This window comes from Streptomyces sp. NPDC020996, assembly GCF_040641355.1.
In the GTDB taxonomy this organism is placed as follows: domain Bacteria; phylum Actinomycetota; class Actinomycetes; order Streptomycetales; family Streptomycetaceae; genus Streptomyces.
This window is the reverse complement of sequence record NZ_JBFADM010000002.1, coordinates 222,741-324,206: the sequence shown is the minus strand read 5'-3', so window position 1 is coordinate 324,206 and position 101,466 is coordinate 222,741. Positions and strand designations below refer to the sequence as shown.

Genomic DNA, 101,466 nt, shown 5'->3' with positions numbered 1-101,466 from the left:
CAGTACAGCCCCACCTCCGAGATCGGCAAGATCACCAAGTCGACGCCGATGGGATCCCTGGACGCCCCGTTCAACCCGGTCTCCCTCGCCCTCGGCGCCGAGGCGTCGTTCGTCGCCCGCACCGTCGACTCCGACCGCAAGCACCTCACCGACGTGCTCCGCCAGGCCGCCGCCCACCCCGGCACCGCCCTGATCGAGATCTACCAGAACTGCAACATCTTCAACGACGGCGCCTACGACGCCCTCAAGGACAAGCAACAGGCCCAGGAGACGGTGATCCGGCTGGAACACGGACAGCCCATCCGCTTCGGCGCCGACCGGAGCAAGGGCGTGGTCCGCGACCGGAACACCGGCGACCTGAAGGCCGTCCCCGTCACCCCCGACAACGAGAGCGAGATCCTGGTGCACGACGCCCAGTCGGCCTCCCCGACCACCGCGTTCGCCCTGTCCCGCCTGGCCGACCCCGACACCCTGCACCACACCCCGATCGGCGTGTTCCGGTCCGTGCGGCGGCCGGTGTACGACACGCAGATGGCCGACCAGCTCGACACCGCGATCGAGCAGAACGGCAAGGGCGACCTCGCCACCCTTCTCACCGGCAACGACACCTGGACCGTGGGGAGTTCCTCATGACGTACGTGATCGCCCAGCCCTGCGTCGACATCAAGGACAAGGCCTGCGTCGACGAATGCCCCGTCGACTGCATCTACGAGGGGCCCCGCAAGATGTACATCAACCCCGAGGAATGCGTCGACTGCGGGGCCTGCGAGCCGGTCTGCCCGATGGAGGCCATCTTCTTCGAGGACGACATCCCGCAGGAGTGGTCGGCCTTCCGCACCGCGGACACGGAGTTCTTCGCCGAACTCGGCTCCCCGGGCGGCGCCGGCGACCTCGGCCCCGTCGAACGCGACCACCCCGTCGTCGCCGAACAGCCCGTGCCGGCCGCCTGAGGGCGCCGCCGGGGGCGGGTGCGGTGCGGCCGGCTACACGTCGAGGTCCACCACCACCGGCGCGTGGTCGGACGCCCCCTTGCCCTTGCGCTCCTCACGGTCCACGTAGGCGTCGGTGACCGCCTTGGCGAACGACTCGTTGCCGTACACCAGGTCGATGCGCATGCCGCGGTTCTTGGGGAAGCAGAGCTGACGGTAGTCCCAGTAGGTGAACGGGTGGTCGTACTTCAGCGGCCGCGGCACCACGTCGGACAGGCCCACCTCGCGCAGGGCGCTCAGGGCGGCCCGCTCGGCGGGGGTGACGTGGGTGGAGCCCTCGAAGGCGGAGACGTCGTAGACGTCGTCGTCGGTCGGCGCCACGTTGTAGTCGCCGAGCACCGCGAAGGGCCTGCTGCCGCCCGCGTCGCCGGCGACCGCCGCCTTCAGCACCTCGAACCACTGGAGCTTGTAGGCGTAGTGGGGGTGGCCGACCTCGCGTCCGTTGGGCACGTACACCGACCAGACGCGGACCGGCCCGCAGGTCGCCGAGACGGCGCGGGCCTCCTGCGCCCCGTCGTAACCGGGGTCGCCGGGGAGGCCCTTGACCACGTCAGCGAGGCCGACGCGGGAGAGCACCGCCACGCCGTTCCACCGGCCGGTGGCGTGCACCGCCGCCTCGTAGCCCAGCTCGCGCAGCTGGTCGAACGGGAACTGCTCCTCGGCCAGCTTGGCCTCCTGGAGGCACAGGACGTCCGTGCCGCTGCTCTCCAGCCAGGCCAGCAGCCTCGGCAGTCGGGCGGTGATCGAGTTCACGTTCCAGGTCGCGATGCGCATGCCTCACAACCTACCGGGCGGGTACGACAACGCGTCCGCCCCGCCCGCGGCCCCGGTGCCGGCCCGCTAGACGTCGGCCGAGTCGCCGGGGCTCAGCCGCAGGTGTTCGGCGCCGCCGAGCGCCCCGATCTGGCGGTCGTAGATGGGGCGGGCGAGGTCGGTGAGCAGGGCGTCGTGGACGTCGTAGGCGCGCTGCGGCTTGACCTCGCGGACGTAGTCGATGACCTCGGAGATCTTGTTCCAGGGGGCCATCACGGGGAGCAGCAGCGTCTCCACCGGCCGGTCCGGGACGGTGAGCGCGTCGCCCGGGTGGAAGACCTGCCCGCCGTCGATCAGGTAGCCGACGTTGGTGATGCGCGGGATGTCCGGGTGGATCACCGCGTGCAGTTCCCCGTGGACCTGCACGTCGAAGCCGGCGGCGGTGAAGGCGTCGCCGTGACCGACGGTGTGCACCCGGCCGGGGAAGGCGGCCGAGATCTGGTCCGCGACCGACTTCAGCGTCCAGATCTCGGCGGCCGGGTTGGCCTCCATGGCGGTCCGCAGCCGGCCCTCGTCGAAGTGGTCGGGGTGCTCGTGCGTGACCAGGATGACGTCCGCGCCGACGGCGGCGTCCTCCTCACTGAACCCCCCGGGGTCGAGGACGAGCGTGCGCCCGTCCTTCTCCAGGCGCACGCAGGAGTGGGACATCTTCGTGAACTTCATACGCCCATCCTGCCCCGTCGCGCGGCGGCCGGAGCGGCCCAGCCCGGTGCTCCGCCCACCCGGAATCGCGATCACTGCTCGGGGGTCGTCTCCTCCCGGACGACCTGCCGCGCCACCTCGAAGGCACGCCCGGCCGCGGGCACGCCGCAGTAGACGGCCGCCTGCAGCAGGACCTCCTTGATCTCGGCCGGGGTCAGACCGTTGCGCAGGGCGGCGCGGGTGTGGGCGGCGAGGTCCTCCAGGTGGCCGCCCGCCACCAGCGCGGTGAGGGTGACACAGCTGCGGGTGCGGCGGTCGAGGCCGGGCCGGTCCCAGATCTCGCCCCACGCGTAGCGGGTGACGAACTCCTGGAAGTCCCCGGAGAACTCGTCGGCCTGGGCCAGCGCCCGGTCGACGTGCGCGTCGCCGAGCACCTCGCGGCGCAGCTTGATCCCGGCGTCGTAGGGGTCGGACCGCTCCGCCGGGGGCGCGGGCGCGACGGCGGCCGGGGCGATCTCGGCGATCGGCGCGGATCGCGCGGGGGCGGCCGGGACCGGCTTCGCGGCGGCCGCGGGGACGGCCGTCGGGCCGGTGGGAGGCTCGGCCGGGCCGGCCTGCCAGGCGGTGGAGAAGTGCCGCACCAGCAGGTCGGTGACGGCGCCGGGCTGCTCCACCGGTACCAGGTGGGAGGCGCCCGGCACCACGGCGAGCCGGGCGTCCGGTATGCCGGCGACCAGCGTGCGGGCCTCGGCCGGGCCGGTGACCTGGTCGTCGGAGCCGACGAGGACCACGGTCGGCACGCCGATGCGGCCGAGTTCGTCGCGTGCGTCGAACGCCGCGAGCGCCTCGCAGGCGGCGATGTAACAGCCGGGGTCGGTGGTGCGCACCATCTGCACCGCCCACTCGGTGATGGCCGGCTGGGCGGTCGCGAACTCCGCGGTGAACCAGCGGCCGGGGGACGTGCGGGCGATGGGGTCGAGGCCGTTGGTGCGGACGATCACGCCGCGCTGGCGGAACTCGTCGGCCGTGCCGAAGCGGGGCGAGGCGGCGACCAGCGCCAGCGAGGCGAGCCGCTCCGGTCGGCGCAGGGCCAGCTCGATGCCGATCGCCCCGCCGAACGCGCATCCCGCGTAGCCGAAGCGATGGACGCCGAGCCCGTCGAGTACGGCGAGCAGCCGGGCCGCCAGCTCGGGCACCGAGCCGGCCGGGTGGGCGGGGGAGCCGCCGTGCCCCGGCAGGTCGAACCGGAGGACGCGCCACTGCTTCGCCAGCTCCGGAACCTGCCGGTCCCACATGTGCCAGGTGGTGCCCAGTGAGGGACCCAGGATCAGGACCGGGGCCTCTTCCGGCCCGTCGAAGCGGTATTGGAGGGTGTTCGGTGGTGTCTCGCTCACCTGTCAGACCCTCTCATCTCTCACCCGATCGCACATGACCGGTCCCGGCCTGACGGCGTCGGCTTCTGAGGCGATTGTGTGAAGCCGGGTCCTGGCCCGACAGTTCACGGACCGTGCGGCGGCGGGGCCGCCCGCTCCGACACTGTGACGTGCCGCCCCTGAGAGGCCCGCGGGGAGCGGCAGCGGTGGGATCAGAGCAGGACGGCTCCGCCGTCGATGCGGCGGGCGCGGTTGCGGCGGTTGTCGAGGCTCACGAAGACGCGGTGGAGCCAGCGGTCGCGGCCGTCGTAGCGGGGGACGAAGGCGCTGCGGCCGTGGACGACGAGGCGGTTGTCGAGGAAGACCAGGTCGCCCGAGCGCAGCTCCAGGTCGCGGCGGACCGTCGCCAGCGCGGACCGCAGGCGCAGCAGCACCGCCGCCGCCTCCTGGTCGACGGCCGTCGTCGCGTGGAAGTCGACGCGGATGTCCGGGTCGTCGGGGGCGCCGGAGAGGACCGGGTGGGCCGGGGAGCAGTCGGCCGCGTGGAAGGAGGGCGGCGCGGCGGTCAGGAAGCGGGGCTCGCTCAGCAGGGCCACCTCCTTGTCGGTGAGCAGCGGGAGGGCACGGCGGACGGAGGCGATGTTGGTGCCGACGCCCTCGCGGGCGGGGCGCAGGCAGAGCAGGCCGACGTAGTCGGGGCGGTCGGGGTGGAAGGCGTTCTCGGTGTGGAACTCCAGCGGAACCGATCCGCCGTTGCTCTGCGAGGCCGCCAGCGCGGGTACCGGGACGACGTTCTGGACCAGTGCTCCGCGCTTCTCGTCGCGGTAGGCGACGAGTTCGCCGAGTTGCAGGCCGATCAGCGCGGCGAGGGCGGCGGGGAGGGTCGGCGCGGGTTCGAAGGAGTCCGGGACGTGGGGTGTCGGCGGCAGCGCCGCGGGGTCGAGGGGCAGGCCGCCGATCAGGAGCAGGCCCTCGGTCCCGGGGTCGTTGCGGTAGGCGCGGACGGCCTGGAGCAGCCGGAGCGGGAGCGCGCAGCCGGCCAGGCGGGCGGCGGCGATCCAGTCGGGGTGGTCGACGGCGCCCGGCTCGGTTCGGGTGAGCTCTCCGGCGACGAGGGCGGCGTGTGCGGCCTCCGCCGGGGTGAGCGTGATCCCCATGCCGTCACGGGTCGGGGTGTCCGCCCGGGTGGCCGGTCCTGCCGTCACGTCCCTGTCTCCCTCGCCCTGGCAGCCGCCGGCGGCCGCTGCGGGCCGGGCGGCCGACTGTCCGACGGCCCGCCGGGGCCGTGAGCTGTCCGCCCGGTCACTGTCGCGCCGGGGCGCGGCGGCCGGCCAGGCACGGCGACCGGCAACTCCCCGCCGGCAACTTGCCGCCCTCGTGCCTGGCTCGCGCCCGGGGCCCGGAGCCAGGCTGACCGTCGGGTACGGCAGCGGGCCGGCCGATGTCGGAGGAAGGTGACCGAAGTGACCGGCACAGCCGGCGGACTGCCCGAGCGCGCGACCACCTACGCCGTGGAGACCCTGCTCCGCTCCGTGTGGAGCGAGCACTTCGGCCACCCGGTCGGGCCCGACGACGACTTCTACGAACTGGGCGGCGATTCGCTCGCCGTGGTGGAGATCGTGCTGGCGGCCCGTGCCCGCGGGCTGCCGCTGCGCACCTCGGACGCTCTGCGGCAGTCCACGCCGGCCCGGCTCGCCGAGGCGCTGACCGTGGGCCGGGCCGCGCGGGTCCCGGAGCGGCTGCTGTCGCTGGTGACCGACGCCGCGGCCGGCCCTTGGCCGCGGGCGGGGACGCCCCGCCCGGACGGGCAGGGCGGGGCCGAGGGGCTCCCGCTGTTCACGGTGCACTCGGACAGCCATCGGCGGGCCGAGCGCGCTGCGCTGCGGGAGTGGGGCCTCGGCCGTCCGGTGCGCGGCTTCGGGCTGCCGGGCCTGGACGGCTCGGTCACCGACGCCCGGGACGTACCGCCCGCCGCGCGGGCCCTGGCCGAGAGTGTCGGCGCGGAGCAGCCGGACGGCCCGCTCGCGCTGGCGGGGTTCGGGCCCGGCGCGGTCCTGGCCTTCGAGGCGGCCCGTGCGCTGCGGGCGGCGGGCCGGGAGATCGCGCTGCTCGCGCTGGTGTCACCGCCGGCCCCGGCCGGGGCGGCCTCGCGGGCGGAGCTGTTGTCGGCCCGGACGGCCGCGCTGGCGGCGCGGTTCGGCCTGGGCGAGGCGGACGGCCCGGAGGCGCTGCTGCCGGCGGCGCACGCGGCCGGCTGGTTCGAGGACGTGGACTCCGCCGCGGAGCTGGTGCGCCGTCAGGCCGCGGGCGCGGCGGTCGCCTTCGCCCTGGCCGGGCACCGGCTGGACGGCGACGCCTTCGACGGTCCGGTGCTGCTGGCCGTGGACGCGGCGGAGCAGGCCGCGGTCGAGCAGGCGTGGGGGCCGGTGCTGTCCGCGCCGGAGGTCTGCCGCCTGGACCACGGGCTGGCCTCCCCGGCGGGCGCGCTGCGCGACCCGCGGCTGGCGGAGGCGCTGCGGAAGGGGTGTGTCGCGTGAACTCCCCTCCCTCGCACGTCTCTTCCGCCGTTCAGGCCGCCCCGGGCGACCCGGTGGCGGTCCGGCGCTGGTTCGGCCGCCCACGCCCGGTGGCCGAGCCCGCGCTGCGGCTGGTGTGTTTCCCGCACGTCGGCGCGGGCGGCGCGGCCTTCAACGCCTGGGCGGAACTGTTGCCCACCGACGTCGAGTTGTGCGCGGTGCGGTTCCCCGGCCGGGAGAACCGGCTGCGCGAGCCGCTGCTGGACGAGCCCGGCGAAGCGGTGGAGGCGGCGCTGTCGGCGCTGCGTCCCCTGCTGGACCGCCCGTTCGTCCTGCTCGGCCACTGCTCGGGCAGCGTGCTGGCGTACGAGTGCGCCCGGCGGCTGCACCTGGCCGGCGGACCGGCCCCGGCCCTGGTGGTCGTCTCCTCCGCCGAGGGGCCGGCGGTCCGTCGCATCACCGACCCGCTGCACCTGCTGGACCGGCGGGAGCTGATGGAGCGGGTGGTCGCGTACGGGGGCACGGCCCCGCAGGTGCTGGCCGACCCCGACCTGATGGCCATCGCGGAGCGGGTGCTGCGGGCGGACTACCGCGTGGTCGAGCGGCTGGAGTACTCCCCCGGCCCGCCGATCGCCGCTCCGCTCGCCGTGATCGGCGGGCGGCAGGACCGGTTCGTGGCGCAGTCCGCGCTCGCCGCCTGGGCCGCGGAGACGACGGCGGCCTGCTCGGTGCACCTGCTGGACGCCCCGCACTACCTGCTGCGCGAGGCGGGGCCGGTGGTGGCGGAGCTGGTGGCCGAGGTGCTGGCGGGGCTGAGGGGGCCAGGACCGATGGGGCTGACCGGGATGACAGAGCTGACGGCAGGGACGACGGACGCGCCGGCCGACGGGCCACCGGACGGGGAGGCGACGAGGTGACGGAGAGTCAGTGGGTGACGCCGCCGACGGCTTGGCGGCAGAGCGGGCGGACCACCCTGGTCCGCCACGAGACCTCGTTACCCGCCCGCGGCGTGACCGAGGCGCACGGGGACGAGGCGCCGGCGGTGCTGCTGGCGGTCCATCTGCGGGTGCTGGGCATGATCGCCGAGAGCCGCCGGTTCCGTACCGCGGTGCGGCCTGCCGGAGCGGGCGAGCACGGCGTCGAGGTGGATCTGCGGCAGCCGGGCACCTGGCGGGAGCTGGCGCGGGCCTCGCACCCGGCGGTCGCCGCCCCCGCTGCCGCGCAGGCCGTGGAGGGGCTGCTCTTCGCGGTCGGGCAACCCGCCGGGGCGCCGGAGCGGACCGGACCGCGCCACGGGATCGTGGTGACGGCCCACCGGGACGGACTGCGCCTCAGCGCCGACGCCCGCCTGCTGTCGCGGGCCGGCTTCGACCGCCTCGCCGGCCTCTACCGCGCGGCGCTGGCCGCCGCGGCCGACCCGGACGGCGACGCGGGCCGGGCCTGCCTCCCCGAGACGGAGCTGAGGTCGGTTCTCGGGGCGTGGAGCTCGGGCGGCCGGACCAGCCGGCCGGCCGCCACCGTGCTCGACCTGTTCCTGGCCCAGGCCCGGCGCGCCCCGGACGCCCCCGCCGTGCGCTGGGCGCGGGGGGTGCTCTCCTACCGTGAGCTGGACGAGCGTTCCGACCGGGTCGCCGCCCTGGCCGCCGCGCGCGGGGCCGGGCCGGGCCGGCCGGTGGGCGTCTCGCTGCGCGGCGGCCCCGACCTGCTGCCCGCCGTTCTCGGCGTCTGGAAGACCGGAGCGCACTACCTGCCGCTGGACGTCGGCCTGCCCGCCGCGCGGCTGCACGGCATGACCGCGGCCGCGCGCTGCCGACTGGTCGTCACCCACACCGAGCACCAGCCGCTCTGGCAGGACGCCGCGGACGTCTGCACCCTGCTGCTCGACGCCGAAGACGCCGAAGACGCCGAGGAGGCCGAGGAGGCCGAGGAGGCGGAGGAGGCCACGGGCGTCCGGCCGCCGGGCCCCGACGCGCGCCCGGCCCCCGCCGCCCCGGCCTACGTGATGTACACCTCGGGCTCCACCGGGCGGCCCAAGGGCGTGCTGGTGCACCACGCGGGCCTGGCCAACTACGTGCTGTGGACGGCGGAGACCTATGCCTCCCGCGGCTCCGGCGGCTCGCCGTTCTTCAGCTCCATCGGCTTCGACCTGGGCCTGCCCGCCCTGTTCACCCCGCTGGTCACCGGGCAGACGGTGCACCTGCTGCCCGATCCGCTGGACCCGGCCGAGCTGGGCGCCCTGCTCACCGCCTGCGCCCCCTACAGCTTCGTCAAACTGACGCCCGGTCACCTCAACCTGCTGAGCCTCGAACTGGAGCCGGAACAGGCGCGGGGGCTGGCCGGTCTGGTCATCGCGGCGGGGGACGCCTTCACCGGCGACCTGGCCCGCCGCTGGCTGGCCCTGGCCGGCCCGGACGGCACCGCAGTGGCCACCGAGTACGGCCCGACCGAGATCACCGTGGGCAACTCGGGCCAGGAGGTGGCCGAACCCGAACCGGACGGCCTGATCCCACTGGGCCGCCCGATCCCCAACACCACGATGTACGTGCTGGACGAGGTGCTCGAACCGGTGCCGGTCGGCGTGCCGGGCGAGGTCTGGGTGGGCGGCGACGGGGTCTCCTACGGTTATGTGGGCGAGCCCGCGCTCACCGCCGACCGTTTCCTGCCCGACCCCTACGGCCCGCCCGGCTCCCGCCTCTACCGCACCGGGGACCGCGCGCGCTGGACCGCGGCGGGTGACCTGGAGTTCCTGGGCCGCACCGACCACCAGCTCAAGGTCCGCGGCTACCGGATCGAGGCGGGCGAGGTGCGCGAGGCCCTGCGCCGCACGCCGGGCGTGGCGGACGCGGTCGTCACCGCCGTCGGGCGGCCCGCGCGCCTGGCCGCGTTCCTGGTCGTGACACCCGGCGGCGGACCGGAGGGGTGGGTAGACCGGGCCCGGGTGCGTGCCCGGCTCGCACGCGAACTCCCCGACTACATGATCCCGTCCGAGGTGGTGGTCGTGGACGCGTTCCCGCTGACCGCCAACGGCAAGGTAGACCGGCGTGCCCTTGAGGCGCTGCTCCCGGGCCCGCGGCGCGCGGTCCGCCGGACCGGAGACAGCGGCGCGGCCACGGCGGCGTTCGCGGAAGGAAGGTAAGGCACAGTGAGCGAGAACCGACCCCCGTCCGACGGCCCCCTCCACCAGGTGGTGCTCAACCACGAGGAGCAGTACTCCGTGTGGCCCGCGCACCGCGAGCCGCCGCCCGGCTGGCGGCCGGAGGGATTCACCGGCACCCGGCAGGAGTGCCTGGACCGGATCGCCGAGGTCTGGACCGACCTGCGTCCGCTGAGTGTCCGCCGGACCACGGCGGCGTCCGTGTCCGCCTCCGTACCCGCATCCGTACCCGCATCCGCGTCCGCATCCGTACCCGTACCCGCGTCCGCGTCCGCGTCCGCGTCCCGCACGGGGAGGTGACCGGTGCCCGCCACGGCCATGCTGCCCGATCTCGTCCTCGCGTCGGTCCGGGAGCACCCCGACGCCCCCGCCGTCCTCGCCGGGGATCAGGTCGTCAGCTACCGCGAACTCGGTGACCGGGCGCGGCGGGTGGCTGCCGCGCTGGGCGCGCACGGCGTCGGACCGGAGTCGGCCGTCGGCGTGCTGACGGCTCCCGGGCCCGGTATGGTCACCGCCCTGGTGGGGGCGTGGCTCGCGGGCGCGTGCTACGTCCCGGTGGACCCGCTCGCCCCGGCCGAGCGGCAGGCGCGTGTGCTCGAACTGGCGGGCGCCCGCGTGCTGCTGAGTGACGGTCAGGCCGCCGAGCCGCCGGGCGGGCGGCCCGTGGTGCGCGTGGACGCGCCGCCCGTCGGCGAGGGCTTCACTCCCGAGGCGCCCACCCCGCCGGGCCGCGCCGCGTACATGGTCTTCACCTCCGGCTCGACCGGCACCCCCAAGGGCGTCGTGATCGAACACGCCGGGATCACCAACCGGGTGCTCTGGGGCGTCCGCGCGCTCGGCCTCACGGAGGCGGACCGCATCCTGCAGAAGACCCCGCTCACCTTCGACGCCGCCGCCTGGGAGATCTTCGCGCCGCTCGTCACCGGCGGCCCCGTGGTCTTCGGCCGGCCGGACGCCGGGCGGGACGCCGGCGCGCTGGTGGCCTCCCTCGCCGAGACCGGCGCGACCGTGCTCCAGCTCGTCCCCTCCCTGCTGCGGCTGCTCGCCGTCGAGCCCGGCCTGGAGGAGTGCCGTGCCCTGCGCACGGTCTGCTGCGCGGGCGAGCCGCTGCACGCGGACCTGTGCCGGCGGCTGCGCGGCCGGGTGGACGTGGAGATCTGGAACACCTACGGCCCCACCGAGTGCTCCATCGACATCACCGCCGCCCGGTTCGACCCGGCCCAGGAGAAGGGGCCGGTCCCGATCGGGCGGCCCATCGACCGGATGGAGGTGCGGCTGCTTCCGGCCGGCACGCTGCCCGGCGAGGCCCCCCACCCCGCCGCACCGCCCGCGCCCGACACCCTGTACGAGCTGTACGCGGCCGGCCCGGGCGTGGGCCGCGGCTACCACGGCGACCCGGCGCAGACCGCCGAGCGCTTCCTGCCCGACCCCTCGGGTCCGCCCGGCGCGCGCATGTACCGGACCGGGGACCTGGTGCGCCGGGCCGCCGACGGCACGCTGCTGTTCGTCGGACGCGCGGACGCCCAGGTCAAGGTGAACGGCGTGCGCATCGAGCCCGGCGAGGTCGAGGCGGTGCTGGAGCGCCACCCGGAGGTGGTCGCCGCGGCGGTGGCTCCGGTGGACGACCCGCAGGGGCTGCGCCGCCTGGGGGCCTGGATCGTCACCGCCGACGGGGACGAGCCCGCCGGCCTGACGGCCTTCACCCGCGACCGGCTGCCCCCGTCCCTGGTGCCCACCGTCACCACCGTCGTCGCCGCCCTGCCCGTCACCGCCAGCGGCAAGACCGACCGCTCGCGGCTGCCGGAACCGGCCTGGGACCGGCAGTGGCCGGAGCGCGGCCCGGTGGTCGCGACGACCACCGAGGAGGCGCTGGTGCTCGCCGCCTGGCGCGAGGTGCTGGACCTGCCGGAGGTCGGGCTCGACGACGATTTCTTCCGGCTCGGCGGGCACTCCCTGCTGATGACACGGCTCGCCGCCCTCCTCGCCGAGAGTTCCGGCCTGGTACCGGACTTCCGCCGGCTGCACTTCGCCGGCACCCCGCGCGCCCAGGCCCGGCTGCTCGCGGAGGCGGCCCGGGAGGCGCCGATCGAGCCGCTGCCCGAAGGAGCGCGCATCCCGCTCTCCCCGGGGCAGGAGCGCTTCTGGCTCCAGGACCGGATGCATCCCGGCAGCCCCGAGTACCTGCTGCCGATCCTGCTCTGGTTCCCGGCCGGCACCGAGGAGGCCGCGCTGCGCCGGGCCGTGACCCGGCTGGTGGAGCGCCACGACCCGCTGCGCACCCGCTACGAGATGGACGGTCGGGGCCTGCACGCGGTGGTGCTCCCGGCGGCGGAGGCGGTCCCCGACTTCACCGTCGTGGACACCGTGCCGGACGGGGTCGCCGGGCAGCTGCGCGCCGCCCTCGCCGAGGGGTTCGACCTGGCCTCCGCTCCCCCGGTCCGCTACCGCCTGATCCGCGACGGCGGCCCCGAGCAGCTGTTGCTGATGGTGGTCCACCACATCGCCGGCGACGGCTGGTCCTCCCGCCTGATCGAACGCGACCTGCGTGCCTTCGTCGCGGCGGGGCCCTCTGACTCCCCCGCCGGTCTGCCCGCCCTGCCCGTGCGCTACCGGGACGCCGTCGCCTGGCAGCGCGCGCTGCTCACCGAGCAGGTCGCCGCCGAGCAGCTGGCCCAGTGGCGCACCGCCCTGGACGGCCTCGCCCCGCTGGCCCTGCCCGAGACCGCGGACCGGCCGCCGTACCGGGGGATCGAGGGCACCGGCGTCGAGGCGGAGATCCCGCCCGAGGCCGCCGCCGCGCTGCTGGCCCTCGGCCGGGAGGCGGGCGTCTCGCCGCACGCCGTCCTGCTGACGCTGTGGACGGCGCTGCTCGCCCGCTCCGGCGGCGGCTGGGACTTCGGTGTCGGCACCCCGTACGCCGGGCGCGACCGGCCCGAACTGCACGATCTGGTGGGGCTGTTCATCAACGTGGTGGTGATCCGCGCCCGGCTTGCGCCGCACCTGTCGTTCCGGGCCGCCGTGGAACGGGTCGCGCAGGTCTGCCGGGATGCCTTCGCCCGCAGCGCGGTGCCGTTCGAGCGGGTGGCGGACGCGGTGGAGCCGGTGCGTGACCGCTCCCGCACGCCCGTCTTCCAGACCCTCTTCACCCTGAGCGGCGACGGGCTGGTCGGCCAGCAGGTCGGCGAGCGGGACCTGCGGCTGCTGGCCGATGCCTGGCGGGTGGCGCGGACCGATGTCGCGCTCACGCTCTGGCCGCGCCCCGACGGCGGCTTCGGCGGAGTCGTCGAGTACGCCGTGGACGTCGTGTCCGAGCCCGTGGCGCGGGAGTTGGCGCGGGCCCTGGGCGCGCTGGCGGTCGCGTTCGCGGCCGATCCGGACACGGCGCTGGGCACCCCCGGACTGGACGCGCCCGCGCGACCGGAACCTGCCGCGGGTTCGCCGCTGACGGCGGCCGTCCTCGGCTTCGTCCGCGAGGTGCTCCAGCGGGAGGACATCGGCCCCGAGGACGACGTGCTGCGCCACGGCGGCAACTCGCTCACCGTCGCCCGGCTGTTGTGGCACGTGCAGAACGCCTTCGGCGTCGAGGCGTCGATGCGGACCTTCTTCGACCGCCCGACCGCCGCCGCCCTGGCCGCCGAGGTCGAGCGCCTGCTCCAGGCCGAACTGGACGGGGAGACCGCCCCGGCCCGGCCGCACGCCCTGAGTACCGAGTGAGGGGAACGGGTTCACGATGACGGCCAACCAGGTGGACGGTCCGCCGGCGGCGCCGGTGCGGCGCACCGTCGAGGAACTGGTCCGGGAGCGGCTGCGGACGGCGGCGGTCCGTACGGTCGCCCCCCGCGCGGACCGTGACCGGCCCGTCCCGCTCTCGGCGGGACAGCAGCAGATGTGGGTGCTGCACCGGCTCGACCCGGGCAGCCCCGCCTATCTGCTCTCCTGGGTGCTGCGGATCGAGGGCCCGCTCGACGCCGAGGCGCTGCGGCTCGCGTGGCGGGACCTGGCTGAGCGTCATGAGATCCTGCGCACCCGGTACGCGGGGGCCGGCGGCGAGGAGGCGGTGCAGACCGTCGACCCCGGCCCCGCGCCCGGCTGGCGGGTGGTGGACCTGGCGCATGTTCCCGCCGGGCGCCGCGAGGAGCGCGCCCGGCAGGTCGCCGAGTGGGTGCGCCGCCGCCCGTTCGACCTGGCGGCCGAGCAGCCGCTGCGGGTGACCCTGCTCCGGCTGGGGCCGCGGCTGCACCTGATGGTGGTGACGGTGCATCACATCGCCTGCGACGGGCCGGCGCAGCTCGGCCGCGAGCTGGGCCCGCTGTACGCGGCCCGGGTGTCCGGGCAGCCGGCCGGGCTGCCGCGGCCCGCCGTCCAGTACGGCGACTTCGCGGTCTGGGAGCGCGCCGGCCTGGCCGAGGGGCGGCTGGAGCCGCACCTCGCGCACTGGCGGGCCGTCCTCGACGGGGTGGCCGAGCTGCCGCTGCCGCTGGACCGGCCGCGCCCGGCCCGCCCGGACGGCCGCGGCGGGGCGGTCGTCGTCGAGGTCTCGGCGCAGACGTCCGAGGCCGTGCGGGCGCTCGCCGCCGCGCACCGCACCTCGCCCTTCGCGGTGCTGCTCACCGCTTTCCACGCGGCGCTCGGCCGGATCGCGGGCGTCGACGACGTGACCGTGGGCCTGCCCGCCACGCTGCGCACCGCGCCGGAGCTGGCGGACGTGGTCGGCTACCTGGTGAACACGGTGGTGGTCCGGGCGCGTCCGCGCGCCGGGGTGTCCTTCGGCGAACTGCTGGACGAGGTGCGCGGCGGCCTGCTCGGGGCGCTGGACCACCAGGCCGCGCCGTTCGCCTGGGTGGTGGACGACCTGACGCCGGTCCGCGCGGCGGGCGTGAACCCGCTCTTCCAGGCGGCGTTCGACATGGACGTCCCGGCCGGCGAGGAGCTGTTCCGGCTGCCGGGCCTGGCGGTGGAGCAGCTGGGACTGGCCGAGGCGCCCACCGCCAAGTTCGACCTCAACCTGCACGCGGACGTGCTCCCGGACGGCCGGTTCGCGGCGCGCCTCGAGTACGCGGCGGCGGTGGTCGACGAGACGACCGCGGCGGCGTGGGCCGCGTGCTGGCGCTCGGTGCTGGAGGCGGGCGTACACGACCCGGACACGCCCCTGTCCGCCCCGGACGCGCCCCTGTCGTCCCCGGACGCGTCCCTGTCGTCCCCGGACGCGTCCCTTTCCTCCCCGGACGCACCGCTCCCCCCGTCGGATTTCCGCACCCGCGAGGCGGGGGCGGCCCCCGTCGCCCCGCTCCCGGAGGCACAGCCCGCGGCGGAGCCCGGAACACAGCCCGGAGCCGAGCCGGAAGTCCGGCCCGACCGCCCGTCCGGGACCGCGTCGGAGCGGGTGGCCGAGCTGGTGACGGCGGCCTGGTGCGAGGCTCTGGGCGTCTCCGGACCGGACCCGGAGGACAACTTCTTCGACGTGGGCGGCGACTCGCTGCGCGCGGTCGCCCTCGCCGGGCAGCTGCGCGGCGAGGGACTCGACGTGGCGGCGGCGGACCTGTTCGAGCACCAGTCGATCGCCGAGCTGACCGCCGCCCTGGCCGAACGCGCGGCGGTGGTGGGCCTCCCCGACCCGGTCGCGCCGTTCTCCCTGCTCTCCCCGGAGGATGCCGCCGCGCTGCCGACGGGCCTGGCGGACGCCTATCCGCTGGCCGCCGTCCAGCTCGGCATGCTGGTGGAGCAGCGGTCCCAGGCGCAGCTCAACACCTACCAGGACAGCACCTCCTACTTCGTCCGTGACGACGCCCCGCTCGACCCCGACCTGCTGTGGCGGGCCGTGCAGACCGTGGTGGACCGGCACGAGGTGCTGCGGACCTCCTTCGACCTGTCCGGCTTCTCGGTCCCCCTGCAACTGGTCCACCGCGCCGCCCCGATCGAGGTGGGCACCACGTTCGTACCGGACGGCGAGCCCGAGGACTGGCTGCCGTTGCTCAAGGAGTTCGGGGCCGCCGAGCGGCGCACGCCGATGGACCTGAGCCGCCCCCCGCTGATCCGGGTGCACGCGCACGCGCGCCGGGACCGCGCCCGGTGGTGGCTGACCATCACCGAATGCCACCCCATCCTGGAGGGGTGGAGCTTCCACACCATGCTGATGGAGTTCCTGACGGTCTACCGCGCTCTGCGCGACGGCGGCCTCGCGCCGCCCCCCGAACCGGTGCCCTTCCGCTACGCCGACTACATCGCGGCCGAGGCGCGGGCCAGGGCGAGCGAGGAGGACCGCGAGCACTGGCGGCGGACGGTGACGGAGCGGGCCGAGCCGCCCCTGCCGGTCGCCTGGCAGGACCCGCCGGAGGCCGAACGGCTGCGGCACCAGTACCTGGTGGACCTGCGCGACCTGGACTCCGAGCTGCGCCGCCTCGCCGAACAGACCCGCACCTCGCCCAAGGCGGTGCTGCTCGCCCTCCACCTGACCGTGATGAGGCTGGCGGCCGGCGGCGCGGAGGACTTCTTCACCGGGCTGGTCTGCGACGCCCGGCCGGAGGCGGCGGGGGCGGACCGGGTGCTCGGCATGTACCTCAACACCCTGCCGTTCCGGCACCCCCTCGGCGCGCGCACCTGGGGCGACCTGGTACGCAGGGTGCACGACGGGCTGACCGCCCTGTGGCCGCACCGCGCCTACCCGATGCCGTCGGTGCAGCAGGAGTTCGGCGGCGGCGACCGGCTCCTCGACGTGTTCTTCAACTACCTGGACTTCCACCAGGTGGACGACGACCTGGTGGACGGCGACCGCACCTACAACGACAACGTCAACGAGTTCGGCCTGCACGTCTTCACCGTCCCCGGGCTGCTGCGCGTCAACGCCGACAACCACACCGTGGGCCCGGACGCGGCGCCGGTGCTGCTGGGCCTGTACCGGCTGGTGGCGGAGGAGATGGCGCTCGGCCCCGACGGACCGGTCGAGCTGGTCCGCGCCCGGCTCGCGGAGGACCAGCCCGCGCCCGGACGGCCCGTCCGACGCCCGCTGCGGCAGGCGGTCGACGAACCGGTCGCGGCGGTGCTGCCGCGGCTGGTCGAGGCGGTGGAAGACACGGCGACGGCCGCGGCGGCCGAAGCGGCGGAGAACGCGGCGGCCGAAGCGGCCGAAGCGGCGGAGAACGCGGCGGCCGAGGCGGCCGAAGCGGCGGGGGACAGCCGGATCGCCGCCGGCGTCACCGCCCGCGTTCTCGGCCGGGACCGGCTGCCGGTGCCGCGCGGCGTCCCCGGCGAGTTGTGGCTGGCCGGGACGGCGTGCACGGACCCCGGCTGCCCGCACCCGTACGACCCCTGCGGCTTTGAGGGCGGTCCCGTGCTGCACCGTACGGGCACGGCCGCGCGCGTCGGACTCGACGGGGCGCTGGAGCTGCTGGGCGCCGCGGACCTGGACCCGGAGGCGGCCCTGCTGTGGCCGGACGGCTCGGCGGACGCCCTGCTGCGGGCGGGCGAGCTGATCGAACGTCATCAGCAACCCGCCGAGAGTCTGCTGCTGATCCGTCGGGTGAGCGAGGACAAGGGCAGTCTGACCGCGTACCTGCGCACCCCGGACGGCGGCGCGGCGGACGTCGCCTCGGTCCGCCGCTGGCTGGCGGACCGGCGGCTCCCCCGGCGGCACACCCCCGAGGCGTGGGTCGAGGTTCCGGAGTGGCCGCTGCGCGCGGACGGGACGCTCGCCGTCGAACGGCTCCCCGAGCCCGCCGCACCGCAGGCGAGGGAGAGCGCGGCGGCGGAGACACCCTGGGACGACGTCTTCGAGAAGCTGCTGCGCAAGGCGCTCGGCCCGACCACCGAGGGCGCACCGCAGCGGCCGGCCGACCTGGTGCTGGCCGACGCGGGCCTGGACTCCTTCGGCATGGTCGGCCTGCTCGTGGCGATCGAGCACGCCTACGACATCACCGTTCCCGACGACATCCCGATGGTCGACGTCTTCCGCACGCCCCGCACGCTCTGGGAGACGGTGGCCCGCCTGCGCGAGGAGCAGGAGGGCTGCTGAGGCAGCAGGGCACGGTGGACCGGGAAGGGGGCAGGTGCCCCCTTCAGACGGTCGCCCGGCCCTGGGCTCCGGCGGGCCCGGCGAGGGCGGCCGCCTCGGCGAAGACCGCGGCGACGGCGGCGTAGTCCTCGTCGTCGCGCGCGGTGTCGAGGATGAAGGTGCGGCAGCCCTCACGCAGGTACCGCGCGAGTTCGGCGGCCACCCGGCTGCGTTCCCCCACCAGGTAGGGGCAGAAGGTCGCGTAGGTGTGGAACGGCCCCATCCAGTACGGGCTCTCCGGCCCGCCCGGGAACTCCTGCGCCGCGGAGAGCCGCGCGACCCACTCGGAGTCGGAACGCCTGCGGGCCAGCCCCTGGAGCATCCGGCCCGCCCGGCTGTCCGGGAACCGGCGGCGGGCCTCCTGCCACGCCTGGGCCTCGGTCTCCCGGGCCAGCACGCCGATCCGCACGCCGAGCGCGAGGCCGTCGGCCCGCCCGTCGGCCCGCCCGTCCGCCTGCCCTTCCGCCCGCCGGGCCGCCTGCCCGTCGGCCTGCCCGTCGGCCCGCCCGTCCGCCTCCCCGGCCCGCTGCCCGTCCGGCCGCAGCGGCTCCCCCGGCACGGGGTAGGTCACGCTGACCGCCCCGAGCGGCCGGCCGGTCTCCCGGCCGGCCGGCGAGGAGCCGGAGACGAAGAGTTCGGGGCGCAGGTGCGGGGGCAGCGGCGGGAAGAGGGTCAGGGAGTCGACACGGTAGAAGTCGCCCGCGTGGTGCACCGGGCCGCCGTCCAGCAGCCGCAGCAGGGTCCGCGCGTACTCGCCCAGCCGCCGGTAGCGGTCGTCGTGCGGGACCGTGTCGCCGAGCGCGGCCAGGTCGGCCCGGTTGCCGCCGGCGACCAGGTTGAGGCAGACCCGGCGGCCGTGCAGGAGGGCGAGGCTGGCGATGGTCTTGGCCACCGTGTAGGGGTGCGCGTAGACGGGCTGGAGAGCCACCAGCGGGGCGAACCGCTCGGTGGCGGTGAGGAGTTCCTGCGCCACCGTCCAGGGGTCGACGGTGTTGTTGTCCGAGTAGACGAGCGCGCCCTCGTAGCCGGCCTGCTCGGCCAGCCGGGCCGCCCGCCGGACCACGGCACGGTAGTCGCCGCCGGGCAGCCCGGTGCCGGCCGCGCGCTCGGGCGGCGGAACGGTGGCGAAGAGGCGCGGCGCCCCACCGGATGCGCTAACGGGGGCGGGAGTTGAGCCGGTCACGGTGGCACACCTTTCGAGGTCCGGGTGGGATGGGCGCGCGGCCGCGGTCTCCGCCCCACGCCTGGTGCGGATGACGGTGGTCAGGCCGGCCCGGCGAACTCGAAGCGGTCGGGGCACACCACGGCGTCGCCCGGGGTGAGCCGGGCGAGCACATGGGCCCGCAGGTCCTGCGCGGTGGGCCCGGGCGTCCGGGTGGTCACCCGTGCGACCACCCGCGCGTCGAGCCCGTCGCCCTCGACCCGCACCGCGGCGTCCGCCACGTCCGGATGGTCGCGGACCGCCTCCGCCGTCGCCGCGATGGAGAACCGGTCCGCACCGCGCTCCGCGACGTCGGGCGAGAGGGCGGCCGGGACGGCGAGCGCGCCGAAGAGGGAGGCCACCGGCTCCCAGCCGAGGCCCTCCGGGGCCGCCAGGTGCAGCCGCAGCAGCGTCTCCGGGCCGGTGAGCAGGACGCGCATCTGAGGCGTCGTCAGCGCGGCCCCGTTGAAGGTGCCGTAGACGAGCATCTCGTCCCGGGCGAGGTCGACGTCCAGGTAGGCGACGAAGCCCCTGGTGTCGGGGACGTTCTCGTCCTCGCCCATCAGCAGCCGCAGTTCACGCCCCTCGGTCAGGCCGCGGGCCAGCTCGTCCTCCCCCATCCGCTGGAGTTCCTCGACCGGCGTGCGGTAGGTGAAGTTGACGATGATCCCGTCGGCGAAGGCGGTCCCGCGCTCCTCCCCCGTGCGGCGCAGCAGCTCCTGCCGGTCGAAGTGGCCGATCCGGTAGCGCCGGAAGACCCGGAAGGACTCGGCCTGCACCCGGGCGACGAGTTCGCCGAGTCCGGGGCGGTCCGCGACGTCGACGGTGATCGGGAGAATCGTGTGGAAGCAGCCGACAACGTCCAGCTCGTCGTCGCCGCGTCCCGCGAAGTGGCTGCGCACCGTCACCGTGCGGCTGCCGGAGAGGTGGGCGGTGAGCAGGACGACCGCGGCGGTGTAGACGTGGGCGGGGTTGACGCCGTGCCGGCGGGCGGCGCTGACGAGCAGCGCGGGCGCGGCGTCGGACAGGTACTCGGAGCCGTGGCGGCGGAAGAGGCCGGGGGGATCGGGGACGAAGACCCGGTTGCGCATGCGGCGCACTTCCTGCTCCCAGAAGGCGCGGGCGTTGCGCCGGGCGCGGGCCAGCGGCCCCTCCTGCTCGGCCAGGGCGGCGTCGAGGAACTGCGGCGCGGGCGGGCGTGGGTCGCCGCCGGGGTGACGGGCGGCCCGCAGCGCGTGGATCAGGTCGGCGCGGACGATCTGGGCGCTGCGCCCGTCGAAGACCGCGTGGCAGACGGAAAGGGCGAGTTCGGCCGCCTCGCCGTCGCGGACCACCACCGCCGGCCGGACGAGCGACGGGGAGTCGGGGGCGAAAGGGCCGTGGAGGAACGCTTCGGGGAGCGGTTCGGCGTCACCGCCCGAGTGCTCGAAGAAGGCGACGTCGGCCGTGGGTTCCGGGTGGACCCGCTGGAAGGGGCGTCCGTCCGGGTCGACGCCGAAGGTGGTGCGCAGCGCCTCGTGCCGACGGACGACGTCGAGCAGGGCGGCTGCGGCCTCCTCGGGCTTGACGCCGGGGCCGGGGTCGATACGGACGGTGATGGCGGTGCCGGTGCCGCGGCAGAGCTGGTCCCACTCGTGTTCCTGGGCGCCGCCGAGCGGGCCGGTGCGCGTTTCGTCGACCATGCTGGCGACCTCTTGGGGTGGGGAGGAATCACAACCGGATGGATTCGCGCCTTCGAAGCGCTACAACACTTCGAACGGACCATCAATATCCACGCCCATCCGACAAGTCAAGATCCCTGCGCCGCTTCCGCACCGACCCGGCGGGCCGGGTCCACGGCACTCCGCTCGTCCGCCGCGCACAACATCAACTTCACTAGGTGTATTTGACGGGTCGTGAGGCCGGGCCGTCGATCCGTCATCCGCAATGCCGCTGCCTGCACACCTCTTGACGCGCTGTTGCCACATTCATATGTTGAGCAGTCGAAGCGCTTCGACTACTGCGCTCGGCAACCTGCCCCAGCCGGCCGCAGTCCACCGCTCAACCGGTCCGAGCCGCCGTGTCACCAGGCGTCCGAAGGACCGTCCGCGCACAGCCGGGCCGCTATCCACAGGCGCGTCGCCCCGACACCTCGCGAGGACCTCCACCATGCCGTCTGCACGGAAACGTCGGGATGCGCGCAGCAGGCTGCGCATTCCGCCCACCATCGCCGGAACCCTCGCCCTGGTGCGCCTGCTGCCCCGGATCAGCCGGGCCAGGACCGCCTGGGGCCTGGCCGGGGTGCTCGCCGTCGCGGTGCTGCCGACCGCCGTCGCGGTCGCCACCGGTCTGCTCGTCGGCGCCGTCCCCGGCGCGCTGGAGCACGGGGTGTCGTCCTCCGCAGGCCGCCATCTCTTCGTCCTGCTCGGTGCCGTCGGTGTGCTGGTGGTCGTCCAGCAGGGCGTGCCGCCGCTGCTGACCGCGCTGGCCGACGCCTTCGGCCGGGACGTCGACCGCCACCTCCAGCAGGAGGCCATGGCAGCGGTCGGCCGTCCGGACCGGGTGGACCATCTGTCGGATCCGGAGGTGCTCGCCGCCCTGCGGGTCGTGCGCGGTCTCGGCGTCGCGGAGGGCGGCCGCCCGAGCCAGGCCGTCGCCGCGCTCGCCTATGTGCTGCCCGCGTGGCTGCGGGCGCTGACCGGCGCGGCCGTGCTCCTCGCCTTCCACTGGTGGCTCGGCCTGCTCTGGCTCGTCGCCTGGCCGCTGGCGGTGCACCGGATGCAGCGGGAGTACTTCCGGGTGGGCGAGCTGGGCTTCGGTCAGAGCGGGGCCCTCCAGGAGGCCGAGTACCTGCGGGACCTGGCGCTGACCGCCGGGCCGGCCAAGGAACTGCGGCTGTGGGGCATGCTGGACTGGCTCACCGCGCGCTTCGAGACGGCCTGGCGCAGCGCGCTGGAGCCCGTGTGGCGGCAACGCCGGCCCCGGGCCCGGGTCATCGGCGCGACCACCGGACTGCTCGGCGCGGTCAACCTGGTCTCCTACGCGGTCCTGGGCTGGGCCGCCGTCCACCAGGACCTCGACCTGGCCGGGCTCGCGATCTGCGTCCAGGCCCTCGCCCTGGCCAACACCTACACCGCCTTCGACGACCAGAACGCCCAGCTCGCCTACGCCGCCGTGGCGGTGCCGCACGTGCTGGCGCTGCGCGAGCACGTACGGACGGACGGCGGGACGGGCGGCGGAGCGGGCGACGCGACGGGCGGCGGGGAGCGGGCCGCCGTCCCCGTGTCCGCGCCGGAGGAGCTGCCCGCCGAGGCGGTACGCTTCCGCGACATCCGGCTGCGCTACCCCGGCACCGAGCGGAACGCGCTGAACGGCGTCGACCTCGACATCCGGGCCGGGCGCTCGCTCGCGATCGTGGGCGAGAACGGCGCCGGCAAGAGCTCCCTGGTCAAGCTGCTCTGCGGGCTGCACGTGCCGACCGCGGGCCGGATCGAGGTGGACGGGCACGATCTCGCCGGCCTGGACCCGCGCGACTGGAGGCGCCGGGTCAGCGTCCTCTTCCAGGACTTCGCCCGCTACCACCTCAGCGCCGCCGACAACATCACGCTGGGCGCCCCGGACCGCGCCGACGACGCGGAGCTGTTACGCACGGCGGCGGAACGCGCCGGTGCGCTCGCCGTCATCGAGGCGCTCCCGAACGGCTGGGACACCGTGCTCTCCCCCGAGTACACGGGCGGCACCGACCTGTCCGGCGGACAGTGGCAGCGCGTCGCGCTGGCCCGCGCGCTCTTCGCGGTCGGGGCGGGCGCGCGGGTCCTCGTCCTGGACGAGCCGACCGCCGCACTCGACATCCGCGCCGAGGCCGAGCTCTACGACCGCTTCCTGGAACTGACGGCGGGGCTGACCACCGTCCTGATCTCGCACCGCTTCTCCACGGTGCGCCGGGCGGACCGGATCGTGGTGCTGGAGCAGGGCCGCGTGGTCGAGGACGGCAGCCACGACGAACTGATGGCGCTGGACGGCACCTACGCGCGGATGTTCCGCATCCAGGCGGACCGCTTCACCGCGGCGGACGGCCACGCACCGTCCGCCAGCCACGCACCGTCCGACCACCGCGCGCAGTCCGCCAGCCACGCACCGACCGACCACCGCGCGCAGTCCGCCAGCCACGCACCGTCCGACCACCGCGCGCAGTCCGACGACCGCGCGCCATCCGACGACCGCGCACCTGACGACGACGAGCCGGGGCCGCCCCCCGTGCCCGTCCCGGTCGCCGCGACCGAGGCGACGGCGGAGCTGGAGGCCGGACATGCGTGAATCCCTGCGCTCCTACCTCGCCCTGATGGCCATCGGCTTCCGCGCCGCGCCCTGGCACGCCGGCTGGCAGCTCGTCACCGGCGTCGTCTTCGCGGTCTCCGTCCCCATCGGCGGTCTCGGCGCCAAACTGCTCGTCAACTCCTCGCTCGACGGTGACCTGCACGGCGCGCTGACGGCCGCGCTGCTGCTCGCCGCCGTCGTCACCGCCGCCCTCGCCGCGGTCTTCTACTACGTGCACTGCCTGTTCACCGTCCAGGAGCGCGCCGGAGCGCACGCCACCCGGGAGCTGATGCGGCTCATCGGCGGCGCGGACGGGCTCGCCCACCACGAGAACCCCGACTACCTCGACCAGGTCCAGCGCGTCCGCGAGGAGCAGGGCCAGCTCGCCGGGATGGTCAACGCCACCGCGGGCGTGGTCCGGGTGATCGCCACCCTGACGGTCACCGCCGTGCTGCTCGCGCGGGTCGACCCGCTGCTGCTCTTCCTCCCGCTGCTCGCCCTGCCCTCGTTCTGGCTGGGCAAGCTCAGCCGCGATCTGCGGGTCCGGGCCGACGAGGCGACCAGCGAGCCCGAGCGGCTGCGCCGGCACCTCTTCGAGCTGGGCACCTCCCCCGCCTACGGCGCGGAACTGCGCGTCTTCGGCCTCACCGGCGTGCTCGGGGACCGGCACCGGACCGTCGCCGAGCAGGTGGCCGCGCGCCGCAACCGGGCCGGGTGGCAGGCGGCGGGCCTCGCCGCGCTCGACAGCGCCCTCAACGCGCTGGGCTACGTCGCCGCCATCGCCCTCGTACTGATGCTGGCCGTGCACCGGCACGCGAGCGCGGGCGACGTCGTCCTGGTGGTGGGCCTGGCCGCGCAGATGAGCGCCACCGTGGGCACCGCGGTCGGCTACGGCACCTACTTCCTCCATGTGATCACCGTGGGACGCCGGTTCACCTGGCTGCGCCGCCACGCGGCCGACGAGTGGCGGGCCGCCGCACCCGCGGGGCCGCCGGCCGCGATCCCCGAACGGCTGCGGCAGGGCATCGAACTGCGCGACGTGCGCTTCCGCTACACCGGCGGGGACAGGACCCGGGAGGTGCTGCGCGAGGTGACGCTCAAGGTGCCGCCGGGCACGGTGGTGGCGTTGATCGGGGAGAACGGCGCGGGCAAGTCCACGCTGGTCAAGATGCTCTGCGGGTTCTACCGCCCGGACGAGGGCGCCGTCCTGGTGGACGGCACCGAGCTGGGAGCCTTCGACCCGGCCGCCTGGCGGGCCCGGTGCGCGGGCGCGTTCCAGGACCACGTCCGGCTGGAGTTCACCGTCCAGGAGACCGTGGGCCTGGGCGACCTGCCCCGGATCGAGGACCGGGCCGCCGTGGGCGCGGCGCTGGCCCGCGGCGGCGCGACCGCCCTGGTCGCCGCCCTGCCCGACGGCCAGGACACCCGGCTCGGCACCCGCCGGCCGGGGGGCGTGGACCTGTCGGGCGGCCAGTGGCAGAAGCTCGCGCTGTCCCGGGGCCTGATGCGCGAGCAGCCCCTGCTGCGCGTCTTCGACGAGCCGACGGCCGCCCTCGACGCGCACACCGAGCACGCCCTCTTCGAACGGTTCGCGGCGGCGGCCCACCAGGCGCGCGAGACCGGCGGGATCACGCTCCTGGTCTCCCACCGCTTCTCCACCGTCAGCATGGCCGACCTGATCGTCGTCCTCGACGAGGGGCGCGTCGTCGAGACCGGCAGCCACCGCGAGCTGATGGCGCGCGACGGCGTCTACGCCGAGCTGTACGCCCTTCAGTCCCGGGGCTACCGGTGAGCCGGGGCGCGGCCCGCCCGGGCAGAACGCCGAAGGGGGTCGAGAGACCGTGCTGACCCGATCGCTGACGGCCCGCCGGCTCGCCGAGCTGCGCCTGCTGCGCGGCTGGACCCAGGAGGAACTCGCCGAACGTTCCGGCCTGAGCGTGCGCACCATCCGCAATCTGGAACTCGGCCAGGTGCGCAACCCCCGGCGTTCCTCGATGGACCTGCTGGCCCAGGCCCTCGGCATGGACGCGGCGCAGAAGCTGCCCGCCGGGACCGACGGTCAGGACGCCGCCGTGCGCTGGCGCGGGCCCAGACCCCCGTCCGGCCCCGTGGTGGGCGCTTCGGCGGAGCGCGGATGGCTCGCGCACGCGGTACGGGGGAACCGCCTGACGACCGTTCTGGGCCCCGGCGGGGTCGGCAAGACCAGGCTCGCGCTGGACACCGCCGCGCGGATGTGCGGGCATTTCACCGACGGTGTGGTCGTCGTCGAGCTGGGCGACCTGCCGACCGAGCGTCTGCCCCACGGCAACAATGTGGAGATGGTCCGCCGACGGGTGCTGCGCCACCTCGACCTGGGCGACGGACGCGAGGCGGCCGACGCCCGGGTGCTGGTCGTCCTGGACAACGCCGAGCACGTCCCGGCCGCCACCGTGCAGGCCGCACGGGACCTGCTCGCGTCGCACCCGGGCATGAACATCCTGGTCACCGCGCGCCGCCGGCTCACCGAGCGGCTCGGCGTCAACCACGAGATCAAGCCGCTGCCGGTGGACGAGCCGCGGCCGGGCGCTCCCGCTCCGGCGGTGGAACTGGTGCTGCGGCACGGCGACGCCCATGCCGACCTGGGCCGCGACCTGCCGCTGATCACCGAGCTGTGCCGCCGCCTCGGCGGCCTGCCCCGCTACCTGGAGTTCGCGGCGGAACGGCTGCGCACGCTGCCGGTACGGATGCTGCTCGCGGACGGTCCGAGTGCGGCCCTGCTCTCGTCGGACGACCACGCGCTGCTGCGCCACCAGCGGTCGGTCTCGGAGGGCATCCGGTGGAGCCTCGACCTGCTGACGGAACACCACCGGTCGCTGATCACCGGGATCTCCACGACGCTGGCGCACCGCTGGTTCACCGCCGAGGACGTGGCGGCGCACCGCGGCGACGGGCGGCGTCCTCCCGAGGTCAACGCGCTGCTGCTCTTCCCCGACCTGCTGGAGACCTCGCTGGTGGTCGCCGACCCGGACGACCGGTACCGGTACCGGCTCGCGCCGTTCGTCGCGGAGGTGCTGCGGCCGACCGCGGACGCCTGCTGAGCGGATACGGCGCAGGGCACGGCGCCGACTCCGCGTCGTGCCCTGCACTCGTACCCGGCGCCCGGCCTCAGAGCTCCGCGGAGAACGAACCGGACACCGGCCAGTCGCCGGGGTCGTCGCCGTGGGCGTGCACCAGGGCGAGGACGATCCGTTCCAGTCCGAACGCGGCGCAACTACTGTGTGCCGGACCGCCGTCCGGGGCGCCGATGCCGAAGCGCTGCCCCAGGTGGTCCTTGTGCAGGTTGGCCGAGGCGATCGCGGTGCCCGCGTCGCCGTCCCGGACGGGGGCGACGAACTCGTACTTGAGGCTCTGCTGGAGCTGGCTGGAGCGCATGAAGCGCGCCCCGGGGCCGAAGAAGGGGTCGCTGGCCGCCTCGACCCGCACCTCGACGCCGAGCCGGGCGAACAGGGTCCGGCTGCGCTCGACCCACTCCTCGCGCCAGTCCAGGGCGTCCCGCTCGCTGCCCACCGCGACGAACTCGCGCATCCGGAACGAGCGGAACCGGCCGACCTCGCTGGTGGCCTCGTGCCGGTAGCAGGAGCCGGCCACGTCGAAATGGCGCGGCGCGTCCAGGACCCGGTCGGCCAGGGCCGGGTAGACGCTGTAGCAGACCGCCGGGGCGAGCACCGTGTCGGTGGCGGTCCTCGCGTCCTCGCCGAGCGGGTCGTCCGGGGCCGCGCCCGCCGGACCGTCCGGCGTCAACGCGTGTACGGAGCCCAGGAGATGGGGGAAGGACTCGGCGTACTCGGCGCGCTCGATGTGGCGGCGCGGGACGACCGGGGCGTGCCAGGAGGGACCCGGCGTGCCGGTCGGGTGGAGCGCGGTGAGCGCGGCCTGGAGGGCGGTCAGCGCCGACTCGAACCTGGCGGTGAAGCCGAGCACGCCGGGGACGCCGGTCGGCAGCAGCCAGCCGGCGGCGACGAGCCGGGCGAGCGGCCGGTGCGGCGCGTCCGCGGATCCGGCCGGAGCGGCGGCGGACGCCGTCGGGGCGGGCGAGGTCACAGGGGATCAGCTCCTTGGATGGGGGCGCGCCCGGCCGTCCGCTGACGAGCGGGGACTCACAGGCGCAGGGTCGAGGCGAGGTCGCCCAGGCGTTCCGGCAGGGCGCCGTCCACGGCCGCGGTGAGCAGGCCGAGGTAGCCGTCGGCGAGCGTGCGGGCCGCCGCGGCGCTGAGCAGCGAGGTGTTGTACCGGAGCACGAGCACGGTCTCCGTCCCGCGGTGGGACAGCTGGACGGTGAGGTCGAACTGGCCCTGCTGCTGCGGCAGCGGGCGCGCCCGCACGGCGTGGCCCGGCGGCAGACCGGCCCCGGGCGGCGCCCCGTCGTCCTCCACGGCCACCACGAAGAGCAGGCCGATCAGGCCCGCCCGGTCCGCGGACCGCGGCCGGTCGACCAGGCGGGGCATCAGGGCGAACGGGTAGGCGCGGTGGACCAGCCCGGACCGGAGCGCGTCGGCGGTCCGGCGCAGCAGACCGGCGAAACCGTCGTCGGCCTCGACCCGCGCCGCGAGCGGAAGGGTGTTGACATAGTGCCCGGTCGCGGTTCGGGACACCCGGCCCGAGCGGAGCGAGGCCGGGTAGCCGATGAGCCGGTCCGGCTCCCCGCTCAGGGCGTAGAGCAGCAGTTGGAAGCCGGCCAGGAGCACGGCGAACGGGGTGGTGTTGGCGTCGGCCGCCAGTGCCTGGACCCGGTCGACGAGCCCGGCCGGGACCGGTCGTTCCACCTGGTCGCCGGCGAAGCGGTAGACCTCCGGCCGGGGCAGGTCGCCGGCCAGCGGCGGATCGTGGGGCACCGCCTCCAGTACGTCCCGCCAGTACCGCGCGGCGGACGTGCCGCGCGGCGACTGGAGGAAGTCCCGCTCGCGGCCGACGAATTCGGCGTAGGGCGCTCCCCGGTCCGCACCCGCTCCGACCGGCGCCGCGCCGGCCACGACCCGCCCGTAGGCGGCGAGCAGGTCGCGGCAGAGCCGCCCCTGGGAGGGGTTGTCCACGGCGATGTGGTGGGCCGTCACCACCAGCAGCGCGCCGCCCTGTTCACGGAGCAGCAGGGAGACCCGCACCGGCGGCTCCCGGTCCAGCCGGAACGGACGCCGGGACGCCGCAAGCGCGGTCGCGTGCAGCGCGCCGTCGTCGCCGCCGGCCGGGAGCACCTCGAAGACGGACGGGTAGGGAGCGGCGGCCCCGGGCAGCCGGCGCGGGCCCGAAGGCGTCGTCCGGACGAGGCAGTTGAGCATGGAGTTCTCCGCCACGACGGCGAGCACCGCCGTGCGCAGCGCGGCCACGTCGACGTCGAAGTCCAGCTCCACCGCGGCGGAGGTGTTGTAGGCGCTGCTCTCGGGCGCCAGCGCGTGCAGGAACCACAGCGCCTCCTGCCCGACGCTCAGGGCGTGGCCTTCCGTCGCCGTCACAGTGCTGTGGGCCATCGCTGACGCCCGCTCCCGATGCCTCAGGTCCGCGCGGTCGCGGACTCCCGCGGCCCAGTAAGGCACCGAACCCCCGCTCCGGACAGGCAGCGCGGGGGGCAACTCCGGCCGGCCGGCACAGGCAGCGGCAGGGTTCCGGACCGGCAAACTGCCTCCGCTGTTGCCTGTTGCCGGGGTGGGGCGCTGCCTACGCTCGTCCCTCGTCGGCCGGGGTTGCACCGGCACTCACCTGGGGTCAGGACCGTGATATTCGAGCACGCCTACGAAATGGTTCTCGACAACGTCTTCCTGCATCTCGGGGACGCGGTCGAGAACGTCGATGTCTACCTCAAGCTGGAGGGACTCAACCCAGCGGGATCCGTCAAGCTGAAGACGGCCGTCGCCATGGTCGAGGACGCCGAGGCGCGCGGCCTGCTACGGCCGGGCAGCCGGCTGATCGAGTCCTCCTCCGGGAGCCTCGGCATCGCGCTGGCCATGGTCGCGGCGGAGAAGGGCTACGCCTTCATCTGCGTCACCGACGCCAACACCTCCCCGCAGAGCCTGGACGTGATGCGCGCCCTGGGCGCGCACACGATCCAGATCGACCGGCGCGACGCGAGCGGCGGCTACCTGGGGAGCCGGATCTCCTACATCGAGCAGCGTGTCGCCGCCGAGCCGGACCTGGTCTGGCTCAACCAGTACGCCAACCCGGCCAACCGTGACGTGCACGACCGGTGCACCGCGGCGGCGATCACCGCCGAGGTCCCGGCGGTGGACTACCTGTTCGTGGGCACCGGCTCCGCCGGGACGCTGATGGGCTGCGTCAGCCACTTCCGCCGGGTCTCCCCCAGGACCCGGATCGTGGCCGTGGACACGGCGGGCTCGGTCAGCTTCGGCACACCGCCCGGCCCCCGCCACATCCCCGGCATCGGGGCGAGCCGGCGGCCCGAGCTGTTCCGGCCCGAGCTGGTGGACGAGCTGGTGCTGGTGGCCGAGACCGACGCGGTGCGCACCTGCCGCCGGCTGGCGCGCGGTCGTGGGCTCTTCGTGGGCGGCTCCACCGGCTCGGTGATGGCCGCGGTGATCCAGCGGGCCCCCGCCCTGCCGCCGGGCTCGCGGGTGGTGGCCATCTCGCCGGACCTGGGGGACCGCTACTCCCGGACCGTCTACCAGGACTCCTGGGTGGCCGAGACCTTCGGCCCGGGGGCGCTGGCCGCGGACCCGGGCCGCCCCGTCGCCGACCGCCTCTCCGCAGCGAGGAGTTGACGCACGTGCTGCCCTTCCACGTCATGGGCGGAAAGGCCGTCCGCGCGGTCGTCGACCGCTCCCGGCCGCGGATCCGCACCGCCGTGCAGGACGCCTACCTGGCGCACCACCACGGCGGGACGATCAATCCCGACAGCTACTTCCTGCGCTTCCCCGACAAGCCGGAGGCGCGCATCATCGCCCTGCCCGCGCTGCTGCGCGGCGAGCCGACGGTGGCCGGGATCAAGTGGATCAGCAGCTTCCCCAACAACCTGGACCGCGGCCTGCCGCGCGCCTCCGCCGTGCTGGTCCTCAACGACTACGACACCGGCCACCCCTTCGCCTGCCTGGAGGCGTCGCAGATCAGCGCCGCCCGTACCGCGGCCTCCGCCGCGCTGGCCGCCGAACGCCTCCGGGGCGGCCCGCGGGCGGACCGGGTCACGGTGGTGGGGGCGGGCGTCATCTCCCGCACCGTGCTGGAGTTCCTGCGCGATCTGGAGTGGTCGGTGGGCGAGGTCGTCGTGCACGACACCGTCGCCGCCTACGCGGAGCGGTCCGCGCGCCACGCGCGCACCCTCGGCTTCCGCGCCCGCGCCGAGGAGAGCCTGCGCGGCGCGGTCGCGGACGCGGACCTGGTGGTGCTGGCCACCACCGCGGCCGCCCCCTACATCACCGAGCCGGGCTTCTTCGCGGCGGGGCAAACGGTGCTCAACATCTCGCTGCGGGACATCGGCCCCGAGCTCGTCGCGCAGGCCCACAACGTCCTCGACGACGTGCAGCACTGCCTCAAGGCGGGAACCTCCCCGCACCTGGCGGCGGAGAAGTTCGGGACGCGCGAGTTCATCGACGGCACCCTGGCCGGGCTGCTGCTGGACGAGTACGCGCTCACCTCCGCCAAACCGGTGATCTTCTCCCCGTTCGGCCTGGGTGTGCTGGACCTCGCGGTCGGCGGCCTGGTCCTGGCCGCCGGGCTGGCGGACGGCACGGCGCGGGCGGTCCCCGACTTCTTCCCCGAACCCGAGGAGGCGCGGTGGTGAACCAGGCACGGCACCTGATCTCGCTCACGGACCTGCCGGACGACCAGCTCCGTACGGTCGTCGAGCGCGGCGCCGAGCACGCGCGCCGGGCGGCCCTGGGCCTGCCCGCGGCGCCGACCCTGGCCGGGGCCGTGGTCGGCGTCTACTTCCGCCGCACCTCGACCCGCACCCGCACCGCCTTCTCCGCCGCGGCGCTGCGCCTGGGCGCGGGCGTGATCGCCTACGGCCCGCAGGACCTGCAGACCAACACCGGAGAGACCACCGAGGACACCGGGCGGGTGCTGGCGGGAATGCTCGACGTCCTGGTCGCCCGGACCGCCGACGACCCCGGGGAGATGCGCGGATGGGCGGCGGGGCAGCGGCGGATGGCGGTGGTCAACGCCATGAGCTCCAACGAGCACCCGACCCAGGCGCTCGCCGACCTGACCACGCTCACCCTGCACTTCGGCTCGGTGGACGGGCTGCGCGTGCTCTACGTCGGCGAGGGCAACAACACCGCCGCCGCGCTCGCGCTCGGCCTGAGCCGCTTCCGCGGCGTGCTGCTCGACCTGCGCACCCCGCCCGGCTACGGCCTCGAGCCGCGCGTCCGGGCCCTGGCGGAGGCCCAGGCGGCCGCCGCCGGAGCAGGACTGACGGAACGTCATGACCTCGCGGACCTGCCGGATGACCTGGACGCCGTCTACACCACACGCTGGCAGACCACCGGGACCACCAAGCCCGACCCCGACTGGCGCACCGTCTTCGCGCCCTTCCACGTCGGTACCGAACTGATGGCCCGCGCGCCCAAGGCACTGTTCCTGCACGACCTGCCGGCGCACCGCGGCGAGGAGGTCGCGGCGGAGGTGCTGGACGGGCCGGACAGCATCGCCTTCACCCAGGCGGAGAACAAGATGCACAGCGCGATGGCGGTACTGGAGTGGTGCCATGGCCTCGGCTGACCGCACGGCTGTCACGGCGCCGGCCGCACCTGCCCCGCCGGCCGCGCGGCCGGCGGGGGGCGGGCCGCCCCGGCTGCGGCTGCAGCGGGTCGCGCCGTTCGTGCCCGGCACGACGGTGGCGATCGGCGACCTCCGGGACCGGCTGGGCCTGACCCGGGCCGAGGTCCGCCTCTTCACCGGTTTCCTGGGGCTCGACCGGGTGCCGATGGCCGAGGGGATGACCGGACTGGACATGCTGCTGAGGGCCGGTGAGGCGGTCCTCGACGGAGCGGACCGGGACCGGGTGCGCCACCTCGTGCACCCGCACACCCTGCTGCACATCGCCCCGCCCGCGCACCGCTGGATGATCACTCTCCGGGAGAAGCTGCGGCTGCCCGCGGCCTCGGCCTTCGAACTCTCCCACCAGAACTGCACCAGCGGCCTGTTCGGGCTGCGGCTGCTGGAGGCCCTGCTGCGGACCGACCCGCCGGGCGCGCAGGGGCTGCTCCTGATCGCCGACAAGATCACCTCACCGCTGGCCCAGAAGATCGCCGGCACCACGATCCTGGGCGAGGCCGCGGCCGCCGTCCTGGCCGGCCTCGACGGGCCGGGCGACGAGGTGATCGGCCAGGCGCACCGCACCCTGGGCGAGTACCACGCCTCCCTCGACATGCCGGCCGACCTCAGGCGCCACTACTCGCAGCTCTATCTGCCGACCATGCTGGAGGTGCTCCAGGAGGCGGTGGCGGACGCCGGGCTCACCCTCGGCGAGGTGGACCGGATCCTCCCGCACAACGTCAACCGGCACTCGTGGGTGAAGGCCGCGCAGCAGCTGGGGCTGCCGACCGAGCGCTTCTACCTGGAGAACGTGCCCAGGACCGGCCACTGCTTCGGTGCGGACCCCTTCGTCAACCTGGTCAGCGCGCGCGCCGAGTCCGCGGTCCGTCCCGGCGACGCGGTGGCGCTGCTGTCGGCCGGGTCGAGCGGCACCTTCTCGGCCGTGCTGCTCCGCCTCGACGACCTGCCCGCCCGCGCCGGCGTCGGCACGCCCACGCCCTGCACGGAGGGAGACTGACATGGCCCCGGACACCAGCGACGGAGTGGTGCACGGGCCCGGCGCCCGGCCGGGCTTCGTCCGCCGGCTGAAGGCCGCGGTCACCGGCGACCCCGACGCGCGTTTCGTCCACCTGAACAACTTCGAGGTGGAGCGGGTGTGGGGAGAGGGTGAGCCGGGCCTGCCCGGCGCCGGGCTCTCCTTGAACTCCCCCACCGTCAACCGGATGGAGGAGGTCGGCGTCCTGCTCGTCGACGAGGGCGACGCGGTGATCCTCAAGGAGGCCGTCGAACCGGCCCTGGAGGAGTATCTGCGCGGCCTCGGTCTCGCGGCGGGCCGGGTGCTGACGGTGGACCGGAACACCCCCGAGCGTTCGGTCGCCGTCGACGCCCTGGACTCCCCGCGCCTGCTCGCCGAGCTGGCCTCGATGGCCGACGGGCGCACCCACCTGATGCCGATGGGCGTCTCCGTCCACGAGGAGCGCCTGGCCGCCGCCACCGGCCTGCCGCTCGCGGGGCCGTCCGCCGCCGTCTGCAAGCACGTCAACGGCAAGCTCTTCAGCCGGGCGCTGGTGGACCGGTCCGGACTGCGGCAGGTCCCGGGCACCGGCTGCCGGACCGTGGACGAGCTGGCCGCCGCGATCGAGGAGCACCTCGCCGACGGTGCGGGGCCCGTCGTGGTCAAGGAGTCGCTCGGCGTCTCCGGACGCGGCCTGGTGGTGCTGGACAGCGCCCGGCGCGGTGAGCGGCTGGTGCGGATGGCGGCGCGGCGCGGCGCGCGGCTCGACGTCGTCGTCGAGCGGTGGATCGACAAGGAGTGCGACCTCAACTACCAGTTCCTGGTCGGCCGGGACGGCTCGGTGTCGTTCGAGACCGTCAAGGCCGCGCTCACCGAGAACGGCGTCCACCGCGGCCACCTCTTCCCGCCCCCGCTGACACCGGCGCAGACCGCCGAGCTGGAGACGGCGGCGCAGACCCTCGGCAAGGGGCTGGCGGAGGCGGGCTACTTCGGCGTCGTCGGCGTGGACGCCATGCTCGGGCGCGACGGGACGCTCTACCCCTGCCTGGAGATCAACGCCCGGTTCAACATGGCGACCTTCCAGAACCGGCTGGCCGAACGGTTCGTGCTCCCCGGCCGGCACGCCCTGGCGACGGTGTTCGACCTCCAGCCTCGGCGCGTGCACGGCTTCGCGGAGGTGCGCGAGGCGCTGGGCGGGCTGCTGTTCGCCCCCGGCGCCGCGGCCTGCCCGGAGCGGGCCCGCGGCGTCCTGGTCAGCAACACGGCGACGCTGCGCGCGGGCGCGGCCCCCGGCCGCCCGTTCCCGGGCCGTCTGTACGCGGTCTGCGTCGGCGACGGCCCGCAAGACGTCAACGCCCTGAGGTCGGCAGCGGCTCGGGCCCTGGAGAAGATGGTGGAGCAGGCATGAGCGGTTCCGGACCCCACGCGCTCGAAGACGTCTCGGGACAGGGCTGGGCTCGGGCGCGGACCGCCCCCGCGGACCTGACCGGGCCGAGCGGCTGGCAGGACCTCGCCGAACGCTTCGGCACACCGCTCTACGTCTACGACGGCGACTGGCTCGCGGACAACCTGCGCACCCTGCGCGCCGCGCTCCACCCGGCGCTGGAGGTGTTCTTCTCCCTCAAGTCCAACCCCAACCGCGCCGTCTACGAGGTGCTGCGCTCGGCGGGCGCGCGGGCCGAGGTCTCCTCGCTCGCCGAGCTGTGCACGGTCCTCCACGCGGGCACCGACCCCGGCGACGTGGTCTTTCTCGGACCGGGCAAGAGCGGGGCCGAGATCGAGGCGTGCGTCAAGGCGGGCCTGTACGCGGTGGTCTGCGAGTCCTTCGCCGAACTCGCGCTCATCGACGCCGCCGCGGCGCGGCTGGGTGTGCGCCAGCGCGTCCTGCTCCGTGTCAACCCCGCCCGCTCGGTGGCCGGTTCACGGCTCACCATGGGCGGCAAGCCCCGCCAGTTCGGCATCGACGAGGCCGCCGTGCTGGCCTCCGGCGCGCTGGTCCGGGCCCACCGGCACGCCTACGTCGCGGGCGTCCAAGTCTACCTGGGCACCCGCATCCTCGACGCCGAGGTGATCCGGAAGAACACCGCCTACGTCCTCGACCTGGCCGAGCGGGTGGCCGAGGCCGTCGGCGTCCCGCTGGACGCGGTGGACGTCGGCGGCGGGCTCGGGGTGGCGTACTTCGACGGCGAGCACGATCTCGACCTCGCCGAGCTGGCCGAGGGCGTCAACCCGCTGCTGGAGGAGTTCCACCGCGAGCACCCCGGGACCCGTCTGATCATGGAGTCCGGCCGCTACCTGACCGCGCCGGGCGGTACCTACCTGATGGGCGTGCGCTACCTCAAGGAGTCGATGGGCGAGCGGTTCGCCGTCGCGGACGGCGGCACCCACCACCACATGGCGGCGGTCGGCATCGGCTCCTTCGTCAAACGCAACTTCCCCGTCGAACTGCTCTCGCGCGCCGTGCCGCCGGACGCGCCCCGGGCGCCGTGGACCGTGGCCGGCCCGCTGTGCACCCCCAACGACACCGTCGCCAAGGCGGTGCAGCTGCCCGAACTTGAGGTGGGCGACCTGCTCGGCGTCCGCCGCTCCGGCGCCTACGGGCCCTCCGCCTCGCCGTCCTACTTCCTCAGCCACGGCTACCCCGCCGAGGTACTGGTCCGCGCCGGGACGGCGTACCTGGTCCGGCGCCGGGACACCGTGGACGACCTGCTGTCCCGTCAGGCCACGCACCCGGACCTGTCCGGGACGCCGGACGCCCGCTGAACCCCGTACCCGCCGTGACCGCACCGATCCCAGGAGAGGGACTCATGCCCGCCACCGACGCCACCGCGATCCGCACCGCCCTCCAGGAGGGCCTCGCCGAGGTCCTCCGCAAGGAGGTGCCCGAACTCCGGGACGACATGCGCCTGTTCGGCGACCTCTCGCTCGACTCGACCGGCGTGATCGAACTGCTGATGACCCTGGAGGACTCGCTCGGCCTGGAGGTGGACCCGGACGAGCTGACGCCCGAGGTCTTCGACACCGTCGGCACGCTCGCGGCGTACGTCCGCGACTGCCTGGCCGGCGCGCAGGAGTCGGTGGGCTGAGCCGTGACGTTCGCCGCGCCACCCCATTCCCGGGCGGAGACCGGGGACCCGCCGGCTCTTCCGAAGCCCCTTCCGCTGGCCCGGCCGGTGGCGCGCTCCTTCGTGCCGCGCGCCCAGCCGCCCGGCACGGAGACGGCCTTCCGGTTCATGACCGACCTGCTCTCGGTGTTCGGGATCCCCCGGGACGAGGAACTCGTCGCCTCCGGCGGCGGCAACTCCTTCCGCACGATGGGCACCGAGCTGCTGCACGCCCTGGACCGCCCGCTGCCCCCGCTCGACGTGCTCGCCCTCGCCTTCCACACCCCGGATCTCGACTTCGTCGACGTCGCCGGGTGCGCGCTCGCCGAGCAGTGCGCGGGACGCCCCGACGTCTTCGCCGTCTCCGGGCAGGGTGTGGGCGCCCCGTTCACCGCCCTGCGCACCCTCGCCGCCCTGCACGCCACCGGACGCGCCGAGCACAGCGCGCTGCTGACGTTCGACCAGACCACGCTCCCGTACCCCGAACCGGACGTGCACGGCCACGACCGCGAGGACTGCGCGGTGCTGCTGCGCACCGACGCGCTGCCGGGGCCCGGCTCCGCCCGGCTCGTCTTCACCGACGAGCGCCCGGTGGAGGACGCCCGGGAGGCGCTCGCCGTGCTGGAGCGGAAACGCTCCGCCCGGCTGGTCCTCGGCGGCACCCTGGCCGCGCTGCTCACCCGCGCCCCGGACGCGGATGTCGTCACCGGGCCGCGGCGCCTGATCTGCGCCAGCGCCTGGGCCGCGCTCGCCGCGTGCTGGCCGGAGCGGGGCCTGCCCGCCGACCTGCCGACCGTGGTGGCCGACTACGACCCGCACGCCGGACGCCTCTTCCGGGCCGGACTGCTGGGGGCGACAGGGTGACCCCGCTGTCCACACCGCCCTGCCCGGACCAGGCGGAACTGCGGCGGATCGGCCGCGAGTCCGGGCTGGCCGCCGGACTCGCCGCGGTCCTGGCCGGACTCGACCCGTACGCCGTCGCCCCCGGGGGACGGGCGGTGCTGCCGGTGGCCGACGTGCCCGCCGACGCGCGGGTCGTCCCGCACGTCTTCGCGCACCGGGAGGGTCTGGCCCTGGTCCGGCTGCCGGCCGCGGGCGGCAGCGGCCTGCCGGCCTCCCGCTCGGCGGCGCTGGCCGCGGTGCGCTGCGGGGTGCTGGAGCGGCTGCTGGACGCGGCGGCGCACCGGCTGGCCCGGCGCGGCTTCGGCGGAGTCCCGCTCGCCGAGCAGCAGTTGGTGCAGGGGGCGACGGCGGACGTGGTCACCGTGCTGCACACGGCCGCCGCCACCGCGCCGGACGCACCGGCGGCCGCGCTCGCCGCGGTGCACGAGCAGCTCACCGAGGCGGCGTGGACGGTGGCCCGGTTCTTCGGCGCGGAGGGCTTCGTCGCGGCCCATCCGGTGTGGGCGCTGCACCTGTCCGCGCTCACGGCCGACGTCTGGGCGCCCCGCGCGGTGTCCGGGAGAGGAAGCCGATGACCACGACCGCGCCCGGCCCCGGGCACTCCCCCGCCCTCGGCCCCGCCCTCGGCCCCGGCCTCGACGAGCGCCTCAGGACACTGCGCGCCCACGCCCGCGACATGGCGCCCGAACTGCGCGCGCACGCCCTCGCCGTGGACGCCGACCCCTACGACATGGGCCCTCATCTCGGCGTCGCCGCCTACGACCTGATCCGGGCCACCACCACGCCGCCGGAGTACGGCGAAGGACCGCTGCGCCTCGGCCGCTTCAGCTATCCGCCGGGCCGCTGCCTGGACCAGGTGGTCATGCTCGCGGAACTGGCGCGCGGGGACGCAGGCATGCTCCTCGCCTGCCCCGCGCCGAGCCTGGCCGGCGTGCTGCTGGACCAGATGGGCGACCGCGCGCAGCGCGACCACTTCTACGGCACGCTCGCCTCCGGCACCGCCTGGACGTTCTTCGCCGTGACCGAGCCGGGCCACGGCAGCGACGCCGGCTCCATGGAGACCCGCCTCGAACGCGCCGCGGGCCCGGGCGGTCCCGGCCGTTCCGGCGACTACCGGCTGACCGGGGTCAAGCGCTACATCGGCAGCGGCGCGCGCGGCGCGCTCGGCGTGGTCTTCGCCCGGACCGGGCGCGGCCCGCTGTCCCTGCGGGCCGCGCTCGTCGACGCCGCGTCCCCCGGTTTCGCCGCCGGGGAGCTCGACATGTTCGGGCTGCGCGGCACCTGCCTGGCCGAGCTGCGCCTGGACGGCGTACCGGTGCCGGAGGAGCGGCTGCTGGGCCGTCATCTCCCGGCCACCCGGCAGGGTCTGCTGGCGGCCGTGCGCGTCTTCAACCAGATGCGCGCCCAGGTCGGCGCGCTCGCCGTGGGCACCGCCGCGGCACTGGTGGAACTGGTGGACGCGGAGCGCCCGGACGCCCCCGGCGCGGAGACCTTCGCCGCGCGGACCGAGGCGTGCCGGAGCCTGGTGCACGCGGCGGGCGCGGCCGTCGACGCCGACCGGGACGCCGGCCACGCGTCGAGCCTGGCCAAGTACGCCGCCACCGGCCTGGCCCGGGAGACCGCACGCTGGGCGGTGCGCTCGCTCGGCCCCGAGGCGCTGGTGGACCTGCCGCTGCTGGAGAAGTGGACCCGGGACGTGGCCGCCTTCGAGTTCATGGAGGGCACCTCGGACATCCAGCGCCAGCACATCGCCACGGCGTACGCCAAGGGCCGCTACGCCCTCCACCGCACCGGCCCGGCCGGGTCCCCGCCCCGCGGGGAGGAGGCGCGATGAGGCTCGGCGTGGACCTGCTCGACGTCGCGCGGTTCGGCCGGATCGCCGGCCACCCGCGCGGCAGGCGCATGGTCTTCACGGCGGCCGAGCTGGCGGAGGCGGAGGGGCTGGCCGCGGAACGCGCCGCCGAGTTCCTGGCCGGGCGCTTCTGCGCCAAGGAGGCCACCGCGAAGGCGCTCGGCCGGGGCCTCGGGCAGGGCCTCGGCTGGCGCGACATCGAGGTGCTCAGGGACGAGTTCGGCGCCCCCCGCGTCAGGCTCGGCGGCGGCGCACGCGCTGTCGCCGAGCGGCAGGGGGTGGGAGAGATCACGCTGTCGCTCAGTCATCACGGCGGCTGGGTCGTCGCGGCGGCCATCGCCCTGCCCGCCCCCGGCGCCGGCCCCGGGGCCCGTGCCGGGGCCGGTTCCGGTGCCGACGCTGCCGGCCCCGGCCCCGCCCCGAGCCCGGACCGCTGAGCCCGTCACCCCCGTACCTGTAGCTCGTACCTCGCACCTGTACCTCGTACGCGCATCCCCTCGGAAGGCTCCGCCATGGACCTCAGCCTCTTCTTCTTCGCGGACAGCCCGGCCCAGCCCGTCGAAAGCGGCGGCTGCTACGACCTGCTCCTGCGCAGCGCGGCCTTCGCGGACCAGCACGGCTTCGCCGCCGTATGGACCCCGGAGCGCCACTTCCACGCCTTCGGCGGGCAGTACCCCAACCCCGCCGTCGTGGGCGCGGCGCTGGCCACCGTCACCCGCCGGGTGGAGATCCGCGCCGGAAGCGTAGTCGCACCGCTGCACCATGCCGCGCGGATCGCCGAGGAGTGGGCGGTGGTGGACAACCTCTCCGGCGGCCGGGCGGGGATATCCTTCGCCTCCGGCTGGCATCCGGTGGACTTCACGCTGCGGCCGGAGGCGTACCAGGAGCGCAAGGCGCTCATGGTCGAGGCGGTGGCGACGGTCCGGGCGCTGTGGCGCGGCGAGGCCGTGGCACTGCCCGGCCCCGACGGCGGGGCGCACGAGGTCCGCACCTACCCGCGCCCGGTGCGGCCGGAGCTGCCGGTGTGGATCACGGCGGCCGGTTCCCCGGACACCTTCCGCCTGGCCGGGCGGCTCGGCGCGGGCCTGCTCACCCACATGCTCAGCCAGGACCACGCGGCCCTGGCCCGCAACGTGACCGCGTACCGCGAGGAGCTGACTGCCTGTCACGGGCCCGAGGCGCGGGGGCACGTGGCCGTCATGGTGCACAGCCTGACCGGCGCCTCGCGCGAGTCCGTGCGCGCGCTGGTGCGCACACCGCTGCGGGAGTACCTGCGCAGTTCCCTCGATCTCATCCTCGGCTCCTCCGCGGGCCCGGCCGCGGGCGGCGGAGCACCGCTGCGCCTGTCCGCACGCAACGAGGAGTTCCTGCTCGACAGCGCCTTCGAACGCTACTTCGACACGGCCGGACTCTTCGGCACGGTCGACAACGGGGTGGCCGCCGCGCGGGCCCTGGCGGAGGCGGGCGTCGACGAGGTCGCCTGCCTGATCGACTTCGGCGTCCCGGCCGCGGACGTGCTGGCCGCCCTGCCGGGCCTGGCCGAGGTCCGCGACCGCCTGGCCGCCGCCGTCACGGCGCAGACCCGGGCCTGACCGGCACGGGCCGCTCCCGGAGGGCCTCGGCGAAGCGCCCGACGGCGGCGGTCCGCCACTGCCGCGCGCCCCGGGCCGAGGCGTGGCACGGGCCGAGCACGGCGTCCGGGCGCGCCGCGAAGGCGGACTGCGGCAGGAGCAGGCCGGGGACGACGCGGTGTGCGCCGAGCGCCATCGGGACCGGGCGCAGCGGACGGCCGCCCCGCCGCCATGGCCGCACGAGGCGGGCCCCCGGTCGGCGCCGGGGGCCCGCAGGCGGTCAGCGGCTCGGGTCGGGTCCGGTCGATCAGACCGAGCCGCCGGAGGAACAGGTCGCCTTCGCCGCACCGGCGTCGGGGACCTTGCCGCCGCCTATCCTCCCAGCGCGGTGAGCACCGCCTGGTACGCCGGCTTCTTGTTGCCGGAGCCGTCGAACAGCAGGGGGTTCTCGCCGCTGCGCCAGGAGTCGCTGTCGCGGATGCCCCAGACGGTGATGCCGTTGCAGCGCGGGACGTTCATACAGGCCCTGACCGTGTTCGCGTACGCGGTCGACGATGCCTGCGCGATGTCCAGCTCGGTGATCTGCACGTCCACCCCGAGGGCGGCGAAGTTGGCCAGCGTCGTCTGGAACGTGGAGGGCGGTCCGCCGGTGCCGAAGTGGGACTGGAAGCCCACGCAGTCGATGGGCACGCCCCGGGCCTTGAAGTCGCGCACCATGCGGTAGACGCCCTGGGTCTTCGCGGCGTTCCAGTCCTCGATGTTGTAGTCGTTGTAGCAGAGCTTGGCCGACGGGTCGGCCGTGCGGGCGGTGCGGAACGCCTGCTCGATGAAGCCGTCGCCCAGCAGGTTCTGGAACACCGAGGAGCGGTGCTGGCCGCTGCCGCCGTCGGCGAACGCCTCGTTGACCACGTCCCAGGAGTGGATGCGGCCCTTGTAGTGGTTCATCACGGTGGTGATGTGGTTGTCCATCACGCTGCGCAGCGTGCCCGCGTCCGTGATGGAGCTGACCCAGCCGGGGAGTTGGGAGTGCCAGACCAGCGTGTGGCCGCGTACGCGCTGACCGTGGGACGCGGCTCGGTTGACGATCTGGTCCGCGGGGCCGAAGTTGAACGAGCCGCGGGACCGCTCGGTGGTGTCCCACTTCATCTCGTTCTCGGGCGTGACGGAGTTGAACTCGCGGTCCAGGATCGAGGTGTAGGTGCCGTCGCCGAGCCGGCCGGCGGCCACGGCGGCCCCGAAGTACCGCCCCGTCTGGGCCGCTTGGGCGCCCAGAGTGGAGGCCTTGATCGTGTCGGCCTGGGCTGCGCCGGGTAAGCCCGTCGCGGTGCCGGGCGCCACCGTCACCAGGGCGGTCGCGGCCAGCAGGCCCAGGACCGGGGCTCGGCGACGGCCCAGGCGTTCGAGCGGGTTCATGCTTCTCCTCGTACGGTCGGGTGCGGGTGGGGGGTTGGCCGGGGGCGACCCGGAGATACCGGGTTGCCACGGCCATGACACGTTCGTAATCCCGAACAAGGATCGATTGATCGAGCAACCAGGATGATAGGGAGCCGGCGAACGGCGTCAATACCTCTCGCATGATTCGCGCTTCACGCCGAAACATTCGAGGCAATTGCGGGCGGATCACGGGCGGGATAGCCGCCGGTGTTGACACGAACCGTCGTCTCTCTAGTATCCGTGGCACCCCGGATTTCCGAACGACGTCCGAAATTTCGGATCCCTATTCCCGGAAAGAGGAGCTCCAGGTGCCCAGACGATCAGGTGGACGGCTGCTCCGCCTCCTCGCGACCGCCGTGCTGACGGTCACCGCGTCCGTGACGGCCTCCGCCCACTCCACCGCCACGGCCGCGCCGGGCAGCCCCGCGCTCACCCCGCCGCTGGGCTGGAACAGCTGGAACAGCTTCGGGTGCGGGATCACCGAGGCCCAGGTGCGCCAGGCCGCCGACGCGATGGTGTCCTCGGGCATGCGGGACGCCGGCTACCGGTACGTCGTGGTCGACGACTGCTGGTTCGACCCGCAGCGCGACGCGGCGGGCAACCTGCGGGCCGATCCGGCCAAGTTCCCGAGCGGGATGAAGGCGCTCGGGGACTACATCCACGGCAAGGGACTGAAGTTCGGCATCTACCAGGTGCCGAACGAGCGCACCTGCGCGCAGGCCACCGGCGGCTACCCGGGGTCCACCGGCAGCAAGGGCCACGAGACCCAGGACGCCGCCACGTTCGCCTCATGGGGCGTCGACTACCTGAAGTACGACTGGTGTTCCTCCAGCGGCACCCGTGACGAGCAGGTCGCCCGGTTCACGCTCATGCGCGACGCCCTGCGCGCCACCGGGCGGCCGATCGTCTACAGCATCAATCCCAACAGCCTGCACGCCATCACCGGCTCCACCTACAACTGGGGCGAGGTCGCCGACCTGTGGCGGACGACCGAGGACCTGCTCGACATCTGGCAGAACGGCAACACCAACAGCTACCCGATGGGCGTCGGCAACGTCCTGGACGTCACCGCGCCGCTGGCCGCGCAGAACGGCCCGGGGCACTGGAACGACCCCGACATGCTGGTCGTCGGCCGCCCCGGTCTGACGCTGACCGAATCCCGTTCGCACTTCGCCCTGTGGGCGCTGATGGGCGCCCCGCTCATGGCGGGCAACGACATCCGCACCATGTCCGCCGACGTGAGCGCGATCCTGCGCAACTCCCGTCTGCTGGCGGTGGACCAGGACACGCTGGGCGCGGGCGGACGCAGGGTGCGCGACGACGGCGCCACCGAGGTGTTCGCCAAGCCGCTGGCGGACGGCTCGGTCGCGGTGGGCCTGTTCAACCGGGGCGACGGAACCACGACGGTCACCACGACCGCCGCCCAAGTCGGCCTGTCCGGTGGGCCGTTCACCCTCACGGACCTGTGGACCGGCGGCACGTCGAGCACGTCCGGGCAGATCTCCGCGAGCGTCCCCGCGCACGGCGTGGCCGTGTTCCGGGTGACCGGCGGCACCCCGCTGGCCGCCACCACCTCACGTCTGCGGAGCAGCGCGTCCGGCCGCTGCGCGGACGTGGACAACGCCTCGACCGCCGCCGGGGCCACCGTACTGCTCTGGGACTGCCACACGGCCGCCAACCAGCTGTGGACCACGTGGGCGGGTGGCGAGATCCGCGTCTACGGCGACAAGTGCCTGGACGCCTACGACCAGGGCACCACCGACGGCACCCGGGTCATCACCTGGCCCTGCAACGGCCAGGACAACCAGAAGTGGACCCTCGGCTCCGACGGGACGATCCGCAACGTCCACGCCGGGCTGTGCCTCGACGCCGACGGTTCCGGCACCGCTGCCGGAACCCGGCTGGTCCTGTGGACCTGCGACGGCCGGGCCGGCCAGAGGTGGACCCGGGTATGAAGGAAGGGGCCGGCCGAAAGGTCAGGTTCACGGCCGGCCCCGGTCCGGATCGCCGTCAAGCCACCTCGGCGGCCGGGCTCGCGGTGTCCAGCACGTGCTCACCGGGCCCCAGGACGACCGGGGGGCAGCCCGGCAACTCGGCCGTGGCCCGGCAGCCGTCCGGCACGGATATGTGCGCGGTGAGCCCCGTCCCCGTCAGTTCCCAGGCCAGTGACACCGTGCCGTAGGGGGTGTCGTGGCGGGTGCGGGCCCAGGTGATGCCGCCGCCCGGGCGCGGGCGGAGGACGATCTCGCGGTATCCGGGAGCCGTGGCGTCGATGCCGCCGACGACCCGGTGCAGCCAGTCGGCGACGGCGCCCAGGGCGTAGTGGTTGAAGGAGGTCATGCCGCCCGGGTTGAGGCTGCCGTCCGGGCGCATGCTGTCCCACCGCTCCCAGATGGTCGTGGCCCCCATCGTCACCGGGTAGAGCCAGGAGGGGCACTCGGTCTGGGTCAACAGCCGGTAGGCCACGTCGAGATGGCCGGTGTCGGTCAGCGCGTCGCAGATCAGTGGGGTGCCGACGAAGCCGGTGGCGATGCGGGCGTCGTCGGCGAGGACCAGCTCGGCCAGCCGGTCCCCCGCTGCCGCACGCCCGCGCGGGGTGAGCAGCCCGAAGGCGATACCGAGGGCGTAGGCGGTCGGGCTGTCGCTGGTCATGCGGCCGGAGGCGGTGACGTAACGGCGGCGGAAGGCGTCCGCGACCTCGTCGGCCAGCCGGGCGTACCGCTCCGCGTCCTGCCGCTCCCCCAGCTCGGCCGCGGCGAGGGAGAGGTGGCGGGCGGAGTGGGCGAAGTACGCCGTCGCGACGAGGTAGCGGTCGGTGCGGCCGGCCGCCGGGTCGTCGGGCGGGGCGGCGGGGTCGAGCCAGTCGCCCAGCTGGAAGCCGGTGTCCCACAGGCGGCTCGGGCCGGCGAGCCGCTCCACGAGGTCGACCCACGCCTTGGCCATGGGGAGGTGGCGGCGGAGCAGGCCGAGGTCGCCGAAGCGCCGGTAGAGCGTCCAGGGGGTGAGCACCGCCACGTCGCCCCAGGCGGCCCCGGGCTGGATCGGTGTCCACATCGGCTCGCCGGGGATGACGGGCACGTACCAGGGGATCGTTCCGTCCGGCAGCTGTTCCAGGCCGACGTCGGTGAGCCAGGAGTCCAGCATGCCGACACAGTCGTAGAGGAAGCCGGCGGTGGGCGCGAACACCTGGATGTCGCCCGTCCAGCCGAGGCGTTCGTCGCGCTGCGGGCAGTCGGTGGGGATGTCGACGAAGTTGCCGCGCATGCTCCAGACCACGTTCTCGTGCAGGCGGTTGATCATCGGGTCGCTGCACTCGAACCATCCGGTGCGCCGCATGTCGGTGTGGTACACCCGGGCCGTCACCGCCTCCGGGGTCAACTCGCCGGGCCAGCCGGTGATTTCGGCGTACCGGAAGCCGTGCAGGGTGAAGCGGGGTTCCCAGGTGAGGGGCCCCTGCCCGGAGAGGGTCAGGGTGTCCGTCGCGTACGCCTCGCGCAGCGGGCCGGTGGCCAGTTCGCCGTCCTGCAGCACTTCGGCGTGCCGGAGGGTGAGGGTGGTGCCGGCCGGGCCGTCGACGGTGAGGCGCAGCCGGCCGACGAGGTTCTGGCCGAAGTCGAGGAGGTGGCGGCCGTCATCGGTGCGGGTGACGGCCGCGGGCGGGATCTCCTCGGTGCAGCGCACCGGCGGGCCCTGCGGGGCGACCAGGGTGCGCGGGTCGCGTCCGCCCGTGCGTACGGCCTGCCACTCGCCGGTGTCCGCGCGTGCGGGCGTCGCCCAGGCCGGATCGTGGAGCCGGGCGTCGAAGGTCTCACCCTCGTACAGGCCGCTGGTGAGGATCGGCCCGGGTGCCGCGCGCCAGGTTCCGTCGGTGGCGACGACGTGCGTGGTGCCGTCGTCGCAGGTGACCTCCAGTTGGGCGACGAGGGACTGGTCGGTGCCGTAGATGTTGCGGGTGCCGCCGTCGAAGCCGTACTTGCCGCGGTACCAGCCGTCGCCGAGCCAGGCGCCGATGGTGTTCGCGCCCTCGGTGAGGTGGCCGGTGACGTCGTGGGTGCGGTAGCGGAGCCGGTGCGGGTAGACCGTCCAGCCGGGGGCGAGGGCCTCGTCGCCGACGCGGCGGCCGTTGATCTCGACCTCGTACAGGCCGTGGGCGGTGACGTAGAGGCGGGCGCGGGTGACCGGACGGCCGAGGCGGAAGTCCTTGCGGACCCGGGCCGGGCGACGGGCCGCGTGCGGGTCCTCGTCCCAGTCCGCCCCGACGGGGACCGCGGCCCAGTCGGCGGGGTCCAGCAGTCCGGCCTCGACGGCGCTCGGCTCGCTCCAGGCGGACGGCTCGGCGGCGCCCGGGGCCCAGACCCGGACGCGGACGGTGACGCGTTCGCGGGAGGTGAGCGGAGTGCCGGGCCAGGCGACCAGGACCTGGCCGGGGCTTTCCACCCGGCCGGTGCGTTCGGTGCGGCCGGCGCGGTCCAGTTCGAGTTCGTACGCCTCCTGGGCACCGTGGCCGGGAGGCAGTGTCCACGACAGGCGGGGGGCGGGGACGCCGATGCCGAGGCCGTCCGTGAGGTGCTCGAAGGACACCGGGGAGGGCTGAGGGGGGAGCAAGGTGAACCTTTCGTCACGTGCGCGGGAGCGGTGGGCGGGCCGGGGGCCGGATCAGCCCTTGACCGCTCCCGAGGTGAGGCCCTTCATGACCTTCTGGTTGAGGAACAGGTAGATCAGGAGGGTGCCGAAGACGTTGATGCAGATGGCGGCGAAGAGCGGCCCGTACTGGGTGGCGCCGAAATCGCCGGTGAAGTTGAGCAGACCGACCTGGATGGTGCGCAGGTCCTGGTTGTTGGTGAAGGTCAGCGCGATGAGCAGGTCGTTCCAGATGAAGAAGAACTGCACCAGGCCGACGGTCAGCAGGGCGTTGCGGACGAGGGGCACGCTGATGGTCCAGAAGGCGCGCAGGATGCCGGCGCCGTCGATGGTGGCCGCCTCGAACAGCTCGCGGGGAACGGTCCGGTAGTACGTGGCCATCATGAAGACGGTCAGCGGCAGGCCGGTGCCGGTGTAGGTGAGGATCAGCGGCCACAGGGTGCCGGACAGGCCGGTCCGGAAGTAGACGGTGAACAGCGGCAGCAGGATCATCTGCGGCGGCACCATCATGCCCACGAGGAAGACCAGCAGGGTCAGGCTGCGGCCCTTCCAGACCATGATCTGGAGGGCGAATCCGGCCGCCGTGCCCAGCAGCAGCATGAGCGCCAGCGCCGGGACGACCGCCAGCACGCTGTTCTGCACGTACAGGCCGATGTTGCCCGTCGTCCACGCCTCGGCGTAGTTGCCCCACTCCCAGTGCGTCGGCAGGCTCCAGGTGGAGTGGTTGAGGTAGTCGTCGTTGGACTTCAGCGAGGTCAGGAACATCCAGAGCAGCGGGTAGATCTCCACGACCAGCAGCAGTCCGACGACGGCCTTCACCCAGAGCCGGCTTCCCCTGCGGGGACGCCGCCGCCGGGCGTTGCGAAGGGACGGCTCCGGGCCCGGGCGGCTCGCGGGGGTCTGCACAGTGGTGTCGATGGCCATCCTTCTCAGCCCTCCGTGAGGTCGCGCCGCGAGACGCGGTAGACGGCCAGGCTCACCAGCAGGCAGACCACCGTGAGCAGCAGGGCGATGGTGCTGCCGTAGCCGTAGTCGCTGTAGGTGAACGACGTCTGGAACATGTACAGGGTCAGGGGGGTGGTGCCGTTGCCCGGCCCGCCGCCGGTCAGGGCGACGATGGAGTCGAAGACCTTCAGCGTGCCGTTGATGCTGAAGATCAGCGAGGACATCAGCACCGGGAGCGACAGGGGCAGCACGATGTGGCGCACCAGCCTCAGGCCCGTCGCCCCGTCCAGGCGGGCCGATTCGAGGACCTCGTCGGGGATGTCGACCAGGCCGGCGAAGAGCAGCACGGCGTAGAAGCCCATGGACCGCCAGATGTCCATGGCGACCAGGACCCAGAAGGCGTGGCCCGCGCTGCCGAAGAAGTCGACCGATTCCAGGCCGACGGCGTTGAGCAGGGAGTTGACCGGGCCGGTCTGCGGCGCCACCTGGAAGAACTTCTGGAAGAGCAGACCGACGGCGACCGTGGGGAGGACCACGGGGAAGAACACCAGGGTGCGGATGAGCGCCGAGGCCCGCTTGAGGAAGAACACGTACAGCAGCGCCAGCAGGTAGCCGGCGACGACCTGCCCGACGGTGACGACCACGGCGTACTTGAGGGTGAACCACAGGGCGCTGTGGACGGCCGGGTCGTCCAGCAGGCGGGAGAAGTTGGCGACGCCGTTCCCGGTGAAGCCGTCGATGGTGTTGCCCTTGGTGAAGGAGTAGCCGAGCGACCACACCATGGGCACGAGCATGATCAGTGAGTAGACGAGGAGGGCGGGACCGAGCAGGAGGGCGACGGCCCTGCGGTCACCGAGTACGCGGTGCATGGGAGGGGTCCACTTTCCGTTGAAGAGCAGGGGGCGGAGCGCACGGCATGTGTCAGGAGGGCCGCGCGGACCGCCCCCGGCCCGGCTACTGGCCGGCCAGAGCGTCCTGAACGGTCTGCATGAACTGCTTCGGGCTCATGCTGCCGCTGACCAGGCTCGCCGCGTTGGTCTGGCTGACGGTGGTGGCCTTGGTGCTGAACAGGGCCTCGAACCAGAGCACGTTCTGCTTCGAGGTGCTGATGGTGTCGCGGACCTGGGTGGTGACCGCGTTGGCGTCCTTGACCTCGGTGTTGACCTTGAAGCCGGAGATGGACCCGTGGTCCTTCAGGGCGGTGCCGCCGTAGTTCCGGGCGATGCAGCCGACCCAGTCCCCGGTCTTCTTGTCGAAGGACTTGGCGCCGAGGGTGATGCCGAGGCCGACGTTGGAGGGGTACTGGCCGACGGAGCCCTTGCCGCCCGCCACGGCCGGGAACGGCATGAAGCCGACGTTGTCCGCGCCGACCTTGTCCTGCTCGGCGTCGGAAATGTTCGCCAGGGCCCAGCTGCCCATGTAGAGCATGGCGGCCTTGCCGGTGAGGAACTGGTTCATCGCGGTGTCGTAGTCGATGGAACCGACGCCCTTGCCGAAGTAGCCCTTCTTGCCGAGCGCCGCCACCTCCTCGGCGGCCTTCACGTACTGCGGGTCGGTCAGCTTCGCCTTGCCGTCGGCCACCTTCTGCAGCGCGTCCGGGCCGAGGCTGCGGTAGAGGTAGCCGCTGATCAGACGGGTCAGCGGCCAGCCCTGCTGGCCGGAGGCGGAGAACGGCTGGATGCCCTTCGCCTTGAGCTTCGCCGCGGCCGCGACGAGTTCGTCCCAGGTGCCCGGCACCTTCAGTCCGTTGTCGGTGAAGATCTTCTTGTTGTAGAAGATGCCCTCGATGTTGTACTCGTACGGCAGCACCTCCAGCTTGCCGCCGTACAGCGCCTTGATCGTGGAGACGGCGGCCGGCTGCAGCTGGTCGTAGACGCCCAGTTCCTTCAGCTTCGCCTCCAGGTCGGCGACCTTGCCCGACTTCGCCAGCTGCTGGGTGAGGGCCGGCGCGTTGCCCGCCGCGAACTGGACCGGCAGGGCGTTCTGGCCGGCCAGCAGCTGCAGCTTCTGGTCCAGGCTCGCTTGGGGAACGGTCTCCACCTTCAGCGGCAGAGCGTCGTTCGCGGTCTTGCACGCGCCCGCCGCCAGGGTGGTCAGGGCGCTCTTGACGGTCGTGTTCTCCGTCACGCTCAGGTAGCTGAACTCCTTGGGCGCGGCCGAGGCGCCGCCGCCGCTGCCGCCGCAGGCGGTGACGAGCAGGGCCAGCGAAGCGGTGCCGGCCACGGCGAGACTCGGGCGCGTGCGGCGGGCACGGGGCATACGAGGGGACACGGAGGACTCCCATGGATCATCGGGGAAGTGTGCGATGGGGACGGGCGCCGGGGGCGCGGAACGGGCCCGGCGGGGCGACGGGGCGCCGTACGGGAGAGTTTGTAAAACGTTCTCTACGGCGAGTGGGCAACACCCTGCACCTCGACCGCGCCTCCGTCAAGACACAGACCGGTAACGCGGGCGTTACCTGCACAGGGCTTGACGAAACCCCGGTGTCGTCCTGTAGACCGTTGCACACACCTCTACGAATCCGGAGTGCTGACGATGGACGGGGCTGCCGCACCCAAGCAGAACAAGCGCGTGACCATCAGCGACGTCGCCCGGCACGCCGGCGTGTCCACGGCCGCGGTCTCCAAGGTGCTGCGCAGCGCCTACGGCGTGAGTCCCGCGATGCGGGAGAAGGTTCAGGCGGCCATCGCCGAGCTGGGCTACCGCCCGCACGCGGCGGCGCGCGGCATGCGCGGCCGGACGTACACGATCGGGGTCCTGCTGGACAACGTCCGCAACGCGTTCTTCGCGGACATCCTCGACGGCGTCCGGGACGAGCTGCGCACCAGCGAGTACACCGTGCTCGTCGGCGCGGCCGGGTTCGAGCCGGACGAACAGGCCCGGACCATCCGGTCCATGGTCGACCGCCAGATGGACGGGCTGATCCTCATCGCTCCCGGCACTCCGCGCGACGAGATCCTCTCCACGGCCGCCTCCACCCCGACCGTGGTCATCGGCCATCACGACGCCGCGGACAGTCACGACTCGGTCGTGGACGCCGACGACATCGGCGCCGGCCTGGTCGTGGACCACCTCGTCTCGCTCGGGCACCGCGACATCGCCCTGGTGTCGGCTCCCGGCACCAGGTCCAACCGCTGGCAGCGCACACCCGAGATCGTGCTGACCGACGGCTACCTCGAGGCGATGCGGCGCCACGGCCTGGCCGACCGGGCGCGGGTGCACCACGCCGCGTACTCCGACGAGGGCGGCTTCAAGGCCGGCATGACCCTGCTGACGGCGGACCGCCCCCCGACAGCGATCATGACCGGCGCCGACGTCGCCGCCCTGGGCATCTACCGCGCCGTCCACGAACTGGGGCTGCGCATCCCGGACGACCTCTCCCTGGTCGGCTACAACAACACCGCGCTGGCCTCGCTCGCCCCCGTCCGGCTCACCAGCGTCGACCAGGCCGGCCACACGATGGGCGCCACCGCGGCACGCCTGCTCATCGAACGCGTCGAGGGCCGCCGCGACCGCGCGGTGCGCAGCACCATGACGCCCCGGCTGGTGGTGCGCGGCAGCACCGCATCACCGCGGTCCGCCGGACCGTGAACCGTCGGCCGCGCGGGAGGGCGGAGGGGCCGGGCCGTGGCGTGCGCCGGCCGCGGGTCGGCGTCGAGGACGTCGTAAGCGAGCCCGGCGCCCGGTCACATCCTCCTGCCGTTCGGCTTCGGTGCCAGTCCGGCCGCGACGAGCTGGGTCCTCATGCGTTTGCGGGCCCGGTGCAGCCGGCTCATCACGGTCCCCTCCGGCACGCCGAGCACCTCGGCGGCCTCCGCGTAGCTCAGCCCGCCGATGTCCACCAGCCGTACGACCTCACGGTGCTTGTCGGGCAGGGCGGCCAGCGCGGCGCCGACCGCCTCCTCGAAGCCCTCGCCGACCACCACGTCCTCCGGTGAGGCCACCGCCCGGGCGGACGGCACGCGGTCGAGGTCGGTGTCCGGGTCGTCGAGGAGGTGTGGCCTGCGGCGGCGGTGCCGGTTGATCTCCACCCGGCGCATGATGGTCAGCAGCCAGGCGCGCGGATGCTCGCCGTCGAACCGGTCGATCGCCCGGTAGGCGCGCAACAGCGTCTCCTGCACCAGGTCGTCGGCGTCCGCGGGCTGCGCGGTCAGCGTCATCGCCACCCGCAGCAGCACCTCCACCTCGGGCAGCACGAACTCCACGAACGCCTCGTCCCGCACCTCAGACGGCTCGGCCACACTGTCTCCCACGGGCTGGTATCCCCCAGGCCAACCTGAGCATTCCACGCGGACAGACACCACGTAACGCGGACGACAGGCGCATACCGGAACCGGGTGCCGCGCGGGCGGTGCCGGTCGCGGGCGGGGGACCGCGAGTGGCCGCGCCGTGTGCGACCGCGCCGCGCGGCCGGTGTCCGGACACGCCACCGGGCCGACGCCCTTGTCCGCACTGCCCCGCCGGCCCCCGGCCGGCCGGGCCACCGGCCGGCGCGGGCGGGCCGGCGCGCCCGGATTCCCGCGACGGTCCGGGTGATCCGGCTGGACGGGTCCGGCAGCGCGGCGGGCCGCACAAAGGTTTTCCCGGCCCTCGGCCGAAAGGGTGAACCGGGTCGGCCCGCCCCATCGGTCGGGCGGCCGCCGGAGTGTGGCGTGCGGATGCGGGCTGTCGGCACAGAACTCGCCGTGCGGGCGTGCGGCAGGGACTCGCCACGCGCCCGCATGCCGCTGCCCGTCCGGCTCTGGCCGTGCCCGGCCACCGGTGCGCGCTCGGCCGGCCCTTCCCCGACGGTCGCGGTCCGGACCCCGCAGTGGACGGCATCGTCACAGCCGACACCGCCTCGGACGGCATCGTCACAGCCGAGACCGCCTCGGACGGCTCCGGCGGGCCACCCGCTCCTGCCGTCCTCACGGGTCTCACACCCCGGTCCTGCGCCTGCGCTGCCCGTCCGCGTCGCTCTGCAGCAGTCCCCCGGCGAACGCGCGCAGCCGCTCGACCGCGTCGGGGTCCGGCTCCGGCCTGCGGGCGAGCGCGTCCTTGATCCTCCGGTAGGTCTCGGCGTCCGGTCCGCAGCGGTGGCAGTCCTCCAGATGGGCCGCCACCCGCCGGGCGGTCTCCTCGTCGGTCTCCCCGTCCAGGTACGCCTGCAGGGCCCGGGCCACCTGCGTGCAGGTGGTCCCGCGGTCGGCGGGTCGTCCGCGCTTCCCCCAGATGCTCACCGCCCACTTCCTTCCGAGTGAAACGTCGGTCCGGTCCTGGTCCCGCACCGGTTCTCCGGCCTGTTCCGGCCCGTTCCGGCCGCACGGTCGACGTCGTCGCCACCCGCGGCGGCGTCGCCCCTGAGCAGCGTTTCGCCCACTTTAGGCGGTTTCCGCCTCGGCGGCCTTTCCGCAGGACGGCACCGGAGCCGGAACGGACCCGTCACGCTCCGTCCGGCTCCGGTGCCGCGTCCGGGGCGGGCGGGCGCAGGCCCCACTCGAAGGCCTTGGCGACCGCCTCGAGCTGGGACCGGACCTCCAGCTTCTCGAGGATTCCGCGCACGTGGGTGCGTACGGTGGCGTAGCTGATGGTCAGACGGTCGGCGATGGCCCGGTTGTCGAGCCCCTGGGTCATGAGGACGAGGATCTCCTCTTCCCGGGCGGTGAGTCTGCCCAGTCGTTCCGCGTGCTGGTCGGAGACACGGGTGGTCTCGCGATGGCGGGCGAGGACCTCCATGAGGGTGCGGGCGGGGATGAGGATCTCGCCCGCGGCCGCCGCGCGGATCGCCGTGGCGATCTCGTCACCGCCCGCCGACTTGAGCAGGTAGCCGCTCGCGCCCGCCTCGGCCGCGGCCAGCAGGGCGGCGTCGCTGGTGTCGGCGCTGAGGAAGACGGCCACGACGGCCGGGTCGCGGGCCCGGATACGGGCCGCGGCCTCGGCGCCGGTGCCGTCGGAGAGCCGGTAGTCGATCAGCACCACCTGCGGGGAGAGCTGCTCCGCCATGGGCACGGCTTCGGCGACGGAGTCGGCCCAGCCGACCACCGTCAGGTCGTCGTACTCGTCGAGCAGGGCCCACAGCCCCTCGGCGACGGCCCGGTGGTCCTCGACCAGCATCACCGTGACGAGGTCGGGCGGAGCCTTCATGGCTGGGTGTCCTCCGGTGCGGAGGCACCGCCCTCCTCCGTCCCGGGCTCCGGGGGCAGTGTCTCCGCGAGCGGAACCCAGAACTCGACCGTGGTGCCCGTCCCCGGCTCGCTCTCCACCCGGCTCCAGCCTCCCGCCATCCGGGCGCGTTCGTGGATGAGGGTGAGGCCGAGATGGCCGGGGCGGGACTCCACTTCGCGCGGGTCGTAGCCCACGCCGTCGTCGACGATCCGCATCAGGCAGCCCTCTTCGACGCCGAGCAGCTGGACGCGCACCATCGTGGCCCGGGCGTGCTTGCGCACGTTCATCAGGGCTTCCTGCGCGGTCCGGTAGATCAGCACCATGGTGTCGACCGGCAGGGTGGCCGCCATCTGGTCCTCGAACTTGTAGTGGGTGCCGGTCTCGGCGCGCATCCGGTCGAGCAGGGTCTTCAGGGCGGTGGCCAGGCTGCCGTGCTCCAGGCTGGAGGGCCGCAGGTCGAAGATGAGCTGCCGCAGGCGGCTCAGCGAGAGTTTCAGGGTCTCGTCCAGCCGCTCCGTCACCTGGAGGTCCTTCGGATCCGTCAGCCGTCTGCGCAACTGCTGCAGGCGCAGCGCGGCCGCGGTGATGACCTGGATGGTGTCGTCGTGGATGTCGGCGGCGATGCGCCTGCGTTCCTCCTCCTGCACGTAGATGAGGTGGCTGAGCAGCGCCTGCCGGTCCCGGTCGGTGCCCTCCAGGAGTTCCAGGCTGCGTTCGAGGACGAACTGGGCGCGCTGCACCTCGGTGATGTCCCGGACGGTCAGCACGGTGAACACGCCTTCGGCGGTGCGCAGCGGGCTGATGCTCACGTCGGCCGGGAACTGCTTGGAGTCATGGCGCCGGCCGACCAGTTCCACGCTGTGCGCCATCGGTTCCTGGCGCGGGCCGACCCAGTCGCGCAGCGAGACGGCCAGCGCCTGGTCGGGCAGCAGTACGTCGATGCGCATGCCCAGCAACTGCTCACGGCCGTAGCCGAACATGGTTTCGACGCGGGGGCTGGCCTGGACGATGCGGCCCGCCGCGTCCACGACCACCATGGCGTCGGGAGACGACTCGACGAGCTGGCGCAGCCGGTCACCGGTCACGCCCGCTTCGCTCAGGTCCGTCACGTACACCACGTGCCGGGGACGGCCGCCGCGCAGCCGGCCGCCGCCGATCCGGGCCGGGAACTCCGAGCCGTCCCGGCGCAGACCCCGTATCGCGGGCGCGAGCTCCGGTCCGCCGGCCGGTCCGGTGACGGGGAGTTCGGGCAGCAGGTCCCGCAGCCGCTTGCCGCGCAGCTCGGCCGTGCTGTAGCCGAACATGTGCCGGGCCGGCGCGTTGGCGAGTTCGATCCGGCCCTGGGCACCGGTGACGAGCACCGCGCAGGGGGCCTGTTCGAGCACGTCCAGGCAGGCCTTCTCCTCGATGCGCACGGGCGCGGTTCCCGCCCCGGGCACCTGCGGCCGGTGGGCGCGCCGCAGGGGTACCAGGCAGGCCTCGGCCAGCTCGACCGGGATGCTGAACTGGTCGCGGGCGGCCCGGCTGACCGCCTCCAGGATCTCCTCCGCGGGCGCGCCCTTGACCAGGTAGCCGACGGCCCCGGAGGCGAGCACGTCGGTCACGGTCTCCCTGTCCGCGTACGCCGACAGGGCCAGGATCCTGGTGTCCGGTGCCCGTTCGTGGAGGGTGCGTATGGTGGCGGGGGCGTCCCCCTTGGGCATGTGCACGTCCAGGACGAGCACCCGCGGTTGCGTCTCGCTCACCGCCGCGACCGTCTGCGCGTGGTCGACGGCCAGCCCCACCATCTCGAAGGCGGGATGGGACCGGACCAGGTCCGCGAGCGCCTCGCGGACCTCGGCGTCGTTGTCGGCCACCATGACGGTGATGCGGTGGCTCATGGCTGCCCGCTCCTTCCGCACACGGTGTCCGACGGGAGGCGGGCGCCGAGCGGGTCGGGCCGGCAGACTTCGAGCGACGGCATGACGGCGGCGACCGGGGCGATCAGGACGTCGTAGTGACCTCCGATCCTGTCGCAGACGGCGATCGCCATCACCGCGTCCCACACCGCGGCCCAGAACGCCCAGTCGTGCCTCTGGTGGTTCAGCGCCGTGTCCAGGGCCGCCCGGCGGGCCGCCGATGCCGCCACGAGGATGCGGTAGCGCTCCTCCTCGGTGGTGGTGCGCCGCACCTCCGCCCACGCCTCCGCGCGGGTCTGGCTGGAGGTCTGCCGCCACAGGGCGGCCACCCGGTCGATCTGCTGCGCCGACAGGTCCTCGATGCGGGTGAGAAACTGCAGGACCCCTCGGGTGTTGGGCCCGAAGACGACACTCATGGTGCTCTCCTTGCGAGTCTGCCGCTCCGCCGGCTCCGGGCCGCTCGTCCAGCCCGCCCGGCCTACTGCCCCTGCCCCTGCTGTCCCTGGTTCTGTCCCTGGTTCTGGCCCTGGTTCTGCTGGCCGCCCCGCTGGGCCGAGTTGACGGACGCCTTGGTCACGCCGCCGCTCTTGCTGCCGACGAGCTTGAAGCTCACGCCTCCCTCGTCCGCCTTGGTGATCTGGTAGGAACCCACGGCCTGCGCCGCGCCCTTGTCGTTGACCTGGAAGGTCGCGATCTTCCTCGCGTCGCCGTTCGGGCCGCCGGTGAAGACGGTCACGTTCTCCCTCGGGGCGAACCCGGTGACGTAGAAGCTCACCGCCGTACCGGCCTTGCCGGAGTACGTGCTCGGCTCGGCGGCCGGCGTGTAGGGCATCACCTGGAAGGCTGAGCGGACCACGGCGCGGGTCCGGTCACCCATCGCGGTGAGGCTCTGCGTGCCCTTCAAACCGAAGGGTACGTCGAAGGCGACGGTTCCGGACCTGCCGTTGGCGTCCGCGTTGGCGGTGAAGGCGGGGATTCCGCCCGCGCTGTTGATGTAGAAGAGGATGCGCTCGTTGGGAGCGAACCCGCTGGCGGAGACGCTGATCCGCTGCCCGGACTTCAGGGCCCAGGGCGACGACTTGATCGTCGGGTACAGGCCCAGGACCTGGAAGGGCGCGCTGGCCGTGGTGTGGCTCTTCCTGCCGACCAGGATCAGCGTGCTGGGACCGGTGGGGGCCACCCCGACCTTGACGTCCGCGCGGCCGATGCCGCCGGATCCGTCAGCGGTCAACGTGGCGTCCGGCCTGCCGCTGGCGCGGCCCCAGTAGACGTCGATGGTCTCGCCGGCCCCGAAACCGCGGACGTTCAGCGACACCGAGTCACCGGGCTTGCCCACCATCTTGCTGGCCTTCACGGAACCGGCCACGCCACCCGCGACGAGCTGGGCCTCGGCCGTCTTCTCGGCGTCACGCTGCTGCGCGACCACGACGGCGCCGCTGCTGACGTTCTCCGGCACGGTGATCTGGGCGTTGATCGACCCCCACTTGTCGGTCTTCGCCGACGCGATGCCCTTGCCCTCGTCCTTCTTGGCCGAGGTCTTCAGGAACAGGTCCACCATGGACCTGGCGTCGAAGCCCGCGCCCTCGACGGTGGCCTTGCCGCCGGGGGTGACCAGGCCGGGGTTGACCACGATGATCGGTCCGGCCTGCCTGGGGACCCGCTGCCCGCCCAGCCTGATCGTCTTCGGCTTCTCGGAGGGCGACTCGAGCTTCTTGGACTCGCTCTTCCCGTGCCCGGACTTTTCTCCGGTGGTGTTGAGCGCTCCGCCGAAACCCCCGCTCTTCGCGACGACCTGGACGAGGGAGCCCACGGCCACCAGCGCCACGGCGATCATCAGGAACTTCTTCCAGGTGAACCGCCTCTTCGTTCCTCCGGGTCCACCGGGGTCCCCGGGGTCCCCGGGATCGCCGGGTCCTCCGGGTCCGCCGGGTCCTTCCGGTTCCACGGGCCATCCGGTCTCTTCGGATCCACCGGATCCGCGAGGTCCTTCCCGTCCTGCGGGCCATCCGCTCCCTCCGGATCCACCGGATCCACCGGATCCGCGAGGTCCTTCCCGTCCTGCGGGCCACCCGCTCCCTCCGGATCCACCGGATCCGCGAGGTCCATCCGGTCCCCAAGGCCACCCACTCCCTCCGGTCCCACCGGATCCGCCAGGGCCATCCGGTCCCCCAGGCCACCCGCTCCCTCCGGATCCACCGGATCCGCCAGGGCCATCCGGTCCCCCAGGCCACCCGCTCCCTCCGGGTGGAACCTGTTCGGTTCCATCGAAGCCCTCCGGCATTCCCTTTTCCCTGTGCTGGAAGTTTTCGGGCATGACGTTCACCTCCTCGGCCCGGGGCTAACCGACCCGGTAGATTTGCAGCTTGATGTCGCCCTGACCGGCCTCCCAGACCTGCCTGGAGTTCTTCAGGGCGGTCAGGATCCAGTTCTCGCGGCCGTCGCCGTTGTTGCCCACCATGGACTGCCGCATCTTGTTGGACATGACGATGTAGTCGATGTTCTGCCACTTCTTGGCGAAGAGCTTGTCGCGCACATCGGGGTCGGACGAGGCGTTCCAGTGGGAATGCGCGTACGGATAGAAGGGAGCGACGTCGTGGAGTTCGCTCCACAGGTCGTCGTCCATGATGATCCGCGCGTCCGCCGGCACGTGCTTGCGTATCCAGGCGACCTGCTGCTCCTGCATGCGCGTCAGGTTCAGCTTCGGCTGGTACTGGTCCGCGATCGCCACCCGTCCCTCGGTGTTGATCGTCAGCAGGTAGTTGGTGACCGGGGCGATCAGCAGTACGGCGCAGGCCAGGGCGGGCAGCGCCACCCGCACCGCCGGACGGAAGCGACGCAGCAGCCGGTCCGTCACCATGCCGATGCAGGCCGCGAACAGCGGGATCAGGGGGACGACGTAGAAGTCCAGCAGCACGCTGCCGCGCACCAGGTAGAAGGTGTACGCGAGGGTGAGCGTGCCGATCACCAGGAAACCCAGGTTCCGCTGCCGGTCCCGGAAGCCCCAGTACAGCACGGCCAGCATGGAGAGCAGGCCGAGGAGCAGGAAGAGCCCGTCCCGGGGGATCCAGCTGTTGTACAGGAAGCTGCCCTGGCCGAGCAGGGACCCCTGGTTGCGGTTGAGCTGCCACCACAGGGTGTAGAGCAGGGACACGTGGTCGGCCGGCGGGTTGTTCAGGTCGAAGTCGAAGCCACTGGGCAGGAGCTCGTTCTTCAGCACGGCGTACAGGACGTAGCCGCTGACCGGGACCGCCATCGCGAACGGCCACAGCGACTTGGCGAACCGCCGCTGCGTGGAACCCGTCACCCTGCGGTGCAGCAGGTACACCAGGGTGGGCACGAAGAAGATCGCGTTCTCCTTGGTGATCAGCGCCATCCCCAGCGCGGTCCCGGCGCCCAGCGCGTGCCGGATCCTCATGTCGCGGCCGAGCAGCAGGTACAGGCTCAGCAGCACCCAGAACATCATGAGGTTGTCCAGCAGGACCTGCCGCTGGTAGTAGACGGCGATCGGCGAGACGTTGTAGAAGAACGCGGTCACCGAGGCGGCCAGGAGGCTGCCGGACAGCCGCCGGACGATCTCGAAGAGAAGCACGATGCCGGCCAGGTGGACCAGCAGCATCAGGACCCGGCCGGTGTTGATCGCGTTGCCGAACGTCTCGAACTGGTTCGGCAGCGGGAAGGCCCAGCCGGCGAGCTGGATCCAGCCGCCGGGCGCGTGGTCGTAGTCGTAGGTGTACGGCGACAGGCTGGTCTGCCGCACCAGCGACCACGCCCGCTGCATGTAGATGCCCTCGTCGGTGAGGTACAGCGGATACTCGAACAGGTGCCAGCCGTGCGTGACGAGCCCCGTGAGCACGGCGGCGCCCAGTGCGAGCTTCCCGCCGGCCCCCAGCGGGGGGAACCGGCCCGGCGTGACGACCGGCTGCTCGGCGGGCCGCCGGGGCGCCGGGGCCTGCCCGGCGGACTGTCCGGTGGTCTGTCCGGTGGTCTGTCCGGTGGTCTGTCCGCTGGTCTGTCCGCTGGTCTGTCCGCTGGATGCGCGTCCCTTGTCGGGGACCACGACCAGCCGGGGCCTCATCGAACCCCGTCCCGGCTCACGCGACATGGGAGTCCGCCTCCGGTGGCTCGGTCCGGTGGGCGCCTACGTGCTGCGTCTTCTCCCAGTCGCTGCGGCCGGCCATCTGGCGCCGCATGGCGCGGATCGCCGCGTAGGCGAGGACGAGCTGGTACGGGTACCAGGCGACGGCCATCTTCACCACGGCCATCGGCGACCCCTTCAGCCCGTGGGCGTCGGTGAACTCGTACAGGCCGACGGCCTGCGTCACGAAGTGCGCCACCAGCATCAGCACGGGCAGCCAGGAGACGAGCGCCACCAGCACCGGGACCTTCAGGAAGAACATCATGCCGAGGGAGACCAGCAGGTACACGCCCAGCAGCGCCTGTCCGTGCGGGAACGCCAGTACGTAGAAGGCGAGCCAGCGCTGTTTGCGGGTGGGCATCTGCTTCCAGGTCCCCTTGCGCAGGGTCTGCATGAACCCCTGGCTCCACCGGGTGCGCTGCCGGACGAAGTGACCGAGCGTCGGCGGGGTCTCCTCCTTGGTGACGTAGCGGTCGTCGTAGACCACGCGTACGCGCTCCCCCGCGACGGACACCCGCAGCCCCAGGTCCGCGTCCTCGGTGAGGTTGCGGTCGTCCCAGCCGCCCAGGCGCACCAGCAGCTCGCGTGCGAAGAAGACCGTGTTGCCGCCGAGCGGGATGGCCCCCTCGAGGGCGTGGTAGTGCAGCCGGCTCTTGAACCAGAAGAAGTACTCCAGGACGTTCAGGGAGGAGTACCAGGTGGACTGGTAGTTCATCAGCTGCACGCCGGCCTGGACGACCCTGACCCGGTCCTGGAGCATCACCGTGTTGACCAGGTTGAAGATCGCGGGATGGATGTCGTCCTCGGCGTCGAAGATGGTCACCACGTCGTGACCCGTCTGCGGCAGGGCCGCGTTGAGGCCGTGGGGCTTGTTGACGGGCTGGTCGTCGAAGACGACGACCCCGACGTTGCGCACGCCCTCCCGGCCGAGTTCGGCGATCTTCTCCTCGGCCATGCCGATCGTTCCGGTGTCGTCCGCCGAGCAGATCACGAAGACCTCCAGCAGGTCGGCCGGATAGTCGGCGCGCACCACCCGCTCGATGGTGGTCTGGATGACGTCCTCTTCGTGCCGGGCCGGCAGCAGCACACTGAAGGACAGCCGGGGCGGCAGGAACTCCTCCGGCGCCCTGGCCCTGTGCTCGGCGTCCTTCTGGTCCCAGGTGTAGAGCATCAGGTACAGGACGTGCGCCGACTGCGCCGTGAGCAGGACGGAGACCGTGACCAGCACGGTGTACAGAACGGAGGTCATCGGGCGCTCCCCCGGCTCCCGTCCCACACCCACAGGGCGCTGGATGCGTAGTTGACGGCGAACGCGGCACCGATGGCGAGCACGTTCGCCGGCATGAGGGGGACTCCGCCGTGCACCAGGATCCACAGCACGAGCACGTTGACCCCGAGCCCGGTGAGCATGGACACGTTGAACTTGCCGAACCTCCTGAGCGACGGCGCCCGCGCGGTGAAGGTCCACCAGTCGTTGAGCAGGTAGTTGTTCACCACGGCGACTTCGACGGCGACGGCCGAGGCCGCGAGGAGCGGCACCCCCAGCAGGCCGTGCAGGACGTACAGCACCGCCGTGTTCACGACCGTGCCCACACCGCCGACCACCGCGAAGCGGAGCATCCGGCTCTTCAGCAGCGCCCTGATCCGAGCGCCCCAGGCCGTGGATGCGACGGATTTCAGGGACAGTTCCGCCTCCGCTCGTGGTTCGTCGGTGTGCACGGGTACCGTCCGGAAACGGTGCATATCGGCTCCTCCAAGCGGGAGACGCCCCGACTCCGCGCGGCGGGACATCACACACCAGCCTGCGCTCAGGAGCAGGCGCGGACATCACATAAACGGGTGAGCGCCATGGCCCCGTTCTGGGGAGGCGTCGCTCCCCCATTCGGGGGACGTACCACTGCCTGCCGAAAGAGGGGGGAGCCTGTTCCCTCACCCGAAGGGGGGAGCAGGTCCTCACCCGTTGGCGGGTGCAACGCCCTTCTCCCCCTGCGGAAAGTGGACCGCGCAGGGATGTCCCGGCCCGGCCCTCCCGGTGGGAGCGGCGGAGCCGGGGCCACCGGGCCGCCGGCCCAGTCTCGGCAGCCCGGCCCATGGCCCAGCAGCAGAGGTAGGTGCCTCACATGGCCGGTCGTTCCACGTCACGTTCCAGGCTAGCCGCCCGCGCCGGAGCAGCCGTCGCGGCGACGGCTCTGGCCGTCGGGCTCTCGGGCACAGCCGCTCCGGCGGGCTCCGGAGCGCTACGCGATTCCGAATGGGCGTTGCACGCCCTCAAGGCCGACCGGGCCTGGGAGACCTCCAAAGGGGAGGGCGTGACGGTAGCGGTGATCGGCACCGGCGTCGACGCCTCCCATCCCGACCTGCGGGGCCGCGTGGTCAGGAGCAAGGACGCCGACGGCACGCACGACGAGGGCTCCGCCCCGGTCCAGGGCACCCACGCGGCGGGCGTGATCGCCGGAACCGGACGCAACTACGGCGGCGACGGCCTGGTCGGGCTCGCTCCGGAGGCGCGCATACTCCCGTTCCGGGTCTACCGCGACAACACGGCCCTGACCGCCGCGACCGCCAGGGCGATCATGGACGCGGCGCGGCAGGGGGCCGAGGTCATCGACGTCACCGTCGGCTTCCGCCGCCCGAGCGACGACCTCAGGACGGCCGTCAAGTTCGCGGCCGACCGGGACGCCCTGGTCGTGGCCGGTGCGGGCGACACGGGCGGGAAGGGGAACGCGGTGACCTACCCGGCCGCCTATCCGGAGGTCCTCTCGGTCACGGCGGTCGACAAGAAGGGCACGGTCTGGCCGGACTCGCACCGCGGCAAGGACGTGGACCTGGCGGCGCCGGGTGTCGACATCCTGACCACCGCCAGGAGCCACGACTACTGGACCGGCACCGGCACCGGTTTCGCGGCGGCCTGGGTGGCGGGCTCGGCCGCGCTGCTGCGCTCCGACCACCCGAAGTGGACCGTCGAGCAGGTCACCCGGTCACTGACCGAGACGGCCACCGAGCGGGGCAGGGCGGACTGGAACGCGCGGTACGGCTGGGGGGCCGTGGCCCCCGCGGCCGCGCTGTCGCAGCGTGCCGCCCCGTCCGGCTCCGACGCGGCCGCGCCGGCGAACGCCCAGGCGGCGGACATCGGCGTCCGTCACGCCTCCGACACCGGGCCGATCCTGGTCGTGCTGGCCGTGGCCGCGGCGACGCTCGTCCTGGCCGTCGCCGCCTGGTTCCTGATCCGCCGCAGCATCACCGCGTCGGACGACGAATGACGACCCGGTTGAGCGACCGCGCCCCCGAGCGCGCGCGCCCCGAAACACCGGCCCCGGGGCGCGCGCTTTCCCATCCGCTACGGGTGCGGCTGACGGCTCTGCTGGCCTCACTCGGCCTGCTCGTGGCGGTCGCCGCGGCAACGGCCACCGCCCCGTTCCTCCCGGCCCCGGGCACCGGCGCCGCCCCGCCCCGCGCCCTGCCGGAGCCGCGTCTCCCCGCCACGGCCCGCCTCTACACCGCCCCGGACACCCCGGCCGCGGGCTGGGCGCGCGAACACGCCGACGACCACCGGGCGGCGGTCATCCGCAAGCGCATCGCCTCCCGGCCCCAGGGGACCTGGTTCACCGACGCGGACCCGTCGCAGGTGGAGAGCCAGGTGCGCGCCGTGGCCGACGCGGCCCGGGCGCGGGGCGAGCTGCCGCTCCTGGTGGCGTACGCCGCGCACCGCCGCGACTGCTCCGGGCACAGCAGCGGCGGCACCGGCGATCTGGCCTCCTACCGTGACTGGATCAGGGGCTTCGCCCGCGGGATCGGCTCGACGCGCGCGCTGGTGATCCTCGAACCGGACGCCCTCGCGCTCACCGACTGCCTCAACGCCCGGGAGCGGAAGATCCGCTTCGCGTCCCTGTTCTACGCGGGCCAGGTGCTCCGCCGCGACGCCCCGGGCTCCAAGGTCTACTACGACGCCGGCAACTCCGGCTGGCAGCCCGCCCGGACCATGGCCGACCGGCTCAGGCGCGCCGGTGCCACCCGCTACGCGGACGGCATCGCGCTGAACGTGTCCAACTTCAACCGGACCCGTGACGAGATCCGCTACGGCCGCTCGGTGCTCCGGGAACTGGACAGCACCCGCCTGACCATGGTGATCGACACCAGCCGCAACGGTGCCGGTCCGGCCCGGGGCCACCGCGCCTGCGATCCGGCGGGCCGGCGCCTGGGACGGGCCCCGACGACCGACACCGGCGTGCGCGGCGTCGACGCCTACCTGTGGGTGAAGCCGCCGGGCCAGGCCGACGGGTGCGCGGCGGCCGCGGGGACCTTCGACGCCCGGTACGCCTACCTGCTCGCCCGATAGTCGGACATAAACCCCACATCATCACCTTCAGCACATAACCCATATAAGTAACCAAACGGCCGAATTCGGGCTACTTCAATTGAGGTAGCCCGAATTCGGCCGTTTAGTGTGCATGGAATTCGACCGGTCGCAGGAAGATTTGACCAGAACTCTTTTCCTAGTGTCGTGGGCAACGCAGCAAGAAGTCCGAAGGAGCCCACCGCCCATGAAAAGAGTTCTCGTCGTGGAGCCTCATCCGCAGGTACGGGCGGCCCTTTCCGATCTCGTAGAGGACGAGCCCGGATGTGAACTCGCGGGGGCCTTCACCACCATCGCCGAGGCAATGCCACTGGTCAGTGAGCTAATGCCGGACGTGGTCCTGATCGACGCGGACACGCCGGACCGGCAGGCCCAACGACTCGGCGAACTCCTTCCCACGGCATTTCTGGTCTTTATTTCGACCGCCACCGAGCCGTGTGAGGAGTGCCCGGAGCCGTCGGCAAAAACACCCGGCATCGGCATCCTCAAGTCCGACGTAATCGAATTCCTCAGGAGTCTTACCTCATGAATTCCCCCCTGGGAAAGAACAACGACTCGACCAATCCCATGCCCGAATCCGCGGCCGCTGAGAAGAAGCCGGGTCGTGGTCGGCGGCGGCTGGTGCTGAGTGTCACGGCAGCGGCTGTGACGGCCGCCGCGATCGGCGGAACCGTCACCGCGTTTACAGTGGATTCCGTGAGCGGCTCCTCCAAGGAGAACACCGTTTCCGGGGTGCACGGCGCGCTGCACACCAAGGGCGGCGACATCGTCGACGCCAACGGCAAGAAGGTAGTGCTGACCGGCGTCAACTGGTTCGGCCTGGAAACCGGCACGTTCGCGCCGCACGGACTGTGGACCCGCAACCTCGACTCCATGGTCGAGCAGATGGTCGACACCGGGTTCAACACCCTCCGGCTGCCGTACTCCAACGAGCTGTTCGACGCCAAGAGCAAGCCCAACGGCATCGACTTCAAGCAGAACCCCGAGCTCAAGGGCCTCAACGGCCTGCAGATCATGGACAAGGTCGTCGACACGGCCACCAAGCACGGGATGATGGTCATCCTCGACCAGCACCGCCCGGACCAGTACGGGCAGAGCGAGCTCTGGTACACCGAGAAGGTCCCGGAGAGCAAGTGGCTGTCCGACTGGAAGATGCTCGCCGAGCGCTACAAGAACAACGACAAGGTCATCGGCGCGGACCTGCACAACGAGCCGCGCGGCCAGGCCACCTGGGGTGACGGCAACCCCAAGACCGACTGGAAGATCGCCGCCGAGAAGGCCGGCAACACCATCCACTCGGTCAACCCCGACTGGCTGATCTTCGTCGAGGGCAACGACAACTACAAGAACGAGACCACCTGGTGGGGCGGCGAGCTGCGGGGCGTCAAGGACCACCCGGTCAGGCTCAAGGAAGCCAATAAGGTCGTGTACTCCGCGCACGACTACGGGCCGGGCGTCTACAACCAGAACTGGTTCATGGACAAGAACTTCCCGAACAACATGCCCGCCTTCTGGGACAAGCACTGGGGCTTCGTCAAGAAGGAGAACATCGCTCCCGTGCTGCTCGGCGAGTTCGGCGGCAGGAAGAGCGCGGGCAAGAGCACCGAGGCCGTCTGGCAGCAGAGCCTGATGCAGTACCTGAAGAAGAACGGCATGAGCTACACCTACTGGTGCTGGAACCCGGACTCGGGTGACACCGGCGGCGTTCTCCAGAACGACTGGAAGACGCTGGACCAGGGCAAGAAGGACCTGCTCTCCGTCTACCAGGAGCGACTGCCGGAGGCGAAGAAGACGGCGGATTCCTCGCAGCGGTAATCGCGGCGATCCCCTTCACAGCGGTGATCCACCGCACACCACCGGGTGACCGGTGAGCGTGAGAGGCCGCGGGCATTCGTGCCCGTGGCCTCTCAGCCGTACCCGCCCGCTTCCGCGGTGCCGCCGCCCGGGCGGCGGCGACCGGGGCGATGCGGCCGAACGCCTCCGTCACGCCGACCACGGGTAGTCGTCCACAACGACGAGACCTTGGGCGAGTTCACCGGACGGCACGAGCCCCAGCCGCAGGGCGTGGGCGACCGCCTGCGTCCGGCTGTGCACGCCGAGCTTGTCGAAGATGTGGCTGACGTACGTCTTCACTGTCTGCTGCCCTATGCCCAGCTCGCGGGCGATCTCCTTGTTCGCCTTGCCGCGGGCCAGCATGACCAGTACCTCGGACTCGCGCTCGGTGAGACGCTCCGGCCCGCCCGCGCCGTTGACCTGGTCCACCAGGCGGGCGACCGCCGCGCTGGACACGTACGTCTTGCCGGCCGCCGCGGCCTTCACCGCGTGCCGCAGTTCGTCGGCCTCCGCGTTCTTCAGCAGGAAACCCGTCGCGCCCGCCCGCACCGCCGCCATCACGATGCCCCCGTCGAGCGCGCTCGTCAGCGCCACGACCCTGACCTCGGGCAGTTCCTCGCGGATCTGCTCCGTGGCCTCGATGCCGTCCATGACGGGCAGCATCAGGTCCATCAGCACCACGTCCGGGCTCAGCTCCCGGGCCAGGCGAACAGCCTCCCGGCCATTGGTCGTCTCACCGGCCACCGCGATCTCACCGTCAAGGCTCAGGAAGTCCCGCAAGCCCTGCCGGACCACCGCATGGTCCTCCGCGATCAGAACATGCACTGCCACTGATGATCTCCGTTGTCGAGCACCGGCTCGCGGCGCCACCACGACTGCTGCGCGGTACGTGCGCGCGGCCGACACGGCCGGCATCGTCCCTGCGTTCCCTCCACTTCCCAGACAACAGGGAACATGAACGGATTCTTAGGACATACCGGGAACCCGCGGCGGCCCGCGCTCATTCCACACCCGGGGATGGGAGGCGAGCGCCGCGCCCGCGGAAGACGGCGCGGTCCGGCCCCGCGCTCCGCGCCCGCAGGCCCTCGGCGCTCCGCCGGCCACGGCCACCACGGGCGCCGGCCGCGGAACGGGAGCGGGCCGCGGCCACTCGCGGAGCCTGCCGGCCCATACGGTCAGGCACTCGGCGAAGCGCTCGCAGTACGGCAGCGCCAGCAGCACCAGCGCTCCGGCGATCCAGCCGCCCAGGGCGTCGCTGAACCAGTGGTAACCCTGGTAGACGGTGGTCAGCCCGACCGCGAGGGCGGCCAGCGCGGCCAGCGCCCCCGCCGCTCTGCGGCGACGCGGGGCGAGGTGGGCCAGCGTCCCCCACACGACGACGCTGTTGGCCGTGTGCCCGGACGGGAACATGTCGCCGCCCCGGAAGAACTCGGGGGATCCAAAAGCGTGCGCGTAGTCGGGCCCCACACGCCCGGTGCCGAGTTTGACCGCGCCGACGCTCACGTTGAGCAGTACCAGCGCGGCCAGGAGGACCAGCAGCGGGCGCGGGTCCCGGCTGCGCCGGAAACGCCACCCCAGCCACGCCGCCGCCACGGTCGCCGTCGGACCTCGCTGCCCCGCGACGACGAGGACGCCCAGCAGCCCGGCCGGCTGCGGCCATTGCCGGTACGGCCGCCACATGGCCACGCGCCAGTCGAACTCCAGCAGGGGCGAGCGGGTGAGCACCGCCGCTAAGACGGCCGCGTACATCCCGGCCGCGAGCGCGAAGAGGGCCGCCGTGCGCCCGCCGCCCCCCGGCCTCCGCCGGCGTTCACGCCGAACGGAACGGTACGGCGGAAGGGCGCCACGCACTCCTGGGACGAACAGACCCCGTCTCGGGGGAAGGGGCATGATGCCCATATCGCACTCCCAGCCCCTCGGGAAGTCCGACCGTGCGGCCGGAATCCGGATGCGGCGCGATGCAACGGCACATACAGGGAATTCGGCTTCACATACCGGGAATTCCCGTTTTGCCAAATATATCCTCGGGGGCCGATGGCGACCACACGGCCGCCTGCGCCGAAGCGCCCCCCGACGGCCCCGCCCGGCCGGCCGGGCGGGGAAGCGCGCGGCCGGCCGGGGCGGGAGAGGCGCGCGGCCGGTTGGCGGGTGCCCACGGCCGGCCGGGCGGGGAAGCGCGTGGCCGGCCGGGCGGGAAGACCCACGGCCCACCGGCCAGGGAAGGCGCGCGGCCGGCCGGGAGGGGGAGGCGCCGCTCAGGACGTGCCGCTCCCCGTCGCCGTCAGCGGTGCGCCGTCCGGGTCGTCGACGACCGCCGAGGACAGCGGGATCGGCGTGAACATGGGGGGCTCCTCGTCCGGCGTCAGCGCGGTCGGGCCGTAGACCCAGTCGGTGAACGAGTAGTCGTAGGTGTCCCGCGCCCGCATGATCGCGTTGCGCTGCAGCCGTGGCGTGCCGTCGAGGTGCCACAGCTCGCCCCAGACCCGGCCCGTGCTCTGCACCCGGCGGCAGTGCTCCACCCGGACCGCCTCGTACGCCACCAGCGCGGCGTCCCAGTCGGGCCGGGTGCCCGCTTCGGCGGCCCCGGCCAGCCGGGCGTAGTGCTCGGCGAGCACCCAGCCGTCCTCGATCGCCATGATCGCGCCCTGCGCCATGTACTGCAGCGGCGGGTGGGCGGCGTCGCCGAGCAGGGCGATGCGCCCGTGCACCCAGGTCTCGATGGGGTCGCGGTCGAACATCCGCCACCAGCGGTCCCGCCACATCAGCGGGATGCCCTTGCGCACGGTGTCGCAGGTGGCTTCGAAGGCCGCGTCCAGTTCGTCGGGCGTGCCCCAGTCGTCCTGGCCGGCCAGGGCCTTGGGCGACTCGAACACGGCGACCTGGTTGAACATGTCGCCGCCGCGCAGGGCGTACTGGACGAAGTGGCAGCGGGGGCCGATGTAGACGGTGACGTCCTTCTCGGCGACGCCGTTGTCCCGGACCTGCTCGATCGGGACGGCGGCGCGGTAGGCGACGTAGTTGGAGCTGACCACGTCGTCGCCGACCAGCAGGCGGCGGGCCACGGAGTGCAGTCCGTCGGCCGCGATGACCAGTTCGGCGGCCTCGACGCGGCCGTTCTCGAGGAGGACCCGGGCGCCGTCCCCGGTGTTCTCGTAACCGATGACCGTCTGGTCGGTCAGCAGCTCGACGCCCGCGCGCTCGCAGGCGCGCAGGAAGATGCCGTGCAGGTCGCTGCGGTGGATGACCATGTACGGGAAGCCGTAGCGGCGTTCGAGGTCGCGCAGGTCGAGCCGGGTCAGTTCCCGGGAGTCGAGTGCGTCGCGCATGACCATGTTCTCGGGGACGACGCCGAGTTCCTTGGCCTCGTCGAGCAGGCCGTACTGGTCGAGGATGCGGGTGCAGTTGGGGCCGATCTGCAGGCCGGCGCCCACCTCGCCGAACTGCGGGGCCCGTTCGAGGACGCGCACGCGCAGTCCCTGGCGGGCCAGGGCGAAGGCGGAGCTGAGGCCGCCGATGCCGCCGCCGACCACGAGGACGTCGGGCCGCCCGACGGGGGTGGCTTGGGGTGTCATGATCTGTTCCTTCGGTCGCGGGGCGGGCGGGCCCCGGGTCAGAGCCAGGCGCCCAGAGCGGGGGCGGGCGTGCCGTCTGCGGTGAGCGGGCCGGCGTCCCGCCCGGTCAGGTAGGCCGCGATGGCGTGCAGCCGTCCCGTGACCGGGACGGCTTCACCGGCGCCCGGCAGGTGCCACGCGGCTCCGGTGGCCGGGGCGCGCAGGGTCACGGCCGGGCCGGGGGCCGCGGCGCGCTTGGCGACGACGTCGTCGCACAGGGCGGTGAGGAAGTCGTCCGGCAGGTCGGCGAACGTCACGCCGTTCGCCAGGTCGACGGCGTGCACGCACACCTCGCGGGAGCGCAGCCAGGGCACCTCGGTGGCCGGCACGGTCCGGCCCTGCGCGGTGACGACCTGCGCGCGCCACCGCTCCTCGTCGAGAGCCGCCATCCCCTGCTCCAGCGCGTCCGCGGAGTCGTGCAGCCACGCGGCCAGCTCGGCGGCCGGCAGGGCGCGGCCCCGTTCGATGCCGGCGGCGCGTTCCTCGGGCGAGGCGTACATCGGTGTGGGTTCGCCGGTGGCGGCCCAGTGCACCAGGTTGGACAGCGCCTCGGCGTTGGCGGCGACGTGCGCCGTCACGTGCGCCCGGCTCCAGCCGGGCAGGGCGCTCGGCGCGGCGAAGGCGTCGTCGTCCAGTCCGGCGGCGGCCTTGATCACCAGCTCGGTGCCGAGCCGGGCCCAGCGGCGGGCGTCGTCGAAGGTCCGGGACATCAGGAGGCGTTCTCCTTGACGACCCGGTTCTCCAGGCGGCCGATGCCGTCGATCTCGGCGACGACGGTCTCGCCGCCGAGGAGGTAGCGCTCGGGCCTGCGGGCGTGGCCGACGCCGCCGGGGGTGCCGGTGGCGATGATGTCGCCGGGGTTGAGGCGGACGATGGTGGAGACGTACTCGACCAGGTCGACCGGGTCGAAGAGCAGGTCGCCGGTGGTGTCGGACTGCATGACCTCGCCGTCGACGAGCAGGCGCACGTCCAGCGACGGGCGGACCCCGCCCGGCAGTTCGTCGGGGGTGACGAGGTACGGGCCGACGGGCGTGGTGGAGTCCCACACCTTGCCCTGCAGCCACTCGCGGGTGCGGAACTGCCAGTCGCGGCAGGTGATGTCGTTCAGCACGGTGAAGCCCGCGATGGCGCGCTCGGCCTCCTCGCCCCGGGCCCGGCGCACCGGCGCTCCGACGACGACGGCGAGCTCGACCTCCCAGTCGAACTGCCCGGTCTCCTCGGGGCGCACGATGTCGTCGCCAGCGCCGATCAGCGAGTCGGCGAACTTGGCGAAGAGGGTGGGGTGTTCGGGCAGGTCGCGGCCCATCTCCTGGATGTGGTTGCGGTAGTTCAGGCCGACGCAGACGATCTTCGACGGCCGCGGGACCAGCGGCGCGAAGTCGGCGCCGGCCAGGTCGTACGCCTCACCGGTCGCCGTGGCGGCGCGCTCGGCCCAGCCCTCCTGGGCGAGCAGGGCGCCCAGGTCGGGGACGCCGAGGTCGACCAGGGTGTCGCCGTCGAGCCGGACGGCCCGGGTGGTGCCGCCGGTGCGGAGGGTGGCGAGCTTCATCGGGTGGTTCCTTCCACGTGGGTGCGGTCGAGCCGGAGGGCCTCGAAGATCGGGGCGTCGCTGAACCGGAACAGGTCCAGGGCGCCGGAGTCGGAGTCGGTGGCGCCGGCCTCGGAGCGCACGGAGAGCGGCTGCCAGGACGGCACGACGAACAGGTCGCCGCGGGTGACCGACCAGGAGGTGCCGCCGACGGTGACGGTGCCGGAGCCGTCGAAGACCTGGTACACCGACGAGCCGGTCCCGCGCACCGGCGCGGTCTCGGCGCCGCGGACGATCCGGTGCATCTCGGCGCGGATGGTGGGCAGGACGTCGGCGCCGGTGGCCGGGTCGGTGAAGCGGACGGCCGCGTGACCGGGCTCGACGGTGCCGGCGAAGCCCTCGGCCTCCAGGGCGAGCTGGTCGGCCAGGGCGCGGTCGGTGTGCTCCCAGCGGTAGGCCAGCAGCGGCGAGCCGGGGGCGGTGGCGCCCACGGAGAGCGGGCGCAGGCCGGGGTGGCCCCACAGGCGTTCGGAGCGGGAACGCTCGGGGGTGATCCGTTCCGCGACGGTGATCTCGTCCCGGCCGAACTCGAAGAACTGGCTCTCGGTGGCGTACTGGAAGGGGATGTCCAGTCCGTCGATCCAGGCCATCGGCTCGGCGGTGGCGTTGTGGTGGGCGTGCCAGTTCCAGCCCGCCTGCGGGAGGAAGTCGCCGCGCCGCATGGGCACCGGGTCGCGTCCGACGACCGTCCACACGCCCTCGCCCTCGACGACGAAGCGGAAGGCGTGCTGGGTGTGGCGGTGCTCGGGGGCGTCCTCGCCGGGCATCAGGTACTGGATCGCCGCCCACAGCGTCGGGGTGGCGAAGGGCCTGCCGCCGAGGGAGGGGTTGGCCAGCGCGATGGCCCGGCGCTCACCGCCGCGGCCGACGGGGACCAGGTCGCCGGCCTGGGCGGCCAGTTCCCGCAGCCGCTGCCAGCGCCACAGGTGCGGCACGGCGCGGGAGCGCGGGTGGGCCGGCATGAGGTCGCCGATCTCGGTCCACAGCGGTACGAGCAACTCGCTCTCGAAGCCCCGGTACAGCTCTTCGAGCGCCGGGGTGACCTCGGGCTGCCCCTCGGCGGTGACGGCCTGGAGCCGGACCGGGGAACCGGTTGCGTTGTCTTGGGCGATGGAGGACTGAGTCACACTCCGCAGGGTGCAGTGTGTCCTCCAGGAGAACAGATAGATTCTGGAAAGCAGAATTCAGCCGGAATCCAGCAAGCCCGGCGACCCGGAGGACCAGCGATGGACAAGCCGCTCAAGACGCCGCCGCCGTATCCCATCGCCAGCGTGGACCACGCGCTGCGGGCGGCGACCATCCTGCAGATGGAGGGCGGCGCGACGGTGTCGCAGATCGCCGAGCGTCTGGGCGTGGCCCGGTCGACCGCCCACCGGGTGCTGGCGATGCTCGTCTACCGGGACTTCGCCGTGCAGGACGAGGACCGCGTCTACCGGGCGGGGCCGGTGCTGGAACTGGCCGCGCACTCCCAGTCGCTCGTGTCGCGGCTGCGCGCCGCGGCGCTGCCCCACCTGCACCGGGTCGTCGACCTGCTGGACGAGACGACGAACCTGACCGTGCGCACCGGGGACACGGCCCGCTTCATCGCCAGCGTCGAGTGCCGGCAGGCGCTGCGGGTCGGCTCCCGGGAGGGCATGGTGTTCCCGGCCCACCGCACGACGGCGGGGCTGCTCCTGCTCGCCGACCTGACCGACGCGGAGCTGGAGGAGGTCTACGCCCCCGAGCGCTACCGCGACCGTCCGGCCGACCGCCCTGAACTCGGCCGGCTGCGCACCGAGCTGAGGCGTCTGCGCCGTAACGGGTTCGCGGTGAACAAGGAGCGCTCCGAACGCGGCCTCGTGGCCGTCGGCGTGCCGGTGCGCGACCGGGACGGCACCGCGGTGGCCGGTCTGTCGGTGTCCATGCCCAGCGTGCGCTACGACCCCCACCGCCTCCAGTCCCTGGCCGCGACTCTGGCCGCCACGGCGCACGCCCTGGAGAAGGACCTGGAGAAGGACCTGGAGAAGGACCCGGCCGAGCCCACCACCTCACCCTTCTGACCCGACTGCCCCCTCGCTGACCTGGCCCTGCCGCTGAGCGGACACCGGAGCGGATGCCGGAGCAGACTCTCTTTACATGATGGTTGTTCGGCTTAGGTTGCGAACAAATCATTGACGTGACGTAAAGCGAGTGTCATTCTCCACGGCATCGCGCCGGACTCGCGTCGTGCCCTGCCTCCCCCACCACGCACGCGGAGCCGAACCGTTCCACACGCTCGAGGCTCCCCCCGTGGGACGCCCGCCTTCCCCAGCCAGGGAGAAAAACAGCAATGACGCTCAACAACGGGACGACGACGTCCCAGGGCCCAACCGCGGGGGCCGCCCGGACGCCGGGCTACGCGGGAACACTGGCTGCCGCCTGCAGCGCGGTCTTCGTGGCCCAGGTCGCGAACGCGCTGCCGGCCTCGCTCAACGGGCTCTTCCAGGAGGACCTGCACACCCACGGATCCCAGCTCACCTGGATCACCGCGGCGTTCATGATCGCCGTGGTCTGCTTCGAGTTCACCTTCGGCGTCCTCGGCGACCTGTTCGGCCGGCGACGGCTGGTCGTGGCCGGCACGCTCCTGGTCGCCGCGGGCAGCAGCGTGGCCGCGCTCGCCCCCACCGTCCAGGTGCTGTGGATCGGCGCCGCCCTGAACGGACTCGGCGCCGGCGCCATGTTCCCCGGCTCGCTCACCGCGATCACCGCCGTCACCCGCACCATGCGGGCACGGGCGCACTCCGTGGCCGTCTGGAGCGGCTTCCTGTCCGCGGGCGCGGCCGTCTCGCCGTTGCTCGGCGGCATGTTCGCCAAGATCGGGTCGTGGCGGGGTTCCTTCTGGGTCCTCGTCGGGCTCGCCCTGGTCAGCACGGTGCTCACCCTGGCGCTGGCCACGGAGTCGAAGGCGCCCGAGGGCCGCAAGCTCGACGTGCCCGGTCAGATCGCCTTCGCCATCGGTCTCACCCTGGTCCTGTTCGGCGCGGTCGAGGGGCCCGAGTCGGGCTGGACCACGCTTCCCGTCCTGCTCGCCTTCGCCATCGGCATCTGCTTCCTCGCCGGGTTCGTCGTCGTGGAGCTTGGGGCCGAGTCGCCGATCTTCGACCTGAAGCTGTTCCGCAACCGGGCCTTCGCGGTGTCGTCCGTCGTCGCGGTCATCGGCATGCTCGCCTTCCTCGGCGCCTGCTTCGCCACCAGCATGTGGCTGGGTCCGGTGCAGCACCAGGACCCGATCCGCGTCGCGATCCCCTTCCTGCTCCTGCAGGGGCCCACCTTCCTGCTGATCCCGATCGTCTCGCGCCTGCTCCACCGGGTCGCCCCGTCCTGGCTGCTGACCAGCGGTTTCGTCCTGATGGCGGTCGGGTCCCTGCTGTGCACCCGGCTGGACGTCACCGACCCGGACCTCGGGGCGTTCGTCGCGCCCGCCCTGCTGATCGGCATCGGCTTCGCCCTGACCGTCAGCTCGGTGACGGCCGTGGCGCTCAACAGCGTGCCCCTGAACCTGGCGGGCATGGCGAGCGCCACCACCAACATGCTGCGGGACCTCGGCTTCGCCCTCGGCCCCGTGGTCGTCGGCGCGGTCGCCCTGAGCAACGCCGGGTCGGCGTTCGCCTCCAACCTGCCCGGCGCGCACCTGCCGCCCGCGCAGGAGGCGGCGGCACGCCAGATCGCCGAGGCCGGAGGCCCCATCGCCGTGAACAGCCTGCCGTCCGTCGTCCCCGGCTCCGCGGCGCACGGGGTGGCCCTCGAGGCCCTGGGCAGCGGCTTCAGCACCGCGTACCTGGTGTGCGGTGTGGCTGCGGCGATCGCCGCACTGCTGACCGCCGTCGGCATGATCGGAACCCACAAGCACCGCTCCGGCGAGCACGAGGAGATCCCCTCCACCGCGCCCGAGGGCGACGGCAGGCAGGAAACAGCCCTCACCCGCTGACCCACCAGGCGACCCGGTCTCCGGCGCGAGGCGTACCACCCCGGGGCCCGGAGACTCCCCGCACGTCACCGCACGTCACCGCGCATCTCCGTACGCCGCCGCGCGGGCGACAGGGCACCGGCCACCACGGCCGGTGCCCTGCGCATGTCCGACCCGCCGAGCCCACGCCGGGCGGCGACGGGGAGGCCGGAAGGGCGGAAGGGTGGAAGGGTGGAACAGCCCGTTCGACGGCCGTTCGTCCTGCGCCCCGCGGATGCCGGCAGAAACTGGGAGGTGCACCTCGGGCTCGTCAGCACGCGCCCGGAGAAGCTGTACGGCACGGGCCCGGACAACTTGTGGGCGCTCTCGAGTGACTTTCCGCGGCCGGTCGCGCCGCACATCAGCCGACGTCGATCACGATCTTGCCCTGGGCGGTGCCGCTCTCCACGGCCGCGTGGGCGTCGGCGACGTCGGCGAGCGTGAAGTGCCGCGGGTCGAGCAGCGGCCTGAGCGCCCCGGCGTCGGCGAGGGCGGCGGCCTCGCCCATGATCTCGCCGTGGTGCTCCCGGCCGTGCCCGGTCAGCAGCGGCAGCAGGGTGAAGACGCCGGAGTAGGTCGCCCCGCGGAAGGACAGCGGCGCGATGCTGTGGGTTCCCCAGCCCAGGGCGCTGACCACGTGGCCCGTGTAGGTGCGCACCGCCGCGAAGGAGTCGTCGAGCACGGACCCTCCGACGGTGTCGAAGACGACGTCGAAGCCCTCGCCACCGGTGTACTTGGCGACGTACTCGTCGACGGAGGAGGAGGTGTAGTCGATCGGCGTGGCCCCCAGGCGCTCGACGACCTCCCGTCGCGCGGGCGACGCGGTGGCGAAGACCTCGGCACCGCGGGCCCGGGCGATCTGCACGGCCACATGCCCGATCCCGCCGGCCCCGCCGTGGACGAGGACCTTCTGCCCCGCGTGTACCCGTGCCCTGTCGACCAGGCCCTCCCAGGCCGTGATGAAGACCAGGGGGAGGGCCGCGGCCTCGCGCAGGGTGAGGGCGGCCGGCTTGCGGGCGATCAGGCGGGCGTCGACGGCCGCGTACTCGGCGAGCGAGCCCTGCACGGCACCGACGCCCCCGGTCATGCCGAAGACCTCGTCACCGGGCGCGAAGCCGTGGACGCCGGGGCCGACCTCCTCGACCACACCGGCCAGATCCAGGCCGAGGACGGCCGGCAGCGTACGCCGGGCGTGGGCGGCCTTGCCGGCCCGGATCTTGGTGTCCAGCGGGTTGACGCCGCTGGCTCCGACCCTGACCAGCGCCTGCCCCGGGCCGGGCGCGGGCTTGTCGATCTCGCCGAGGACCAGCGGGGTGCCGAACTCGTGCAATATCACTGCGCGCATGACTGCGCCTCTTTCCTGTCGTACCGGGTGGATATGGGCCGGCGCGTGCACCGGGTGCGCTCAGGTGTGGCCGGCGACGTGCCGCGGCCTTCGCCTCCTCCGTCGAGCAGTGCGGTGATGACGCCGTTCCCGTTGGACGACTCGGCGAACGCTCCGTGCCCGAACACGATCGTCGGCTCGGCCGAGGCGGTCGTGGTGATGCTCATGGCCGGCTCCTCTTCATCTGCGCGGGCATGCGGCAAGCCTGTTCCGGCGCCGGGCCGCCCGCATCCGTGGGCCCCGGCGGGAGTCCCCGGTGTTCGGGCCCGGGCACGGCGACCGTGCGCCGACGGCAATTCTAGACACGATGTTGGACAACGTGTCCAATCTTGCTTAGGCTCCGACGACAGCGCAGTTCAGCGCCTTCTTCATCCGGACTCGAGAGTGGAATCGCAGTGAGTGCTGGTGGAACGACCCGTCCGACCCTCCTCCTGGTGCACGGGGCGTGGCACGGCTCGTGGTGCTGGGAGAGACTGACCCCGATACTCGAAGCCGACGGCTGGACGACCCGGACCGTGGACCTCCCCAGCGCCGGCTCGGGGGCCGGCGTACGGGACGACGCGCGCGTGGTGCTGCAGGCTCTGGCCCGGATCGACGGCCCGGTGGTCGTGGTCGCCCACTCCTACGGCGGTGTGCCGGCCACCCAGGCCGTCGCCGAGGCCGCCCACGTCTCGCACGTCGTGTACCTGGCGGCCTACCAACTCGACGTCGGCGAGAGCCTGCTCAGCCACCATGGCGCGCCCCCGCCGGCGGATCCCGGCGGATTCCAGGCCGTGCCGGACCATCCGGTCCCGCTCTTCTATGCGGACGTCCCCGCGGCCGACGCGGAGGCGGCCGCCGGGCGCCTGGTACCCCAGAGCACGAGATCCTTCAGCGACACGCTGACCGCGGCCGGGTGGCACACCGTCCCCTCGACGTACGTCGTCTGCGAGCAGGACCGGGCGCTGCCGCCGGGCGACCAGGAGCAGCTCGCCGTCAGGTCCGGCTCCGTGCACCGCATCGCGAGCGGTCACTCGCCGTTCCTGTCGATGCCCGGGGAGTTCGCCCGCCTTCTCGCGAAGATCGCGTCCGGGTCGGCCGGGTGAGCCGTCTCCTGGACGCCGACGGGGGTGCGCCCCCCCCATGGCCCGACCGGCCGCGAGCCGTGCCTCCTCCCCCACGGGGGCCGTTTCCGCAGCTCCGTAGGATGGCGGCATGGCTTCCACCACGCGACGACGTTCCACCGCGGCCGACCGGCGGGCCTCACTCGAGCAGCGCATGGTGTCCGCGCTCGAGGAACTCCTGCGGGGCGGTCTGACCTACACCGAACTGAGCGTCGAGCAGATCGCGCACGCCGCGGGGATCTCGCGGTCGACCTTCTATCTGTACTTCCGCGACAAGGTCGACGTCCTGCTGCGGGTGAGCGGTTCGCTCAGGACCCGGAGCTACGAGATCGCGGAGGCGTGGGAACCCTGCGGGCCCGACGGCGGCGCCGACGGGCTGGCCCGCACCTACGAACAGATCATGCGGCACTACCGCGAGCACGCGGCCCTGCTGTCGGCCATCCACGAGGTGGCCGCCTACGACCCCGCGGTCCGCGACTCCTGGTCGGCGCACCAGGACCGCTTCGTCGACAACACGGTGGCGGTGCTGGAGGAGGAGCAGCGGGCCGGCCGCACGCCCGCGGACATCGATCCGCGGCTCGCCGCGCGGGTGATCGTCCAGGGGGGCGGCGAGGTCATCACCCGGCAGGTGGTCGGCGGCGACGGCAGCGACGACGCCGACGTGGCCCGGGAACTCGCCCACGGCTACTGGCACGGCGTGTACCGCCGCCCGGCGCTCAGGAACTGACCGTGGCGGCCTGGCGCCGCCCGGCCCGCCGCACCTACCCCGGCAACGGGGAAGCGACAGGGATGTACGGCGGGAAACCGTTCCTCGGGACTGAGCAGGAGTGATCCCAGTCAACCGCACGCCCCGAACGGTCTTGGGCGCTCCCCCACTGCCTCAAGGGCGTGGGAGGTGCCCCCAGGTCCCCGGCGTACTCAGCCCCGGGGCGATGGCACGCATCCTGCGCGTGGTCCGTTCCAGGCAGCCCGGTTCCCCGTACGACCTGGCCATATGGCTACGGCCAGAGGTGGCGAGGAGGCCCTGGACCATTACTCCGGTGGAGCAGGGGCCTCGCACACTGGCGCCGCACCAGGCGGCCCAGATCGTGCGGAAAACGCTATCGCGTTCCCCACGCGGCGCCGCAACCCCGCGAGCCGACCATCACACGATCGAGCTAAACGGACCTCATACTGTCAACGCTGAGCAGTGGCCAACCCCTTCAGGGGGCCTGGAGTTCGAACTCCGCGCGGTCCGACGTCACGCCGTTGATCTGCAGGGCGATGGCGTGCGGGCCCGGGTGGTGGCGGCGGGTGGTGAGGAGCCGGAAGGAGTGTTCCCGGGCCACCCTGATCGTCTCGTCCGGGGCGAGGGTGCGGGTCATGAGCTTGAACGTCCTGGTACTCCGCGAGCCGTCGGCCCTGTGGTGGTGGACCACGTAGTCGATCGCCGGCCGGGCGTCCTCGGCGCCGGTGTTGCGGATGGTCGCGGTGAAGCGGACGCTCCCGCCGAACGGAACACGGGTGCGGTCGAGCACCGGTCCGTCGACCTCGAGTGCCGCCGGGCGAAGCCGAGCAGTTCGAGGGCGCCGGGGTGGCCGCGTTTGACGAGCGTGCGCAGTCCGTGGCGCACCAGCCGTCCCGTCGTCGGGGCGGGGGCGCCCAGCCAGCGCCGGGCGGTGGCCACGGCGAGGTCGGCGTGGTCACGGCTGAGGTCGTCGAGGTGGTTGGCGACGGATCGCCGGACGTACTCGCTGTCGTCGCGGTGGAGGGCGTCGAGGACGGGCACGGTCGCGCCGGGGCGGGCGATGAGTTCCGGCACCCGGACCGACCAGGGAAGGTAGGGCCGGGTGCCCTACGAGGCGAGGCGGCGCACATCGGCGTCGGGTGACGCCGTCCATCCGGCGATGATCCCGAGCGCCCGGTCCAGGTCGTGCCGCAGCAGGACACGCAGGGCGAACTCGGAGGTCAGCCGCCCGGTGAGGTCGGCCAGAAGCGCCATGGCATCGTCGAAGGCGGCGTCGGTGCCCTCGGCCACGGCCTTCGCGGCGACGGCACTCGTGACCGGCCGGATGAGCCACCCGCCGAACTCCGGTACGGCGTCCCGGGCGGCTCGCACCACGCCCGCCGGCTCGGCGTAGCCGCCCGGTACGTCCGCGAGGAGGGCGTCGCGCCGCAGGTCGGCCCGTTCGCGCAGCGGGAGGGGGTCGAGCCGGTGCGCGGCCGCCCGCAGCGAGGCGGGTTCCATGCCGGGCAGCGCGGTGCGGACGGCCCGGGTCAGCAACCGCGCGGTGTGGCCGTTGACGAGTTCGTCGGAGAAGGGCATGGTCGTCTCCTCCAGGCGGTCAGGGCGCGACGTGCTGGAGCACGGTCGTGAACTGCCAGTCGACGGTGGCGTGGTCGATCGCCTCGTGCACGGGCGAGCCGCCCATCTCGCCGGTGATCCCGGCGGCTCCCGAGCGGGCGTGCTCGATGCTGTCGTAGGCGACGATGTCGAGGACCGTGCCGTCGTCGCGCACGACGATCCGGCGCCACTGGAAGCCGGGCCGGCCCTTGAGGTACTCGTTGACGTCCGTGTTCGCCGCGACGAAGTCCTCCGGCGTGAGGCCGGGCGCGGGGCGGAGGGTGGTCACTTCCAGGATCTCGGACATGACAGGGTGTCCTTTCCGACGGGGTGGCGGTTGCGGCTCGGCGGATGCCGTCCGCCCGCGGTTTCTCCAGCGTGCGTGCCGCCCGGTGGGGGGAAGGCAGGGCCCGCCCGGGTGTACGGCGCCCAGGAAGGGGCCGCGGTCCGGGCGGGGTGACGGGACGCTCAGGCCGGCTCCGCCATCGAGGCCAGATACGTCAGGGCCTCCTCGCTGCGGCTACCGGGCTCTGGGGTGCCGACGAGCAGTTGCTGGCCGGGAGCGTCGACCACTTCGAACGTCTGGTAGGTCAGCTCGACGCGGCCCACCTCGGGGTGCACGAACACCTTGAACTTCCGGGTGAGGCCCGCGACGTCGTGGTCGGCCCACAGCGCTCTGAACTGGGGTGAGGCCGCACTGAGTTCGGCGACGAGGTCGGTGATCTCCGCGTCGTCCGGGAAGCGCCCCGCGTTCAGGCGCAGCGCGTACACGCTGCTGCTCAGCTGCAGCTCCCAGTCGGCGAACACCTCCTTGGCCCGGGGGTCGGTGAAGAGGACACGCGGCATGTTCCGCTCGGTGCCGAACGGCGACAGCAGCGCGTCGGCGATCGGGTTCGCCGCGAGCACGTCGAGGGCCGGGCCGAGCACGTATGCCGCCGCCTGGGCGAAGGTCTCCAGCAGCCGCAGCAGCGACGGGTGCACGAGGTCCCGGGGACTGTCGGGGCCCAGCCGGGGATTGAGCCCCGCCAGCCGGAACAGGTGCTCGCGTGCCTCGGGCGCGAGGCGCAGGGCGTGCCCGAGGGCATCGATCACCTGAGCGGAGGGGTTGCGCTCGCGTCCCTGCTCGAGACGGGCGTAGTAGTCCGCGCTGACCCCGGCGAGCACGGCGACCTCCTCGCGCCGCAGGCCGCGGACGCGTCGCCCGGAGACCCCGCCGGCCAGCCCCGCGTCGCCCGGCTCCACACGCGAGCGGCTCGCGCGGAGGAAGGCACCGAGCTCGTTGTCACGTGGGGTCATGTCACCGATGCTAGCCCCGCCCGCCGGGTCGGCGATCCGCTGGTTCGGGACCGTCAGCCGCCTGATCACGGACGCTCTCCCGCCCCCGCCCTCGCGGCGCCCCGGTCAGGCTCCCGGAATGACATACGGCATGTCCAGCAGGATCCGGTGCCCCACGATCTTCCACTCGCCGTCGATCCGGCGCAGGTCGGTGTCGTAGTACCCGGACTCGATGGGTTGCACGGTGCCCTGGGAGCCGAGGGTGCCCTCCGCCCAGCCGCCCTCGGGGCGCGCGGCGGCCTGGACGCGGAAGACGATGAACTGGGCGTTCATGTGGGCGCGGTCACCGTCCACCTCGATGATGTGGTCGGCGGTCACATGGTGGCTGGAGCCGCCCACGGGGTGCGGGGCCATGTGGTGGTCCACCGCGTACTCCACGGCCGCCCCGCCGATCATGGGCGGCGCGACCGGCGCGTGGCTGCCGGGGCCCGTCCTGGAGAAGCTCTGCACGACCGCGTCGTCGGTGAACAGCGCCCCCTGGGTCTTGCCGTCGCGCTGGTCCGTGGCCCGTACGTAGCGCGCCAGAACCTCCTGGATCTCGCGCTCGTCGCTCATGGCGGCCCTCTCTTGTCGTACCGGGAGACCCGTCCGGGATCCGGCCGGCGTCTCTCACCGGTTCCCCCCAGCCTCCACCCGCGCCCCACGGCGAAGAAGGGCGCGTGAGCCTGGGTGTGCGGCACCCAGGCTCATGGTCTCTTCCCCGACCTCCGCCGATGCGGTGAAGTCGAAGGCGCGACAGCCGCTGTCTTGGCACATCTGAAGGAGCACGCATGCCCACGCCAGCAGAATCGAAGACCGTCCTGATCACCGGCGCCAGCAGCGGCATCGGCGAGGCCACCGCGCGCCGGCTCGCCGGGCTCGGCCACCGGGTGCTCCTCGGCGCCCGCCGGACCGACCGCCTGGCTGCCCTCGCCGGAGAGCTTCGTGCGGCCGGCGCCTCGGTCGCCCACCGCGAACTCGACGTGACCAGCCTGGACTCCGTGCGCGCCTTCGCCGCCGCCGGCGTGGAGGAGTACGGCGGTATCGACGTGCTGATCAACAACGCCGGCGTGATGCCGTTGTCACCGATCGAGGACCTGCGCATCGCCGAGTGGGAACAGATGATCGACGTCAACCTGCGCGGGGTGCTCCACGGGATCGCCGCCGTGCTGCCTCAGATGCGGCGGCAGGCAGGCGGCCACGTCGTCAACGTGTCGTCGGTGTCGGGGCACCGGGTGGATCCGACCGCCGCCGTCTACAGTGCCACCAAGTTCGCCGTGGCTGCCGTGTCGGAGGGGCTGCGGCAGGAGAGCCGGGACATCCGGGTCACCGTCGTCAGCCCCGGATTCACACAGAGCGAGTTGACGCACCGCGGTGGATCGCCGGAAGCCCAGGGTGCCGCCCGTACGGCGGCTGAGCAACTGGCGATCCCCGCCTCGGCCATCGCCGACGCGATCGCCTTCGCCATCGACCAGCCGGCGAACGTCGACGTCAACGAACTGATCGTGCGCCCCACCGCCCAGGGCTGACGGCCGAGGCGCCGGGCCGCTCCGTGCCTGACGGTGGGACGGTCGGCGGTGACGCCGGTGGTCACTGTGTGGATGACGGGCTGCGGCCACGGGCCGCCACAGGGATCGGCCGAGGCGGCAGAACCGCTCATCGTGTCGGCCGTCCGCGTGACTTCGACCGGCCTCACACGCCGCTCGACGTGCCGAGGCCTGTCAGCGCGCCTACCGGGTCCGGGTCGGGGGTGCCGCGGGGCCACCAGTCGTCGTGGCCGGGCTCCGACTCGTACGCGTACCACAGCCCGTCGCGGCCCAGGCGGAGCTGGACGTGGCCGCGCGGGTGCGTGAGGCGGTTGTGCCATGGCCGGAACGGCGGCAGGTCGGCGGCGAGGAGCAGCGGGCGGGCACGGTCGAAGCGGCCGGCCGGCGGATCCCAGGGTTCCTCCAGGACGGCCAGCCCCTCCGGGCCGCCCTGCCGCCAGGCGGCCACGGCGCGCGCCAGCTCCGCCGGGGTGCGCCCGGCGGCCGTGGCGAGCGAGGAGTACAGCGCGCGGGTGGCCACGGTGAGGCCCGAGCCGGGGCGGGCGGCGGCGAGCCGGACCGCGTCCTGCCAGAGCGTCAGCTCGGCCACCGGGTCGTCGCCGGTGACGAGCAGGGCATGCGCGCGGGCGGCGGCATCGGTCGCCAGCTGGTCCAGCGCGAAGGGGTCCGGCCCTCCCGGCGCCGCCGGGTAGACCGGCGGCTGCCCGGGATGCGGCGGCGCGGGCAACGGCGGCGGCAACGGCGGAAGTTGTCGCCGGGCGACGGCGTCGGTGGCCCGTACGCCGGGCAGCGGTGCCGGTTCCCGGTCCCGGGCGGCGCGGGCCGCGCGCGCGGCGCTGAGGCGGGAGAGGGCGTCAAGCAGCTCGCGTTCGCCGCGGCCGCGCAGCAGGAGCAGCACGAAGGGGTCCGCGTCGAGCAGACGGGCCGTCTGGTAGCACAGGGCCGCGGCGTGCTTGCACGGGTGCCCCCGGTCGGGGCAGCTGCAGTGCGGCTCCAGATCGCCCGGGCCCGGCAGCAGCGGCACTCCGCAGTCGGCGAGGGAGTGCGGCAACTCCTTGTCCAGCAGCGCGGCGATGTGCCCGGGCCGCTCGACGGCAGCGTCCAGGAACCGGTCCCAGTCGGCGTCGTCCAGCGTGCGCAGCCGCACCTGCACGCGGTAAGGGCGCGGCCGGCTGCCCTGCACGTACGCGAGGACGAGGCCGGGGGTCACCGTGATGGCGTCCACGTGGCCCTGCTCGGCGTAACCCCGGCCCCGGGCCAGCCGCTTGGCGTCCAGCGCGCCTTCCTCCAGCGTCGTGACCCACGCGTTGCCCCACCAGGTCTCGGCGAAGCGCGCGTCCCCGCCCGACGAGCGGGGCGGGAAGGCGGCGAAGGTACGACGAAGGTCGCCGTCGCGGGAGGGAGCGGCCATCGACCGGGGAACGGTGGGGACCGCGGGGAACGCCGGGATGGCGCCGACCTCACCGCCGCCGTGACTGTCGTCGCCGTGACCGCTGTGGGCGGGGCCGCTGGGGGGTGGGACCTCCTTCGGCCGGGTCGTCGCGTCCTCGCTAGGCATGCCGAAGGCTCCGGCGAGCAACTCCCCCACGCTACGGGCCTGCGGCCCACCGGCGGCGCGTGCCGACGGACGACGGGGCTCACGCGCGGGCCCGGCGTTCCGGTGCTCGGGGCCGCGATGCTCCGGGGCGCGATGCTCCGGGGCGCGATGCTCCGGGCTGCGATGCTCCGGGGCGCGATGCTCCGGGCTGCGGGGATCCGGGCTGCGGGGATCCGAGATCCGGCGGTCGGCATCGACGCGGTCGGCGTGCCGCGGCTCGGCGTCCGCGTCCGTACGGTCGTCGTTACGGCGGCCGGTGTCCGTGCGTCCGGCGTCCGTACGGTAGTCGTTACGGCGGCCGGTGTCCGTGCGTCCAGGGTCCGTGCGGTCGGCGTCCGATTGCCTGTGCCGCAAAGCCGCGCGCAACGCCTCGCGCGCGATGTCTGCGGGACGTGGTCCGCGCGTCCCCGCTCCGCCGGGCGGACTCGGCCGGACGCCGGGGGCGGGCTCGGCATCCCGGGCGCTCCGGCCCGTCTTCCGGTCACCCGCCGGGGCTGCCGCCCCGCCGCCGGACCGGCCCGCTCCCCCGTCGGCAGGCGAACCCGCTTCCGTGTCCGGCGAGTTGACGGAGTGCCCCTCTGTCGAAGTCCCCTCCGCCGGTGTCTCCCCGGCCGCGTCACCCGGCGCCGGGGCGGCCGCCGGCTCCTCCGCGATTCCTCCGGCGGCGGCGCTTCCCAGGACACGCCGGGCGGAGACCGCCTGCCGCAGCGCCGCGCGGGCGGCGTCGGCCGGCCGCCGTGGCTCGCGCGCGGACGTCCCGGGCCCCGGCGACCGGCCGTCGGCGTCCTCCGTCAGCGGCGTCTCTCCCCGGCTCCCCTCAGCCACCGACGCCCGGCCCGCAGCCCCCTCGGCGGCCTCCACCGGCGGGTCCTCCACGTCGGAGTCGCCCGCCCGGCGTTCCCGTGCCTGTCGCAGGGCGCGGCGGGCCTCGTCGGCCGGGCCGGGGGTCATGACGGCCTCCGCAGGGACACCAGGTCGGACAGCTCACGGTCCGTCAGTTCCGTGAGCGCCGACTCGCCGGAGCCGAGGATCGCGTCGGCCAGGGCGCGCTTGGCCTGAAGCATCTCGGCGATGCGGTCCTCGACCGTGCCCTCGGTGATCAGACGGTGGACCTGGACCGGCTGGGTCTGTCCGATGCGGTAGGCGCGGTCGGTGGCCTGTTCCTCGACGGCCGGGTTCCACCAGCGGTCGAAGTGGATGACGTGACCGGCGCGGGTGAGATTGAGGCCGGTGCCCGCGGCCTTCAGCGACAGCACCAGGACGGGGGTCGCCCCGCTCTGGAAGCGGTCCACCATGCGCTCGCGCTCCGCGACCGGCGTGCCGCCGTGCAGGAAGTCGGCCGGGACCGCGCGGGAGGCGAGGTGCGACATGATCAGGCGGGCCATGCCGACGTACTGCGTGAAGACCAGTGCCGAACCGTCCTCCGCCAGCAGCGTGTCCAGCAGTTCGTCGAGGAGGGCCAGCTTCCCGGAGCGGGCGACCAGGCGTTCGCCGTGCGCCTGCGCCGCCGTCTCCTTCAGGTACAGCGCGGGATGGTCGCAGATCTGCTTCAGCGCTCCGAGGAGCTTCAGCACCAGGCCCCGGCGTGCGATGCCCTCGGCGGTCTCGATGGCCAGCAGGGACTCCCGCACCACCGCCTCGTACAGGGCAGCCTGTTCGCGGGTGAGCGGCACCGGGCGGTCCGTCTCCGTCTTGGGCGGCAGTTCGGGCACGATGCCGGGGTCGGACTTCTTGCGGCGCAGCAGGAAGGGGCGCACCAGGCGGGAGAGGCGGGCCACCGCCTCCTCGTCCTCGCCGTTCTCCACCGCGCGGGCGTGCCGGGCGCGGAAGGACTTCAGGGGGCCGAGGAGTCCCGGCGTCGTCCAGTCGAGCAGCGCCCACAGCTCGGACAGGTTGTTCTCGACCGGGGTGCCGGTCAGGGCGACGCGGGCCGGGGACGGGATCAGGCGCAGCGCCTTCGCAGTGGCCGAGTAGGGGTTCTTGACGTGCTGCGCCTCGTCCGCGACGACCATGCCCCACCGCTGCCCGGCCAGCAGCGGCGCAGCGGTGCGCATCGTGCCGTACGTGGTGAGGACGAAACCGCCGGACAGGTCCTCCAGGCTGCGGTCGGGGCCGTGGAAGCGGCGGACCGGGACACCGGGCGCGAACCGGGTGATCTCGCGCTGCCAGTTGCCGAGCAGGGAGGCCGGGCAGACCACCAGGGTCGGTTCGGTGCGGGCCCGTTCGAGGTGCAGGGCGATGACGGTGATCGTCTTCCCGAGGCCCATGTCGTCGGCGAGGCAGCCGCCGAGGCCGAGGGAGGTCATGAGGTCCAGCCAGGCCAGGCCCCTGAGCTGGTAGTCGCGCAGGGTGGCGTGCAGGCCCGGCGGCGGTTCGGCGGGACGCAGCCCGGCCGTCAGGCGGTCGCGCAGGGCGGCCAGCGCGCCGACCGGCACGGCTTCCACCGTCTCGCCGTCGACCTCGACGCTGCCGGTGAGGGCGGCGGACAGCGCGTCGACCGGGTCCAGCAGGCCCAGTTCGCGTTTGCGGGCCTTGCGGACCAGCGCCGGGTCGACGAGCACCCAGCGGTCGCGCAGCCGGACGACCGGGCGGTGGGCCTCGGCGAGGGCGTCCATCTCGGCCTCGCTCAGCGGATCACCGCCGAGCGCCAACTGCCAGCGGAACTGGAGCAGTTCCTCGCTCTCGAAGAAGCCGGTGCCGTCGGTGGCCGAGCCCGGGGCGGGGCGGACCACCGCGGCCGCGGTGAGGTCCCGCGCCAGGTCCCGGGGCCAGTGCACGGCGACCCCGGCGGCCGCGAGCCGGGCGCCCGCCACGCCGAGCAGGTCGCCCAGTTCCTCGTCGGACAGGGCGAGGACGTCGGGCACGTCCTGCTCGCAGAGCCGGTCGAGCGGGGCCCAGACGCGGGCCGCCCGCCGCACGGCGAGGGCCGCGTCCACGCGCGCGCGGGGGCCGAACGCCGCGTCCGCGTCGCCCGCCCACAGCGCCGCCGCGTCGGCGACGAGGGTGGGGTCGGCGAGGCTGTGCACCTGGACGATCGCCGCGCCCGCGGTGCGCACGCCCTCGCCGCCGTCGAACAGCTCGTACGCCGACAGGTCCAGGCGGAGGGAGAGGCGTACGCCCGCGTCCATGCCGGCGGCGACCTCGGCGGCCCAGTCGTGGGCGCCGGGCAGGTGCTGGGGGCGGCGGTCGGCGAAGGGCCGGCCGGAGGCGTGCGGCGCGGCGGGGGTACGGGGCAGTGTGTCGGCGACGGCGTCCAGGAAGGAGCGCATCAGCGCCTCCGGCTCGGGCAGCCGCAGCGGACCGGGGCCGGGCAGCGGGACGGCGTGTCCCTCGTACGGCAGGGCCGCGGCGATCGCCCTGAGGTGCGCGATGTCGTCGGGGTCGAGGGGGCCGGCCCGCCAGGCGTCGTGGCCGCCGGAGGTCAGGCCGGGCAGCAGGCGGCCCCGGGCGACGAGCCGCAGGGCGTGCAGCGTGGCCGCGCCCCAGCAGGCGGTGGCGGGGTGGGCGGCCGGGTCGCGGCGGGCGCGCGCGAGCAGCGGAAGCGCCTCGCCGACGGGGAGCGCGAGAGCGGGCGCGGTGCGGCGCCGTACGCCCGCGCCGTGCTGTCGTACGACGGTGAGCTCGGTCACGGCGGTGAGCTCGGCGTCCTCGGCGTCCTCGGTGGCCTCGGCGGGCAGCGGCGCGCCCTCGGGGTCCCAGAAGGCGATCCGCCCGTCGCGGGGCAGGGGCGCGGGGAGGTAGACGGCCGCCAGCCGGAGCGGCACCCGCTCCCCCGCGCGTCCGGCCACCGTGGCCGTGTCGCCCATACGACTGTCACCTCCCGCCCGTCGTGTCGGATCAGACGTCTTCGACTCTACGGGCGGGGTCTGACAATCGGCTCCGGCGGCCTGTACGGGCCCCGGCGAACCATATGGCCCCGGCGGCCCGTGCGGCCCCGGCGCCGCCCGGGTCAGGGGACGGTGCGGGAGACGACGTAGACGAACGGGTTGTCCGGGTCGGCGAGGCTGACGACGACGTCCTGGGTCGGCTTGGGGTCCTTCTGCCGGTGGACGAGGCCGTACCAGGGGCCGGGGCCGGTGAACCGCCAGCCGGTGATCTTCTGGTCGCGGGCGTGGATGGTGATGTCGCCCCGCTTCAGCTCCGACCGCTCGACGCCCATGTCGCGCAGGAAGACGTCGAGGTTGGCGTTCGGCGTCTGGAACTGGACGTACAGGCGGCTGGTCTTCCAGTTGTTCGTCTCGTAGTAGGCGACCTTGCCGGAGGGGTGCGGCATCGGCACCTGGTAGAGGCGGCGCTGCACCTTGGACGGCCAGCCCTTGGTCAGGCCGGTCGCCGAGTACTTCGCCTCCTTGTCCTTGCCCGCGTCGCGGCTCTGGTTGGCCGAGATCACCAGGTAGCCGGCCGGTACGCCGATGAGCAGCACGATGATGAGGAGGGTGAGCGCCCTGCGGCGGATCATGTGGCGGCGGTCCTCGGCGTGCCCGGGCCGCTCGCCGGTGGGCTCCGCCTGGCGCGGCAGTGAGGCCGTCATGCGGTGTCCTCACGGCGTGAGGACGTGTACCGCTCGTAGCGCTCGTACCGCTCGACCCGGCGCCGCTTGGCGCGGCGGAAGCGGCGGGCGACCAGGCGGGCCAGGTCGGCGGCGCCGACCATGCCGGCCTCGGGGCCGAGCTGGGCGCGGGTGATGCGGGCCTCGGGGCGGTAGCCGCGGCCGGTGAGGTGGCGCTTGAAGGCGTCGCGTGCGGGGCCGATCAGCAGGTCGTCCGCGGCCGACACGCCGCCGCCGATGACGAAGCAGGAGGGGTCGAGGGCGGCGGCGAGGTTGGCGATGCCGACGCCGAGCCACTGGCCGATGTCCTGCAGCAGCTCGATGCACATGGCGTCGCCCTCGCGGGCCAGCTCGGTGATCATCGGGCCGGTGATGTCGGAGATGTTGCCCTTGACGTGCTCGATGATCCCGTAGGCCACCGGGGAGTCGGCGGCGGCCAGCTCGCGCGCCTCGCGCACCAGTGCGTTGCCGGAGCTGTACTGCTCCCAGCAGCCGCGGTTGCCGCACGGGCAGCGGTGGCCGCCGGGCACGACCTGCATGTGGCCGAACTCGCCGGCGACACCGTACTTGCCGCGCTTGACCTGGCCGTCCTCCAGGATCGCGCCACCGATGCCGGTGCCGAGCGTGATCATGACGAGGTGGTCCTCGCCGCGGCCGGCGCCGAAGCGCCACTCGGCCCAGGCGGCGGTGTTGGCGTCGTTGTCGACGAGGACGGGGACCGCGAGGCGGCCGGCGATGCGGTCGCGCAGGGGTTCGTTGCGCCAGGACAGGTGGGGTGCGAACAGGACGCGGTTGCGGTCGGCGTCGACCCAGCCGGCCGCGCCGATGCCGACGGCGTGCACGTCGTGCCGGTCGGACAGGTCGAGGACCAGCTCGACGATGGTGTCCTCGACGACCTTGGGGCTCTTGGACTTGTCCGGCGTCTCCGTGCGGACCTTCTCCAGGATGTTGCCGTCCGCGTCGACGACGCCCGCCATGACCTTCGTGCCGCCGATGTCGATGCCCACCGTCGGGACGCGGGGCGCCGTGAGGTGCGAGCGGCGCTCCCGGGTGCCCACGGTTCTCAGGACCGGAGCGCGGCGGGAGCCTATGGGGGCGGTGAAGTCGCGGTAGGTGCTCATCAAGGCCCGATTCTGCCTCACCGTGACTCTGCGTGCCGTGCCGGGGAGAAAAGGCGGGGACGAGTCACCCGCGCCTTTGTCCTGACAATATGACCAGCGTGGGGCTCATGACCGTACGAGCAACTGGAACTCGAAGGAGTAGCGCGACGGCCGGTAGGTGTGGCTGCCGAACTCCACCGGGCGGCCGGTGTCGTCGAAGGTGGTGCGCTGCATGGTGAGCAGCGGGGCCCCCTCGGCCTCGCCGAGCCGCTCGGCCTCGTCGGCGGTGGCCGCGCGGGCGCCGATGGACTGGCGGGCGCTGTGCAGCGTGATGCCGGCGGCGCGCATCATGCGGTACAGGCCGGTCGTCTCCAGCTGCGCGGTGTCCAGGTCCAGCAGGCCGGGCGGGATGTGGTTGCACAGGCACGCCATCGGCTCCCCGTGCGCGAGCCGCAGCCGCTCCACCCGGTGCACGTCGCCGCCCTCGGCCACGCCGAGCGCGGCCGCGACCTCCGCCGTCGCCGGGACCACGGTGTTGACCAGCACTTTCGTCGCGGGGCGCTGGCCGGCCGCCTCCAGGTCGTCGTAGAGGCTGCTGAGTTCCAGCGGGCGCTTGACCTGGCTGTGCACCACCTGGGTGCCGACGCCGCGCCGGCGCACCAGAAGGCCCTTGTCGACCAGGGACTGGATGGCCTGGCGGACGGTGGGCCGGGACAGGCCCAGGCGCGCGGCCAGCTCGATCTCGTTGCCCAGCAGGCTGCCCGGGGTGAGTTCTCCGTGTTCGATCGCCGCCTCGAGCTGCTGGGACAACTGGAAGTACAGCGGCACCGGAGAGCTGCGGTCCACCCGCAGGTCGAGCGACACGGTCGGGTCCTCTTGTGGTTTCGGCACGGGGCCGAGCGTAGCTCCGTGCGTTGTTGACGGGAAGTCGTGTAGTTCGATTGTCCGGACATACGCATTGACAGTGTCCGTGTTCGCGTCGCACTTTTGTTTCCATGCGCATCGGGGTCATCGGTACGGGCCGCATCGGCACCATTCATGCGAACACGCTCAGCCGTCACCGCGAGGTCGGCTCCCTGATCCTCACGGACACGGATCCGGCACGGGCCCAGGAGCTCGCTCACCGGCTCGGCGAGACGGCGGCTCCGGGTGTGGACGAGATCTTCAGATGGGGCGTGGACGCCGTGGTGATCACGACGGCCACGTCGGCCCACGCGGAACTGATAGGCCGGGCGGCACGCTCGGGGCTGCCGGTGTTCTGCGAGAAGCCCATCGCCCTCGACCTGCCCGGCACCCTGAACGCGATCGCCGAGGTGGAGGCCGCGGGGACAATCCTGCAGATGGGCTTCCAGCGCCGTTTCGACACCGGTTACCTGGGCGCGCGGGAGGCGGTCGGCTCCGGCCGGCTGGGACGGCTGCACACCGTGCGGGCGCTCACCTCCGACCAGGCCCCTCCGCCCCCGGAGTGGCTGCCGCTGTCCGGCGGGCTGTTCCGGGACACGCTCATCCACGACTTCGACGCCCTGCGCTGGGTGACCGGGCGCGAGGTCGTCGACGTGTACGCGGCCGGGTCGGACGCCGGGCCCGCGATGTTCCGCGCGGCGGGCGACGTCGACACCGGCGCCGCCCTGCTCACCCTCGACGACGGCACGCTCGCCACGGCGACCGCGACCCGGCTGAACGGCGCCGGGTACGACGTGCGCATGGAACTGGCCGGGGAGCTCGACCAGATCGTCGTCGGCCTGGACGACCGCACGCCCATCGCCTCCACCGAGCCGACCGGGCCGCCGGCCGCGGACAAGCCGTGGCCCGGGTTCCTGGAGCGCTTCGGCCCCGCCTACGAGGCGGAACTGGCCGCGTTCGTCGATGTGGTGCTCGGCCAGCAGGCGAACCCGTGCGACGGCCGCGAGGCGTTGCAGGCGCTGCGCGTGGCCGAGGCCTGCGAAGTGTCCCGGCGGGAGCGCCGACCGGTGGCGCTGGCGGAAATCCCGGGCGGGGTCGAGTCGGCGTTCAGGTGAACGGCCGGTCACGCACGTGTTCCGGCGGGAAATCGGCCCGAAGTTGTCATTGACATGCCACCTTCTACGCGCGTCATCATGTGGCCCATGAGATTCCCCCCACGCGCCACCCGGATCGGCGCCGCAGCCACCCTCCTGTCCGCCCTCCTCGTGGGCGGCGCCGTCTCCGCCACCACGGCGGACGCCGCCGCCACCTCCGTCGGGAGCATCTGTTACGGCGACCTGCCGTCCCAGGCCTACGACACGCTCGACCTGATCGCGTCGGACGGCCCCTTCCCGTACTCGCAGGACGGCACCGTCTTCCAGAACCGTGAAGGCGTCCTGCCCAGCCAGCCGTCCGGCTACTACCACGAGTACACGGTGATCACCCCGGGCTCCTCCACACGCGGCGCACGCCGCATCGTCACCGGCGAGGAGTACCAGGAGGACTACTACACCGCCGACCACTACGCCACGTTCGACCTCATCGACTTCGGCTGCTGAGGCCCGACGGCCCGCCGCCGTCGCCCCGCGCGCCCGGGCAGTCGCCCACGGCGCGCGGCGGCGGCGCGCGGCGGCGGCGCGCGGCGGCGGCGCGCGGCGGCGGCGCGCGGCGGCGCGGTCGCGGGCCCGGCTATGCGCCCAGCAGTACGTACGAGCCCGTACCGTGTCCGGCCGGACGGGGCTTAGGACCCGGATGGAGACGCCGCCGCCGGTGACGTGGCCTTCGGCTCGGCCCCCTCCGTGAACAGGCGGCGCCCGGAGCCGAGCACCAGCGGGAAGGTCGCCGGATGGAGGGTGTCGACGAGCTCGCCGTCGACGCGTTCCTTCAGGGCCGTCACCTCCTCGGCGAGGTCGCCGGTGAGTACGGTGGGTGCCTGCTCTCCGGTGTGCGGACTTTTCCGTCATCACCTCAGACCGCTCCGGCCCCCGCAACTCACCGCTCGGCGCGCACGGGAACCGAGGTCGGTGTCCGCCGGCCGCCAGCGCCGGGGGGCGACGGCCGCTGGGATGGGTCCATGACTACTTCTCAGCAGCCCCTGACCACATCCCCCGCCCCCGCATCGCACTCCTCGTCTCCCCTGGCCGGCAAGGTGGCCCTGGTGACCGGCGGCAGCCGCGGCATCGGCGCGGCGACGGCGGTGCGGCTGGCCCGGGAGGGCGCGGACGTGGCCATCACCTACGTCGACGGCAAGGAGGCGGCCGCGGACGTCGTCCGGCGCGTCGAGGGCCTCGGGCGGCGGGCGGTGGCCCTCCGGGCGGACGCCGCGGACGCGCGGGAGGCGGCGGAGGCGGTGGAGCGCGCGGCCGGGGAACTGGGCGGGCTCGACGTGCTGGTGAACAACGCCGGCATCGGCGTCCTCGGCCCCCTCGAAACGCTCACCGCGGCGGACGTCGACCGGGTGCTCGCCGTGAACGTGCGCGGGGTGTTCCTGGCCTGCCGTGCGGCGTCCGCGCACCTGGCGGCGGGCGGCCGCATCATCACCGTCGGCACCTGCCTGACCCAGCGCGTGGCCGGGCCCGGCGCGACGCTGTACGCGATGAGCAAGTCGGCCCTGACAGGCCTGACGAAGGCGCTGGCGCGGGAGTTGGGCTCCCGCGGGATCACCGCGAACATCGTGCACCCGGGCCCCACGGACACCGACATGAACCCCGCCGACGGACCGTACGCCGGGCCCCAGACGGAGCTGACCGCGCTCGGCCGCTTCGGCGACCCCGACGAGATCGCTGCGGCGGTCGCGTACCTCGCCGGCCCGGACGCGGCCTACGTCACCGGCACCGAACTGTCCGTGGACGGAGGACACGCGGCCTGACCGGCCGCCACGGGCCGCCACGGGCCGCGGCCGGGACGGTGGACGTGCCGGTCGGTGTGCCGATCGGCATGACGGAGGCGGAACGGCCGGCGTGTCGGCCGTCGCAACGGCCGTCGTAACGGCCGTCGTGAAGGCCGTCGTAACGGCCGTCGTGGCGGCCGGACCCAGGGTGACGGCCTCCCCGGCGCACACCATGGGGCGGGACCGGACGCATGCGGCGCGGCCGGGCAGCGGCTCGCCGCCCGCATGGGCGAGGAGCGCGGGTGCCGTCGCGGCGTCGGCGGGCAACGGCCATGACCGCCGACCGGACCGCGGCCATCGGGACGGGGCTACCCCGATCGCCACGCGCACGCGCAACGCACCCGACACCCGGAGCGACGGCATCGGGCTCCGCACACCCACGGCGGCCGCATGCCCGGTCGGCGACGCCGAGTCCCGCACGCCCGTGCCGGCCCCCACGCCCGGTCGGTGACACCGGCGGTGCGCCACCCGCGTGCGGCGGCTCCACCCGGCCCGGCCACCGACACCGGGCCCGCTCCGGGCCCGGCCGTCAGCCCGTCAACGCCCGGTGGCGTGCGGCCAGTTGCGACGCGCCGTCTTCCGTGAGGGTGCCGAACAGGCGCAGGCGGGAGATGCCGCCGTCCGGGTAGATGTCCACGCGCGCGTGGGTGCCGACGGCAGGCTCCGGCAGGGCGAAGCGGTGGTCGGTGTCGGGCTGGAGGCGGGTGCGCGGGAGGACCTCGCGCCAGTCGCCGTCCTCGCCGTCCTTGACGGAGACCGACGCCCAGCCGGCGCTGTTGCCCTTCAGGTACGCCGTGTCGATCTCGACCGCGCGGACGCCGGACCGGGCGGCGAGGCGGTAGCGGATCCAGTCGTGGCCCCGGTCGCGGCGCCGGCGCGTCTCCCAGCCGTCGTCCATCCTGCGGGAGCGGCCCGGGTGGATGGTGTGGGCGGCGGGCGAGTAGAAGAGGTCGGAGGCGTCCTCGACCCGGCCGCCGTTGACCAGCGCGACCACGTCGAAGGTGCCGAGGGCGGCCAGCCACGCCGGGTCGGGCACGACCTCGCCGTACACGCGCAGGCGCGCGATGCCGCCGTCGGGGTGCTGATTGAGGCGCAGGTGGGTGACGCGCTGTTCGACGTGGACGGCGAAACCGTTCGCCGCGTGGCCGCCGACCGGTGTGCGCGGCACCAGCGTCGTCCACTTCACGTCGTCGGCGAGGAGGTCGGCCGGGGACGGATGGCCCGGCGCCGACGTGCCCTCGACCGACACCGCCTGCGGGTGATTGCCGCGGAAGTGGGCGGTGTCGACGACGATGCCCCGCACGACGCCGGGCGCGCCGAGGCGTACCAGCGCCCAGTCGTGGTCGTCCGCCGCCGGCCACGGGTGGCCGGCCGACGTACCGCGTCGCCGCCGCGTCTCCCAGCCGTCCATGATCTTGCCCTTGTGCCCGAAGCGCTCGGGGTCGAACTCGGCGCGCCCGGGCAGCAGCAGGTTCTCGCGCTCGGCGAAGAACTCGTCGTTCGCGGCGACGACGCCCGCGCCGAGCCGCCGGTCGGCGAGGTCGGCGTGGTGGGTGAAGGGGAAGTCGGCGGTGCGGTAGTCCGCGTAGGGGTCACCGCCGGCGTAGGGGCGCGCGTCGCCGGTGAAGCTCGGAATCGCCGTCACGTCGATCAGGGGTTCCTTTCGGAGTCGGTCCGGTTCCTTTCCGGAGCCGGTTCCTTTCCGGAGCCGGCCGCTGCGGGGCGTGGGCGCGCCGGTCAGCGGGGGCGCGTCAGCAGCAGGCCCTTCGGTGCGGTGAACTCCCCGTCGGCCACGATCCGCTCGCCGCGCAGCCAGGTGGACCTCACCACGCCGTACAGGGTCCGTCCCGTGTACGCCGTCACGCGGTTGCGGTGGTGGAGGGCCGCCGGGTCCACGGTGAACGTCTCGTCGGGCGCCAGCACCGCGAAGTCGGCGTCGCGGCCGGGCTCGATGGCGCCCTTGCGGGCCTCCAGGCCGGCCAGGCGCGCCGTCCGCGCAGACATCCAGCGCACGACGTCCTCGAGGCCGTGCCCGCGCGCGCGTGCCTCGGTCCACACCGCGGGAAGGCTCAGCTGGAGGCCGGAGATGCCGCCCCAGGCGGTGGCGAAGTCGTCGGTCTTCAGGTCGGCCGTGGACGGGGAGTGGTCGGTGACCACGCAGTCGACGGTGCCGTCGGCGAGCGCCTGCCACAGCAGGTCCCGGTTGGCCGACTCCCGGATGGGCGGGCAGCACTTGAACTCGCTGGCGCCGTCCGGGACTTCCTCGGCGGTCAGGGTGAGGTAGTGGGGGCAGGTCTCGGCGGTGACGCGGACGCCCCTCGCCCTGGCCGCGGCGATCAGCGGCAGCGCGCCGGAGGACGACAGGTGCAGGACGTGCACGCGCGCGTGGAGGCGTTCGGCCTGCTCGACGAGGTGGGCGACGGCGCTGTCCTCGGCGTCGCGCGGGCGGCTGGCGAGGAAGTCGGCGTACCGGGGACCGCCGTGCTGCGGGGCCGCGTCGAGGTGGTGCGGGTCCTCGGCGTGCACGACGAGCAGCCCGTCGAAGGAGGCGATCTCGGCCAGGGCCCGCGCGAGCTGCTCCTGGTCGAGGGGCGGGAACTCCTCGACGCCGGAGGGCGACAGGAAGGCCTTGAAGCCGAAGACGCCGGCCTCGTGCAGCGGGCGCAGGTCCTGGAGGTTGTCCGGCAGGGCGCCGCCCCAGAAGCCGACGTCGACGTGTGCCTGGCCGGCGGCGACGGCCTGCTTGGTGCGGAGGTGGCCGACGGTGGTGGTCGGCGGGAGGGAGTTGAGGGGCATGTCGACGAGGGTGGTGATGCCGCCGGCCGCCGCCGCGCGCGTGGCGGTCCAGAAGCCCTCCCACTCGGTGCGGCCCGGGTCGTTGACGTGCACGTGGGTGTCGACCAGGCCGGGCAGCAGGGCGTCGTCGCCGATGTCCTCGAGCCGGGCGCCGGCGGGGACGGGCGCGTCGTACGGCAGGACGGCGGTGATCCGGCCGGCCGTCACCGCGACCGAGGCGGCGCGGGTCCCCTCCGGGGTGATGACGCGCGTCGAGCGCAGCACCAGCTCTGTGTCGGACACCCGGACCCCTCTCTGCCGCCGTCTGACGCGTTGCTTCCGGGAAACGGGGTTTACTTCCACGTAACGGAATTCAACGTTCTGTTGAAGGAGTCTTCACTCCCCGCACCCGCGTCGTCAAGGGCGCCCTCGCCCGCGGGCTCCGCACGGGGGCCGGCGGGCCGGCGGGTACGCTGCTGCCCTTACCGCCAGTCCCGACCGGTTGCCACCGGTCCCGAAAGGAACGCGCCGTGCCGACGTCCAGCGCCAGCGCCACCGGCTCCGCCAAGCCCCCGGCCGGTGGCGGCGTCCAGTCCCTCGAGCGCGCCTTCGACCTGCTCGAACGGATGGCGGACGCGGGCGGCGAGGTCGGCCTGAGCGAACTGTCCGCGAGCAGCGGGCTGCCGCTGCCCACCATCCACCGCCTGATGCGCACGCTCGTGGCCTGCGGATACGTCCGCCAGCAGACCAACCGCCGGTACGCGCTCGGTCCCCGGCTGATCCGCCTGGGCGAGTCCGCCTCCCGCCTGCTCGGCGCCTGGGCCCGGCCCCACCTGGCCCGCCTGGTCGAGGAGACCGGCGAGACGGCGAACATGGCCCTGCTGGACGGCGACGAGGTCGTCTACGTCGCCCAGGCGCCCTCCAAGCACTCGATGCGCATGTTCACCGAGGTCGGCCGGCGCGTCCTGCCGCACTCCACGGGCGTCGGCAAGGCACTGCTGGCCACCGTCCCGGACGACGAGGTGCGCGCCCTGCTCGCCCGCACCGGCATGCCGGCCCTGACCGACCGGACGATCACCACGCCGGACGACTTCCTCGCCGCCCTGCGGGAGGTACGGCGCCTCGGCTACGCCATGGACGACAACGAGCAGGAGATCGGCGTCCGCTGCCTGGCCGTCCCGGTCCCCGACTCCCCCACCGCCGCCGCCATCTCGATCTCCGGCCCGGCGGGCCGGGTCACGGAGACGGCGACGGAGCGGATCGTGCCGGTGCTGCAGCAGGTGGCCCGGGAACTGTCGGAGTCCCTGGCGAGCACGGGCGGCACGCCGGCCTGAACCCGGCCGGTCCGCCCGGGTGACTGCCCGACTGCCCGGCTGCCCGGCTGCCCGGCTGCCCGGCTGCCCGCGAACGGGGTCAGCCGCGTGTCGGCTCCCCGAACAGGTCCACCGCGTCGCGCACCTGCGACAGCGCGCCGGAGAGCGCGCTCACCGAGCCGATCGCGCCGGCGATCACGAGCAGCGAGCGGCGCAGCCGCGGGGTCTCGGGCACGCCGTCGAGGGTCATCGCGGCCAGCGCCGCCAGTTCCTGGTCGGCGATGCACCGGTCGGGGACCTGGGCCGGGTGCGCGGCGAGTTCACGACGCAGCCGGGACACCGCGGCCCGCAGTCCCGTCACTCTCGGATCCTCGCCGCTGCCGGTCACCGGCTTCTGCCCCAGGCTCCGCAACACAGTTCTCCCCCTCGCACGTACTCGCGCGCCCTTACACGCCGTTCGCGCGCCCTCGCGCGCCGCCGTGCGCCGTTCTGTAGCGACCCACTCGATCCGCGCCCCCGTGCGCTGGTCGGGCGCCGGGGACGCGGGCCAGTAAACGCCACCCTGGACCCCGCGCGCCACCGCGCGGGCCGAAATTCAGCCCCAGGAGACCGGGCGCCCGCCGGGACGTCAGGTATGCAGGACGCATGACCGACCACACCGACAACCAGTGCCAGGTCGCCGGACTGCTGCTCGCCGCGGGAGGCGGGCGCCGGCTCGGCGGGCGGCCGAAGGCGCTGCTCGAACACCGCGGGCGGCTGCTCGTGGAGCACGCGGCCGGCGTGCTGCGCGCGGCCGGCTGCTCCCGCGTCCACGTGGTGCTCGGGGCGCGGGCCGCCGATGTGCGGGCACGGGCGCGGCTGGCCGGCTGCGTACTCGTCGACAACCCCGACTGGGAGGAGGGAATGGGCGGTTCGCTGCGGGCCGGGCTCGGCTCGCTGCCCGGCACGGGCGCCCGGGCGGCGCTCGTCTCACTCGTCGACCAGCCCGGCATCGGGCCGGAGGCGGTGGGCCGCGTGCTGGCGGCCTGCCGGGGCGAGACCTCGTTGGCGTCGGCCGCCTACGACGGCGTACGCGGGCACCCCGTCCTACTCGGCGCCGCCCACTGGGCGGGGGTCGCCGCGAGCGCGAGCGGGGACCGGGGGGCGCGTGCCTATCTCAGGGCGCACGAGGCGGCGCTCACGCTCGTCGAGTGCGCGGACGTGGCGCGGCCGTACGACATCGACACGCAGCAGGATCTGGCCCACCTGGAGTAGGCGCGGGACTCCCGGCGCAGACAGCACATCATTGAGGTTCCACGATGAGGAAATTAGCATCCATCCAGCAGAAGCGCCCAGCAGCGCCCAGCGCCTATCGAGGAGTGACAGCTCATGCCCGCAGCAGCGCCGTCCCCGCTGGCCGTAGTCGACGCCGAGCCCGTGCCGCGGCAGGAGGAGGTCCTCACCGACGCGGCGCTCGCCTTCGTGGCCGAGCTGCACCGCCGGTTCACGCCCCGGCGTGACGAACTCCTCGCCCGCCGCGCCGAGCGCCGCGCCGAGATCGCCCGCACCGCCACCCTCGACTTCCTCCCCGAGACGGCCGGCATCCGCGCGGACGACTCCTGGCGGGTGGCCCCCGCGCCCCCCGCCCTGGACGACCGCCGGGTCGAGATCACCGGCCCCACCGACCGCAGGATGACGGTCAACGCCCTCAACTCCGGGGCGCGGGTCTGGCTCGCGGACTTCGAGGACGCCTCCGCCCCGACCTGGGAGAACGTCGTCCTCGGCCAGGTCAACCTGATCGACGCGTACACCCGCAGCATCGACTTCACCGACCCGGCGAGCGGCAAGTCGTACGCCCTGCGCCCGGAGGAGGAACTGGCGACGGTGGTCGTGCGCCCGCGCGGCTGGCACCTGAACGAGCGTCACCTCGTCGACGCCGACGGCGCCCAGGTCCCCGGCGCCTTCGTCGACTTCGGCCTCTACTTCTTCCACAACGCCCGGCGCCTGCTCGACCTCGGCAAGGGCCCGTACTTCTACCTCCCGAAGACGGAGTCGCACCTGGAGGCCCGCCTCTGGAACGACGTGTTCGTCTTCGCGCAGGACTACGTCGGCATCCCGCAGGGCACCGTCCGCGCCACCGTCCTGATCGAGACGATCACGGCCGCGTACGAGATGGAGGAGATCCTCTACGAACTCCGCGACCACGCCTCCGGGTTGAACGCCGGACGCTGGGACTACCTGTTCTCCGTCATCAAGAACTTCCGTGACTGCGGGCCCCGGTTCGTCCTGCCGGACCGCAACGCGGTGACGATGACGGCCCCGTTCATGCGGGCGTACACCGAACTCCTGGTCCGCACCTGCCACAAGCGCGGCGCGCACGCGATCGGCGGCATGGCGGCCTTCATCCCGTCCCGCCGGGACCCCGAGGTCAACGAGGTCGCCTTCGAGAAGGTCCGGGCCGACAAGGACCGCGAGGCCGGCGACGGCTTCGACGGCTCCTGGGTCGCCCACCCCGACCTGGTGCCGATCGCCATGGAGTCCTTCGACAAGGTGCTCGGCGACCGGCCGAACCAGAAGGACCGCCTGCGCGAGGACGTCCACGTCGAGGCGGCCGACCTGATCGCCGTCGACTCCCTGGACGCCCGGCCGACGTACGCCGGTCTCGTCAACGCCGTCCAGGTGGGCATCCGTTACATCGAGGCCTGGCTGCGCGGGTTCGGCGCGGTCGCCATCTTCAACCTCATGGAGGACGCGGCCACCGCGGAGATCTCCCGCTCCCAGATCTGGCAGTGGATCAACGCCGGCGTCGAGTTCGAGAACGGCGCCAGGGCGACGCCGGAACTGGTCCGCGAGATCGCCGCCGGGGAACTCGACGCCGTCCGCCGCGAGACCGGCGCGGAGGCCTTCGCGTCCGGCCACTGGCAGCAGGCCCACGACCTGCTGCTCAGGGTCGCCCTGGACGAGGACTACGCCGAGTTCCTGACCCTGCCGGCGTACGAACAGCTCGCGGGCTGACGCCTCGCCTCACCGGTCCGAGTGGCCCGGCGACCCGCCCGGGACCACTCGGACCGCGCCTGCCCCGGCGGTCCGGCCCGCCGCCCGCCGGACGTCCGTCAGCCCAGATGGACCGACCAGTCCTGTTCCGCCGCCGGTCTGCCGTGCAGGTCGGGCACCCGCTTGAGCCAGTCGGGGCGGCCCTGCTGGGTGCGTGCCGCGCGCCGGGCCTCTTCGGCGGCGAGCTCCTCCCGGCCGGGGAAGTCGGTGGGCAGCCAGGCCGCCGAGGCCCGCACGCGCGCGTGCAGGTAGCCCGCGTACGCCTCGCGCACCTCGTCCGGGCCGGTGAACCCCTCCTCCTGGGCCAGCCAGGCGTCCGGCACGCACGCGGTGACCTCGCGCAGCAGCTCGGGCGTCACCTTCGGCGCCAGCTCGGCGTCGGCCGCCCGGGTGTCGGGGCCGTAGTGGCCGAGGGCGTGGTGCCGGAAGTCGTACGCCTTCTCCGGGGAGGAGATGTCCCAGCGGTGGTGGAAGACCAGGGCGGCGCCGTGGTCGATCAGCCACAGGCGCGGGGGCGCGATGCCCAGCGTGGGCCACAGCATCAGGTTGGAGCTGTGGACCGTACGGTCCACGTTCGTGGTCAGCGCGTCGAGCCAGACGATCCGGCCCGCCTCCACCGGATCGACCGGGAAGACCTTCGCGACCTCGGGCGTGAAGTCCCGCGCACCCGGCAGGAAGTCCATGCCGAGGTTGATCCCGTGGCTGGCGGCGTGCAGGTCGCGCACCTCCTGGTGCGGCTCCTGCCCGGCGATCGCCGGGTCGAAGTGGACCAGCACGAGTTCGGGGAAGCGCAGTCCGAGGGCGCGGGCCAGCTCCCCCACGATCACCTCGGCGACC

Annotated in this window: 82 protein-coding genes and 3 pseudogenes (1 of these 85 cut by a window edge); 40 read left to right on the top strand and 45 right to left on the bottom strand. The window is 73.7% G+C overall.

Features of this window, described 5'->3' with window-relative positions:
* Both AB0G63_RS02825 and fdxA read left to right on the top strand, forming a co-directional pair.
* Nucleotides 1-633: pseudogene (locus tag AB0G63_RS02825) on the top strand (2-oxoacid:ferredoxin oxidoreductase subunit beta); the annotation flags it as partial.
* Entirely contained in the window at nucleotides 630-950 is a 321-nt protein-coding gene (fdxA, locus tag AB0G63_RS02820) for a ferredoxin (protein ID WP_360743134.1), read from the top strand. The pseudogene AB0G63_RS02825 and the gene fdxA, both read left to right, overlap by 4 nt.
* 33 nt (nucleotides 951-983) lie before the next feature.
* On the opposite strand, the gene AB0G63_RS02815 is transcribed toward fdxA, so the two are convergent.
* From AB0G63_RS02815 to AB0G63_RS02800, 4 genes are all read right to left on the bottom strand, one after another.
* On the bottom strand, nucleotides 984-1,763 hold the full coding sequence (locus tag AB0G63_RS02815) for an exodeoxyribonuclease III (protein WP_360743131.1): 780 nt from the start codon (nucleotides 1,761-1,763) through the stop codon (nucleotides 984-986).
* A 66-nt stretch (nucleotides 1,764-1,829) separates the two neighbouring features.
* Nucleotides 1,830-2,465 (bottom strand): MBL fold metallo-hydrolase, encoded by a 636-nt coding sequence (locus AB0G63_RS02810; protein ID WP_360743128.1) that lies wholly within the window; start codon nucleotides 2,463-2,465, stop codon nucleotides 1,830-1,832.
* 71 nt (nucleotides 2,466-2,536) lie between these two features.
* Entirely contained in the window at nucleotides 2,537-3,838 is a 1,302-nt protein-coding gene (gene pcaC / locus AB0G63_RS02805; RefSeq protein WP_360743125.1) for a 4-carboxymuconolactone decarboxylase, read from the bottom strand.
* Nucleotides 3,839-4,029: 191 nt separating this feature from the next.
* The gene (locus AB0G63_RS02800; RefSeq protein WP_360743122.1) at nucleotides 4,030-5,022 is read right to left on the bottom strand and encodes a TauD/TfdA family dioxygenase; all 993 of its coding nucleotides are present in this window, start codon (nucleotides 5,020-5,022) and stop codon (nucleotides 4,030-4,032) included.
* Nucleotides 5,023-5,280: 258 nt separating this feature from the next.
* On the opposite strand from AB0G63_RS02800, the gene AB0G63_RS02795 reads away from it, so the two are divergent.
* From AB0G63_RS02795 to AB0G63_RS02770, 6 genes are all read left to right on the top strand, one after another.
* The gene (locus tag AB0G63_RS02795) at nucleotides 5,281-6,354 is read left to right on the top strand and encodes a thioesterase domain-containing protein (protein ID WP_360743119.1); all 1,074 of its coding nucleotides are present in this window, start codon (nucleotides 5,281-5,283) and stop codon (nucleotides 6,352-6,354) included.
* The gene (locus tag AB0G63_RS02790) at nucleotides 6,351-7,250 is read left to right on the top strand and encodes an alpha/beta fold hydrolase (protein WP_360743116.1); all 900 of its coding nucleotides are present in this window, start codon (nucleotides 6,351-6,353) and stop codon (nucleotides 7,248-7,250) included. Before AB0G63_RS02795 ends, AB0G63_RS02790 begins: the two co-directional genes overlap by 4 nt.
* Nucleotides 7,251-7,342: 92 nt before the next feature.
* A complete protein-coding gene (locus AB0G63_RS02785) occupies nucleotides 7,343-9,469 on the top strand; it encodes an amino acid adenylation domain-containing protein (protein WP_360743113.1) in 2,127 nt (708 codons plus the stop codon).
* A 6-nt stretch (nucleotides 9,470-9,475) separates the two neighbouring features.
* Complete coding sequence (locus tag AB0G63_RS02780) at nucleotides 9,476-9,787, top strand: MbtH family protein (RefSeq protein WP_360743110.1); 312 nt, start codon at nucleotides 9,476-9,478, stop codon at nucleotides 9,785-9,787.
* A 3-nt stretch (nucleotides 9,788-9,790) separates the two neighbouring features.
* Nucleotides 9,791-13,201 (top strand): amino acid adenylation domain-containing protein, encoded by a 3,411-nt coding sequence (locus tag AB0G63_RS02775; RefSeq protein ID WP_360743107.1) that lies wholly within the window; start codon nucleotides 9,791-9,793, stop codon nucleotides 13,199-13,201.
* A 16-nt stretch (nucleotides 13,202-13,217) separates the two neighbouring features.
* On the top strand, nucleotides 13,218-17,495 hold the full coding sequence (locus AB0G63_RS02770; protein ID WP_360743104.1) for a condensation domain-containing protein: 4,278 nt from the start codon (nucleotides 13,218-13,220) through the stop codon (nucleotides 17,493-17,495).
* Between the two features lie 43 nt (nucleotides 17,496-17,538).
* Here the strand turns inward: AB0G63_RS02770 and AB0G63_RS02765 are convergent, their stop codons facing one another.
* The gene (locus tag AB0G63_RS02765) at nucleotides 17,539-18,717 is read right to left on the bottom strand and encodes an LLM class flavin-dependent oxidoreductase (RefSeq protein WP_360743101.1); all 1,179 of its coding nucleotides are present in this window, start codon (nucleotides 18,715-18,717) and stop codon (nucleotides 17,539-17,541) included.
* A gap of 80 nt (nucleotides 18,718-18,797) precedes the next feature.
* Nucleotides 18,798-20,417: a condensation domain-containing protein gene (locus tag AB0G63_RS02760; protein ID WP_360743098.1), complete on the bottom strand. Its 1,620-nt coding sequence runs from the start codon at nucleotides 20,415-20,417 to the stop codon at nucleotides 18,798-18,800.
* A 466-nt stretch (nucleotides 20,418-20,883) separates the two neighbouring features.
* Here AB0G63_RS02760 and AB0G63_RS02755 point away from each other — a divergent pair, with 466 nt between their 5' ends.
* The 3 genes from AB0G63_RS02755 to AB0G63_RS02745 are packed head-to-tail and all read left to right on the top strand — an operon-like array spanning nucleotide 20,884 to nucleotide 26,108.
* Complete coding sequence (locus tag AB0G63_RS02755; protein WP_360743095.1) at nucleotides 20,884-23,031, top strand: ATP-binding cassette domain-containing protein; 2,148 nt, start codon at nucleotides 20,884-20,886, stop codon at nucleotides 23,029-23,031.
* Nucleotides 23,024-24,823 carry an ABC transporter ATP-binding protein gene (locus AB0G63_RS02750; RefSeq protein ID WP_360743092.1) on the top strand — a complete coding sequence of 600 codons (1,800 nt, stop codon included), beginning with the start codon at nucleotides 23,024-23,026 and terminating at the stop codon, nucleotides 24,821-24,823. Before AB0G63_RS02755 ends, AB0G63_RS02750 begins: the two co-directional genes overlap by 8 nt.
* Nucleotides 24,824-24,872: 49 nt before the next feature.
* Entirely contained in the window at nucleotides 24,873-26,108 is a 1,236-nt protein-coding gene (locus AB0G63_RS02745; RefSeq protein ID WP_360743089.1) for a helix-turn-helix domain-containing protein, read from the top strand.
* Nucleotides 26,109-26,175: 67 nt separating this feature from the next.
* Here AB0G63_RS02745 and AB0G63_RS02740 read toward each other — a convergent pair whose 3' ends face one another.
* The gene (locus AB0G63_RS02740) at nucleotides 26,176-27,111 is read right to left on the bottom strand and encodes an aminoacyl--tRNA ligase-related protein (RefSeq protein WP_360743086.1); all 936 of its coding nucleotides are present in this window, start codon (nucleotides 27,109-27,111) and stop codon (nucleotides 26,176-26,178) included.
* Between the two features lie 56 nt (nucleotides 27,112-27,167).
* Nucleotides 27,168-28,532 (bottom strand): condensation domain-containing protein, encoded by a 1,365-nt coding sequence (locus AB0G63_RS02735; protein WP_360743083.1) that lies wholly within the window; start codon nucleotides 28,530-28,532, stop codon nucleotides 27,168-27,170.
* A 243-nt stretch (nucleotides 28,533-28,775) separates the two neighbouring features.
* Between AB0G63_RS02735 and sbnA the strand changes: the two genes are divergently transcribed.
* The 12 genes from sbnA to AB0G63_RS02675 all read left to right on the top strand — a co-directional run bounded on the left by sbnA (nucleotide 28,776) and on the right by AB0G63_RS02675 (nucleotide 40,233).
* Nucleotides 28,776-29,777 carry a 2,3-diaminopropionate biosynthesis protein SbnA gene (gene sbnA, locus AB0G63_RS02730; RefSeq protein WP_360743080.1) on the top strand — a complete coding sequence of 334 codons (1,002 nt, stop codon included), beginning with the start codon at nucleotides 28,776-28,778 and terminating at the stop codon, nucleotides 29,775-29,777.
* A 5-nt stretch (nucleotides 29,778-29,782) separates the two neighbouring features.
* Nucleotides 29,783-30,793 carry a 2,3-diaminopropionate biosynthesis protein SbnB gene (gene sbnB, locus AB0G63_RS02725; protein ID WP_360743077.1) on the top strand — a complete coding sequence of 337 codons (1,011 nt, stop codon included), beginning with the start codon at nucleotides 29,783-29,785 and terminating at the stop codon, nucleotides 30,791-30,793.
* Nucleotides 30,790-31,731 (top strand): ornithine carbamoyltransferase, encoded by a 942-nt coding sequence (locus tag AB0G63_RS02720; RefSeq protein WP_360743187.1) that lies wholly within the window; start codon nucleotides 30,790-30,792, stop codon nucleotides 31,729-31,731. Before sbnB ends, AB0G63_RS02720 begins: the two co-directional genes overlap by 4 nt.
* The gene (locus tag AB0G63_RS02715) at nucleotides 31,718-32,785 is read left to right on the top strand and encodes a 3-oxoacyl-[acyl-carrier-protein] synthase III C-terminal domain-containing protein (protein ID WP_360743075.1); all 1,068 of its coding nucleotides are present in this window, start codon (nucleotides 31,718-31,720) and stop codon (nucleotides 32,783-32,785) included. The genes AB0G63_RS02720 and AB0G63_RS02715 overlap by 14 nt, the downstream gene beginning before the upstream one ends.
* Nucleotide 32,786: 1 nt before the next feature.
* Nucleotides 32,787-34,190, top strand: a complete 1,404-nt coding sequence (locus AB0G63_RS02710) for an ATP-grasp domain-containing protein (RefSeq protein WP_360743072.1) — start codon at nucleotides 32,787-32,789, stop codon at nucleotides 34,188-34,190.
* Complete coding sequence (locus AB0G63_RS02705; RefSeq protein ID WP_360743069.1) at nucleotides 34,187-35,545, top strand: type III PLP-dependent enzyme; 1,359 nt, start codon at nucleotides 34,187-34,189, stop codon at nucleotides 35,543-35,545. The genes AB0G63_RS02710 and AB0G63_RS02705 overlap by 4 nt, the downstream gene beginning before the upstream one ends.
* Nucleotides 35,546-35,589: 44 nt before the next feature.
* On the top strand, nucleotides 35,590-35,868 hold the full coding sequence (locus AB0G63_RS02700; RefSeq protein WP_360743066.1) for an acyl carrier protein: 279 nt from the start codon (nucleotides 35,590-35,592) through the stop codon (nucleotides 35,866-35,868).
* Between the two features lie 87 nt (nucleotides 35,869-35,955).
* Nucleotides 35,956-36,750 carry a hypothetical protein gene (locus AB0G63_RS02695; RefSeq protein WP_360743063.1) on the top strand — a complete coding sequence of 265 codons (795 nt, stop codon included), beginning with the start codon at nucleotides 35,956-35,958 and terminating at the stop codon, nucleotides 36,748-36,750.
* Nucleotides 36,747-37,364 carry a hypothetical protein gene (locus AB0G63_RS02690; protein WP_360743060.1) on the top strand — a complete coding sequence of 206 codons (618 nt, stop codon included), beginning with the start codon at nucleotides 36,747-36,749 and terminating at the stop codon, nucleotides 37,362-37,364. The genes AB0G63_RS02695 and AB0G63_RS02690 overlap by 4 nt, the downstream gene beginning before the upstream one ends.
* Complete coding sequence (locus AB0G63_RS02685) at nucleotides 37,361-38,623, top strand: acyl-CoA dehydrogenase (protein WP_360743057.1); 1,263 nt, start codon at nucleotides 37,361-37,363, stop codon at nucleotides 38,621-38,623. The genes AB0G63_RS02690 and AB0G63_RS02685 overlap by 4 nt, the downstream gene beginning before the upstream one ends.
* Complete coding sequence (acpS, locus tag AB0G63_RS02680; protein WP_360743054.1) at nucleotides 38,620-39,078, top strand: holo-ACP synthase; 459 nt, start codon at nucleotides 38,620-38,622, stop codon at nucleotides 39,076-39,078. The genes AB0G63_RS02685 and acpS overlap by 4 nt, the downstream gene beginning before the upstream one ends.
* 75 nt (nucleotides 39,079-39,153) lie before the next feature.
* Complete coding sequence (locus AB0G63_RS02675; RefSeq protein WP_360743051.1) at nucleotides 39,154-40,233, top strand: MupA/Atu3671 family FMN-dependent luciferase-like monooxygenase; 1,080 nt, start codon at nucleotides 39,154-39,156, stop codon at nucleotides 40,231-40,233.
* A gap of 354 nt (nucleotides 40,234-40,587) precedes the next feature.
* Here the strand turns inward: AB0G63_RS02675 and AB0G63_RS02670 are convergent.
* A pseudogene (locus AB0G63_RS02670) lies at nucleotides 40,588-41,625 on the bottom strand (endo-1,4-beta-xylanase); the annotation flags it as partial.
* 329 nt (nucleotides 41,626-41,954) lie between these two features.
* Between AB0G63_RS02670 and AB0G63_RS02665 the strand changes: the two are divergent.
* On the top strand, nucleotides 41,955-43,601 hold the full coding sequence (locus AB0G63_RS02665; protein ID WP_360743048.1) for an RICIN domain-containing protein: 1,647 nt from the start codon (nucleotides 41,955-41,957) through the stop codon (nucleotides 43,599-43,601).
* Nucleotides 43,602-43,656: 55 nt separating this feature from the next.
* On the opposite strand, the gene AB0G63_RS02660 is transcribed toward AB0G63_RS02665, so the two are convergent.
* From AB0G63_RS02660 to AB0G63_RS02645, 4 genes are all read right to left on the bottom strand, one after another.
* The gene (locus tag AB0G63_RS02660) at nucleotides 43,657-46,227 is read right to left on the bottom strand and encodes a family 78 glycoside hydrolase catalytic domain (protein ID WP_360743045.1); all 2,571 of its coding nucleotides are present in this window, start codon (nucleotides 46,225-46,227) and stop codon (nucleotides 43,657-43,659) included.
* Nucleotides 46,228-46,302: 75 nt separating this feature from the next.
* Nucleotides 46,303-47,106 (bottom strand): carbohydrate ABC transporter permease, encoded by an 804-nt coding sequence (locus AB0G63_RS02655; RefSeq protein WP_360743042.1) that lies wholly within the window; start codon nucleotides 47,104-47,106, stop codon nucleotides 46,303-46,305.
* Between the two features lie 110 nt (nucleotides 47,107-47,216).
* On the bottom strand, nucleotides 47,217-48,101 hold the full coding sequence (locus tag AB0G63_RS02650) for a sugar ABC transporter permease (protein ID WP_360743039.1): 885 nt from the start codon (nucleotides 48,099-48,101) through the stop codon (nucleotides 47,217-47,219).
* Nucleotides 48,102-48,186: 85 nt separating this feature from the next.
* Nucleotides 48,187-49,455 carry an extracellular solute-binding protein gene (locus tag AB0G63_RS02645; protein ID WP_360743036.1) on the bottom strand — a complete coding sequence of 423 codons (1,269 nt, stop codon included), beginning with the start codon at nucleotides 49,453-49,455 and terminating at the stop codon, nucleotides 48,187-48,189.
* 312 nt (nucleotides 49,456-49,767) lie between these two features.
* On the opposite strand from AB0G63_RS02645, the gene AB0G63_RS02640 reads away from it, so the two are divergent.
* The gene (locus AB0G63_RS02640; RefSeq protein WP_360743184.1) at nucleotides 49,768-50,823 is read left to right on the top strand and encodes a LacI family DNA-binding transcriptional regulator; all 1,056 of its coding nucleotides are present in this window, start codon (nucleotides 49,768-49,770) and stop codon (nucleotides 50,821-50,823) included.
* Nucleotides 50,824-50,918: 95 nt separating this feature from the next.
* Here the strand turns inward: AB0G63_RS02640 and AB0G63_RS02635 are convergent, their stop codons facing one another.
* From AB0G63_RS02635 to AB0G63_RS02595, 9 genes are all read right to left on the bottom strand, one after another.
* Nucleotides 50,919-51,473, bottom strand: coding sequence for an RNA polymerase sigma factor (locus AB0G63_RS02635; RefSeq protein WP_360743033.1), 555 nt, complete (start codon nucleotides 51,471-51,473; stop codon nucleotides 50,919-50,921).
* Nucleotides 51,474-52,148: 675 nt separating this feature from the next.
* On the bottom strand, nucleotides 52,149-52,451 hold the full coding sequence (locus tag AB0G63_RS02630; RefSeq protein WP_360743030.1) for an anti-sigma factor: 303 nt from the start codon (nucleotides 52,449-52,451) through the stop codon (nucleotides 52,149-52,151).
* A 202-nt stretch (nucleotides 52,452-52,653) separates the two neighbouring features.
* Nucleotides 52,654-53,355 (bottom strand): response regulator transcription factor, encoded by a 702-nt coding sequence (locus AB0G63_RS02625; RefSeq protein WP_360743027.1) that lies wholly within the window; start codon nucleotides 53,353-53,355, stop codon nucleotides 52,654-52,656.
* Nucleotides 53,352-55,256, bottom strand: a complete 1,905-nt coding sequence (locus AB0G63_RS02620) for a PAS domain S-box protein (RefSeq protein ID WP_360743024.1) — start codon at nucleotides 55,254-55,256, stop codon at nucleotides 53,352-53,354. Before AB0G63_RS02620 ends, AB0G63_RS02625 begins: the two co-directional genes overlap by 4 nt.
* Nucleotides 55,253-55,690, bottom strand: a complete 438-nt coding sequence (locus AB0G63_RS02615) for a hypothetical protein (protein WP_360743021.1) — start codon at nucleotides 55,688-55,690, stop codon at nucleotides 55,253-55,255. The genes AB0G63_RS02620 and AB0G63_RS02615 overlap by 4 nt, the downstream gene beginning before the upstream one ends.
* 62 nt (nucleotides 55,691-55,752) lie before the next feature.
* Complete coding sequence (locus tag AB0G63_RS02610) at nucleotides 55,753-57,108, bottom strand: hypothetical protein (protein ID WP_360743018.1); 1,356 nt, start codon at nucleotides 57,106-57,108, stop codon at nucleotides 55,753-55,755.
* A 504-nt stretch (nucleotides 57,109-57,612) separates the two neighbouring features.
* Nucleotides 57,613-59,349 carry a glycosyltransferase family 39 protein gene (locus AB0G63_RS02605; RefSeq protein ID WP_360743015.1) on the bottom strand — a complete coding sequence of 579 codons (1,737 nt, stop codon included), beginning with the start codon at nucleotides 59,347-59,349 and terminating at the stop codon, nucleotides 57,613-57,615.
* A gap of 16 nt (nucleotides 59,350-59,365) precedes the next feature.
* A complete protein-coding gene (locus tag AB0G63_RS02600) occupies nucleotides 59,366-60,658 on the bottom strand; it encodes a glycosyltransferase (protein WP_360743012.1) in 1,293 nt (430 codons plus the stop codon).
* Nucleotides 60,655-61,152 carry a GtrA family protein gene (locus tag AB0G63_RS02595; protein WP_360743009.1) on the bottom strand — a complete coding sequence of 166 codons (498 nt, stop codon included), beginning with the start codon at nucleotides 61,150-61,152 and terminating at the stop codon, nucleotides 60,655-60,657. Before AB0G63_RS02595 ends, AB0G63_RS02600 begins: the two co-directional genes overlap by 4 nt.
* 566 nt (nucleotides 61,153-61,718) lie before the next feature.
* Between AB0G63_RS02595 and AB0G63_RS02590 the strand changes: the two genes are divergently transcribed.
* From AB0G63_RS02590 to AB0G63_RS02575, 4 genes are all read left to right on the top strand, one after another.
* A complete protein-coding gene (locus tag AB0G63_RS02590) occupies nucleotides 61,719-62,669 on the top strand; it encodes a S8 family serine peptidase (protein WP_360743006.1) in 951 nt (316 codons plus the stop codon).
* A gap of 83 nt (nucleotides 62,670-62,752) precedes the next feature.
* The gene (locus AB0G63_RS02585; RefSeq protein ID WP_360743003.1) at nucleotides 62,753-63,745 is read left to right on the top strand and encodes a glycoside hydrolase family 6 protein; all 993 of its coding nucleotides are present in this window, start codon (nucleotides 62,753-62,755) and stop codon (nucleotides 63,743-63,745) included.
* Between the two features lie 205 nt (nucleotides 63,746-63,950).
* Nucleotides 63,951-64,292, top strand: a complete 342-nt coding sequence (locus AB0G63_RS02580; RefSeq protein ID WP_360743000.1) for a DNA-binding response regulator — start codon at nucleotides 63,951-63,953, stop codon at nucleotides 64,290-64,292.
* 167 nt (nucleotides 64,293-64,459) lie between these two features.
* Nucleotides 64,460-65,578, top strand: a complete 1,119-nt coding sequence (locus tag AB0G63_RS02575; RefSeq protein WP_360742997.1) for a glycoside hydrolase family 5 protein — start codon at nucleotides 64,460-64,462, stop codon at nucleotides 65,576-65,578.
* Nucleotides 65,579-65,746: 168 nt separating this feature from the next.
* Here AB0G63_RS02575 and AB0G63_RS02570 read toward each other — a convergent pair whose 3' ends face one another.
* The 6 genes from AB0G63_RS02570 to AB0G63_RS02545 all read right to left on the bottom strand — a co-directional run bounded on the left by AB0G63_RS02570 (nucleotide 65,747) and on the right by AB0G63_RS02545 (nucleotide 71,922).
* Nucleotides 65,747-66,427 carry a response regulator transcription factor gene (locus AB0G63_RS02570; protein ID WP_360742994.1) on the bottom strand — a complete coding sequence of 227 codons (681 nt, stop codon included), beginning with the start codon at nucleotides 66,425-66,427 and terminating at the stop codon, nucleotides 65,747-65,749.
* A gap of 135 nt (nucleotides 66,428-66,562) precedes the next feature.
* Nucleotides 66,563-67,345, bottom strand: a complete 783-nt coding sequence (locus AB0G63_RS02565; protein ID WP_360742989.1) for a phosphatase PAP2 family protein — start codon at nucleotides 67,343-67,345, stop codon at nucleotides 66,563-66,565.
* Nucleotides 67,346-67,851: 506 nt separating this feature from the next.
* Complete coding sequence (locus AB0G63_RS02560; RefSeq protein WP_360742986.1) at nucleotides 67,852-69,168, bottom strand: FAD-dependent oxidoreductase; 1,317 nt, start codon at nucleotides 69,166-69,168, stop codon at nucleotides 67,852-67,854.
* Nucleotides 69,169-69,206: 38 nt separating this feature from the next.
* On the bottom strand, nucleotides 69,207-69,917 hold the full coding sequence (locus AB0G63_RS02555) for a maleylpyruvate isomerase family mycothiol-dependent enzyme (RefSeq protein ID WP_360742983.1): 711 nt from the start codon (nucleotides 69,915-69,917) through the stop codon (nucleotides 69,207-69,209).
* Entirely contained in the window at nucleotides 69,917-70,756 is an 840-nt protein-coding gene (locus AB0G63_RS02550; RefSeq protein ID WP_360742980.1) for a fumarylacetoacetate hydrolase family protein, read from the bottom strand. The genes AB0G63_RS02555 and AB0G63_RS02550 overlap by 1 nt, the downstream gene beginning before the upstream one ends.
* On the bottom strand, nucleotides 70,753-71,922 hold the full coding sequence (locus AB0G63_RS02545) for a cupin domain-containing protein (protein ID WP_360742977.1): 1,170 nt from the start codon (nucleotides 71,920-71,922) through the stop codon (nucleotides 70,753-70,755). The genes AB0G63_RS02550 and AB0G63_RS02545 overlap by 4 nt, the downstream gene beginning before the upstream one ends.
* A 99-nt stretch (nucleotides 71,923-72,021) precedes the next feature.
* Between AB0G63_RS02545 and AB0G63_RS02540 the strand changes: the two genes are divergently transcribed.
* Together AB0G63_RS02540 and AB0G63_RS02535 are read left to right on the top strand one after the other, a co-directional pair.
* Nucleotides 72,022-72,834: an IclR family transcriptional regulator gene (locus AB0G63_RS02540; protein ID WP_360742974.1), complete on the top strand. Its 813-nt coding sequence runs from the start codon at nucleotides 72,022-72,024 to the stop codon at nucleotides 72,832-72,834.
* A 269-nt stretch (nucleotides 72,835-73,103) separates the two neighbouring features.
* Nucleotides 73,104-74,741: an MFS transporter gene (locus AB0G63_RS02535; RefSeq protein ID WP_360742971.1), complete on the top strand. Its 1,638-nt coding sequence runs from the start codon at nucleotides 73,104-73,106 to the stop codon at nucleotides 74,739-74,741.
* Nucleotides 74,742-75,120: 379 nt separating this feature from the next.
* Here the strand turns inward: AB0G63_RS02535 and AB0G63_RS02530 are convergent, their stop codons facing one another.
* Together AB0G63_RS02530 and AB0G63_RS02525 are read right to left on the bottom strand one after the other, a co-directional pair.
* Nucleotides 75,121-76,104, bottom strand: coding sequence for a zinc-dependent alcohol dehydrogenase family protein (locus tag AB0G63_RS02530; RefSeq protein ID WP_360742968.1), 984 nt, complete (start codon nucleotides 76,102-76,104; stop codon nucleotides 75,121-75,123).
* Nucleotides 76,092-76,310 (bottom strand): hypothetical protein, encoded by a 219-nt coding sequence (locus AB0G63_RS02525; protein ID WP_360742965.1) that lies wholly within the window; start codon nucleotides 76,308-76,310, stop codon nucleotides 76,092-76,094. Before AB0G63_RS02525 ends, AB0G63_RS02530 begins: the two co-directional genes overlap by 13 nt.
* Nucleotides 76,311-76,538: 228 nt before the next feature.
* Here AB0G63_RS02525 and AB0G63_RS02520 point away from each other — a divergent pair, with 228 nt between their 5' ends.
* On the top strand, nucleotides 76,539-77,228 hold the full coding sequence (locus AB0G63_RS02520; RefSeq protein ID WP_360742962.1) for an alpha/beta fold hydrolase: 690 nt from the start codon (nucleotides 76,539-76,541) through the stop codon (nucleotides 77,226-77,228).
* 109 nt (nucleotides 77,229-77,337) lie between these two features.
* Nucleotides 77,338-77,973 (top strand): TetR/AcrR family transcriptional regulator, encoded by a 636-nt coding sequence (locus tag AB0G63_RS02515; protein WP_360742959.1) that lies wholly within the window; start codon nucleotides 77,338-77,340, stop codon nucleotides 77,971-77,973.
* Nucleotides 77,974-78,448: 475 nt separating this feature from the next.
* On the opposite strand, the gene AB0G63_RS02510 is transcribed toward AB0G63_RS02515, so the two are convergent.
* The 5 genes from AB0G63_RS02510 to AB0G63_RS02490 form a co-directional block, all read right to left on the bottom strand.
* Nucleotides 78,449-78,763, bottom strand: coding sequence for a hypothetical protein (locus tag AB0G63_RS02510; RefSeq protein ID WP_360742956.1), 315 nt, complete (start codon nucleotides 78,761-78,763; stop codon nucleotides 78,449-78,451).
* A gap of 317 nt (nucleotides 78,764-79,080) precedes the next feature.
* Complete coding sequence (locus tag AB0G63_RS02505; protein ID WP_360742953.1) at nucleotides 79,081-79,551, bottom strand: hypothetical protein; 471 nt, start codon at nucleotides 79,549-79,551, stop codon at nucleotides 79,081-79,083.
* Nucleotides 79,552-79,570: 19 nt separating this feature from the next.
* Nucleotides 79,571-79,876 (bottom strand): hypothetical protein, encoded by a 306-nt coding sequence (locus AB0G63_RS02500; RefSeq protein ID WP_360742950.1) that lies wholly within the window; start codon nucleotides 79,874-79,876, stop codon nucleotides 79,571-79,573.
* A 161-nt stretch (nucleotides 79,877-80,037) separates the two neighbouring features.
* A complete protein-coding gene (locus AB0G63_RS02495) occupies nucleotides 80,038-80,865 on the bottom strand; it encodes a helix-turn-helix transcriptional regulator (RefSeq protein WP_360742947.1) in 828 nt (275 codons plus the stop codon).
* Between the two features lie 105 nt (nucleotides 80,866-80,970).
* Nucleotides 80,971-81,459 (bottom strand): nuclear transport factor 2 family protein, encoded by a 489-nt coding sequence (locus AB0G63_RS02490; RefSeq protein ID WP_360742944.1) that lies wholly within the window; start codon nucleotides 81,457-81,459, stop codon nucleotides 80,971-80,973.
* 215 nt (nucleotides 81,460-81,674) lie between these two features.
* Here AB0G63_RS02490 and AB0G63_RS02485 point away from each other — a divergent pair, with 215 nt between their 5' ends.
* A complete protein-coding gene (locus tag AB0G63_RS02485; RefSeq protein ID WP_360742941.1) occupies nucleotides 81,675-82,412 on the top strand; it encodes an SDR family oxidoreductase in 738 nt (245 codons plus the stop codon).
* A 163-nt stretch (nucleotides 82,413-82,575) separates the two neighbouring features.
* Here the strand turns inward: AB0G63_RS02485 and AB0G63_RS02480 are convergent, their stop codons facing one another.
* The 5 genes from AB0G63_RS02480 to AB0G63_RS02460 all read right to left on the bottom strand — a co-directional run bounded on the left by AB0G63_RS02480 (nucleotide 82,576) and on the right by AB0G63_RS02460 (nucleotide 90,540).
* The gene (locus AB0G63_RS02480) at nucleotides 82,576-84,978 is read right to left on the bottom strand and encodes an SWIM zinc finger family protein (protein WP_360742938.1); all 2,403 of its coding nucleotides are present in this window, start codon (nucleotides 84,976-84,978) and stop codon (nucleotides 82,576-82,578) included.
* Nucleotides 84,975-87,833: an SNF2-related protein gene (locus AB0G63_RS02475; RefSeq protein ID WP_360742935.1), complete on the bottom strand. Its 2,859-nt coding sequence runs from the start codon at nucleotides 87,831-87,833 to the stop codon at nucleotides 84,975-84,977. The genes AB0G63_RS02480 and AB0G63_RS02475 overlap by 4 nt, the downstream gene beginning before the upstream one ends.
* Nucleotides 87,834-87,976: 143 nt before the next feature.
* Nucleotides 87,977-88,558 (bottom strand): sugar kinase, encoded by a 582-nt coding sequence (locus AB0G63_RS02470; protein WP_360742933.1) that lies wholly within the window; start codon nucleotides 88,556-88,558, stop codon nucleotides 87,977-87,979.
* On the bottom strand, nucleotides 88,555-89,697 hold the full coding sequence (locus tag AB0G63_RS02465) for an ROK family glucokinase (protein WP_360742930.1): 1,143 nt from the start codon (nucleotides 89,695-89,697) through the stop codon (nucleotides 88,555-88,557). The genes AB0G63_RS02470 and AB0G63_RS02465 overlap by 4 nt, the downstream gene beginning before the upstream one ends.
* A gap of 105 nt (nucleotides 89,698-89,802) precedes the next feature.
* Nucleotides 89,803-90,540, bottom strand: coding sequence for a GntR family transcriptional regulator (locus tag AB0G63_RS02460; RefSeq protein WP_360743181.1), 738 nt, complete (start codon nucleotides 90,538-90,540; stop codon nucleotides 89,803-89,805).
* Between the two features lie 131 nt (nucleotides 90,541-90,671).
* On the opposite strand from AB0G63_RS02460, the gene AB0G63_RS02455 reads away from it, so the two are divergent.
* Nucleotides 90,672-91,694 carry a Gfo/Idh/MocA family oxidoreductase gene (locus AB0G63_RS02455; protein WP_360742927.1) on the top strand — a complete coding sequence of 341 codons (1,023 nt, stop codon included), beginning with the start codon at nucleotides 90,672-90,674 and terminating at the stop codon, nucleotides 91,692-91,694.
* A gap of 87 nt (nucleotides 91,695-91,781) precedes the next feature.
* Nucleotides 91,782-92,177, top strand: a complete 396-nt coding sequence (locus AB0G63_RS02450) for a ribonuclease domain-containing protein (protein ID WP_360742924.1) — start codon at nucleotides 91,782-91,784, stop codon at nucleotides 92,175-92,177.
* 218 nt (nucleotides 92,178-92,395) lie between these two features.
* On the opposite strand, the pseudogene AB0G63_RS02445 reads toward AB0G63_RS02450, so the two are convergent.
* Nucleotides 92,396-92,545 (bottom strand): annotated as a pseudogene (locus tag AB0G63_RS02445) (dihydrofolate reductase); the annotation flags it as partial.
* A 147-nt stretch (nucleotides 92,546-92,692) separates the two neighbouring features.
* On the opposite strand from AB0G63_RS02445, the gene AB0G63_RS02440 reads away from it, so the two are divergent.
* On the top strand, nucleotides 92,693-93,487 hold the full coding sequence (locus AB0G63_RS02440) for an SDR family oxidoreductase (protein ID WP_360742922.1): 795 nt from the start codon (nucleotides 92,693-92,695) through the stop codon (nucleotides 93,485-93,487).
* 550 nt (nucleotides 93,488-94,037) lie between these two features.
* Here the strand turns inward: AB0G63_RS02440 and alc are convergent.
* Nucleotides 94,038-95,153, bottom strand: coding sequence for an allantoicase (gene alc / locus AB0G63_RS02435; protein ID WP_360742919.1), 1,116 nt, complete (start codon nucleotides 95,151-95,153; stop codon nucleotides 94,038-94,040).
* 92 nt (nucleotides 95,154-95,245) lie between these two features.
* Entirely contained in the window at nucleotides 95,246-96,586 is a 1,341-nt protein-coding gene (allB, locus tag AB0G63_RS02430; protein WP_360742916.1) for an allantoinase AllB, read from the bottom strand.
* 227 nt (nucleotides 96,587-96,813) lie between these two features.
* On the opposite strand from allB, the gene AB0G63_RS02425 reads away from it, so the two are divergent.
* Nucleotides 96,814-97,617, top strand: coding sequence for an IclR family transcriptional regulator (locus tag AB0G63_RS02425; RefSeq protein ID WP_360742912.1), 804 nt, complete (start codon nucleotides 96,814-96,816; stop codon nucleotides 97,615-97,617).
* A 79-nt stretch (nucleotides 97,618-97,696) separates the two neighbouring features.
* Here the strand turns inward: AB0G63_RS02425 and AB0G63_RS02420 are convergent, their stop codons facing one another.
* Nucleotides 97,697-98,011, bottom strand: coding sequence for a DUF5955 family protein (locus tag AB0G63_RS02420; protein WP_360742909.1), 315 nt, complete (start codon nucleotides 98,009-98,011; stop codon nucleotides 97,697-97,699).
* A 230-nt stretch (nucleotides 98,012-98,241) separates the two neighbouring features.
* On the opposite strand from AB0G63_RS02420, the gene AB0G63_RS02415 reads away from it, so the two are divergent.
* Both AB0G63_RS02415 and aceB read left to right on the top strand, forming a co-directional pair.
* Nucleotides 98,242-98,850 (top strand): nucleotidyltransferase family protein, encoded by a 609-nt coding sequence (locus AB0G63_RS02415; protein ID WP_360742906.1) that lies wholly within the window; start codon nucleotides 98,242-98,244, stop codon nucleotides 98,848-98,850.
* 114 nt (nucleotides 98,851-98,964) lie between these two features.
* On the top strand, nucleotides 98,965-100,590 hold the full coding sequence (gene aceB, locus AB0G63_RS02410; RefSeq protein WP_360742904.1) for a malate synthase A: 1,626 nt from the start codon (nucleotides 98,965-98,967) through the stop codon (nucleotides 100,588-100,590).
* A 98-nt stretch (nucleotides 100,591-100,688) separates the two neighbouring features.
* On the opposite strand, the gene AB0G63_RS02405 is transcribed toward aceB, so the two are convergent.
* Nucleotides 100,689-101,466, bottom strand: the 3' portion of a protein-coding gene (locus tag AB0G63_RS02405) for a HipA family kinase (protein WP_360742901.1). 137 nt of this gene lie beyond the right edge of the window; 778 of the gene's 915 nt are visible here — the last part of the coding sequence; the start codon falls outside the window, past its right edge; its stop codon occupies nucleotides 100,689-100,691.

Bases quoted from the DNA above. Each gene is read 5' to 3' on its own strand.
- AB0G63_RS02480 (WP_360742938.1), bottom strand. From the start codon at position 84,978: ATGACCCCCGGCCCGGCCGACGAGGCCCGCCGCGCCCTGCGACAGGCA.
- AB0G63_RS02640 (WP_360743184.1), top strand. From the start codon at position 49,768: ATGGACGGGGCTGCCGCACCCAAGCAGAACAAGCGCGTGACCATCAGC.
- AB0G63_RS02505 (WP_360742953.1), bottom strand. From the start codon at position 79,551: ATGCCCTTCTCCGACGAACTCGTCAACGGCCACACCGCGCGGTTGCTG.
- AB0G63_RS02485 (WP_360742941.1), top strand. From the start codon at position 81,675: ATGCCCACGCCAGCAGAATCGAAGACCGTCCTGATCACCGGCGCCAGC.
- AB0G63_RS02750 (WP_360743092.1), top strand. From the start codon at position 23,024: ATGCGTGAATCCCTGCGCTCCTACCTCGCCCTGATGGCCATCGGCTTC.
- aceB (WP_360742904.1), top strand. From the start codon at position 98,965: ATGCCCGCAGCAGCGCCGTCCCCGCTGGCCGTAGTCGACGCCGAGCCC.
- AB0G63_RS02615 (WP_360743021.1), bottom strand. From the start codon at position 55,690: ATGAGTGTCGTCTTCGGGCCCAACACCCGAGGGGTCCTGCAGTTTCTC.
- AB0G63_RS02770 (WP_360743104.1), top strand. From the start codon at position 13,218: ATGACGGCCAACCAGGTGGACGGTCCGCCGGCGGCGCCGGTGCGGCGC.
- AB0G63_RS02465 (WP_360742930.1), bottom strand. From the start codon at position 89,697: ATGAGCACCTACCGCGACTTCACCGCCCCCATAGGCTCCCGCCGCGCT.
- AB0G63_RS02530 (WP_360742968.1), bottom strand. From the start codon at position 76,104: ATGCGCGCAGTGATATTGCACGAGTTCGGCACCCCGCTGGTCCTCGGC.
- AB0G63_RS02605 (WP_360743015.1), bottom strand. From the start codon at position 59,349: ATGAGGCCCCGGCTGGTCGTGGTCCCCGACAAGGGACGCGCATCCAGC.
- AB0G63_RS02560 (WP_360742986.1), bottom strand. From the start codon at position 69,168: ATGACACCCCAAGCCACCCCCGTCGGGCGGCCCGACGTCCTCGTGGTC.
- AB0G63_RS02595 (WP_360743009.1), bottom strand. From the start codon at position 61,152: ATGCACCGTTTCCGGACGGTACCCGTGCACACCGACGAACCACGAGCG.
- AB0G63_RS02710 (WP_360743072.1), top strand. From the start codon at position 32,787: ATGGCCCCGGACACCAGCGACGGAGTGGTGCACGGGCCCGGCGCCCGG.
- AB0G63_RS02470 (WP_360742933.1), bottom strand. From the start codon at position 88,558: ATGACGGCCTCACTGCCGCGCCAGGCGGAGCCCACCGGCGAGCGGCCC.
- AB0G63_RS02675 (WP_360743051.1), top strand. From the start codon at position 39,154: ATGGACCTCAGCCTCTTCTTCTTCGCGGACAGCCCGGCCCAGCCCGTC.
- AB0G63_RS02580 (WP_360743000.1), top strand. From the start codon at position 63,951: ATGAAAAGAGTTCTCGTCGTGGAGCCTCATCCGCAGGTACGGGCGGCC.
- fdxA (WP_360743134.1), top strand. From the start codon at position 630: ATGACGTACGTGATCGCCCAGCCCTGCGTCGACATCAAGGACAAGGCC.
- AB0G63_RS02525 (WP_360742965.1), bottom strand. From the start codon at position 76,310: ATGAGCATCACCACGACCGCCTCGGCCGAGCCGACGATCGTGTTCGGG.
- AB0G63_RS02550 (WP_360742980.1), bottom strand. From the start codon at position 70,756: ATGAAGCTCGCCACCCTCCGCACCGGCGGCACCACCCGGGCCGTCCGG.
- AB0G63_RS02515 (WP_360742959.1), top strand. From the start codon at position 77,338: ATGGCTTCCACCACGCGACGACGTTCCACCGCGGCCGACCGGCGGGCC.
- AB0G63_RS02760 (WP_360743098.1), bottom strand. From the start codon at position 20,417: ATGGTCGACGAAACGCGCACCGGCCCGCTCGGCGGCGCCCAGGAACAC.
- AB0G63_RS02565 (WP_360742989.1), bottom strand. From the start codon at position 67,345: ATGTACGCGGCCGTCTTAGCGGCGGTGCTCACCCGCTCGCCCCTGCTG.
- AB0G63_RS02475 (WP_360742935.1), bottom strand. From the start codon at position 87,833: ATGGGCGACACGGCCACGGTGGCCGGACGCGCGGGGGAGCGGGTGCCG.
- acpS (WP_360743054.1), top strand. From the start codon at position 38,620: ATGAGGCTCGGCGTGGACCTGCTCGACGTCGCGCGGTTCGGCCGGATC.
- AB0G63_RS02540 (WP_360742974.1), top strand. From the start codon at position 72,022: ATGGACAAGCCGCTCAAGACGCCGCCGCCGTATCCCATCGCCAGCGTG.
- AB0G63_RS02415 (WP_360742906.1), top strand. From the start codon at position 98,242: ATGACCGACCACACCGACAACCAGTGCCAGGTCGCCGGACTGCTGCTC.
- AB0G63_RS02555 (WP_360742983.1), bottom strand. From the start codon at position 69,917: ATGTCCCGGACCTTCGACGACGCCCGCCGCTGGGCCCGGCTCGGCACC.
- AB0G63_RS02450 (WP_360742924.1), top strand. From the start codon at position 91,782: ATGAGATTCCCCCCACGCGCCACCCGGATCGGCGCCGCAGCCACCCTC.
- AB0G63_RS02535 (WP_360742971.1), top strand. From the start codon at position 73,104: ATGACGCTCAACAACGGGACGACGACGTCCCAGGGCCCAACCGCGGGG.
- AB0G63_RS02815 (WP_360743131.1), bottom strand. From the start codon at position 1,763: ATGCGCATCGCGACCTGGAACGTGAACTCGATCACCGCCCGACTGCCG.
- AB0G63_RS02620 (WP_360743024.1), bottom strand. From the start codon at position 55,256: ATGAGCCACCGCATCACCGTCATGGTGGCCGACAACGACGCCGAGGTC.
- AB0G63_RS02490 (WP_360742944.1), bottom strand. From the start codon at position 81,459: ATGAGCGACGAGCGCGAGATCCAGGAGGTTCTGGCGCGCTACGTACGG.
- AB0G63_RS02440 (WP_360742922.1), top strand. From the start codon at position 92,693: ATGACTACTTCTCAGCAGCCCCTGACCACATCCCCCGCCCCCGCATCG.
- AB0G63_RS02700 (WP_360743066.1), top strand. From the start codon at position 35,590: ATGCCCGCCACCGACGCCACCGCGATCCGCACCGCCCTCCAGGAGGGC.
- AB0G63_RS02495 (WP_360742947.1), bottom strand. From the start codon at position 80,865: ATGACCCCACGTGACAACGAGCTCGGTGCCTTCCTCCGCGCGAGCCGC.
- AB0G63_RS02705 (WP_360743069.1), top strand. From the start codon at position 34,187: ATGAGCGGTTCCGGACCCCACGCGCTCGAAGACGTCTCGGGACAGGGC.
- AB0G63_RS02685 (WP_360743057.1), top strand. From the start codon at position 37,361: ATGACCACGACCGCGCCCGGCCCCGGGCACTCCCCCGCCCTCGGCCCC.
- AB0G63_RS02600 (WP_360743012.1), bottom strand. From the start codon at position 60,658: ATGACCTCCGTTCTGTACACCGTGCTGGTCACGGTCTCCGTCCTGCTC.
- AB0G63_RS02810 (WP_360743128.1), bottom strand. From the start codon at position 2,465: ATGAAGTTCACGAAGATGTCCCACTCCTGCGTGCGCCTGGAGAAGGAC.
- AB0G63_RS02755 (WP_360743095.1), top strand. From the start codon at position 20,884: ATGCCGTCTGCACGGAAACGTCGGGATGCGCGCAGCAGGCTGCGCATT.
- AB0G63_RS02610 (WP_360743018.1), bottom strand. From the start codon at position 57,108: ATGATCGCCGTGGCGCTGGTGGCCGTGGGCTCCCTCGTCCAGGTCGTC.
- AB0G63_RS02650 (WP_360743039.1), bottom strand. From the start codon at position 48,101: ATGCACCGCGTACTCGGTGACCGCAGGGCCGTCGCCCTCCTGCTCGGT.
- AB0G63_RS02455 (WP_360742927.1), top strand. From the start codon at position 90,672: ATGCGCATCGGGGTCATCGGTACGGGCCGCATCGGCACCATTCATGCG.
- AB0G63_RS02715 (WP_360743075.1), top strand. From the start codon at position 31,718: ATGGCCTCGGCTGACCGCACGGCTGTCACGGCGCCGGCCGCACCTGCC.
- AB0G63_RS02735 (WP_360743083.1), bottom strand. From the start codon at position 28,532: ATGGCCCACAGCACTGTGACGGCGACGGAAGGCCACGCCCTGAGCGTC.
- AB0G63_RS02500 (WP_360742950.1), bottom strand. From the start codon at position 79,876: ATGTCCGAGATCCTGGAAGTGACCACCCTCCGCCCCGCGCCCGGCCTC.
- AB0G63_RS02625 (WP_360743027.1), bottom strand. From the start codon at position 53,355: ATGAAGGCTCCGCCCGACCTCGTCACGGTGATGCTGGTCGAGGACCAC.